This is a genomic window from Campylobacter sp. CNRCH_2016_3089 (assembly GCF_025772505.1).
GTDB classification, from domain to species: Bacteria; Campylobacterota; Campylobacteria; order Campylobacterales; family Campylobacteraceae; genus Campylobacter_D; species Campylobacter_D lari_D.
Genome location: NZ_JAKMSF010000002.1, coordinates 1 through 115,343, shown reverse-complemented (window position 1 = coordinate 115,343; position 115,343 = coordinate 1). Strand labels below are relative to the sequence as shown.

The following is a 115,343-nucleotide window of genomic DNA, read 5'->3' as shown; positions in this document are numbered from 1 at the left end:
CTTTTAATAATGCTTTGTTGTATGTTTCCAATCAATCTTTGAGTTCTTACAAAGAAGATTATGAGGCTTTTGGTGGTTTAGATTTGCTTTACTCACCTTTTTCTTTGCTTTATCATTGTATAGCAAATAGAGGTTTTGAAGAAAAAATAGGCCTTTATGTGTATAGATATCATGATTTTGTTGCGATGTTAATTTGTAAAAATGAGATTATATTATTTGGAAGTTATTTTAATATAGCTAGTCAAAATTATGACGAAGTTGATTTTTTTGATGACATTAAAGAAGAATTTGATTTGCAAATTGATGATGAAAGCCAAGAAGAAGAAAATGAACAAAATTATGATTTAAAAAGTTTAGAAGAGATGAGTAAAGAACTTGATAAGCTTGAAGATTTAGATGAGAATGAAGAGCAGCTTCCTATGGAATCTTTAGAAAATTTTAGTTCAGATATGAAAATGATAGAATACATCATTTCAAGTGTAAAAGAATTTTATCATAATCCTTTGTATGATAATAGTTTTTTAGAAGAAATTGTAATTTTTGATGAGGAAAGTTTTAGTGCAACCTCGCTAGATTATTTAGAAAATGAGCTTTTTATAAAGCCAAAAGTAGAGCTTATAGATACTTTAAATTTGATGAATGAGCTTGTAGTTAAGGATTTGAAGCTATGAGATATAGTTTAATAAAGCCGAAGATAAAACCAGTTTTTAATCTTTTTACTAGAATTTGGATTTATTTTACTAGTATTAGTGTGTCTTTGATTTTTGTGGTGTTTATTGTTGTTGTTTTTAAAAGCTACTATGCATCTGTGCAACTTGATGATAAGAAAAAAGAATTGGCTCAAATCATAGCTCAAATTAATTCCAATAAACTTAAATATCAAGAATTAGTAAGACAAAATAATAAAGCAGAAATGATTTTAGGGGATTTAGAACAAGAACGAGAGAATGGTAAAAATAAAGTTTTATTAAAAAGTATTCAAAACCTTTTTACTTTAGTGCCTAAAAATATATCTTTAGATGAGGTTTTAATGGAAGATAGGTCGCTTATTTTAAGAGGTATTACACCCACTAAAGAAATGTTTGCCTTGTTGTTAGAAGCCCCATTAAGAAGTATTTTTTCAAATTCTCAAACAAGCTATTATCAATTAGAAAATGGGTGGTATCGCTTTGTTAGTGTAAATATTACTATACCAGAGGAAATGTATGAACAAAAAAGATAAGAGCTTAGAAGAAGCTGATATATTAAAGATATTGATTTATTCTTTTTCATTTGTTGCACTTTGTGCAATATTGATTTTATTCTTAATTGTACCTTTTTTGAAGGATTATAAAATCGAACATTCCAGATTAGCTGCTCAACAAATTCAAAACACCAAAGCATTAAATGAATTACAAGCTTTGGAAAAGGTTATTAGAGATTTTCAAAGTACAAACGCGCAAAATTTAGCTCAAATCAATGCGGAATTTTCTCAAAAAGAATTAATGGATTTTATGAAAAATTATTTTGATGATGTCAAAATAAATCTTATTCCTATTAAAAAAAGACAAGAATATTTAAAATATCAATTTGGAGTTAGCGTAAAGATGAAAAATCCACAAGCTTTTTATTCTTTTTTAAATGATTTACAAAGATATAAAAATTTAATAGAAATAAGTACGCCTGTTGAATTTAAATCAGAAGAAAAACACATTGATCTTAAATTTAGAATCAAAGTGTTTCATGCTTTAGCTATTCAAAAATAATTACTTCATTATTTTGATAAGGAGAGATTTTTTCTTCCTTTTTACTATCTTGTTTTATATCTTGAGCTTCTAAATTTTCTTGTGCTTTTGACTCTTCCTTGATTTCTTTTATATTGGTTTTTAAACTAGAAGTGATTTCTTTGTAAAAAGCAATAAAAACTTTATCAATTTCCAAAGCACTAGCCGCAAGACTTTCATTTACTTGGGTTGGGACAGCACTATAAACTTGTCTAAAACTTTCTATACTTGCTTGACCTTTTATAGGATAGTTTAAAATAATAGGATCATTTAATTTTGCAGAGCTTGTTGTGCTTTGGAAGGTATCTTCTTGATGCAAATTATTTAAATGACTTTGAGCTTCTAAAATAATCATAAAAGAAGATTCTACACTATCGCCTCCAAGACTTGAATTTCTTGTAACTTTATCCTCATATAAGTTAGCACTGATGGTAATATTAAAAACATAATCAGGATTTTCATTATCTATAGTATATCCTTTACTTTCTAATAGTGCTTTACTATCTTTAAATAGCTGTTTTTTTAGTAATTCTAGGCTTTTATTGATTCTTTGATTTAGGGTAGATTGTTCAAAATAAGAACTATAAAAAGTATTTTTAATAATTTCTATTTCATTGATTTTAACTTTTGGGCTATTTTCTTTTGTATTGTTATGTTCTTCAAAAGAACTTTTAAAACTTGGCATAGAAATATAATAAGTTTTTTGATTACCAGTGCAAGCACTTAAAAATAAAATTATGCTAAAAAATAATAATATTTTTTTCATTTTCTCTCCTTGTTATTTTTATAATTATACAATTTTTTGCTATATTATGTGTTTTATTATAAAGGCTTTTTTATGGAATTTTGGCAAAATATTTATGCAAATTTTGATGTAGTGGCTTTTGAAATTTTTGGTTTAAAAGTGCATTGGTATGGTATTATGTATGTATTAGCCTTACTTGTTGCTTTAATGGTTGCAAAATACTATGCTATTAAAGACAATATGGGAATTTCAAAAGCTATGCTTGATAGTTATTTTATATGGGTGGAAATTGGTGTAATTTTAGGTGCAAGATTGGGTTATATTTTAATTTATGATGCAAATACTTTATGGTATCTTACACATCCTTGGCAAATTTTTAATCCTTTTTATAATGGAGAATTTGTAGGAATTAGAGGTATGAGTTACCATGGTGCTGTTATAGGATTTTTAATAGCAACTTATGCTTTTTGTAAAAAAAATAAACAAAATTTATGGAAATATTTAGATTTGGTTGCTATTAGTGTGCCATGTGGTTATATTTTTGGGCGTATTGGAAATTTTTTAAATCAAGAGCTATTTGGTAGAGCTACGGATGTACCTTGGGGTATTTATGTAGATGGGGTATTGCGTCATCCTTCGCAACTTTATGAAGCATTTTTAGAAGGTTTTATAGTTTTTATCATTTTATTATTGATAAAAAAATATAAAAAATACAATGGAGAGCTTATTGCTTATTATACAATTTTTTATGCTTTAGCGCGTTTTGTTTGTGAGTTTTATAGAGAGCCTGACTTTGGTATAGGCTTTGTTGCTTTTGGTATGAGTATGGGCCAAATTTTAAGTATTATAATGTTTTTATTAGGACTAATTTTATCTTTTTATTTAAGAAATATTAAAAAAAATTTATAAATTTTTATTTTTTTTAAGAATAAAAGTTCTATAATTGCTCCGATATTATAAATTATCAACTTTTTAAAGGAGTAAATATGAGCCAACTCATTGAAGGTTTTTTAGGCAAGAGTGTTGATGGCAAAAAAAGCAAAATGCCAGCAAAACTTGACTATATTCAAAGTGCAACAGGCTTGATTTTAGGCTTGTTTATGTGGGCACATATGTTTTTCGTTTCTACCATTTTGGTTAGTGATGATTTTTTTGATTCAGTAGTTCACTTTTTGGAACTAAAATTTATCATTGATAGCCCTATGATGAGCTACATCACTTCTTTTTTAGCCGCCTGTGTTTTAGTGATTTTCTTTGTGCATGCAGGTCTTGCAATGAGAAAATTTCCTATCAATTTTAGACAATATCAACTTTGTAGAACACACTTAAAATATATGAATCATGGTGATTCTTCTTTATGGTGGGTTCAAGCTGCAACTGGTTTTGTAATGTTTTTCCTAGGTTCAGCGCATTTGATTTTTGTTATAACTAATGCAGATAAAATCAGTGCTGATATGTCAGGCGATAGAGTGGTAAGTCATTTTATGTGGTTATTTTATATTGCCTTATTAATCTGTGTTGAGTTGCATGGAAGTATTGGTTTATATAGATTATGTGTAAAATGGGGTTGGTTTGAAGGTAAAGATGCAAAAGAAAGTCGTAAAAAACTTAAAAAAGCAAAATGGTTTATTAGTATTTTCTTCTTAGTTTTAGGTGTATTAAGCTTAGCTGCTTTTGCAAAAATAGGTCTTAATAATTACCAAAACAACTCTGTAGCGCAAATAGTAAAAACTTATGATGGAGCTAAATATGAACATACAATATAGTGATGCTTTAGTTATTGGTGGTGGTCTTGCAGGTTTAAGAGCTGCTATTGAAGTTGCAAAAAGTGGTCAGAGTGTAACTTTATTAAGTATTTGTCCGGTTAAAAGATCTCACTCAGCTGCTGTACAAGGTGGTATGCAAGCAAGTTTAGGAAATAGTGTAAAAGGCGAAGGTGATAATGAAGATGTGCATTTTGCTGACACAGTAAAAGGATCTGACTGGGGCTGTGATCAAGAAGTAGCTAGAATGTTTGCACAAACTGCTCCAAAAGCGGTTCGTGAGCTTGCTGCTTGGGGTGTGCCTTGGACTAGAGTTACAAAAGGACCTAGAACTGTTGTTATAAACGCTCAAAAAACTACTATCGAAGAAAAAGAAGAAGCACATGGTCTTATAAATGCAAGAGACTTTGGTGGTACTAAAAAATGGAGAACATGTTATATCGCTGATGCAACAGGGCATTGTATGTTATATGGTGTGGCAAATGAAGCGATTAAACATCAAGTTAAAATCATTGATAGAATGGAAGCAGTAAGATTAATTCATGATGGTAAAAAATGTTTAGGAGCTATTGCTAGAGATTTAACTAATGGAGAATTAATTGCTTATGTTGCTAGAGGAACTATGATTGCAACAGGTGGTTATGGTAGAATTTATAAACAAACTACAAATGCTGTTATTTGTGAGGGAACAGGAGCTGCTATTGCGCTTGAAACTGGACTTTGTAGACTTTCAAATATGGAAGCAGTGCAATTTCATCCAACTCCAATCGTGCCAAGTGGTATCTTACTAACTGAAGGTTGTAGAGGTGATGGTGGTATCTTAAGAGATGTTGATGGTTACCGCTTCATGCCTGATTATGAGCCTGAGAAAAAAGAACTTGCAAGTAGGGATGTTGTAAGTCGTAGAATGATGGAACATATTAGAAAAGGAAAAGGGGTAAAAAGCCCTTATGGAGATCATTTATGGCTTGATATTTCTATCCTTGGTCGTGCTCATGTTGAAAAAAATCTTCGTGATGTTCAAGATATTTGTAAAACATTTAATGGTATTGATCCTGCTGATGAGGGTCCAAAAGGCTGGGCGCCAGTTTTACCTATGCAACATTACTCAATGGGTGGTATTAGAACAAAACCAACCGGTGAAAGTCAATGGTTAAATGGTCTTTTTGCGTGTGGTGAAGCAGCTTGTTGGGACATGCACGGATTTAACCGCTTGGGTGGAAATTCATGTTCAGAAACTGTTGTTGCAGGTATGATCGTAGGGGATTATTTTGCACAATATTGTAAAGAAAATGGTTCAGAAATTGATACAAACATCGTTAAATCTTTCCTTTCTAAAGAGTATGATTATTTAAAATCTCTTGTAAGTAAAGAAGGAAAACATGATGTATTTGAAATCAAAAACAGAATGAAAGACATTATGTGGGAAAAAGTAGCTATCTTTAGAACAGGTCAAGGTCTTGAAGAAGCGGTTAAAGAACTTGAAGAGTTATATCATAAATCACTTGATCTAAAAGTGCATGATAAAGAATTAAAATGTGCAAATCCAGAGCTTGAAGAAGCTTACAGGGTTCCAAGAATGCTAAAAATTGCTTTATGTGTTGCTTATGGTGCGCTTTTAAGAACAGAAAGCCGTGGGGCTCATTATAGAGAAGATTATCCAAAAAGAGATGACTTAAATTGGATGAAAAGAACAAATACTTACTGGGTAGAAGGTGAAAGTATGCCTAGGGTTGAGTATGAAGATCTTGATATTATGAAAATGGAAATTCCACCTGCATTTAGAGGTTATGGTGCTAAAGGAAATATCATTGAAAACCCATTAAGTGAAAAACGCCAAGCTGAAGTTGATGCGATCCGTGAAAAAATGGAAGCAGAAGGCAAAGGTAGATATGAAATTCAACATGCTTTAATGCCTTATGAATTACAAGCTAAATTTAAAGCACCAAATCAAAGAATAGGAGTTGATTATGAGTAGAAAATTAACAATAAGAGCATTTAAATATAATCCATTAAGTAAAATTTCTAAGCCTCATTTTGTTACTTATGAGCTTGAAGAAACTCCATTTATGACGATTTTTGTGTGTTTAACTCAAATCAGAGAAAAAATGGATGCGGATTTGAGTTTTGACTTTGTATGTAGAGCAGGGATTTGTGGAAGCTGTGCTATGATGATCAATGGTAAGCCAAAACTTGCTTGTAAAACATTGACAAAAGACTATCCAGATGGCGTTATAGAGCTTATGCCTTTACCTGCATTTAGACACATAAAAGACTTAAGTGTTAATACAGGTGAGTGGTTTGATGGTATGTGCAAACGCGTTGAAAGCTGGGTACATAATGAAAAAGAAACAGATATTTCTAAACTTGAAGAGCGTATTGAACCAGAAGTTGCTGATGAGACTTTTGAACTTGATCGTTGTATAGAGTGTGGAATTTGTGTTGCTTCTTGTGCGACTAAGCTAATGAGACCTGACTTTATCGCAGCTACTGGACTTTTAAGAACAGCTAGATATTTACAAGATCCACATGATCACAGAACCATAGAAGATTTTTATGAATTAGTGGGTGATGATGATGGTGTGTTTGGATGTATGTCTTTACTTGCATGTGAAGATAATTGTCCAAAAGAACTACCTTTACAAAGCAAAATCGCTTATATGAGAAGACAGCTTGTTGCTCAAAGAAACAAATAATCCTAGCCCCCAAGAAAAGGGGGCTCTTAAAACCTTACTAAAACAAATTTGGCAAAATCATAGCGTTTATCTTGATACAAATACACTTTTTGATGAAAGTTTAATTGATGCTCAAAAAGCAGCAATTATTTTAAGTACTAATCTTGATAATTATGAAAGATTTAGTGCTTTAAATGAATTTAAAAATTTGATGAAAAGCTTAAATTTACGCTTAGATCTTTATGGTATACAGTATGCACAGGTTTGTTTTATTAATGCTTTAAATTTGGGAATTTTAGACAAAAACGAGCTTTTAAAAGCCTTAGAAAAACTTCAAAAAATCACCGATAATACTTTAATATATGCTTTTGTATCTAGGCAAAAAGTTATTCAAAAAGATTACAAGCAAGAAGTTAAAAACTCACATCAAACACTAGATCTCATTAATCAAAACTTACAAGAGCTTTGCGAGGATGAAAAAGCTCAAAAACTCTTACAAGAAGCTTTGGTTAAATTTGGTAATATTGATTTTTCTATCGCGGTAACGGGTGTGGTAAATGCAGGTAAATCAAGCATGCTAAATGCACTTTTAAAAAAAGATTTTTTAGGTGTATCTAATGTGCCTGAAACTGCAAATTTGAGTGTTTTAAAATACGGCAAAGACCAAAAAGCTAAGATATATTTTTGGAATGATGAAGAATGGCAAGATATTTTAAAAAGCTCTAAAGATAATCAAGACATGCAAGAACTTATAAAACAACTCGAGCAAAATTTTAATCTAAATGAATATCTTGAAAAAGAAAATAAAAATATAGAAATAAAAATTGAAGAATTAAAAAATTATACTAGCGCAAAAAACAAAATTTCAGCACTTATTAAAAAAATAGAGCTTTTTTCATCGCTTGATTTTTTAAAAGATAATGTTTGTATAGTTGATACTCCAGGACTTGATGATGTTATTATCCAAAGAGAACTTTTAACAAAAGATTATATAAGCAAGGCTGACTTTTTAATTCACCTTATGAATGCTTCTCAAAGTCTTAGTCAAAAAGATTGTGATTTTATTATAGAATGTTTGCTAACTTCAAGGGTAAGTAAGCTTTTGATTGTGCTTACTAAGGCTGACTTGCTTAGTCAAAAAGACTTGCAAGAAGTAATTAGCTATACTAAAAATAAACTCAAAGAAAATTTAGCACAAAAGCAGCTTAGCCAAGAATTATTAGATAATTTAGATTTTGTGTGTATTTCTTCAAAATTAGCTAATGATTTTTATCAAAAAAAAGGTGGGAATTTAGAACAAAGTAATATTTTAACACTAGAAGAACTTATAGCTAAAAGCTTATATGATAAAAACAAAATCGCTCTAAGTGCTTATAAAAAAGAATTATTATTGCATTTAGAAAAAATAGAAGAAAAAATTAAATTTTCTAATAAAATGCTAAATTATGAAAACTTTGAGCTTGATAAGCAAAATCAAGCTATTGTTAATGATTTTAAAGCAAAAAAAGAAAAATTAATGCAAGTAAAAGCAGAACTAAGTGCTATTTTTAACACAAAAGATGAAAATACTCAAGAAATTTTAACACTTTTGCATTTACTAGCTAAGAAATTAAAAGAAAAACTTATAGATGAGCTAAAATATAATCAAAATAATAAAATCAAAAACAACACTCAAAGACTAAATACTATCATTGATACGACTTTAAAAGATGGAATTTTTGATCTTTTAAGAGAGCTAAAACAGCAAAGTGAGTATAAAATTAATGAGCTTAAAACCACACTAAGTGTGAAATATGATTTTTTAAAAGCTATTTTAGAGCAAAATTGTGATGATTTTAAAAGTAAGGTTGAAACAAAAATAGAAAGCATTTTTACCAATGATCTTTTTATGGCATTAAAAGCAGGACTTTTAAAAAATTTAGAATCCACGCAAGATATTTATAAATTAGAAAGCTCTTTAGAAAATCAAATTTTAGAAAAATTACAAACATTTAATATAGAAAAAATCGCCCTAGATTTAAAAAATAATCAAGAATTTTTTACTAATTTAGAATTTAGTTTAAATTTATACGAAAAAGAGCAAGAAGAACAAATCAAAGACTTAAAAGACTTGATTTTACAAATAGAACAAAATGAACAAAATTCCAAAGAGTTTTTAGAAAAAAACAATACAAAATTACAAAGTTTAAAGACTTTAAAAACGGAGCTTTTAAATGCAAAATGATTTGATTAATGATTTTTTAAAAGCTTATGAAAATGCTTATTGTAAAAGCTTTGATGATAGTTTTGAAGGAAAAATCTTAGCAATCAAAAATGCATTTTTAGAACCAAGCTTGCATTTAAATGATGTCTTTTTAAAAGATCTTGAGATGATTATAGCTAGCTATAAAAGAGCCATTAATGTGGCTATTATAGGGCAATTTTCTAGTGGTAAATCTACGCTTTTAAATTTAATTTTACAAAAAGAATGCCTGCCAACAGGCGTGGTGCCAGTGACTTTTAAGCCCACTTTTTTACGCTATGCTAAGGAGTATTTTTTAAGAGTTGAATATGAAGATGGCAGTGATGAGATTGTTGATATAGACGAACTTTCTAAATTTAGTGATCAAAGAAATGAGCTAAAAGAAACTAAAAGTCTGCACCTTTTTGCACCTATTGAGTTTTTAAAAGATATCACACTTATAGATACCCCGGGTTTAAATGCAAACACCACCGATACGCTAACTACTTTTAAAGAGCTTTCTTTTATGCATAGTGCTATTTGGCTTAGTTTGATTGATAATGCAGGCAAAAAAAGTGAAGAAGAAGCCATAAAGGCAAATACTAAGCTTTTAGAGCGTGGTGGGATTTGCGTGCTAAATCAAAAAGATAAGTTAAGTCAAGATGAGCTAGAAAATGTTTTAAATTATGCACATTTAGTTTTTGATAAGTATTTTGAAAAAATCATCGCAATTTCATGCAAAGAGGCAAAATTTGATTTGCAAAAGTCAAATTTACCTTTACTTTATGAGTATTTAAAAAAACTTGATTATGAGTGCATTAAAAAAGATTTTATTAAAGAAAAACTTAGTAATTTATGTGAACTTTTGTCAAATCAATATGATTTGTTTCAAAATGCGCTAGAGCAATTAGAGCTTAAATTTAATACTGTTTTGCAAACTTTCAAAGCAAGCAAACTAGAGCAAAAAATCAAAATTTTAAATCATAATTGTTTAGATAAATTAAAACTTGTTGGAGAAAAAATTGCTCAAGAAATTTTAAAATTTATCAAAGAAAAAGATAGTAGTTATTATAAAGAAGCTAAGGGTTTATTTAAGAAAAATCTTTATGAAAAAGTTGCTTATAAAGCACCATATCTTTCAAGTGATGATGCATTTTTGGCTATGTTTTATAACTCTGAAGCAATGAATAAGGAATTTAAAAGATTAAAAAATGAAATCGCTTTAGAATTTAGTCAAATTAAAGATGATTTTTCCTTATTTTTTACTCATTTAGAAGAGCAAATTTTGCTTTTTAAGGCTCAATTTTCAAATTTACAAAAAGAAAATGCCTTAGAAAGTGAAAAAGAATTTGCTAGTTTTAGAAGCTTTGCTAGTGCTAGTGAAGAACTTTTTTTAAAAGATTTTAAACAATTATTGTTTAAAAGCCAACTTGAACTTGATCTATTTTTAGAAAAGCTTAATCTAAAGGCTTTGGCAAATTATGAAAGTGCTACTAAACTTACTTTGGGATTTTTTAGTACTAAAATGAATGCGAGTAAAGAATTTTACGAGCTTGATAGTACCGAGTTTAGCTTGTATCATCCAAAAGCAAGTGAAGTGCACCAAAGAGTATTAACCGAGCTTAATGTATATGAATTTGAAGATTTGCTTTTAAATAAGCCTGTGGTTTTAAAAATTTATAAAAATTATATGCAAAGTTTTGTTGATTTTATTGAGACTAAAAGACAGATTATTTTGAATTTAAAAAGTGAATTTGAGGCTAAAAAATCAATGATTTCTAGCATCAAATCCCAAATTTCTAAGCTTTAAAAATTTTTTCTAAGTGCGCTTTATAATTTGTGAAATATTCTTGTACTTGAGGATTTTTGATTACATCATTGGCTATAAAAGTAGGTAAAGCACTCATTCCTAAAAACTCATGTGCTTTGTGAAAGTGTAAATACACTCCATCAACTCCGGCTCCATTAAAGAATTCATTCTCATCATCAAAAGCTTGCATTGGAGCATTCCAAGTTAGTGAAAGCATGTATTTTTTATTTTTTAAAAGCCCACCTGTGCCATAATTTTTAGTAGGTTCATTATGACTTCTACCATCGTTTTTATAAAACACTCCATGCCCTGCTGTGAAAACATCGTCAATGTATTTTTTCACTATCCAAGGCTCTCCCATCCACCAACCAGGCATTTGCCAAATCAAAACATCAGCATTTAGAATTTTTTCTACCTCATCGTTTGTGTTATAACCTTGATCTATGTGTGTTTGTTGGGTTTGTAAACCAAGCTCTTGTAAAGTCTTAAGTGCAAGCTCATGCAAGCTTGTGTTTAATCTTCCTTTGGAGTGTCCAAATTCTTTTGCACCATTTAATAATAATACTTTTTGCATATTTTTCCTTTTTATGTTTTTTTAAAATTATAATTTAACTATAACTATATTTCAATGCTGAAGTTTATGTAAGATACTATATTATAAGAAAGTTTAAAACAAATATGTTACTTTTTATGATTGATTTTTTTAAAATAATACAAAAATAGTATTATTTTTTTTATTTAAGACTATATTAAAAAATCAAGGAATAGAATTGATATGATTTGATATTGTCAATAAAAAGGAGGAAGATATGCAAGATAATGTCATTGATCGTAGAAATTTTTTTAAATTAAGTCTTTTAGGTGGTGGCGTGGTTGCTGTTAGCACTATGAGTGGTGGAGCTATATTGCATGCTGCAGAATTAACTCATGCGCACAAGAAAACACAAGGAGGTTCAAATAAAATAAGAGGAAAAATGTTTTTTCAAGTGCAGACTGATTTTGATAATCTAAGTGCAGCATGTGAGAGAATTTATCCAAAAGATGAGCAAGGTGATGGTGCTATAGGCTTAGGCGTACCTTATTTTATTGATAATCAATTAGCTTCAGCTTATGGTTATAATGATAGAGAATACTTACAAGGACCATTTATAGAAGGAATTGCTGAGCAAGGTTATCAAACCCCAATGAAGCGTAATGAGATTTTTTTAGAGGGTGTTAAAGCTTTGGAAATAATATCTCAAAAGCGTTATAAAAAAACTTTTTCATCTTTAAAAGGAGTTGAGCAGGATAAAATTTTAGTTGATTTAGAAAAAAATAAAATCGATTTCATGGGATTTAAATCTTCTGAATTTTTTACTCTTTTAAGGGATATGACAATAGCTGGAGTTTTGTCTGATCCAATTTATGGTGGTAATGATAATAAAAATGGATGGAGAATGATGCAATATCCTGGTGCTCAAATGAGTTATATTGACAAAATTGCAAGTGATGAGTTTTTTGACATAGAGCCTATGAGCTTAGCTGATATGGAGGGATAAATTATGGTAGAAGTATTAAAAAAAGTAGATGTGGTAACAGTAGGAGCTGGTTGGACAGGTGGTATAGTTGCAGCAGAACTTACCAAAGCTGGATTGACTGTCTTGAGCTTAGAGCGTGGTATGATGCAAACTACGGAAAATTTTGCAATGATTCACGATGAGTGGAGATATGGTATTAACTATGGTTTAATGCAAGATTGCTCAAAAGATACAGTAACTTTTCGCCATAATGTCAATGGTTTGGCCTTACCATATAGAAAAATGGGATCTTTTTTACTTGGAAGTAATGTTGGTGGTGCAGGGGTGCATTGGAATGGTTGGACCTTTAGATTTTTACCTTATGATTTTGAGATTAAAACAAAAAGTTTTGAAAGATATGGTAATAAATTAGGTGATGATTATACCTTGCAAGATTGGGGTTTAACCTATAAAGATATGGAACCTTATTATGATAAGTTTGAAAAAACCTGTGGAATTTGTGGAGAAGAAAACCCACTTGCTGAAAAAATGGGTTTGTTTAGATCAAGTCCTTATCCGCAAGAACCTTTAGAAAATACTAAAATGCTTAAACGCTTCGAAAAAGCTGCAAAAGAAATGAAATTACATCCATTTAGATTACCTGCGGCTAATTCAAAAGGCGGTTATACTAATCCAGATGGTCAAGATCTAGCCCCATGTCAATATTGTGCTTATTGTGAGCGTTTTGGTTGTGAGTATGGTGCTAAGGCTAGTCCTATTAATACTGTCATACCTAAAGCCATGAGTACAGGAAAATATACTATAAGAACTCATAGTAATGTTATAGAAATACTAAAAAAAGATGGCAAAGCTACAGGAGTTAGGTTTGTAGATACTAGAACTATGAAAGAGTATATTCAGCCAGCAGATATTGTAGTGCTTACAAGCTATATGTTTAACAATGCTAAGCTTTTAATGGTAAGTGGTATAGGTGAGCAATACGATCCAAATACAGGCAAAGGTACTTTAGGTAAAAACTATTGTTATCAAATCAATATGGGAACAACAGCATTTTTTGATGAGCAATTTAATACATATATGGGTTCAGGTGCTTTGGGTACAACTTGCGATGATTATAATGGGGATAATTTTGATCACTCAAAAGAGAAGTTTTTACACGGAGCTATGATTTATAGTGTGCAACTTGGAAATCGCCCTATCCAATCAGCTCCTCTGCCAAAAGGAACTCCAAGCTGGGGAGCTGAATTTAAAAAAGCTTTAAACTATAATTTTACAAGAGCCATTACAGTGGGAGGGCAAGGCGCATCTTTACCACATAAAAGTAACTATTTGAGTTTAGATCCAACCTATAAAGATGCTTTTGGAACGCCACTTGTAAGACTTACTTATAATTTTACAGATCAAGATCGTGCTTTGCATAAATTTATAACAGATAAAACAGCTGAAGTAGCTAAAAAAATGCAAGGAGTGAGATCAATTAAAAAAGGAACTTATTTAAAAGATTATAGTATTGTGCCTTATCAATCTACACATAATACGGGTGGAACTACTATGGGTGCTGATCCTCGAACAAGTGTTGTTAATACTTATTTGCAACATTGGGATATGGATAATCTTTTTGTTGTGGGTGCAGGAAATTTTCAGCACAATAGCGGATATAATCCTACTGATACAGTTGGAGCTTTGGCTTATCGTTGTGCAGAGGGTATTTTAAAATATCATAAAAATGATAGACAATTAGTATAGATATATGTGAAGCATTTTGCTTCACATATTATTTTTCACTACTATCTTTTTCTTTTTTCTTTTTCCATAAATGAAGCGCAGCCCTGCATGCCCCACCAACAATAGCAGCAATGATAAGATTTGTGATGAAATACATCGAAACCATTTTTAATTTGTTTTCATTTTGATAAAAAATGATTTTGGATTATAATATAAAAAAGCATGATGCTATATAAAAGGAAAGTATATGGAAGAAAAGTGCGATTTTACGGAATGCGGATTTAATTATACTTTATCTTTGATTTCGGGAAAGTATAAGATGAGCGTTTTGTACTGTTTATTTCGCTATGAAGTAGTAAGATATAATGAACTTAAAAGATATCTTGGTAATATTTCTTTTAAGACTTTAACACATACTTTAAGAGAGCTTGAAAATGATGATTTAATCACGCGTAAAGAATACCCACAAATCCCTCCAAAAGTAGAATACCGTCTTGCTAAAAAAGGTCAAAGTTTAATTCCTATTTTACAAGCGATGTGTGATTGGGGAGAGGCAAATCAAAAGGAAGAAAAATGATAGAATTATTAGATGGTATAAATTTAGAAAAATACATGGGTACATGGTTAGAAATGGCTAGAAAACCTGCATTTTTTCAAAAAACTTGTAAAAGTGCTAAGGCAGAATATGAGCTAGAGTATGAAGGCTCTACGCCTATAATTAAAGTCAAAAATATATGCACTAAAGAAAATGGAGAAATCTCTCAAGCAAATGGCAAAGCCAGGGTAAAATCACCAAGAGCTTTAGTGGTTAAATTTAGTATTTTTATGAATGTTTTTAACAAGCCAAATTATGAGATTATTTACATTGATACAAATTATCAAGTTTCTATTGTAGGTAGTCCTGATAAAAAATATCTTTGGATTTTATCAAGAGAGATTTTAGCAAAAGAGCAAATAAACTCTTTGCTTGAAATAGCCAAACAAAGAGGTTTTGACACTAGTGATGTGATTTTTGATGAGTATTAATCCTGCTCACTCATATCGATTACATAGCGGAATTTGGCTTTTCCTGAAGTGAGGTTTTCATAAGCTTTGTCAATCTCGCTTGGTTTGATGAGTTCAATTTCAGGATAAATTCCATGTTCTAAAGAAAAATCAAGCATTTCTTGAGTTTCTTTAATGCCCCCAATAAGCGAGCCATATACTTTTTTACCTGCTTTATGTACAAAGTGAATGATGTTAATGCTAGGGCTTACTTCATGTGGAGGTAATCCTACTATAGCCATCTCACCACCAAATTTTAATAAATCCATATAAGCTAGCGGATCATAAGGGGTCGGTATGGTAGAGATGATGAGGTCAAATCTTTCTTTTACCGCACTTTTATCTGTACTAGTATAAAAATTACTCACACCCATAACTAAAGCTTGTGCTTTTTTGTTTTCATTTCTTGCAAAAACACTCACTTTTGCACCCATTTTCACAGCATATTTTACTGCCATCATACCAAGCCCACCAAATCCTGCTACGGCTACGCTTGAGCCTTCTTTAATATTTGAAAATTTAAGCGGTGAGTAGGTAGTAATACCCGCACACAGCAAAGGCGCCACTTTGTCAAGCGGTGCATTTTTTGGTACATTGATAGCAAATTTTTCACTTACTACGATGTTGTTTGAGTAACCTCCATAGGTGTTTTCATTATCATGAAATACATCTTTGCAGTTATAAGTGTAGATGGTTTTACCATTTTCGCAAAATTGCTCTTGAGATTTTTTGCATGCTTCGCACTCTCCGCATGAGTTTACCATGCACCCAACCCCAGCAAAATCACCTACTTTAAATTTACTCACATTTTCACCCACTGCGATAACTTCTCCTGCTATCTCATGGCCAGGTACGCAAGGGTAGGTTACTTCGCCCCATTCGCTTCTTGCGGTGTGTATGTCACTATGACAAATTCCTGCGTATTTGATAGCGATTAAGATGTCGTTTTTACCTACTTTATGGCGTGTGAATTCAAAAGGTGTAAATTTAGAATCCTTGCTAAGCATGGCATAACCTTTACTTTTAACACGACCATTTTCTAAAAAGATTTTTGAGTCCATTTTCTCTCCTTTGTGGTTTTTGGTTTGATTTTTATGGTATAATTATTTAATTTTTAAAATTACTATAAAAACTTGAATATATTACGCTTTATTATTTTGTTTTTTATAATTTCTTGGAAATGCAACTTTGCCTAATTGCCATAAATATTTATCAATTTCTTTTATGTTAAAATTATTTAGTTTATAATAAGTAATAAATTCATTTATAATATTACAAAATATCTCATAATTTTTCAAATTAAACTCAGAGTCATAAAAATTATCTTTTTTTTGAAAATATGTTATTAGTTTGTCTACATAATAATCATATATAGGGAAAATTAAAGGTTTATGATGCGAGCAATATTTACTAGCAAAAGAATAAAAATTTTTATTTACTCCATTTATTTTAATATTTGCTATTTTACTAACTAAAGTTAAATCCCCATTTTCTAAACCTTCATCAATTTTTAAATTTTTTATATGTTTAGCAACTGGAAAAATTGAAAAAATATTAGTGCTGTAAAAATCATTTAATGATGATGCTTTTATCAAAATATCATCTATATCATTATTTTTTGGATAAGTTTTTGTAAATAATTTTTTTAATGCTTTTTCTTGTAAATCATAGTGCTCATTTAATTTAAGATAATTTTGTACTTCTTGTAAATTTGGTCTATTTATTTTAATTTGTGGAGTCATTTTCGTCCTTTTTATTTTGAGATATTTTAGCTAAAAATGATAAAATAAGAGCAAGGATGTTTGTGTTATACTATTTCAAAGATTAAAAATAAGATTAAATAACTCATAGGTTTAAATAAATTAACTTTATTAAAATGTGTTTGTTTTATAATTTATTTCGCATATTTATATAAAATATATTTTATATTAATGATAGTTTTTATTTAAAGGATTTATATGGATATTTTAGAAGTTCAATATAACAAAGAAGGTAAAATATATTCTCATATTAGAAAAAAATACTTAGTTGCAACTCCAGAAGAAAAAGTTAGACAAGAATTTGTATGTAGATTAGTAAATGAATATAAATATAAAATAGAACAATTAGATGAAGAGTTATCGACAAAAGAAGGCAAGGGAAGCGTAAGGGCTGATATAGTTATATGGAAAAGTATAGAAGAAAAACAAAACAACAATACTCCATTAATTATTGTTGAGTGTAAGGCAGATTATATTCACATAAATGAAAAAGATTATGATCAAGGCGAAAGTTACGCAAGAATATTAGATGCTAAATTTTTTGTTACTCATAATAATTACGAAACTAGATTTTGGAGAATTTTAAAAGACAAAGTGCCAGGATATAGACAAGAGATATCAAATATACCATCAAATGGAGCTGATGAAAAAACAATAGAACAGCTTTATAAAGATTTATTAGTTTTTAAAGAAGATGAATTTGCAAATATGCTTCATAAATGCCACAATATTATAAGAAATATAGAAAAACTAGATCCAGCAGCTGCATTTGATGAAATAGCTAAAATTTTATTTATGAAAGTTTATGTTGAAAGAATGCTTTTAAAAGGACAAAATAAAAAGTTTAATCAAGAATACATTAAAGAAGCTAGAAAGTATAATGCAAATCCTATTGAAAATTATTTTGATGGTGCTAAGAAAGAATTTGCAAAAGATAAAATTTTTAAAAAAGATGAAAAGATTAATTTAAAAGAACATACTATATTAAAAATTATAGAAGAACTAGAAAGATATAATTTATCTTTAACCTCGGCAGATGTAAAAGGCATAGCATTTGAAAAGTTTTTAGGAAGAACTTTTCGTGGTGAAATAGGTCAATTTTTTACACCTAGAAGTGTAGTTGAGTTTATGGTAGATATGATAGACCCTAAAGAAGGTGAAATCTCTTGTGATCCTGCTAGTGGTAGTGGCGGATTTTTAATTAGGATATTTAGCAAGGTTAGAGAAATTATACAAAAAGATATAAAAAATCAATATGAAGCATGGAAAAAAGACAATATTAAAGACCTAGAAAATCCAACAAGCGAAGAAGCAAGTAAGCTTACAGAAAAATTTGAAGAGCTAAAAAAAGAGTTAAGTTTAGACAATAAAGATTCTCGTATATATAAGCTTTCAAATTTTTGTATATATGGAGTAGATGCAAACGATAGAATGGCTAGAACATCTAAAATGAATATGATAATGCACGGTGATGGTCACGGCGGCATACATCATCACAATGGGCTTTTAAATATAAATGGAGTATTTGAAAATCAATTTGACATCATCCTTACAAATCCACCTTTTGGCTCACAAGTAGAAGAAAGTGATGTGATTCAAGAAAGTGATACTTGGCTTACTAAAACAGAGCAAGGAGAATTGATAGCAAAAGAAGGTTATGAAGAGTATATAAAACAATACTACGATTTATATGGGGAAGAAAGATATAAAAACACTCAGCTTAAAATTATAGATAATATTGGAAAGCCAATAGCTTCATTGTTTAAACTCAAAGAAAATCTAAAAAGTGATAAAACAGAACATTTATTTATAAATAGGTGTATAGATTTACTTAAACCAAATGGAAGATTAGGCATTGTTTTACCTGAGGGGGTGTTTAATACGCCAAATGCTGAATATGTAAGAAAATTTGTAGAAGGAAGAGCCTTTTTAAGAGCTGTTATATCGCTACCAGTAGAAACATTTTTAAGCTCTAAAGCCAGTGTTAAATGCTCAATTTTATTTATTCAAAAATTTGATGAAGTTTCGCAGCAAAAGTGGAATAATTTAATCCCTGAACACACAGAAAAATTAAAATTAAAACATGGAGCAGTTATAGATAAGCTTAATGAAATTATAAATTATCGTAAAACCAAATGTGAAAAAACACCTTTATATACAAATGATGATAAAAAACAAGCTAAAAAAGATTTAAAAGATTTAGAAAATCAAATTATAGAAGAAGCGTATCAAAAAGCAAAAAATGATTTTGATTATCCTATTTTTATGGCAGAAGCTGAGGCAGTTGGAATTACTAGCACAGGCGAAACTGGAGAAGGTGTTAAAAATGAATTAATGGACATTATAGAAAAAGATGAAAACACAGGAAAAGAAAAAATAATAGAAAAAGGTATAAATACATACTTTAAAGAATTTTTAAAAAACAATAGTGTAGTTTGGGGTAAAAAATGAGTAAAACAAAAATTGTTGATTTTAAAGATTTATCAAGATGGGATGTTGGCTATTTTTTAGGAAATCATGCAATAAAAACTAATTTCAAGCTTGAATTATTGGGAAAAATTTTATTTCCAAGAAAAGAAAAAATTACTCCGAATAATTACGATGGTTTTACGCCTATAGTAGCAAAAATACCTTTTAATTCTTCAACTATAGAATATAGAAAAGAACCCAAAACAAAAATGGATATGTATGCAGTTTATAAAAATGATTTATTGGTATCAAATATAAATTTTCACCAAGGTGCAATAGCTATAGCAAACAAAGATAAAGTTTATGCTTCAACACACTATCAGCCATATATAATCAACGATACAATGACAATGAAAGAATATTTAATAATAATATTACAACATAAAGAATTTCAAAATTATGTAGTAACAAAAAAAATTAAAGGAATAAAAACGGAATCAAATTATAAATTTATAAAAGATTTGCAAATTCCATTACCACCATTAGAAATTCAAAAAGAAATAGTCACAAAACTTCAAACTATTAAAAATAAAATTAAAGAATTATAACTTGAAGAAGAAAAAAACAAAAAAGATATTGAAGCATATGTATATATAGCACTTGGGCTTAAAAAACCAAAAGAAACAGCAAAGGAAAAAATCTTTACTGTATCTTTTAAAAATTTAAGTAGATGGGACATTACACATAACCAAGGTAGTGATAAAATTGATCTAAGTAAAAGTAATTATCCATTAATCGAGTTAAAGAACATATTAGATTACGAACTGCCTAAAAAATATATAGTATCAAGTACAAATTATAGTGATAATTTTACCACTCCTGTTCTTACAGCTGGTAAAACTTTTATATTAGGATATACGGATGAGGATTTTGGCATATTTAACAATCCACCTGTAATTATATTTGATGATTTTACAACAGCAATTCAATTTGTGGATTTTAATTTTAAAGTAAAGTCTGATGCTTTAAAAATACTAAAGATTAGAGATAATACTAAAATAAATATAAAATTTTTATATGAAGTCTTAAAAATTATTAAAATAGATATAAGTAAAGCTCATAGACGCTATTATTTAAGCTCTTATCAATATTTAAAAATACCACTTCCACCAATTGAAATCCAAAATAAAATAATTGAAGAGCTAGAGCAAAAATATGAAAAAATAGAAGAAAATAAACAAAAAGCTAAAAAACTTGAACAAGACTTATATCTAGAGGTAGAAAAGATTATAATAAAATAAAAAGGAATTAATATGATTAAGCTATATGGAATTAGAGAAATCCTTGGAGTTTGTGAAGAAGTAAAGGAGGTGCCAAAAGATTTAATAGAACTTGCAAAAACTAAAAATTTTCGTTTTGATAATACAGAAAAATATAAAAAAATAAAACCTCTTGTAGCTAAAAATGGAATAGAAGTTTTTAGAGGTTTTACCGATATAAAAACAATTGCTCAAATATCAAAAACCAATGAAGAATTTCAAAGAGATATTGACGAAAATCATAGAAATAAAATCGTAAGTTATGTAAATAAGTCTTCTAAAAGTGACATATACTTTCCTGAAGTAACTTTATTATATTCATATGATGTAAGTAAAAATTTAGATGAGCTAGAATGCTTGGATTATACTATAAAAGATTTAAAACAAATAAATTCAATGGAAACAGCTGCAACTATGAGAACTTTTGGTTTTGCAGTTTTTAAATTTGATATAGAAAAAGATAAAAAATTATATAGGTTAGATGGAAATCATAGAATAGAAGCATTGTCATTAATAGCAGAAGAAGGTGAAAATCGAATGATTTCTTTTTGTATTTTATTTGTTCCTAAGAACGAAAAATATTCTCAAGAGCATCTATATTTTTATTTATTAAATTCAAAGGCACTACCAGTTACCTCAAATAAAATTTTTGACTTAGTTACAAAAGCAGACGCTAATGTATTAAAAGAATTTATAGAATCTGATCAATTATTAAATACCCTAAAAAACACACAAGAAGCATGGAGAGATTTAAATGAAGAAGAAAAACAGATTTTAATCTCTGTAATCAATGAAATATTGAATCAAAAATTTGATCAAAGCATTGTAAATATTATAAAAGATGCCATATATAAATACTGCGAATATAAACATGATAACAACATTAAATGTAGTCTATTAGGTGCCATATGTTATCTTAAATATAAATATGATAGATTAGAAATTTTTAATAAACAACTTAAATTGTTCAATAAATGGATAAAAAAATTTAATTACAATTTAGATAATTTTAAAAATTTTGCCGATTTATATGAAAGTTTTAATTCATATATAAAAACACTAGAAAGAGTAAAACATATTTTTGTTGCTATGGAATATAATGAAATATATATTAATCAATATAAAGATTCTATAGAAAAATCAATTCATAGAATTCAAGGTATAAATAAACTCCATAACTTTAATCTAATGGAGATTATGAATGAAAAAAAAGATGATAATATAATAGAAAAGATATTTGAAAATATAGAGAAAGCAGATATTATTATAGTTGATTGTAGCACCAATAATAGTAATGTTTTATATGAATATGGTTTTGCAAAAGGATTAAAAAATAAGCATATTATACTAGTACATAATGAAAATTGGAGAAAAAACACTATAGATAAACTAACACAAATTCAACATAAAGATGATTATATAAATAGAATAATTAATAATTTAAAACAAGGATGTTTTGATATCAAAGTAAATAAAATAAATAAATGGACTAATCAAATAGATCTTGAAGATATATTAGAAAAAGAATTAAAAGCTTATATCGCAGATAATAACTATAATATTTTAGATAATGACTAGTATAATAACTCGTGAAGTAGAAGAGATTTTAAATGATTTAAAACAAAATCAAGAAAAAGCTAAAGTGCTATTGACAGGTATTTTAAAAATTATAAGATAAACTAGGTTAAAATAATCTATATAATATAAAAATTTGAATTATTTTTGAAAGAGAATTTATGAAAAATCAACAAAAAATTACTAGAAATATTAAAATTCTTGCTCTTATGAGTTTAATTTGTAGCATGTTGGCCATAATGCCATTATTTGCTATAACGGCTTTTATTTTATTTATTATCGTTTTAAATAAACTCGAAGTTCACGCAGGTGCTAAGGAATTATTAAGTAATTTTTTTATTACCATGTTCATAAATTTAACCTTCTTTTTATTTTCTGTTTTGATTTTGCATCCAACTGGTTATATAAGTTTTGAACATACAGTAGCGATAATTGCAATATGTATGATTATTAATTGTTTATTATCTTATAAATTTACTAAGAATATATTTTATGAAATTGCAAGAGTAACGCATCAAAAATATTTTATTAAAGCTTTTAATCTATTTTTTATAGGTTTGTTGATACTTGTTGTAAGTATAAATATAGGCTTATTTTTGTTTCATTTAAATATTGAAATTTCTTTTTTTTATATATATGATGTGCTTTCAAATCAAGCAAATAAAGGTAATACTTTATTTTTAATTGGTGCTCCAATCTTAATTTTTATAGCAGTTTCATTTTTAATTACAGGATTTATTTACCATGCTTTAGCTTGGCTAAATTTTGAAAGTTTTGATGAAGAAATAAAAGAAAATTATGCAACAACGACTCAAGGATTAAAGCTTATTAAAATTACAATGATTCTTGCTTGTGTGTTTCCTTTCATCACCTATCTTTGGGTTTTTATTATGTTTGTTCTTGATGATTTTTCATCTGGTATAATTTTTCCTCTTGAAATAGTTTTAATTATTTTAGGATGCTTTTTTTGTATATTTTCTTTTGTATCTATCATTCTGCTTTGCAAAAAGATAAAATCATACAAATTATTATTGTTTTTTACTTTATGGATGATTTCTTATTTGTGTTATTTTATAGAGTTAATAATGATGTTAAAGTTATTTGGTATTGTATCAATTTTAAATACTATATCGGCATTTTTCTTTTTTAAAGAACTAGTCAAAATTAGTGGAATGAAAATCTTTTTTGTGTTTTATATGTATTTATTTACCCATAATGTCTATTTTTTGTTTATCAAAAATAATATGTTTGTAACTTTTAATTTTGATTTAAGTAGTTTTATAAAAGTTTATTTAAAAGGTTTTATGATGTTTTTTGATCTAGAAAAATTTATTTATCCTAGTGTTGGTTTTATCTATATCTATATCATCATTCTTTTTATTATTGCTTGGAGTAGGTTGAAGATAAAAATTATGCCTAAGGCATAAAAATTATATCCACCAAATCATTTTCTTTTATATCATCATTTGCTATCATTAATGTAGCTTTGTGGTTAAGGTTGTTGATGATGGCACTTGAGCCTTGTTTTTTGCCTTTTAAATTGGCATAAATTTTTCCATCTTTAAATTCCACATTACAAGCTACAAATTCTAAATGCGAACTTTTTTTCTTATAGTCAGTATTTGCAAATGCTTTAAATATATAGTCTTTTTCTTGTAAAAGCCAAGCATTTAAAAGTTCTCTTACATATAAATTAAACATCACCATAGCCGAGTATGGAAAACCCGGTAGAGCAAAGATGAATTTATCTTCAAATTTGGCTATTTTGATGTGTTTGCCAGGTTTTACATCGACTTTATCTAAGATGATTTCATACTCTTTAACAGCTTGCTTTAAAAAGTCAAAATCCCCCATGGAAACTCCACCAGTGGTAACTAAAATATCACACGCATTAAGTGCTTGTTTTAAAACACTTGGAGTTTTTTGCATATCATCTTTTAAAAGTGGAAAAATTCTAGCTTCAGCACCAAGTTTTTTTGCCATATTAGCTATGGCTACATGGTTTGATGAGCGAATTTGTGCGGGGTGTTCTAAGCTTTCGCCTAAGTCTTTGATCTCACTTCCACTACTTAGCACACCTATGATAGGTCTAGCAAAAACACTAATGTGAAAATATCCAAGCTCAGCTAAAAGTGCTATCTCGCTATAGCCTAGCTTTGTGCCTTTTGTGAGTAAAATTTCGCCCTCGGTGTAGCTCTCGCCCACCTTTCTCACAGCAAAGCCTTGTGGAACTTTTTCTTTTATATAAATCACATCATTTTTAACTTCAACTTTTTCCACAGGCACTAAGGTATCACAACCTTCACTCATCAAAGAGCCTGTAAAGGTTTTAACACATTCTTTATTTTGTATTTTAAAGCTTGGGAAAATTCCAGCAGGTACTTCGCCTATGATAGACAAAGGCTCATTTTGTTCGCTAAATTTAATCGCATAGCCATCCATAGAAGCAGTAGGAAATTGAGGGTTGTTAGTAGAAGCTTTGATGTCTATGGCTAAAATTCTATCTAAGCACTGTGTTAAAGCGATGTTTTCTATCTTTTCATATGCTTGTATGTGTGAATGAAGTATGTCTAAACTTTGGCTATAAGAAGTTAGCATTTTAGTCCTTAGTGCTTAAAATTCCTGCTCCTTGAAGTTTCAAAGAGCGTTCTTTGGCATAAATTTTTTCGCCATTAATGATATCATATTTCCATATAGGTGCGCTTGCTTTAAAATCTTCTACAAAATCATTAATTAACTTAAGTCCTAATTTTCTTTGCTTGCTTAAAACCCCAGCAAAATAAGAACTCTCATGCACTTTAACCTCACCGATAGAGTGAGCAAACATCAAGCTTACATTTTCATTTGCAAGTTTTTGGCACCATTTTTCAAACCAAGTTTTTAATAAAGGCTCATATATATCAAAACTTAAAGCCTCAATCTCATCTTCAGCCCTCACTATACCGCAAAATGTGATTAAAGCTCCGCAGTTTTTATCTTTAGCATATTCATACCATCTAGCATAAATGCTAGGAATTTCTAAGGCTCCTTGATGTAATTCAAACATAACTCATCCTCCACAAACCGGTGGTAATAAACAAATTTTATCCCCATCTTTTAAGGTAGTTTCATCATCAAAAACCATTTCATCATTTAAAGCAACTGCACAAAGTTCAAGCCATTCTTTTAAGCTTTCATCTTGCCCTAAAATTGCTTTTAATTCTTTAAGATTACTTACATTTAGTTCTAAGCTTTCTTTGTTAATTGGCCCTAGAAATTCAACTTTTACCATTTTTTTACCTTTATTCTTTGATTTCTAAAATTCCCATCATTCCAAGATCTTCATGCTCTAAAATATGGCAGTGAAACATTCTAATACCGGTAAATTTTTGACTCATTCTAAGTCTTAATTCTTCTCCAGGTCTTACATTAATCGTATCTTGCAATGCTCTGAATTTTGCTTTTGTTATTTTACCCTTAAATTTAGAAGATATGAGTTCAAATTGTGTTCCATGTATATGGAAAGGATGATCCATATGCGATTTGTTTTTTATTACCCATTCTTCTACTTCATTTAATTTTGAGGTTAAATCTGTTCTATTCATATCAAATGTTTTACCATTGATTAAAAACATAGAGGCAAGGCTTTTTTTGATTTCTTCTTCACTTTTTTTACTAATACCATGCATTTGCATATGATCTTCGCTCATAATCACTTCTTTAAAGCTTGTAGCTTCTTTTAAAGGTGGAAATTCTCGTAGCTTTTCAGGTATGTTTTCTATAGTTTTTTCTACTTTAAGATCAGCCAACATAAGAGTGTAAGGTTCTTCTTTAACAAGCATTTTATCGCGGTCATAATAAGTACTTTCAAGTTTAAATTCACCCTTACTTGCTTTGATTAGCACTTCTACTCTTGAAGCAGGACTTAAAAATAATTCATCTAATTCAACACCTTTTTCTATAAGCCCTCCATCAGTTCCTACTAAAATAAATTTAGCACCTTTAATGCGTAAATTTAAATATCTTGCCGCACAAAAATTATAAATACGAATTCTTTGAGCTTTGTCAAGTGTTATTTTTGGTTTTAATTGTCCATTGATAAGAACTAAATTTCCTTCTCTACCATTTAGCCAATCAAATAAATTATTATCGGGAATTTGTGCGTTTTCATCTAAACGCAAATCACTAATCACCCAATCTTGTTCTTGTAAATGCGACAACGCGTCTTTTTTGGCTTTTACTACAAATACCCCTGCTAAGCCTTTATAAACTTGCTTTGCTGTGGTGTAGTGTGGGTGTGGATGATACCAGTAAGTTCCTGCTGAATTTTCTCCAAGTTTAAAGCGATAAATTCTTTCTCTACCAGGCATGATAGGATCGTGTGGGTTGCCATCTTGCTCAGGTGGTATGTCAAGTCCATGCCAGTGGATAGTAGTTGGCTCTTTTAAACTATTTTTTACCAAAATTTCTACAGTATCACCTTCATAAACTTCTATTTTAGGTCCAGGTATAGAGCCATTATAAGTAAAGCATTTTGTTTTTTTACCTTTAACAAGCTCTATTTGACTTTCTTTGATTTCTATACTTGATCTAAAGAAATTTTTCTTTGCACTTGTGTTTTTTAGAAGTTTTAAATTTGCTAATGTTTGTCCGCTAGGAAAGTCTTTTTCATCGAGTAGTTTAATGTTTGGATTTTCTAGTTTGATAAAAGAAGTATCGATTTCTTTTGTATCTTTTTGTGTATGTTTTGAGTGCATATTATGATGAGAATGATCCCCCATTGCATAAGCACTGCTAATACTTGCTAAACCTAAAGCATTAAATTTTAAAAATAACCTTCTATCCATTAAATTTTTACTCCTAAATTAATTTTGATTTGGATTTTGATTATAGCTATTATTTGATTAATGATTGTAAATTATAAAAACAAGATATAATTTTAATATGATTTGTTATACAAGTGGTTTTAAATCAAAAAATTAAGGACAAATAATGCTAATTAAAAATCATTTAGATAAAGACTTTCAGACTCCTGCTTATATTTTAGAAGAAGACAAGCTTAGAAAAAATTGTGAGCTTTTGGCTAAAGTGAGTGAGCAAAGTGGAGCAAAAGTCTTGCTTGCTCTAAAGGGTTTTGCTTTTTCAGGTGCTATGGATATAGTGGGTGAGTATCTATCAGGTTGTACTTGCAGTGGGCTTTGGGAAGCTAAATTCGCAAAAGAATATATGAACAAAGAAATTCATACTTTTTCGCCTGCTTTTAAAGATGATGAAATAGATGAAATCATAGATCTTTCACACCATATAGTATTTAATTCTTTTAATCAGTTTAAAAAATTTAAAGACAAAGCAAGTAAAAAGTCTCTTGGTTTGCGTTGTAATCCAGAGCTTTCAGTGGCTCCAAAAGAACTTTATAATCCTTGTGGTAGATTTTCAAGATTAGGAATTCGTGCGATTGATTTTGAAAATGAAGATTTAAGTGCTTTAAGTGGGCTTCATTTTCATGCTTTGTGTGAAGAAAGTGCGCATTCTTTAGAGCTTGTGTTAAATGCTTTTGAGGCTAAATTTTCAAAATTTATTAAAAATATAAAATGGGTTAATTTTGGTGGAGGCCATCATATTACTAAAGAAGGTTATGACACGCAAAAACTAATTGATCTTTGTAAAAAATTTAGCGATAAATACGGTGTGCAAGTGTATCTTGAGCCAGGTGAGGCTGTGGGTTGGCAGTGTGGGACTTTAGTTGCAAGTGTAATAGATATAGTAGAAAATGAGAAAAAAATAGCTATTTTAGATACTTCAAGCGAAGCTCATATGCCAGATACTATCATTATGCCTTATACAAGCGAGGTTTTAAATGCTAGAATTTTATCAAGTCGTGATGGACAAAATTACAGCGAGTTAAAAGAAAATGAATTTGCTTATTTACTTGGTGGCAATACTTGCTTAGCAGGGGATATCATGGGTGAGTATGCTTTTAATCAAGAGTTAAAAATAGGACAAAAAATAGTATTTTTAGATCAAATTCATTATTCCATAGTTAAAAACACTACTTTTAATGGAGTAAGACTTCCAAATTTAATGTTCTTAGATAAGAATGAAAATTTATCTATGATAAGAGAGTTTTGTTATGAAAATTATTCAAAAAGAAACTAAAAATTGAGTTTTTTTGTAGTTTTTTGCAAATTTATGTTTTTTAAATAAAACTTTTTTTAAAATAAAAATGGAAACTGAAAATTAACAAAACTACAATGCTAAGCTTTTTCTAGCGTGTAATGTTTAGGAGTAATTTATGCATAGAGTTATACTAGCTCTTTTAGCCTGTTTTAACTTTCTATTTGCTCAAGAAAATTTTGAAGTTAAAAATACTCAAATTTGGGATGTGCAAAGAGTGATGAATATAGAAAGTTATCAAAATTTTGGTGCTTTGTGGACTAAACTGCAAGGTGAGTATATTGCAAGTGCTGTTTTGATTATACTTATAGTCGTAATTTCAGCTTTTGCTTTGCATTATATGGTCATAGGTCCAAAGAAATTTTCTCATGATGGTAAGAAAATTTACGCTTTTTCAGTATTTGAAAGATTGTTTCATTTTGTAGCAGCAATCTCTTGGATTATCCTTGTACCAACCGGACTTATTATGATTTTTGGATCGTATTTTGGCGGTGGATTTTTTGTAAGAATGTGTAAAAACTTACATGGCATTGCTACTATTTTATTTATCATTTCCATCATTCCTATGTTTTTGTGTTGGATAAAAAGAATGCTTCCTGCAAGTTATGATTTAAGATGGATGATGATAGTAGGTGGATATTTAAGTAAAGAGAAAAAACCTGTGCCTGCGGGTAAGTTTAATTTTGGTCAAAAATCTTGGTATTATATAGCTGTTTTTGGTGGCTTTTTGATGATAATCACCGGTGCATTTATGTTTTTCCTTGATTTTAATTCTACTTCTTTGCAATCTATTTTTGGAATTTCTCATATAGATATTTTAAGAGCTTCAGCTATCATCCATAATATTTTGGGTATTTTATGTGCAGTATTTTTTGCTATTCATATTTATATGGCTGTATTTGCTATTAAAGGAAGTATCCACTCTATGATTAGTGGTTATAAAGAAGAAGAGGAAGTTTATATTTTACATTCTTATTGGTATAAAGAACTAAGCGATAAAAAACAAATCAATCCATCGTTTACTTACGATTCTAAAACAAAATTTTAAAATCTCACTTGATTTTTTTAAATTTTCCTTGTTATAATCAAATAAAAATAACAAGGAAAATTAATGATACAAGATATTGATCTTTCGCGTAAATATTTTTATGAATTTTTTTCAAAAGCTTTTAATTTTATCGATGAAAATGAGTTTAAAATTTGGCATGAGCAAGTTTTAGTTTTAGCTCAAAGTCCTTTAGATGATAGTTTAAAATTTGATTTTGAAAAACTTAGTGTATGTGATTTTGCAAGTTTTAAAGAAGAACAAAATGGAGTGTTTTTTGATTTTTCTTATGTGAATGTGCCTATTAGTGCTTCTTTTTATGATGAGGGTAGGGATGATGGCAAAATGAAGCTTCAAGCCTGTGAAATCATTAGAAAAACCAAATTTAGAAAAAAAGAAGATTGCAGGCAAAGTGAAGATGAATTTGGCTTTTTGTTTGCTTTTATGGCAAGTATTATTGAGTATGATTTAAAAGTTGCACAGCAATTATTTCGTTTTGTGATAAACCCTATAATAGATGAGTTTATAGAAAAATTACAAATCCACAAAAACTCAAATTTTTACATTGCTATTGCCAATATTATGAAAGTCTTTTTTGCAAATGAAAGAGCTTATTTGGAAGTACAAGCACCTATAAAAAAAGAAGGTAAAAGTGTAGCAGATGAGGCTTTACAAAGACTTCCTTATGAGCCAAGACTTCCTACTAAATTTAGCAAAACAAATATAGAAGAACTTAGTAAATTATAAAAATTAATATGTATTTTGTTACCAAAATACATATTATCAAAATCATCTTTTTATGAAAATAGAAATTAAATAAAATCTTAAGTGAAAATATGCAAAATTTATCTTGTTAAGTGTATAAATACTTTGAAAATAAGTATTTATAGTTATTCTTTACTTTTATTTCAAAGGAGAGAACATGGAGGCCAATCAAAGAAGGGATTTTTTAAAAAAATCTTTGAAAATTGGTGCTTTAGGGGTAGTAGCTGGGGCAAGTGTGAATGCTTTAGCTAAAGATGATTACCAAGAGCAAAATACCGTAGTTTTAGGAAAAAGTACTAAAAAAGAAGTGCTTTATAAAAAAACTATGCATTGGGAAAAATACTACAAAATAGCTTATTAATTAAGAAAGGAAGAAGATGGCATTAGCAAGAAGAAATTTTCTTAAGCTTGCTGGTATTGCTGGTCTTGGAAGTGCGGCTTTTGGTAGTGAAAACAAAGCTATTAGAGCTGCAAGTGAACAAGAAGTAGCAAATCCTTATCCAGATTCTAAGATTGTTAGAACAATCTGTAGTATCTGTAGTGCAGGCTGTGGAATTAAAGCAGAAGTACAAGATGGAGTTTGGGTGCGTCAAGAAAACGCTATAGAACATCCTATTTCTCAAGGATCACACTGCTGTAAAGGGATAGATCAAATCGATCTTACTAAATCAAAACAGCGTATTAAATATCCTATGAAAAAAGAAAATGGCAAATGGGTGCGTTTAACTTGGGAGCAAGCTATCAATGAAATTGGCGATAAAATGCTTGAAATCCGTAAAGAAAATGGACCTGATAGTGTTATGTTTTTAGGTTCGGCTAAATTTAATAACCAACAAGCTTATTATTTTAGAAAATTTGCAGCATTTTGGGGTACTAACAATATAGACCACGTTGCTAGAATTTGACACAGCGCAACAGTCGCCGGTGTGGCGAATACATGGGGTTATGGCGCTATGACAAATCATTTTGGTGATGTGACTAAACACTCAAAAATGATGATTATTTTTGGTGCAAATACTGCTGTGGCAAATCCTATCGGATTTAAACACTTATTACAAGCAAAAGATCGTAATAATGCTAAATTGGTAGTTGTAGATCCTGTATTTACAAAAACTGCAGTACATGCTGATGAATATGTAAGAATTCGTCCAGGCACAGATATAGCTTTAGTTTATGGTATGCTTCATTTGATCTTCAAAAACGGTTGGGAAGATAAAGAATTAATCAAAACTAGAACTTATGGTGTTGAAGAAATAAAAGCAGAGGCTGCTAAATGGACTCCTGAAGTTGTAGAAGATGTAACAGGCGTTCCAGCTGCTCAACTTGAAAAAATTACAAGAATGCTAGCTACAATCAAACCTGCTACGCTATTTTGGGCTTTAGGTATTACTCAACACTCGGTAGGTAGCTCCAACACAAGAATTCTAGCTATCTTACAACTCGTTCTTGGTAATATAGGCAAACCAGGTGCAGGAACAAACATCATTAGAGGTCATGATAATGTTCAAGGTGCTACTGATATGGGCTGTTTGGCTGATACTTTACCAGCTTATTATGGGCTTGATGATAATGCGTGGAATCATTTTGCTAATTTTTGGAATGTAGATAGAGAATATTTAAATTCAAGATTTTATTCTAAAGAATGGATGCATGAAAAAGGTTTTTCACTAGCAAAATGGTGGCAAGGCGTTTTACATGAAGAAAAAACTTATTCTAACTCACCTATCCGTGTGCTTTGGGTGCAAGGAACGGGTATTACTTCTATGGCGCATACGGTAAAAATTCAAGAAGCGCTTAAAAAACTTGATATGATTGTAATCGCTGAACCTTTTGTAAATGAAGTAGCAGTTTTAGCAGATCGTTCTGATGGTATTTATATTATCCCTGCTTGTACTCAATTTGAAACAGAAGGTTATGTCACTGCGACTAATCGTGCTATGCAATGGCGTTCTCAAGTAGTAAAACCAATTTATGAAAGCAAAGAAGATCAAGAGATTATGTTTGCTTTTGCTAAAAAATTCGGTTTTTATAAAGAATACACTCGCGGTATGAAAATGGAATTGAAAGATCATAAGCTTGTACAAACAAGAGATGATAATGATGATAATTTTATATGGCCTGATGATGCTACAAGAGAAATGAGTAATGGTCTTTTAAGTATAGGCTTAAGAGGTATTTCAGCTGAACGCTTAAGAAAACACCAACAAAATTGGGAACATTTTGATCCTGATACTCAAAGAGGTCTTGGTGGTGAAGTTAAAGGCGAATACTATGGCTTACCTTGGCCTTGTTGGGATGAACAACATCCAGGAACTTCTATATTATGGAATACTGATGTGCCTTATGAAGAAGGCGGTATGGGCTTTAGAAACCGCTTTGGTTTAGAGCATGAAGGACATTCTCAATTAGCAGATGATGCCTTTACTCCAAAAGGATGTAAAGTTAAAGGTGGTTACCCACAAATCACTAAGGCAAATATTGAAAAAGTATTTAATATCAAACTAAGTGATAGCGAAAAAGAATTAATGGGCGCTAGCTGGAGTACAGATATTTCAGGTATTATTTTAGAAAAATGTAGAGAAAAGAGTGCTTGCTGTTTAGGTAATGCAAGAGCTAGAATGAAAGTTTGGGAATTTGCAGATCCTATTCCACTACATAGAGAGCCTATCCACTCACCTCGTTGGGATTTGGTTAAAAAATATCCTACTTGGGGCGATCAAGAGAAAAACTTCAGAGTTGAGAGTAAATTTATCAGCGAGCAACAAAAGAAAGATTGGAGCAAAGAGTTTCCAACTATCATTTCAAGTATGCGTTTAGTAAATTTAAGTGGTGCAGGTATGCTTGAGAGAACTAGTAAATATCTTGCTGCAATCACACCTGAAATGTTTGCTAATGTTCACCCTGAACTTGCCTTAAAATATGGTATAAATGATGGAGATATGATGTGGATTCATTCACCGCAAGGTACTAAGATTAAAGTAAAATGTGTGCATAATCATTCTGTTACACCGGATAGAATTTGCTTGCCTTATAACTTTGCGGGTATTATGCAAGGAGTGGATTTAAGTTATAATTATCCTGAAGGCACTAGACCTTATACTATAGGTGAAAGTTCTAACACGGTTACTAACTATGGTTTTGATATAAATACGCAAATTTCTGAATTTAATGCAGGACTTTGCAGACTTGAAAAGGCTTAAGGGGTAAGTTATGGCTAGAATGAAATTTTATGTAGATAATAATCGCTGTATTTCTTGCTTTGCTTGTCAAGTGGCTTGTTCAAGTGCGCACGAAGTACCAGTGGGGATTAATAGAAGAAAGGTAATCACTCTAAATGAAGGCATAGAAGGAAAAGAGTTTTCAACAACTCTTGCCTGCCAACACTGCACAGATGCTCCATGTGAGCAAGTTTGTCCTGTAAAATGCTTTTATATTAGAGCTGATGGTATTGTTTTACATGATAAAAAAACTTGTATAGGTTGTGGGTATTGTCTTTATGCATGTCCTTTTGGTGCTCCACAATTTCCAAGAGATGGTGCTTTTGGTATTAAAGGTCAAATGGATAAATGTACTATGTGTGCAGGTGGTCCTGAACCTACTAACTCTCATGAAGAAAGAGAACTTTATGGACAAAATCGTATCGCAGAAGGTAAAGTGCCTATGTGTGCTGCGGTTTGTTCTACAAATGCACTTTTGGTTGGTGATGCAGCTGAAGTTAGTGCAATGTACAGAAAAAGAGTTTTGCTTAAGGGCCAAAATTTAGGACTTGATGCAAAATAACCCAAAGGGTGTTTACGGGCACCCTTTTTTACTACTTATAATCCAAGGTTAATTCATGGAAGAATTAAATTTGCAAATTCAAAAAAATCTTGATGAAAATAATAAACTTACTTGTAAAAAAGCACTAGAGCTTTTAAAACAATACTCCAAAGAAGATTTTCAAGCTAGTATAAAAGAATTAGGCGTAAAAATTTCAGATTGCGAGTTAGGTCAATTTGGAAAGTTAAATAAAAATATAGCAAAAAGTGAAATTTTAGAAAAATTAGAAACAAAACTAGATTCTAAGCGTCGCATATCATGTAAAGATGCTTTAGAATGTGCTAAAAACTTTAATATGGCTGATATGAGAGCTACGCTTAAAACTTATAAAATTGATGTTAAATACTGCGAACTTGGTTGTTTTGAAGAAAAAAAAGGTAAGAAATTTCATATAAAAAGCAAAATTTGGGTAGAAAATCCTGATGGAGAATTACTTTTTGGTAAAGGGAAAACAGATATTTTAGAATTAGTTGGAGAATGCGGAAGTATTTCCCAAGCGGCTAAACAACTAGGGATTAATTATAAAAAAGCTTGGCTTTATATACAGGATTTAGAAAAAAATATGAAAGAAGAATTGCTCATTGCTAAAAAAGGAAGGGGAAGTCAATCAGGTAGTAAGCTTACTCCTAGAGCTTATGAGCTAATTCAAAATTTTAAAATTTTACAACAAGATGTAGAAGAATACACTAATAAGCGCTTTAAAGAATTATTTTTCAAGAAAAATCAAGAAAAAGATAAAACTTAATTTGAATACAAGTTATAAAAATATATCATTAAGTAAAAAAGGTAAAAAATGAAAATTGATTGTAGAGATTTAGCTTGTCCGCGTCCTGTGATAGAGACAAAAAAGGCTTTAGAAGAGTTAAAAGAAAATGAAAATTTAGAAATTCTTTTAAATTCTCAAGCTTCTAAAGAAAATGTAATGAGGTTTTTAAAATCTTTAAATTTGAACTTTAGTGTGAAAGATGTAAATGATGAAAGTATTATTAGCATTATAAAAGATGGTGATATAGTTCAAATTCAAGAACAAAATTTACAAGAATATAATGTGTTGTTTTTAAAAAGCGATAAAGTAGGTGAAGGGGAGCTTGGGAAAAATCTAATGCTAGGTTTTTTAAAAACCTTAAAAGATTTACCTAATAAACCTGTAAAAATCCTTTGCGTTAATGATAGTGTTTTAATGAATACTGATTGTTCTCATATGGCTTTTGAAGCTATGAAAGAGCTTGAAAATTTAGGGGTTGAAATTTATAGTTGTGGGGCATGTTTGGAATTTTTTGGTAAAACTAAAGAGCTTAAAATAGGCAAAATAGGTAATGCTTATGAAATTTTAAATGAACTTTTTGGAAAGGCAAAGATTATTTCTTTATGATATATAAAGACCAAAAACTAACTCAATATGTAAAAGCTGCGGGTTGAGCTGCCAAACTAGACTCGGTGGGTCTTGACAAAATTCTTGGCATTTTAAAACCGCATGAAAACATTTTAAGTGGTATTGATAATAACGAAGATGCAAGTGTTTATAAGCTAAATGAAGATTTAGCTTTAGTGCAAACACTTGATTTTATCACACCTGTGGTTGATAGTGCGTATCATTTTGGTGTTATAGCTGCTGCCAATGCTTTAAGTGATGTATTTGCTATGGGTGCTGAGGTGATTAATGCCTTAAATATTGTAGGCTTTGATACTTGTCATTTTAACAATGAAATTTTACTTGAAGTTTTAGAAGGTGCTAGAGCTAAGGTTGAAGAAGCTGGTGCTGTGCTAGTAGGTGGCCATACTATAGAAAATGATGAATTTATTTTTGGTCTTAGTGTGACAGGTGTAGTTCATCCTAAGAAATTTATAGCTAATAATAGTGCAAAAGATGGTGATGTTATTTTACTTACTAAGCCTATAGGTAGTGGCATTATTAGCACTGCTATCAAGGCTGGTTTGCTAGAAAAAGCAAAGATTTTAAAGGCAATAGAGCAAATGAGTTTTTTAAATCTTTACGCAAGTCGTATTTTAAAGGAGTTTAAAAGTCTTAGTGCTTTAAGTGATGTTACTGGTTTTGGCCTTTTGGGGCATTTAAAAGAAATGTTAAATGAAGAGATTATGATAGAAGTGTATAAAAATGAAATTCCTTTAATGGATGGAGTTTTGCCAATGGCTAATATGGGGATAATCCCAGCAGGAGCTTATAAAAATAAAGATAGCCTAAAAATTTGGGTTGATAATTTAAATGAAAAAGATGAGGATATAGTGTATTTTGATCCTCAAACTTCAGGTGGACTTTTAGCTGCAATGAGTGAAAAAGATGCAAATGAGGCTTTGAAAATTTTGAAAGATTACAATATAGAGGCAAAGATTATTGCTAGATGTGTAAGAAATACTCATAATTATTTATTATTACGCTAATATTTTATTTACAATTAAAAATATATGTTTATATTTGTTACTTTTTTACATAAAAAAATAAATTATAAATAAATATATGTTGATTTTTGTGGCTATTTTTGTATCATAAAAGATATTAATTACTAAATGGAGGAAGAAATGATACAAAAAGCTTTGCAATTAGCTGAAGAATTACAAAGAAAAATAGAAAGTAATATCTCTCAAAGTGAAAAAGAATTTCACGCCAAAATGCAAAAACTTTTAAACAATCCTAAAAATAAAGTGATGTTGATTGAACTTTTAGATCGCTCTTTTAGATGTAAAGATAAAAGTGCGAGTTTTGAGCTTATAGAGCATACTTTAAACAAATATGGTATAGCAGATTTTTTTAGTGCTTTTGAAAAATTTTTGCTTTTTTCATTTTTAAATTTTGGAAAATTTGCACCAACTCTTAGTGTGCCATTTTTCATTAAGCATTTAAGAGAAGATACTAAAGCTATGGTTTTAGATGCAAACCCTAGTGTTTTAGAGCCTCATATGCGTAAAAGAAAAGATGAAGATAAAATTACCTTAAATGTAAATTTAATTGGTGAAGAGGTTTTGGGTGAGGCTGAGAGTGCTTATAGAGTAAAAAAATATGAAGAAGCATTAAAAACAAGCTATATTACTTATATTTCAATTAAAATCACTACCATTTTTTCTCAAATTAATATCATTGATTTTGAATACTCTAAAGATGAAGTGGTAAAAAGATTGGATAAATTATATGCTCTTGCTTTAGAAGAAGAAAAAAAGCAAGGTGTGTCTAAATTTATCAATCTTGATATGGAGGAATTTAGAGATTTAGAATTAACCGTTGAAGCTTTTATGGAAAGTATTGCAAAGTATAATATTAAAGCAGGTATCGTTTTACAAGCTTATCTTCCTGATTCTTATGAATATTTGAAAAAACTTTTTGCTTTTTCAAAAGAAAGAGTTTTAAAAGGTATGAAGCCTATAAAAATTCGCTTTGTTAAAGGAGCGAATATGGAAAGTGAAGAAACTATAGCTTCGCAAAGAGGTTGGGCTCTACCTACTTTTTATAAAAAAATTGACACAGATAGTAATTATAAGAAAATGCTTGATTTTGTCTTAGAAGGCGATAATTATAAATATATTAATGTAGGTATTGCGAGTCATAATTTATTTGAAATTGCTTATGCTTATACTAGAATTTCACAAGCAGGAGCTTTATCATCTTTTACTTTTGAAATGCTTGAAGGTATGAGTTTGCAATGCTCTTATGAGCTTTCTAAAATGCATGATCTTATACTTTATGCACCGGTGTGTGATGAAGCGCATTTTAATAATGCCATTGCTTACTTAGTAAGAAGACTTGATGAAAATACTAGTGAAGATAATTTCATGAGATATTTTTTCAACCTTAAAATCAATGATAAAAATTGGCAAATGCAAAAAGAATTATTTATAAAATCTTTAGAAGGCGTTGCTAGTTTGGATAATTCTACTCATAGAACTCAAGATAGAAATAATGAGATAAAGGCTATTAGTTCTTATGAGAGTAAAGAATTTAAAAACGAACCTGATACAGATTTTATCTTAAAAGCAAATAGAGAATGGGCTAAAAATATAAGAACTAAATATGAAAATTTAGAAAATTATGATGTGTATCCGGTTGCAAAAGAAGAAATTAAAAATGAAAATTTACAAGTAATAGAAGTTAAAGATAAAATCAAAAATCGCACTATAGGTAAAGCACATTTAGCAGGCCAAAAAGAGATTAAATATGCTTTAGATGTAGCTAAGAGCTCAAATTTTAGTGATTTAAGTCATGATGAAATTTATAAAATTTTAGCAAAAACTGCTCAACTTGTTAGAGATCGTAGAGGAGATTTAATAGGTATAGCAGCTTTAGAAGTAGGAAAAACTTTCTTAGAGATTGATCCTGAAGTTAGTGAGGCTATAGACTTTTTAGAATTTTACCCACATTCTTTGGAAAAACTAAAAGAGCAAAATCCAAATACTACTTTTAAAGCAAAAGGCATAGGTGTGGTAATTGCACCATGGAATTTTCCAGTAGGTATTTCAGTAGGAACCATAGCAGCACCTTTGGCTGCAGGTAATAAAGTAATATATAAGCCATCATCTTTATCCATGCTAACAGGTTATATGCTTTGTAAATGCTTTTGGGATGCGGGAATTCCAAAAGATGCTTTGATTTTCTTACCTGCTAAAGGTAGTGATATATCAAAATACTTGCTTGTTGATCAAAGTGTGAAATTTTCAGTATTAACCGGTGGAGAAGAAACTGCTTATGCAATGCTCAAAGCTAATCCAACCTTACTTTTAAGTGCTGAAACAGGCGGTAAAAATGCAACTATTGTTTCTAAATTTGCTGATCGTGATAGTGCGATTAAAAATATCATTCATTCAGCATTTTCAAATTCAGGTCAAAAATGCTCTGCTACTTCTTTACTTGTTTTGGAAGAAGAAGTTTATGAAGATGAGGAATTTAAAAAGACCTTGGTAGATGCTGCTAGTTCTATGGCGGTTGGAAATCCATTTGTATTTAAAAATAAACTTGGAGCTTTAGCAGATAAACCAGATGTAAAACTGCAAAAAGCATTAGATGAGTTAGCTCCATATGAAAGTTGGGCTTTAAAGCCTAAATTTGTAGATGATAATCCTTATCTTTTAACTCCAGGGATTAAATATGGTACAAAAAAAGGTGATTTTACACACATGAATGAGCTTTTTGCGCCAATTTTAACTGTAATGAAAGCAAAAGATTTAAAAGAAGCTATTGATATAGTAAATTCTACAGGTTATGGACTTACAGCAGGATTTGAAAGTTTAGATGAGAGAGAATGGGAATACTTCCACACTCACATAGAGGCAGGAAATATTTACATCAATAAACCAACAACAGGAGCTATAGTTCTTAGACAACCTTTTGGTGGTATTAAAAAATCAGCCATTGGTTTTGGTAGAAAAGTTGGAATTTATAATTACATCACTCAATTTTTAGATATAGAGCAAAGTCAAGCTGATCAAAATGTTTTAGATAATGAATTAGTATCAAATTTAAATGCTTTAAGCTTGGATTTAAATGAAAAAGATAAAGCCGATTTTGAAGTCATTAAAGCTATGGCAAGAAGCTATGCTTATCATGCAAAACATGAATTTGCAAGTGCAAAAGATTATGTCAATATAAGAGGCGAGGATAATATTTTCTCTTATACAAAGGTTAAAAATATTGCTTATAGAGTACATAAAGATGATAGTTTAAAAGATATTTTAGGAGTTATTTTAGCAGCTAGTGTGCTAAATATTGATCTTATTTTAAGTTATGATGAGCATGAAAAAATAGATCTTGTGCAAAAGATTAATCAAAAAATTAGTTCAAAAACTTTATTCCTTAAAGAAAGTAAAGAAAATTTCATTAGCAAAATAGCTGATTATGAAAGAATTCGTTATTTTGCTCCATTAGATATTAATGATGAAATTTTCATAAAAGCAGCAAGTTGTGCAAAAATCATTGCCAATGCTAAGCCTTTAATGAACGGACGTTTTGAGTTGCTTTTATATCATAATGAAAAAGCTTTAAGTATATCTTTCCACCGTTATGGAAATTTAGGCATTCGTGCTTTAAAATAAAAAGGAGAAAAAATGGAGGTTGTGCACATTAATACTCAAATTGCGATAATGTTTGTCGCATATTCAGCATTAATGCTTTTTATTGGATTTTATTTTTATAAACAAAATAAAAATTCAGAGGATTATTTTTTAGGTGGTCGTTCTATGGGGCCGGTAGTTTCAGCACTTAGTGCTGGAGCTTCTGATATGAGCGGTTGGCTTTTAATGGGTTTACCGGGAGCTTTATATGTAAGTGGTTTAGCTGAAAGCTATATTGCAATAGGTCTTAGTATAGGAGCATTTTTAAACTGGGCTTTTGTAGCAAAAAGACTTAGAATTTATACTAGTGTGATTGCAAATTCTATTACAATTCCAGATTATTTTGAAACAAGATTTGATGATGATAAGCATATATTAAGAGTGGTTTGTGCTATTGTTATTTTGATATTCTTTACTTTTTATGTTTCTTCAGGACTTGTAGGTGGAGCAAAGCTTTTTGAAGCAACTTTTGGAATCCAATATGATTATGCGCTTACTACAGGAACTGTGATTATAGTTGCTTATACATTTTTGGGTGGATATAAGGCAGTTTGTTGGACGGATTTAATTCAGGGTTTATTAATGATGAGTGCCTTGATTATCGTACCTATAGTGATGATTTATCATTTGGGTGGCTTTAGTGAAGCTGTTAATATAGTCAAAGAAATTAAGCCAAATACTTTTTCTATGGGGGAAGGATTAAGCTTTTTGGGTATAGTTTCAGCGCTTTCTTGGGGGCTTGGGTATTTTGGTCAGCCACATATTTTGGTGCGTTTTATGTCTATAAGATCAACTAAAGATATTCCAACTGCTACTTTTGTAGGAATTTCTTGGATGGTTATATCTTTAATTGGAGCTTGTTTGATAGGTATTTTAGGTATAGCTTATGTGAGTAAATTTGAGCTTAGTTTGCAAGATCCTGAAAAGATTTTTATCGTAATGTCGCAATTGCTTTTCAATCCTTGGATAGCAGGTGTTTTATTAAGTGCTATTTTGGCAGCCATTATGAGCACAGCAAGTTCGCAATTGCTTGTTTCAAGTTCAACTATAGCAGAGGATTTTTATAAAAGAATTTTTAACAAAGAAGCGTCCAATAAAACAGTGATGACTTTGGGTAGATTTGGTGTTTTAGCAGTAGCTGTGATAGCTTTTATTATTTCTACTGATAAAAACTCAAGCGTATTAAGTATAGTAGCTTATGCTTGGGCAGGGTTTGGAGCAAGTTTTGGTTCTGTAATGCTCTTTTCGTTATTTTGGTCAAAAATGACTAGATATGCTGCTATTGCAGGTATGATTACCGGTGCAGTTGTAGTTGTAGTATATAAAAATTTCTTAGCAGAGTGGCTTGATTTTCCTATTTATGAAATCATTCCAGGATTTTTAGCTGCTTCTGTTGTGATTATTTTAGTGAGCATGGTAACTAAAGTTCGCCCAGGAACTAAAGCAGCTTATGAAACAATGCTAAAACATCTCTAATACTCTCGCAATATGCGAGAGTAACTATGAAAAAATATTAATCAAATAAGTATTTAAAGGTATTGCAACAATATCAATTAAAACAGCACCGCATAAAGGTACTATTAAAAAAGCTTGTCTTGAAGTTAAATTATATCTAGAACAAACTGCATTCATATTTGCTACTGCATTTGGTGTTGCACCTAGACCATGTCCCATAAGTCCGGCACACATAATCGCACTATCATAATTTTTTCCGCATAATCTAAAAACTATAAAAATTGTAAAGAATAGTAAAGCTAAAACTTGCACAATCAAAGTAATAAAAAGAGGTGTAGCAACAGCACTTAGTTCGTTTATTTTTAAATTTATCATAGCCATAGTTAAAAAAATACCAAGGCTTAATTCACTTATAGTATCTATTGTATATTGATTTAGCTTGAAAATATTAAAAGAATCATTAATATTTCTTACAACAATAGCAACAAGCATGGCACCAACATAACTAGGCAAAGAATAGCCGCTATATTGTGTAAATTTGGAGCTTAAAAAAAATCCAATACACATAATACATAATATTAAAAATAAAGATTTTAAAAAATCTTTATAATTTGCATTGTGAATTTCATGCTTTAGAGGATCTATATCTTTAATATCTTGATTAGTTGTGATTTTTAATTTGTGTTTATTTATAAGATATTTTGCTACAGGACCTCCGAGCAAAGACCCTGAAATCAGTCCAAAGGTTGCCGCTGCCACTGCTAAAACTTTAGCGTTATTTAAGCCACTTAATTCTTCAACCATACCTCCAAAAGCTATAGCATTTCCATGTCCTCCTTCCAAAGAAACAGCACCACATAAAATTCCATATAGTTTATTTAAATCAAATAAACTCATCATGGAAATGCCGATAAAATTTTGCATTAAAGCCATAAACCAGCAACAACCTAGATAGATTAAAAGTACTTTTCCTCCTACTTTTAAGAGTTTAAAACTTCCACTTAATCCTATTACGGTAAAAAAAGCCACCATTAAAGGAGTTTGTAAACTTGTATCAAAATCAACTTTAATCTCAATAAAACTTAAAATCCAAATGATTATACTGATTAAAAATCCACCTATAACTGGTGCGGGAATGCAAAATTTTTCTAAGATTAAAAAACGTTTTTTCAAAAACATACCAAACAATAAAACCCCGATACTAATAGCTAATACACTTAAACTATCAAATTTCATATCATTCCTTTACTTAATAAAAAATATGCTAGATAAGCAGCGATTTTTGCAGTGTGATTGTCTATATCAAATTTAGGATTAAATTCACAAATATCTGCTAAAGCAACTTTTTTGCTTTCAAAAATAATTTTTATCGGAGTTAAAATTTCTTTTAAATTGATACCAAAAACAGCAGGGGCGCTTACAGCAGGAGCTATGCTTTGTGAAAATACATCCATATCAATACTTAAATAAACAACTTCATTTTGTTTTAAGAAATTTTTAATGACTTCTATACATTTTTCAAATTCAGTATCTAAAACATAACTTGCTTTCATATTATCCATAGTTTGAAAAAGTGCTTTTGTGTTAGATAATTTACTTGCACCCAAGCAAAGATAAGAAAAATTATAATTATTTTCTTTTGCATATTCATAAGCTTTGTAAAAAGAATTTCCAGAAGTATGTAACTCCTGAATTCTTACATCAAAATGTGCATCAAAATTTATAACTCCTACACTTTTTTTGTAATCTAAAAGCGCTTTGATACAAGCTAAAGATGTTTCGTGTCCACCTCCTAAAATTACACCATAATGATTATTATGTAAAATTTCTAAGCACTTGTGATAAAGTAGTTCATCGCCTAATTCTAGGGTATCAAAATTTTCAATATCTCCTAAATCATCAAAATCAAAATCATCATGTATAGCAAAATTTGCCATATTCTTTCTTATAATTTTTGGTGCTAATTCACTTCCAATTCTACCATTATTTCTCTGCACACCCAATGATGAACAAAAGCCTAATAATTTATTATTTGAAGAGTGATTTAAACATTTAAATAATCGTTTATGGATAATTTCATCACCATCATTTCTCCCTTGCCACATGTATTCCTCCTTTTTTGTGTTTAATTTCAATGTAAGATATTTTTTTAAATATTTTTGTATTTTGAGAAATAACATTATTTATTTGTGTATTTTAGTAGCAATAATTTATTGATTAAATAATTTTTTATTATAGTAAAAAATATTTGAAAATACTAAGGTATGGCTTTTAATGCATTTATGATAAAAGTTTCTTTAAGTTTTATTTTAAAATAAGAAAATACTATATATTTACTACTTGAAACAAAAAAGGAGATTTATGCAAAAAAATAATCAAAAAACTTATGATTTATTTTTGATAGTGACATCTATCTTGGCGGTTTTTATGGTGATTGTAATTTTACTTATAAATCCTAGTAAAGCTTTAGAAGTAGCAAATTTTCTTTTTAGTAAGCTTACACATATGTTTGGCTCATTTGTTCAACTTTTTGAGTTTATTTGTGTAGTTTTTATTTTCTACTTGGCTTTTTCTAAAATAGGTAATATTAAATTAGGCGATGGGATAAATCCTTATTCAAATACTGCTTGGATTTTTATGTTTATTTGTGCAGGACTTGGATCTGCTACTATGTATTGGGCATTTATGGAATGGGCATATTATTATTTAGCACCTGGATTAAATATTACTCCAAAATCTACAGAAGCTTTAAGAAGTGCAACTTCTTTTGTGTATTTGCATTGGGGTATTACGCCTTGGGCTGTATATGCTTTAAGTTCTATTGCAATGTGTTTTCATTTTTATATTTTTAAAAATAAAAATTTAAAAATTTCAAGTTTAATAGCAAATATCTTGCATATTAATCAAAATATAGTGCTTGATAAAATCATCGATGTTGTGTTTTTATTTAGTACTTTTGGTGGACTTGTGCTTACTACAACCCTTTCTATAATTACAATTAGTGCTGGACTTTCTGGAATTTTTGATATTAATGATGGTTTTTATTTAAAATTTATTCTTTTAGCTATTGTTACAGCTGTTTTTACCTTTTCTAGTTTTGTTGGATTATCAAGTGGTATGGCAAAACTTGCTAAAATATCTTGTATCTTGTGTTTTGTGTTTGCAATATTGGTATTTATTTTAGGAGATAGTGTATTTATATTAAATAATATAATAAATAGTATAGGGGTATTTTTTAGTAATTATGTTTCAATGAGCTTATATAATGATATTGCTGGTGTAAGTAGCTTTAATTCTGATTGGACAGTTTTTTATTGGCTTTATTGGATTACTTACACTCCTGCTGTTAGTATTTTTGTGACAAAAATTTCTAAAGGAAGGACCATTCGTCAAGTAATTTTTGGTCTTATTGTGGGTGGATGTATTGGGACTTGGTTTTTCTTTGGAGTTTTGAGTTCATATGCAATAGATATTTTTCAAAGTGGAATCTTAGATGTTCCAAATTTTATTAGTTCAAATGCTGGAGAAGCTGGAGTGGTAGCATTGATAAAAACACTACCATTTGGTACTATTTTTGCTCTTTTTTATTTCCTGCTTATGATGGTATTTTTGGCTTCTCATATGGATGCTACTGCATTTACTATTTCTTGTGTAAGCACAAAAATAGATAGTGAAAATCCTAGTAAATATTTAAAAGTTTTTTGGTGTATTATGCTTGGATTAATTCCTTTAGCAATGCTTTATATAAATGCAGATTTAAATACCTTAAAAGTTGCAGTTGTTTTGAGTGCTGCTCCTTTTTTGGTAATACTTGCTATTAGCTTTTATGGGCTTATTAAATGGATAAAAAGGATGGATAATGAAAATTACAAAGGTTGAACCTATATGGTTAAGGACAAAAACTTTTGATGAGTCTTGTGAGTGGGGTGAAGATGCCTTTATATTAAGAATTTATACAGATAATAATCTTTATGGAATAGGAGAAAGTGATAGTGCTGCGGCAGTTTTAAAGATAATGTTTGAGCAACCTAGCACTCATGGATCTTGCAGAAATTTAAGTGAAATTTTAATAGGACAAGATCCAAGAAATATTAAGAAGATTATGGATGATTTGATTGAGGGAAGTGCGTATTATGGACTTAGCGGAGCATTAATTTGTGCTTTAAGTGCAATAAATATTGCTTTATATGATTTACTTGGAAAAATTTATGGTGTAAGTGTAGCTACTATACTTGGTGGAAAAAGAAAAGACTTTTTAAATGCATACGCTACTTTTATTCCGAGTGAAAATATGGAAGAAAATATTTCTAGAGTAAAATACTTAAAAGAAGAAGGTTTTAAACTATTAAAATTTGGTGGTGCAGGCTTTGGTAATAATGCATTAGCTGATAAAGAGATTATCAAGAATATTAGAGGTGCAGTGGGTGATGATATTAAACTTAGTATTGACTTAGTAGGGCTTTGGAAAAATTTTTCTTATGCAAGAGAAAGATTTTTGGAAATTGAAGAATATAACTTAGAGTGGATAGAAGAACCAGTTGGTGCAAATAATTTTTATGATTATGCAAGACTTAGCGAACACTTACCTTGTAAGATTACGGGTGGAGAGAGTTTTTACACGCTAAATGAGTTTGAAAATTTTATTAAAAAGTCAAAAGTTTCTATTGTGCAACCTGATATTACTAGATGCGGTGGTTTTGACACTATGTTAGAAATTGAAAAAATATCTTTAAAATATGGTTGTGATTTAGTCCCGCATGGTTTTTCTACAGGAATTTTACTTGCTGCTACGGTGCAGTTTCTAGCAAGTACTAAATATTGTAATTTGATAGAGTATTCTCAATCAACAAGTGTGCTTTTTACTCATTTGGTGAAAAATTTAATCCCTTGCAAAGATGGTATAGTTGAAGTCAATGATGCTGTGGGTATAGGAGTGATATTGGATGAAAATTTAATAGAAAAATATCGTATAAATATAAAGATTTGAGTAAATACTCAAATCTAATTTTTAAGGTTTTTGAATTAAAAATCTAAGCGTTGGTCCATCTTGATCTATCTCTAAAATTTCAAATCCGCGATTTTTCGCATCTTGAGGTATAGAATTAATACTTTGTGGGCAATCACATAAAATTTCTAAGACTTCACCTGATTTTAATTCTTTTAATGCATCAATGGTAGCTATAGCAGGATATGGGCATGCCTCACCTTCTAAATTTAAACTATAATGAATAATCATAATTTTCCTTTGTTGTGTTGGAAGAATAATCTTTTAAATTTTAAAACAAACAAAAATAAAATAGCAAACAAAGCTAAATTGATTAATAAGCCATTAAAATAACCAAAATCATTTAAAAGATGAATTTTTATACCATTTGTTAGTATTTTTGGGAAATGATCATAATTTAAAGCTAAGATCATAGTACCGATGATATTGGCAATACCCACTATAATAAAATGACTTTGTCCCTCGCAAGCTCTATACATCCAACCACACTCGCATCCTCCGGCAAAAACTATTCCAAATCCAAATAAAAAAGCACCTATAGCAAGGTTTGGTGATATTTCTATTACTTTACTAGTATGCCCTTGTAATATAAAAGCAAAAGCTATTAAACAAGCTATGATCATACCTATTAAAGCGCCTTTTATAGCATTGTCTCTACCAAATAAAAATAAATCTCTAAAGCAAGAAGTGAAGCAAATTTGAGCCCTAGAAATGATAAAACCAAAAACAAAACCAAATATTAACGCTAAAGGAAAAAAACTTTCTTTGTTTTTAATATCAATATTTTGTTTTTGTAGTATAAATACAACATAAGTTATAAAAATTATAAATACACCAAGTCCTATGTAAAAATATATTTTTGAAATTTTATTTTGTGTTTTTAATTTTTGATTTTCTTTGCAAACGCGTTGTAACTTTGCTTTTGGCTTAAATAAGGCAAGATTACAAACCTTAACACCTAGATAAATTCCTAAAATCATAAATAAAGTAAAAACCCAAGTATGTAAAGAAAAATAAGGTAAACCTGTAAAGAAATTTGCTAAATTACAACCAAAAGCAAGTCTTGCACCAAAGCCTGATAAAATTCCTCCTATAATAGCTTGAAAAATTCGAATTTTGCTAGCAGGCAAACGCCATTTAAATTTATTTGCTAAAAATGCAGCTACTAAGCATCCTATAAACATACCTATGAGCATGATACCATCAATTCTTGTTAAGGGACTGCCACTTAAATTTTGCTTTTGGTAGTAAGTGTAGGAGCTTAAATCCATACTAAAAAATTCTAAAATTTCTCCACCCCAGCGTGTCATTTCACCTGTAACAGCCCAAACACTACCAAAAATTCCAAAATAAATAGCACTTAAAATTCCAAGTATAATCATGCCTTTGGAATTATCCCAAAAATTTATAAAAAAAGATTGTTTGAAAGAATGCATTGATATATCCAAAAATTGTAATTGTCAAAACTTGACACTGAAAAACAAACATTATAACTAAAAAATATAATATTTCAAAGTATTTTTACACGCTTATAATTTCATATGTTTAATTTTTGTTTCAATTAAAAATATTAAGATATAATATCATTTTTGGAAGGTTAGCTTATCTGGTGATGGCCACTGACTTCAAATCAGATGAAAGGGTAGTTGACTACTTTTTGGGGAGTTCGATTCTCTCACCTTCTCGCCAAATTTAAGTCAAAATGGAGTTTTTTTATGAGTAAAGCAGATATTGTCGTTGGTATCCAATGGGGTGATGAGGGTAAGGGTAAGATAGTTGATAAACTATGTGAAAATTATGATTATGTTTGCAGAAGTGCAGGTGGACATAATGCAGGTCACACTATATGGGTTGATGGTATAAGATATGCTTTACATTTAATGCCATCAGGTGTTTTAAATAAGCAATGTATTAATGTTATAGGTAATGGAGTTGTAGTTAATCCTGATGTATTAATTAGTGAAATGGCTCAATTTGAAAATTTAGAAGGAAGATTATTTATAAGCGATAGAGCTCATTTAAATTTAAATCATCATGCTTTGATTGATCAAGCAAGAGAAAGACTTAAAGGCGATAAAGCTATAGGAACAACAGGCAAAGGCATAGGGCCAAGCTATGAAGATAAAATAAGTCGTAATGGACATAGAGTAGGGGAATTGCTAGAGCCTGAAAAGCTTTGTGAAAATTTAATGAAAGATTTTGAACTTAAAAAAACTTATTTTGATGTTTTAGGTATTGCAATGCCTAGTTATGATGAAATTTTAAAAGATTTAAAACGCTTTAAAGAAGTGCTAGCACCATATATTACAGATACTACAAGAATGCTTTGGAAAGCTTTAGATGAGGATAAAAAAGTATTGTTAGAAGGCGCGCAAGGTTCTATGCTTGATATTGATCATGGAACTTATCCTTATGTAACTAGTTCAACGACTATTTCAGCTGGAGCTTTAAGTGGTTTGGGATTAAATCCAAAAGAAATTGGAAAAGTTATAGGCATAGTAAAAGCTTACACAACAAGAGTGGGAAATGGAGCTTTTCCAAGTGAGGATTTAGGCGAAGATGGTGAAAAAATAGGACTTATTGGTAAAGAAATCGGAGTAAGCACAGGTAGAAAAAGAAGATGTGGTTGGTTTGATGCAGTTGCGGTAAGATATACTGCAAGATTAAATGGCTTAGATACTTTATCATTAATGAAACTTGATGTATTAGATGGGTTTGAAAGTGTTAAAATTTGTAAAGCTTATGAGTATAAGGGACAAGAAATAGACTATGTACCTTGTGATTTAGAAAACGCTAAGCCTATTTATGAAGTAATGGAAGGTTGGGATAAAGTTGCAGGGATTAGAGATTATGATTTGCTACCTGAAAATGCTAAAAAATACATTAAGCGTTTGGAAGAATTAAGTGGCGTTAGAGTAGGTTATATCTCCACAAGTCCTGAAAGAGAAGATACTATCATTTTATGAAAAGCAAATATTCTTCTGTGATTAAGCTTAGAAAACAACAGCTTGATAAAGCAGAGGCAAATTTGACTAGAACAAGACAAAAGCTTTTGTTGTGTGAAGAAGAATTTAAAGAAGCTTTAAAAACATGCGAAAGCTTGACTTTGGCTGATAAAGGTTCGGTGGCTTTGTTAAGATCGTCTTTAAAAATGCAAGAGATTGCAAGAGAGGGTAAGCAAAGAATTAAACAAAAATTAGACCTAACTAAAAAAGAACTTGCACATCATCAACATTTATACAAAAAGGCTCATTTGGAATTTGAAAAAATTAAGGTTTTAGAAAATGAAGAATTAAAAAAAATCCAAAAAGCCTTGCAAAAAGAAGAAGAAAAATTTATAGATGAACTTGCTATAACAAGACATTTTAATAAGGATAAATGATGAAAAAAATAATATTTTTATTGATTTTCTTAAATTTTGTAAATGCACAGCAAAATTGCGAGCAGTATTTTGAAGCAAGAAAAGAGCAAATGCAAGAGCAAATTAGAGAATATGATGAAGCAAGACAAAGTTTAGAGGCTTATAGAGCTTCTTTTGAAGCTTTGCAAAAAGAAAAAATGCAAGCTTTGGAGCAAAAAGAAGCTGATGTTAATGCAAGTTTAGAGCAAATAAAAAGTTTAAAAGAGCAAAATGAGCGTATATTAGAAGCGACTAAACAAAATCTTCAAGTTATTAATGATAAAACCATGGGGCGTATCACAGAAATTTATGCTAAAATGAAAGATGTGGCCGTGGCAGGTATATTAAGCGAAATGGAACCGGATGAGGCTTCAAAAATTCTACTTTCGCTAGATCCTAGAAAAATTTCATCCATTATGGCCAAGATGGATCCAAAAAAAGCTTCCGATTTAACACTACTTTTGAAAAATTTAGATCAAAATGCAAGTTCGCAGTAAGTTTTAAGCAGTTTTTACCTTTTTTTTAGTATTATTTCAAAATAAAAATAAAAAGGTGAATAAATGCGTATCAAACCAGCTCATATACCTTATATAGCAAATAAAATAATACTTGATTTAATGCATTCTTCTTTTGTTAAAATTAAAGATGATAGTCAAAAACTTTTAAAAACAGCAAAAGAAATTATAGAAATAGATGTTTTAAATGAGCGTAAACTTGATGAAAAAGCAAAAGAAATTTTAGAAAGCCAAGAAGATGAAATTGAGTTTATGCAAATAGATAGAAAAAGTATGTTTTGGATGATTAAGAAAAAACTAGCAAATGAGTTTAAATTTATGCTTGATAGTGAAGATAGATACAATAATCTTTCTCATAAAATTTTAGAAAATTTAGTGGAAGAAGATTTGATAAACTACAATGTATCAGAAAATCGCGTGAAAAATCTCATTTTTTCAAGTATTATGTCTTATTTAAAAGAGTATGAAAATTTAGAAGATTTAGTCTATGAAAAAATTTCAAATTATAAAAGAAAACTTATTCCAGGTTCTGAAGAATATGAATTGGTATTTGAAAAGCTATATCAAGAAGAGCTTAGAAAAAAGGGACTTTTATGAAAGCATATATTTATATAGAGAATGATGTTTTTTTAAGCGCAAAGGCTTTTGGACAAAGTGGAACTTTTTTTGGAGAGCTTGTTTTTAATACTTCTTTAACGGGGTATCAAGAAATTATTTCTGATCCATCATATGCAGGTCAGTTTGTAGTATTTTCAATGCCAGAAATTGGTATAGTTGGTATTAATGATGAAGATAATGAAAGTAAAGATGTATTTGCTAGCGGAATGATTATAAGAGAATTAAATGAAGATTATTCTAATTTTAGAGCCAATGATTCTTTAAGTGCTTATTTGAAAAAGCATGAAAAAATAGGGCTTTGTGAAATTGATACTAGATTTTTAGTTAAAATGATCAGAGATCAAGGAAATTTGAGAGCGGTAATATCTACTGAAATTAAGGACAAAGAAGAGCTTAAAAAAATGCTTCTTTCTAGTGCTAAAATTGATGAAGTAAATTATGTAGCACAGGTTAGCACTAAAAGCTCTTATAAACATAGTAAAGGTGCTTGGGATCATAGCAACAAAGCTTATGAGAATGTAAAAGCAAATGGTAAAAAAGTAGCTGTGATTGATTATGGTGTAAAAGAAAATATTTTAAATGAGCTTGTAAGTGTTGGACTTGAGGTGGAGGTTTTTCCTTATAATACCAAGGCAAAAGATTTGATTGATTTATATCAAAAAGGTAAAATTCATGGTGTATTTTTATCCAATGGACCAGGTGAGCCAAAAATTTTAAAAGATGAAATCGCAGAGATTAAAAAACTAGCAGAAGCTAAAATTCCTATGCTTGGTATTTGTTTGGGACATCAACTTTTAAGTAATGCTTTTGGTTATGAAACTTATAAAATGAAATTCGGCCAACATGGAGCAAATCATCCTGTTATTAACCTTACTAATAACACAGTAGAAATTACAGCACAAAATCATAATTATAATATTCCTGAAGAAATAGCAGAGGTTGCAACTATTACTCATAGAAATTTGTTTGGTGATAATGTAGAGGGTGTGAGATATAAAAATTATCCTATTATATCGGTGCAACATCACCCAGAAAGTTCTTCAGGACCACATGAGAGCAAGTATATTTTTAAAGAATTTTTAGAGCTTTTGTGAGTTTAGATTTTATTGCTTTAGCAAGTATAGCTTTTCTTTCTAGTTTTGGGCATTGTTATGGAATGTGTGGAGGTTTTGTTTTAGCTTATACTCAGCTTTCAAAGCAAATTAAACTCCCTTTTTTTCTTTTAATTTTCTCATATCATCTATCTCGAATTTTTGCTTATGTTTGCTTGGGCATATTTTTTGGAGTTTTTGGAAGCTTGCTTTCATTTAGTGAATTTTCAAAAGGCATAATGTTTTTTATAATTGGAATTTTTATGATAGCATTAGCACTTGCTTTGATTTTTAAAGGAAAATTTCTAAGTTTTTTTGAAAATTCTTTATTTTTTGAATGCGTAATTAAAAAAAACATCTCTAGATTGATTCAACAAAAATCTTTCAAGAGTACTCTTTTTTTAGGATTTTTAAATGGCTTTGTGCCTTGTGGTTTAGTGTATTTTTATATAGCCTTTGGAATGAGTGTGCAAAGTGTGTATTTATCGGCTTTAATTATGCTTGTTTTTGGTTTTTCAACTTTACCAGCATTGATATTTCTTGCGTATTTTTCTAAAACATTAAATGAAAAATTTCAAAAAATAGCTAGTTTAATTTCCTATATTTTAATTTTTTGTTATGGTGTGTATTTTTCTTATATAGGCTTTGTTTTTACGCGATAATTTATTAATAAATAATAAATAATTAGACATAGTTTAAGCTAAAAAAGATATTAAGTATCGTATAATATAAAGATCGCATAATTGCAGAAAAAAACTTAAGGAGAGGAAATGCACCCAGGAAATGCATTAAACTATGACTATACGGTTGCTAAATATTTTATGTTTGCTACCTTATTGTTTGGTGTTATTGGTATGGCTATTGGAACGCTTATTGCCTTTCAGATGGCTTATCCGGATTTAAATTATTTAGCCGGTGAGTATGGTACTTTTTCAAGACTTAGACCATTGCACACTTCAGGTGTAATTTTTGGTTTTATGCTCTCAGGAATTTGGGCTACTTGGTATTATATTGGTCAGCGTGTGCTAAAAGTTAGTATGGCAGAATCAAGCTTTTTAATGTTCATTGGTAAATTGCATTTTTGGCTTTACATGATCACTATGATTATAGCTGTTATTACTTTGTTTGCAGGTGTTAGCACTTCAAAGGAATACGCAGAGCTTGAATGGCCACTTGATATATTGGTAGTTTTAGTTTGGGTTTTATGGGGTGTAAGTATTTTTGGGCTTATTGGAATTCGCCGTGAAAAAACTTTATATGTTTCACTTTGGTATTATATAGCTACTTTCCTAGGTATAGCAATGCTTTATTTATTTAACAATATGGCTGTGCCTACTTATTTTGTGAGTGGAATGGGTGATTGGTGGCATAGTGTTTCTATGTATGCAGGGACAAACGATGCATTAGTTCAATGGTGGTATGGACACAATGCAGTTGCATTTGTATTCACTGTTGGTATCATCGCTCAAATTTATTATTTTCTACCAAAAGAAAGTGGACAACCAATTTTCTCATACAAATTATCTTTATTTGCATTTTGGGGCTTAATGTTTGTTTATTTATGGGCAGGTGGACACCACTTGATTTATTCTACAGTGCCTGATTGGATGCAAACTATGGGTTCAGTTTTTTCAATCGTTCTTATTTTACCTTCTTGGGGTTCAGCAATTAATATCTTACTTACTATGAAAGGTGAGTGGAGTCAATTAAGAGAAAGCCCATTAATCAAATTTATGATTTTAGCTTCAACTTTCTATATGTTCTCAACTTTGGAAGGTCCTATTCTTTCTATTAAATCAGTTAATGCATTAGCACACTTTACAGATTGGATTCCAGGACATGTTCATGATGGTACTTTAGGTTGGGTTGGCTTTATGACTATGGCTGCGCTTTATCACATGGTGCCTAGAATGTTTAAAAGAGAATTATATAGTAAATCGCTAATGGAAGCTCAATTTTGGATCCAAACTACAGGTATAGTATTGTACTTTAGTTCTATGTGGATAGCAGGTATTACTCAAGGTATGATGTGGAGAGCTACAGATGAGTATGGTAACTTACTTTATACTTTCATTGATACTGTTGAAGCTATTATTCCTTATTATTGGATTAGAGCTGTAGGTGGCTTGTTGTACTTAGTAGGATTTTTCATGTTTGTTTATAATATTTATAAATCAATTTCAGTGGGTAGAGTGCTTGATAAAGAGCCAAAAAGTGCTTCACCTATGGCAGCATAAGGAGGAAAAATATGTTTAGTTGGTTAGAAAAAAATCCATTCTTTTTTGCTGTGGCAGTATTTATAGTGATCGCATATGCAGGTATTGTGGAAGTTTTACCTGATTTTGCTCAAAATGCAAGACCAATTGAAGGTAAAAAGCCTTATACGGTTTTACAACTTGCAGGACGCCATGTTTATATTAAAGAAAGTTGCAATGCATGTCATTCACAACTTATTCGTCCTTTTAAATCAGAAACAGATCGTTATGGTATGTATTCAGTTAGCGGTGAATATGCTTATGATAGACCATTTTTATGGGGTTCAAAAAGAACTGGACCTGATTTATTGCGTATAGGTAATTTTAGAACTACAGATTGGCATGAAAATCACATGTGGGATCCAGTTTCAGTTGTTCCTGGTTCTATTATGCCAGCTTACAAACATATGTTTAGCAATAATGCAAATATAGAAACAGCTTATGCAGAGGCACTAACTGTAAAAAAAGTTTTCAATGTTCCTTATGATGTTGAAAATGGTACAAAACTTGGTACTTGGGAAGAAGCTCAAGCAGAAGTTAAAGCAGAAGCCCAAGTTATAGTAGATCAAATGAAAAATCAAGATGTTAAAGATGCGTTTGCTAGAGGTGAAATTAGAGAAATTGTCGCTTTGATTGCGTATCTTAATAGCTTGAAATAGGAAAAATTATGGATTTAGAACTAATAAGAGAGTTGCAAGCTTATGGCTTTTTTGCCCTTGTAGTATTCTTAGTGGTAGTTTTGTATTCTTATTGGTTTCATTTGTATAGATCTGAAAAAACAGGTAGAAGAAACTATGAAAAATATGCTGATTTAGCATTACATGATGAAATTGGCGATCGTGTTTTAGAGCAAAATAAAAGGAGTGCTTAATGCAATGGTTGAACTTACAAGATAATGTTAATTTATTATCTTTTATTGGAGCAATTCTTATCATATTGATTACGCTTGTTGTGGTAGGAAAATTGTTTAAAAGTATGAAAGAAGAAAAAAGTCAGGGTGAGCTAAGTGAACATAGTTGGGATGGTATAGGTGAATATAAAAATCCTATACCACTTGGCTGGGCTGTGGTATTTTTCTTAGCTATAGTATGGTGTATATGGTATTTTCTTTGGGGGTATCCTTTAAATAGTTATTCTCAAATTGGTCAATATAATAAAGAAGTACAAGCTCATAATGAGAAATTTGCACAAAAATTTGCAAATTTAAGCAATGAAGATAAGCAAGAAATGGGTAAAAATATCTTTTTAGTTCAATGCTCTTCTTGTCATGGTATTACAGGCGATGGTATCAATGGAAAAGCTCAAAATCTTAATGTTTGGGGTTCAGAAGAGGGACTTATAGAAGTAATTACTAAAGGTTCTAAGGGCTTAAATTATCCTATGGGTGAGATGTTAAGTGCAGCAGATAATGGTATAGATGAAGCTGATATTCCTGCAATTGCTGCTTATGTTGCTTCTGAAATTTCAGCAATTAAAAAAACTGAAAATCCTCAACTTGTAGCAAAAGGAAAAGAATTATTTGTCACTTGTACAGTATGCCATGGTGAAGATGGAAAAGGAACTATTGATGGTCAATTAGTGGCTCCAGATTTAACAAAATATGGTAGTGCAGAATTTGTAGTAGATGTTTTAAATCGTGGTAAAGCAGGTAGTATAGGTGTAATGCCTCATTTTAACAATGGCTTGTTAAATGAGCTTCAAAAAGAAGCAGTTGGCGAATATGTGATTTCTCTTTCAAGGGGCGAATAATGGAAAATTCAAACAGATGTGTATTTTCACTTTCAGGCGTTAGCGGAATGTTAATAGCAACTATTTTATTATTATCGATTTTAGCAGGATTAACTATTTTGGGTCTAAAAACACAACAAGATGTTATGCAAAAACCTTATAAAATAGAAAATGCAGAACAAATTAAAATGTTTGACTCTAAAAGAGAAGAACATATCATTATAAAGGAATGATTATGGCAAAAGTTCTTGAGTATTTAATCATAGCCGGTTTAGTTGTAGCGGCTGGAATCACTGCTTGGTCGGTTTTAACTGCAAATCATCTTTTTATAGGATGAAAAATATATTTAAAGGCGGTTTTTTAGCCGCCATTTTTATTTGTTTTGCTAATTTTTTACATGCTGAAATATTATTAAATGATAATATCTTAAACACTGCGATAGAACAAAATATCACTACAAGTTCTAGACAAATTTATGAATTAACTGGAGTAAATATCGCTTTAGCATTAAGTGATAAAAAAGATTTTGAAAGTTTAAAAAATTATGAAGCTAATTTAAGTAAGCCATATATTTTACTTGTATTTTCTAAAGCTTCACATAAGGTAGATATACTCGCAAGCGATGATGCTTTGGCTTTTTTTGATAAAGAAGGTGTTTTGAGTCCTTATCCTGAAAAAGGAACAATTTTACCTATACTTGCAAATCCTAAACAAAAAGATATTTATAATGCAGCTATTTTAAATGGTTATGCAGATATAGCCGATCAAGTAGCAAATTATTTTAATATAAAACCTTTTTATGGAAATTCAAATCGTGATACTTTAAATATCATGAGAATTTTAATCTATGGATTTTTATGTGTTGCAATTTTAATGCTAGTTCAAAGAAAAATCAAAAGGAGAAAATAAAAATGGAAAATAAGAAAACATTTTGGCCTTATGGTATTTTGATTTCTTTGGGGCTTATTGTTATAGCTTGTATTGTTACGATTTTTATTGCAAGCAAGGCTCCTGTGTATGAAGATAATTTTTATTTTGATTCTTATCAAAATGTAGAGTTAAATTATAATGAAATTCAAAACAGACAAAAGACTTTTGATGAAAATTTTAAGCTAAGCATTAAAGACAAAGAAAGCTTTATGCATAAGAAAAATCAAGTTTATTATATCAATGAAGGGCAAAATGAGCTTAGGATTGCAATTGAAAATTTAAAAGATTATGACTTGAGTAAGCTTCAAATCCAAACTTTACTTTCGCGTCCACATACAAATGCAAATGATGAGAATTTGCAAGTAAGATTAGAAGGAAGTGATTTGGTGTTTGATTTTAATATCAAAGAAAAAGGTGTTTGGCAAATACTTTTAAAAATCACTCAAGATGAAAATAGTGTAGGATTTTTTAAATTCTTTTTGCAGACTAAATAATGAAGCTTTTTGTATTTAGCTCACTAAGAGCTTTAAGAAAGTATTATGAGAAAAAACTACAGGTTGATAGTTTAGTAGAACCGGCTATGAGTATAGCCGAATTTATACAAAAGTTAGTTTTTTCTCCGCATTTTCAAGCAACACACTATGAGTGTTTACTTTTGATGAAAAAGGCTTGTGAGCAAACTAAAAATTTAGAGCAAAGCTTAAAAATACCGAGTAATTTTTTTGCTTTCTTAAAAAATAATGCTTATTTATTTAGTTTCTTTAAAGAGCTTAGTTTAGAAAAAAAAGATATCAACTCATTAAAATTTCATGATGCTTACGTTCAGTATGATGAACATTTGCAAATTTTAGAAGAACTTTTTAAAAATTATCTTACCTTGTTAAAAGAGCAAAATCTATATGATGATATTTCTTTGCCGCTAGATTATGAAATTAATAGTGATTTTTTAAAAAATTATGATGAGATTATTGTTGATTTTCAAGGTTTTTTAAATGCCTTTGAAGTAGAGCTTTTGTTAAAAGTTAAGGAAATACTTCCTCTTAAAGTGCAGTTTAATTGCACTAAATTTAATAAAGATTTTTTAAATACTCTTAGCTTTTTACAAGGACTTTCTCTTAAGGCAAATTATGCTTATTTGTTTGATTTAAATCAAAAAACAATTTTAAAAGAAGAGTGCTTTTTTAAAGAAAGTAAAATTAGTTATAAAAGTTTTCATTTAAGATCTTTACAAGCTGCTTTTGTTTTTGAAAAAATTAATTCTTTTTTAAAATCCGGTATAAGCGCAAAAGATATTGTAGTGATTACACCTGATGAGAATTTTGTAGATATTTTAAGACTTTATGATAAAAGCAATGTTTTAAATTATGCAAGTGGAGAAAGTATTAAAAATACACTTTTTTATCACAGATTAAAGTCTTTGTATGAAAGTGCTAAAGATGATGAGTTTGAGTATGAAGAAAATGAAGAATTTTATGAAAGGTGTAATTTAAACAAACATTTGTGTAATTTACATTTTTTTTCTTCTAGTGTTGATTTTACAGAGTTTAAAAAGTTTTTTGATGAAAATATTTCTTTTGATTTTTTTGAGAATTTTATTTTTAATTTGCTAGAAGATAGTGATGAGGAATTAAAAAATTATATACATCAAGAGCTTATTTTTATCAAAGAGCTTGTAAAAACACACGAGTTAAGCTTTGTGCAAATTTTAGAATTATTTTTCATGCAAATTGATGGTATAAAATTAAGCAGTGTTGGTGGTGGTGAAGTTACTGTAATGGGGCTTTTAGAAAGTAGGGGACTTAGATATGACGGGGTGATTATAGTCGATTTTAATGATGAGTTTATCCCAAAAAGAGTTTCAAGCGAGTTATTTTTAAACAATGAAATTCGCAAAAAAGCAGGACTTATCACTCATGCTCAAAGAGAAAATTTACAAAGACATTATTATTATACTTTAATAGCCAAGGCAAAATTAGTTGGAATTTCTTATGTGGAAAATGAAGAAAAAATCAAATCAAGATTTTTAAACGAACTTGAACTTCCATTTTATGAAGACAAGACTTATAGTAATAATGCTTATGTGAAATATTTTCAAACTTATCCATGTACTTTTAATCTTGAGCCTATTGTAAGTATTAAAGCAAAGCACGATTATTTTCAAAACGATCTTTCTTTTTCAAGATTTCATCTTCTTGTGCATTATGGTTTGGATTATTATTATAAATATGTTTTAAGATTAAAAGAGCCAAAGACTTTAGACGATACACTTAGAGCAAATGAGTTGGGGAGTTTTATCCATAAGGCTTTAGAACTTTATTATACACAAAAATCTAAAAATCATTTTGATTATGAAGTTTTTATGCAAGTGGTAAAAAGCATTAAACAATACCGAGTTGATGCGCTAAATTTAGCTTTAATACAAACTATATTTAAAGAATTCCAAACACTTGAAAATGAGCATTTTAAGCAAGGTTATGTGGTAGAAAAATGTGAATTTAATCCACCAAGAAAAGAATTTATTACAGAAAATGGAGTGAAAATTCACGCCATAGGCTTTTTAGATAGAGTAGATAATAATGGTAATGAAAGATTGATTATAGATTATAAAAGTGGTAAGGCAGATGAAAAATCTTATCAACTTGCTTTTTATAAGTTTTTATTAGAAAATCAAAATACCTTATTAAATACAAAAGCTTGCTTTTATGATCTAAAAAATATCAAAATCATACATGAAAATGCTAAAAGTAAGAGCGTACAAGAACTTAAAGATTTGCTTAATGAGCTTGCTAAAGAACCTTTGGAAAAAGAATTTTTTAATCAAAAAAACGACAATACTTACAGCCCTTATACCATGCTTTATAAAAAGGAGTTTAAGCTTTGAGTTATCATTTTGAGCCTTTTTTAGCTTTGGAAGCTAGCGCAGGAAGTGGAAAAACTTTTGCATTAAGTGTGCGTTTTGTAGCTTTGGTTTTAATGGGAGCTAAGATTAATGAAATTTTAGCCCTTACTTTTACTAATAAAGCTACAAGCGAAATGAAAGAAAGAGTTTTTAAAACCTTTTTAGAATTTGATGTGTTTGAAAATGGAGAGAATAAAGCAGAGTGTAATGAGCTTATGAAAATGCTATGTAAAAGCAAAGATGAGCTTATAGCTTTAAGAGAAAAATACAAAGATGAGTTTTTAAGATCTAAGCTTAATATTTACACTTTTGACAGCTTTTTTTCACAAATCATTCGTTCTTTTGCTTTAAATTTAGGTCTTATGAGTGATTTTGACATTATAGAAAGTCAAGATAGTTATAAAAATTTCATTTCTAAATTAGACGAAGAAGAATTAAGAGCTTTAGCTTATTACATTGTCCAAACAAAAAGTAAAAGTGATTTTTTGCAAAATCTTGAAAGCTTGTATGAAAGATCTTGTGAGATAAAATCTATACAAAATGCACATTTTCCAAATAAAACTTTTTTAGAAAAAAGCTTAAGTGAGTTTATAACTTATGCAAGAAATTTAAGCACAGATAAAAACTATCAAAAAAATTTCGAATTTGAAAACATAGAAGATTTCTTTACTAAACCTATTATTTGTGATTTAGATAAAAAATATTTTGTAAAAGTCATCGATAGTGAATTTTTACAAAAAAGAGCAGAGTTTTTACAAAGTGCAAAAGAGTATTTTACCCAAATGGAAAACTACCGTATAAGTATGCTTGCAAAGCTTTTGGCGCATTTTAAAGAAGCAAGAAATGAAAACAATGCCAAGCAAAATGCACTGACTTTTTCAGATATAGCTTTAAAAACTCATGAGTTAATTAGTGATGAAACTAATAAAGATTTGATTTATTTTAGACTTGATGGTTATATTTCACATTTATTAATCGATGAATTTCAAGATACTAATGTTTTGCAGTATCAAATTTTAAAACCCATCATTGCTGAGCTTGTTTCAGGCGAGGGAGTGAAAAAAAATAGAAGCTTTTTTTATGTGGGGGATAAAAAGCAAAGTATATATGGTTTTAGAGGGGGTAAAAAAGAGCTTTTTGATAAGCTTTTAAAAGATTTTCCACAAATTAAATTAGAGCATTTAGATACTAATTATCGTAGTAAAAAGATCATTGTTGATTATGTAAATGAAGTCTTTAAAGATAAATTTTTTGATAGCTTTTTAAATCCTAGCTTTACTTTGCAAAAAAGCATTAAAGAAGGTGGATATGTGGAAGTTTTGCAAAATCATATCCTACCAAAAAGTTCTTTGCATGAAGCAAGTGGCAAAGAAGTTTTAAAGATCATCCAAAAGCTTTTAGAAAAAGGCGTAAAGCTCAGTGAAATTTGCATTTTGGTATGGATTAACAAAGACGCTACTTTAATGAAAGAATTTCTTGAAGAAAATGACATTAAAGCCTATACGCAAAGCAATGTAGCTTTGATGGATTGTATTAGCGTAAGAGTGCTTTTTGAGTATGCAAAGGCTTGTGTGCTTAAAGATGAGTTTAGTTTGTACTTTGCAAGTAGTATTTTAGAAAAAGAGCTTGAGTTTATCACGCTTGATTTAAACCGCAGTGTAGGTGAGATTTTAAAATACTTAGTGCATGTTTTAAAACTTGATTTAAGCGATGTTAATCTTATCGCATATTTAGAGTATGCAAGTACTTTTGATAATTTTTTTGATTTTTTGTTTGCTTCATGTGAGTTAAAGTCTTTACAAGCTCAAGATGATGGAGTAAGCATTATGACCGTGCATAAATCTAAGGGGCTTGAATTTGAAAATTTAATCGTACTTGATAGACTTAGTAAAAAAGCTCCGGATAATGAAACTTTAATGTTTGAGTATGATTTAGAGCAAGGTTGGGAAGTAAAATACCGACACAGTGCTAGAAAACATCTTGAAGATCAAAATTACAATGCCTTTTTAGCTAAAAGAGAAAAACTTCAAGCAGAAGATGAGATAAATTGTCTATATGTAGCACTTACTAGAGCTAAAAATTCTCTTTTTATCATAAAAAACGATGAGAGTTTTAAAACCTTTAAGAGTTATTTTCAAGACTATGAAGAAAAACAAATAGGCATTATAGAAGAACAGCTTGCTAAAACAAAAGAGCCTTTAGAAAATTTAGAACAAATAGAAAACTTTGAAGAATTTCAAAAGGTAAATTTACAAGAAGTTAAAGTAAAAAGTCATCTTTCAAGCACGCAAATACACTTTGGTTTGGCTTTGCATGAGTTTTTGCAATATTTTGATTTTAACACTAAAAGCAATTTTGAATTTTGCAAGCAAATGGTGTATAAAAAATATCGTTTTTACTTAGATGATGAAAGTTTTAATGAGCTTTTTAAAAGACTTACTATGCTTTTAAAAGATGAGAGCTTTAACGCGCTTTTAGCGGGTAAAAAGCTACTAAAAGAGCAAATCATCACTTATAAAGGTGAGCAAAAACAGCTTGATATGCTTGCATTTGATGATAATGAAGCTATCATTATAGACTATAAAACAGGTTTAAATTTAAACGAGCATAAAAAGCAAGTTTTGCTTTACAAAGAAGCCATAGAAAAAATCTTAGCCAAGACTTCCACTAAGGCTTTTTTGGTATATATTTTAAAGGATAAAGTGGAGATAGTGGAGGTTTAAGGAAATTGTATGAGATGTTTTATTGTAAATTCAAATTATAAATCTACTGATGGTGAAAAATTCTTAATTAAATATTTAAATGATAATTTACCAGAGGATTATGAAATTTATGTCCAACCTAATTTGAATGGAAATAGACCTGATATTATTCTTTTTCACGAGCATAAAGGTGTATTTATTATCGAAATTAAAGATTGGAAATTAGAAAGATTTGAAAAAGATAGTAAAAAGAATAAATATTATAAATATACTAATGGTGGACGTTCTGAAATAGCTAATCCAAATTCTCAGCTTAGAAGATATAAAACTCAATTTAATTATTTTAAGCAACTTCCTGCTATTTGTATTCATTATTTTTATAATAGCTGCACCCAAGATGTCATTGACTTTATAGGGGAAAGAGGTATTGAAATTTTTGGATGTGATAAAAAATATAACTTAATTAAATTTATAATAAATTATCCAAATAGCTTTATTAAATCACCAAACGAAATAAGAGATTTTTTACTTCCAAAAAAACACAAAAAAGAAAATGGAGAATATATAAATTTAACACAACAACAAAAAAGACTTATAGAACATACTCCAAAAACATGGAGAAGATTAAAAGGGGTTGCAGGGAGTGGAAAAACCTTGGTTGTTGCACAAAAAGCGGTAAATATAGCAATAGCTAACAAAAAAGTATTAATTATTTGTTTTAATAGAACATTAAAAAGATATATAAGAGACCAAATAAATAAAACATGCAAAGATTTTGAATGGAAATTTATAGAATATAATCATTTTCATGAATTTATTAAATTATATGTAGAAGAAAATGGATTAGAAGTAAAAAAATATGGCAATAATTTTGATTTATATGAATGTGCTTTAATAGAGCAGGTTTTAAAACTTCAAGAAAAAAAATCAAATTCGAAAAATAGAAAATACGATGCAATATTAATAGATGAAGCACAAGATTTTAAAAAAGAATGGTTTGATATTTTGCTTTATTTTTTAGATGAAAATAGTGAAGTTTTATTAGCAGCTGATGATAGACAAAATTTATATAACAGAAGTGTATCATGGATTGAAGAAAGTATGGGTGGATATAAATACAAATTTAAAGGCGCTTGGGCTGTTTTAAAAGAAGTGAAAAGATCTACCCGTTTGCCAAGTTTAATTCACAAGACTAATCTATTTTTTGAAACATTCTTAAAGGATTATTTAGAAAATCATCCTGATAAGAACTTTGGTGATTTTTTAAATTCAGAAATTATCATAAATGAAAATACTTTAGATTTGTATTCGTTGGTTTGGGAGAATATTGAAGAAAAAGATCTGTATGATAAAATTTTATATTATTGTAGGTTTTTCATAAATGAGAAATATAAACTAAAAGATATAAGCATTTTAGTACCCAATAAAAATATAGGGCATAGCATGATGTGTTTTTTAGTTAAAAACAATATAAACATTGAACATATGTTTGATAATAAAGATGATTTCTCGTTAGAAAGTGATGCTGTGACAATATCCACCATAAATAGTTTTAAAGGTATGGAAAACAAAGTAATTATTTATGTTAGTGAAAATAAAAGTAGTATTTGTAATGACTTTAGAACCTATGTTGCATTAACAAGAGCTAAAGAAGCTTTAGTGGTATTAAATAACAATAAAAAATATTTAGAATATTCTAAAGAATGGATGTAGCATAATTTACAGCCATTCTCAATTGTTTTAAATTTCTAAAGTTTTTCTTGTATTATTTTTTATTTTTCAACCCTAGTATGATAATTTAATCTTTTATAATATTACCTTTTTTGTCAATATATACCCATTTTCCGTTTAGTTTAACTTTTGCTATTCCGCCTCTAAAATACCGTATATCGTCAAATTGAGGTTCTATTGCAATTTTTCCACTTGTATCAATAAAACCCCATTTATCATTTAGTTTAACACCAGCCAAACTTTCACTAAAACTCCACACACCATCAAAATTAAGTTTTATTATCAACTTTCCGCTTTTGTCTATAAAACCCCATTTATTATTCAGTTTAATTGCTGCTAAACCTTCACTAAAATATCCTATACCATCAAATTGAGGTTCTATTGCAATTTTTCCACTTGTATCAATAAAACCCCATTTACCATTCAGTTTAACACCAGTCAAACCTTCATTAAAACCCCACGTATAATCAAATGCATTTTCAACTAAAATTTTATTATTTTCATCGACTAAATTCCATTGATTATTATCTTTGATAGCTCTTAGATCCTTATGTTTGTGTATATAAGCACCTATACAAGCTTTCCTATCTCCCTTGTCGCATTTTTCTTTGTAGATAGCTTGGAGTATTTTACAACTTGCTTCATCGCTGTGGCATTTACTTTCAAGTTCGCTTATGTAAATTCGGCTATATTTTCCACCGTAAAAATACTGATACACACTAGCTAAAGCTATCAAAAACAAAATCATCACACTAGCTATGATTTTACTTTTGTGTTTTGTGATGAATTCTTTTCTTTGTTTGAGTTTCTTTTCTCTTTCTTCTTGGGCTATTTTTATCTCTTCTTCGATTTTCTTTTTTCTTTCTTCTTCTAATTTTTTTAATTCTTCTTGTCTTTGTCTTTCTTTTTCTAGTTTTTCTTTTGCTTGTGGATCATATAGTTCATTACTTCCACATTCTTTACAAAATTTAGCTACATCTAAATTTTTCATATTGCAATGTTTGCAAATAAGCATCATTCACCCCTTGCTTGTTTTATGATTTCATAGGCTAGGTTGATCTTTTTCATCATCTCTTGAGCTATCTTTAAAAGTTCAGGTGGAAGCTCTTTAGAATGAAGATTATCATAGTGGTATTCTTTAGCTAGTTTTCTATAATTTTTCTTTATACTTTCAAAATCATCATTTGGATGAGAATTTAAAATTTCATAGGCTTGTTCTAGGGTGATTTTTATTTCATCTTGGTGTTTTTCTTGTTTTTGCTGAGTGTTTTCATGTGTGAAATTATAAATTTGCTCATATCTTATTTTTATTTCCCTAAAGCTTATGAGGTTTAATCCAAGTCCTATGATGATATTTTCCATTAAGGTGTTTTCATTTGCACTCATTTGTTTATCATAATATATTAGATCAAGCAATAAACATATAAGAAAATCTGCTTCTTTCTTGCTTATGCGTATGTTAGAGCAAAGCTCACTAATGCTTCTGCCTTGACTTTTCTCATACTCAAAAATACTTGCATAAGTATTTCTAAAGCCACTATACTCTTTAGTATAAAACATTTCTATCCTATCAAGCAAAGAAGATATAAATTTAGATAAATCTTGAGTAATGATTTTATTATCTACTTTGGCAACTTTTGCTAAAAAAGCAACCATGATAGCAGGATTTTTACTATAAATAAAATCAAATTTTTGTCTTGCGGCATGGTATAATTCTTTTCCGCAAAATATACAAAATTTAGCGTCTTTATCAGGATTAAATTCTGAGCAATGCTTACAAATTCTATATTCTTGAACTTTAAATTTTAAAGAAAACAAAATAAAACCTTATTTTTAATACAATAGAAAGTTATTTTATAAAGAACTTACTTAAAAAGTGCTATTTTACTTTTATCTGCAAGAATTAATCAAAATATTTAAACTTTAAGTATTCTTAAATTAAGTATTAATTAAGCTAAAATAATTATAATCTCATTTTTAAAAAAATTTTTGGCAAAGGTAAGATGATGACAAAGATAACAAAGCCAAACGAAGTAAAACGTGAATGGATCGTTTTAGACGCTGAAGGAAAGCGTTTTGGTCGTCTTTTAACAGAAGTAGCGACTATTTTAAGAGGTAAAAATAAACCTTGCTATACTCCAAATGTTGATTGTGGAGATTATGTAATCATTATCAATGCTTCTAAAGCAGTTTTCACAGGTGCAAATAAAGCAGAAGATAAACTATATCACAGACATTCAGGGTATTTTGGAAGCGTAAAAAGTGAAAAATTTGGTGATTTATTAGAAAAAAATCCAGTTAAATTATATAAATTAGCAGTTCGTGGTATGCTACCTAAAACAAACCTAGGTAGAGCTATGCTTAAAAAATTAAAAATTTATGCAGGTAGCGAACATCCTCATACTGCTCAAATTGCTAATAAAGGAAAATAATCATGGCAACAACATACGCAACAGGTAAAAGAAAAACCGCTGTAGCTAAAGTTTGGGTAAAAGCTGGTAGTGGTAAAATCATCGTTAATGGTATGGATTTAAACACTTGGCTTGGCGGACATGAAGCTATAAAATTAAAAGTAGTTCAGCCTTTATTAGTAACTAAACAAGAAACTTCTATGGACATTAAAGCAACAACTTTAGGTGGTGGTTACAGTGCTCAAGCTGAAGCTTTAAGACATGGTATTTCAAGAGCTTTAGCTGCTATGGATGCAGATTTTAGAGCATTATTAAAACCAAAAGGACTTCTTACTAGAGATAGTAGAACTGTTGAGCGTAAAAAATACGGTCGCAGAAAAGCAAGAAGAAGCCCACAATTCTCTAAACGCTAATATTTTTTGGATCCATTTTGGATCCATTTTCTCTATTTTTTTAAAAAAAATCATATTTTTTTCATATATTTTTATTTTATTTAAAATCAAAGGATTTTTTGTTTAGAATAAATATTTATAATTCCAAGGTCCGATCAGGGAAACCTCCTTTTTGTAGTAAATTTAAGCCCCTTACCCAAAGGGGCTTATTTTATTTTAATCTTCTTTTTTATATAATCGCTCAATTTATTTTATAAGGATTGTTATGAAAAAAATTATAAGCTTAGTTAGTTTAGCTAGTGTTTTATTTGCTTTTGATGCTAGCAAAATAGAAATAACCCCGACCTTTAACTATACAACACCAGAAGGAAATTTAGATCTTAAAAATTATGGTGGAGTTGGCTTAAGATTTGGCTATCACTATGATGATTTATGGATAGATCAAGCTGAACTTGGTTTAGAGTATTATGATAATGCAAAATATAATAATCCAAATGATAATACACATACAAATACTAGTGTTTCGAGATTTTATGTGAATGCTATTAAAGGAATTGATTTAGCTAATCATGTGTATTTATATGGATTATTAGGAACAGGTTATGAGTATTTAAGTCATGGGGCTTATGAAAATAAAAGTGGTATGTTTGCTCAATATGGTGCGGGTTTTAAATTCGCACTTGGAGAAGATTTAGCTTTAAGACTTGAAGCAAGAGATCAAATTAAATTCAACAATGGCGAACATAATTTAATTTCTAGTGTTGGTTTAAGTTTTTATTTTGGCAATAAAGCTCCAAAAACTCCTAATGTTGAAACAAAACAAATTGAAGAAAAGCCACAAGTAAAACAAATCGATAAAACATGTTCAGAACCAAGAAAAGGTGCTTTGCTTGATCATATAGGTTGTGAAAAAACAATAGCCCTTGAGGGACATTTTGGTTTTGATCAGACTAATATAAATCCAGAATTTGCTCAAAAAATTCAAGAAGTGGGTAAGATCTTAGAAGAAAATCCTCAATACTATACTATTTTAGAAGGCCATACAGATAGTACAGGTCCTAAGGCTTATAATCAAAAATTATCATTAGAGCGTGCTAATGCCGTAGCGAAGGAACTTGAAAAAACAGGTGTTGCTAAAGAAAAAATTGTAACTAAAGGCTATGGTTTTGAAAAGCCAAAAGCAAGCAATGATACCAAAGAAGGTCGTGCGCAAAATAGACGCGTTGAAGCAAAATTTTTTATTAAAGAATAAACTTTGCTAAAAAAGACAATTTTATTTGATTTAGATGGCACTTTGATAGATTCTACAAGTGCCATTTTAGATGGATTTGATGCTGCTTTTAAAGCTTTTAATGAGCCTTTAAGAGATCATGAAGCTATTAAGGCTTTGATAGGTTTTCCTTTGGATGTAGCTTTTGAAAAGCTTGGTGTGACAAAAGAGAAAACAAGTGAATATATTAATGCTTATAGAAATGTATATCAAAAAATCTATATAGAACAAACTTCTTTACTTCCTTTTGCAAAAGAAAGTGTATATGAGGCTAGTTTATTTGCTGATTTAGCTGTTGTTACGACTAAAAGTTCTAAATTTTCTAAACCTTTACTTGATCATTTAGGTATAGGAGAGCATTTTAAAGTTATTATAGGTAGAGACGATGTAACTTGTCCAAAGCCAGATGCTGAGCCTATTTTATTAGCTTTGAAGAAACTTTCTAAAAACAAAGAAAATGCTTTTATGGTAGGTGATACTCATTTAGATATAAAAGCTGCTCAAAATGCCAATATTATTCCTGTGGCTGTAAGTAGTGGTTATGAAAGTAAAGAAAGTTTAGCTAAATTTGAAATTCCGCTTTTTAAAAATACCTATGAAGCCATAAAATATATAAGAAATATCCGATAATTTCCCATTTAAACTCTATACCTATAAATAATAAAAAATTTTTATTATTGTTTAAGACAATTAAAGATAAAGTAGTTATTGACTTTAAGTAATTATTTAATTATAAGGATAGATTAAATGAGTAAAATAATGAAAACGATGGATGGTAATGAAGCAGCAGCTTACGCTGCTTATGCATTTACAGAGGTTGCTGGAATTTATCCTATCACTCCAAGCTCTCCTATGGCTGATTATACTGACATATGGGCTTCTCAAGGCAAAAAAAATCTTTTTGGAGTGCCAGTTAAAGTTGTAGAAATGCAAAGTGAAGCAGGTGCAGCAGGGACAGTTCATGGGTCTTTGCAAGCAGGTTCTTTAACCACGACTTATACCGCTTCTCAAGGACTTTTGTTAAAAATACCAAATATGTATAAAATTGCAGGTCAACTTTTACCTGGAGTAATTCATGTGGCAGCTAGAGCTTTAGCATCTCAAGCGCTATCTATTTTTGGAGATCATCAAGATATTTATGCTGCAAGACAAACAGGTTTTGCTATGCTTTGTTCGCATTCTGTGCAAGAAAGTATGGATTTAGCAGGTGTTGCACACCTAGCAGCTATCAAAAGTAGAGTGCCTTTTATGCATTTTTTTGATGGTTTTAGAACCTCTCATGAAATCCAAAAAATTGAAGTAATGGATTATGCACATTTTGATCGCTTATTGGATCGTAAGGCTTTATTGGAATTTAGAAATTCCTGTCTAAATCCAGAAAATCCAAAAACAAGAGGTACGGCTCAAAATGATGATATTTATTTTCAAACAAGAGAGTTGGCAAATAAATATTATGAAGCTGTTCCTGATATTGTTAATGAATATATGCAAGAAATTTCAAAAATTACAGGAAGAGAATACAGACCTTTTGTGTATTATGGGGATAAAAATGCAACGCGTGTTGTTGTAGCAATGGGTTCAGTGACTGAAGCTTTAAAAGAAGTTGTAGATTATTTGAGTAGCAAAGGTGAAAAAGTAGGGGTTTTAAAAGTTCATTTATATAGACCATTTAGTTTAAAATATTTATTTGATGTAATGCCTCAAAGTGTTGAAAAAATTGCTGTTTTAGATAGAACTAAAGAGCCAGGAAGTTTAGGCGAGCCACTTTATTTGGATTTAAAAAGTGCATATTATGGAAAAGAAAAAGCACCTTTAATCGTTGGTGGTAGATATGGACTTTCTTCAAAAGATGTGGATCCTGCTCAGTTAATAGCAGTTTTTGAAAATCTAAATCAAGCAAATCCAAAAGATGGTTTCACCATAGGAATTGATGATGATGTAACCTTTACCTCATTGCCTGTGGGAGAGAAAATTTCTTTGGGTGATGAAAGTACTATAGAGTGTTTATTTTATGGACTTGGTGCCGATGGCACTGTAGGTGCAAATAAAAACTCTATTAAAATTATAGGAGATAAAACAGATTTTTACGCGCAAGCTTATTTTGCTTATGATTCTAAAAAATCAGGTGGTTACACAAGAAGCCATTTAAGATTTTCTAAAAAACCTATTACTTCAACTTATTTAGTTTCTACACCACATTTCGTAGCATGCTCAGTGGCTGCGTATTTAGAAATTTATGATGTTTTAGCAGGTATTAGAAAAGGAGGAACCTTCCTTTTAAATAGTATTTGGAGTGTGCAAGAAACTATTGAAAAAATTCCAAATGCAGTAAAAAGAGTTTTAGCACAAAAAGAAATTAATTTTTATATCATTAATGCTACAAAACTTGCTAGAGAGATAGGACTAGGTAGTAGAACAAACACGATTATGCAATCAGCATTTTTCAAACTTGCTAATATCATTCCTTTTGAAGATGCGCAAAAATATATGAAAGAATTAGCTTATAAATCATATAGTAAAAAAGGTGATGCTATAGTTGAAATGAATTATAAAGCTATTGATGTAGGTGCAGATGGACTTGTAAAAGTTGATATTGATCCTTCTTGGGTAAATTTAGCTAATGAAGCAAAAGAAGAAACTATAGCTTATAAAGGCACTGAATTTGTTGAAAAAATCGCAAAACCTATGAATGCAGCTAAGGGCGATGATTTACCAGTTTCGGCATTTTTGGGCTATGAAGATGGTAGTTTTGAGCATGGTACTACTGAGTATGAAAAAAGAGGCGTTGGTGTTATGGTGCCAAGATGGATAGAAACTAATTGTATTCAGTGTAATCAATGTGCTTCAGTATGCCCTCATGCAGTTATCAGACCTTTCTTGATTGATGAAGAAGAATTAAACAATGCTCCAGCAGGTGTAAAAGAGCACAGCTTAAATGCAAAAGGCGTGAAAGAGCAAAAATTAAATTTCAAAATTCAAGTTTCGCCGCTTGATTGTACAGGTTGTGAGCTTTGTGTGCATGAGTGTCCTACCAAAGAAAAATCTTTAGTGATGGTACCACTAGGTGAAGAGCTTGATCATGGTGAGCAAGAAAATGCAGATTATTTATTCAAAAAAGTAAGTTATAAAGATAATATTTTAAATAGAGAAAATACCAAAGGCATCCAATTTGCTCAACCTTTATTTGAATTTCATGGAGCATGTCCAGGGTGTGGAGAAACTCCTTATATTACTTTAATTACTAGATTATTTGGTGAAAGAATGATTGTTGCTAATGCAACTGGTTGTAGTTCTATTTATGGTGGCTCAGCTCCTTCAACTCCATATAGAAAAAGCAATAAAAATGGTCATGGACCTGCTTGGGGTAATTCTTTATTTGAAGATAATGCTGAATTTGGTCTTGGTATGAAAATAGCAACTGAAACTACAAGACATAAAATAGAACACATAATGAATGAAAGTATGCAAGAAGTACCTAACGCACTTTCTGCATTATATAAAGAGTGGATTGCAAATAAAGAAGATTCTAAAGTTTCTTTGGAATTAAGAGATAAATTAGTTCCATTGTTAGAAGAAAATAAGCAAATCAAAGCAGTTAATGATATTTTAGAACTTAAAAGCTATTTAAGTAAAAAATCACATTGGATTTTTGGTGGCGATGGCTGGGCTTATGATATAGGTTATGGTGGACTTGATCATGTTTTGGCAAGCGGTGAGAATGTAAATATTTTAGTGCTTGATACTGAAGTGTATTCTAACACAGGCGGTCAGAGCTCAAAATCTTCAAGAACGGGTTCAGTAGCACAGTTTGCTGCAGCAGGTAAGCCAGTACAGAAAAAAGATCTTGGTCAAATTGCTATGACTTATGGTTATATTTTTGTGGCTCAAGTAAATTCTAATGCAAATTATGCACAATTGTTAAAAGCTGTAATGGCGGCAGAAGCTTATGATGGACCTTCTTTGATTATTGCTTATTCTCCTTGTATAGCTCATGGTATTAAAGGTGGACTTGGAAATTCAGGAAATCAAGCAGAGTTAGCTACAAAATGTGGATATTGGCCAACTTATATTTATGATCCGCGTTTAGAAGCTGAAGGTAAAAATCCTTTAACAATTTCTTCAAAAGAACCTGATTGGGATTTATATGAAAGCTTTTTAATGAATGAAGTTCGTTATAATTCTTTGAAAAAATCAAATCCTGAGCAAGCAAAAGAATTATTTGAAAAAAATAAAGCAGAGGCACAACGTCGTTACAGACAGCTTAAGCGTTTAGCAAGTGCTGATTTTAGCAATGAAAATTAATTTTGTTTCGAATTTTTTTTCTTGTTTTATGGGTAATTAATGCTTTTGGTGTTAATTATCCATTTTTAAATCAAAATTGTTATGTTGATAATTTAATTTCAATTCAAGATCCTTTTTTTAAAAAGACTACAAATATAAAATCTAATTTTTCTTTGCAAGCTATTGTTTCAAATAAGATTAAGATTAATGATAAGTGGTATGCTTTAAACGATTATATTGATGGTTTTAAAATAGTTGAAATTAGAAATTCTCAAGTTGTATTAAAAAAGGAAGAAAAAATAATGGTTGTAAATTTGTATGAAAAAAATAGTATTTTTATGTATTAATTTTTTGTTTTTTACAAATGTATTTGCCATGCAGTGTAATCAGCATTTTTTTAATATAAGAGTAGAAAACAAAACTTCTTTGCTTGAAATTTTAAATGAACTCGGAAGAGAGTGTGATTTTAGTATTATTATCAAAGATATTTTTGCTCAAGAAAAATTAATGCATGCTCAAAATTATTTACATATAAAGAAAATGTCTTTAAGAGAGATTTTTAAGCTTTTATTGGTGGAAAACAATCTTGCTTATGAATACGATAAAAATGCTTTAAAAATTTATGGAAAACAAGTTGAAACTTTTAAAGTGCATTATATAAGTTCTATTAGAGAAGGACAAAGTATTACTAAAGCTTCAGTGGATTCTAGACCAAAACAAGGAGATTATGATAATTATAAGGAAGTAGATAATTTAGTTATTAGTACTGATAAATTTGATTTTTGGGAGAAAATTTCAGAAGAAATTCAAGCTTTGTTGGATGAAAATACAACTAAACCTATTGTCAATACTAATGCAGGAATTATTACTTTAAATGCAACTCCATATGAACTTGCAAGAGTTGGAAAATATTTAGATGACTTAAATAAAAGACTTAAAAAACAAGTTTTAATTGATGTAAGTATTGTTGCTGTGCATTTAAACAAAAATCATTCAAGTGGAATTAATTGGCAAGAACTTGCTTTTAAACTTAATGGTGATGATAATGATTTTATAATTAATAAAGATGGTGTTAGAAATATTAACTTAAAAGCAAATATTGAAACTAAAGCTATTTTAAATTTATTACAAGAAAATGGTAAAACAACTATACTTTCTAACCCAAAACTTATGGCTTTAAACAATCAGCAAGCTATTATTTCTATAGGCGATACAATAAATTATCAAGTAAAAGAAAGTTCTAAAGGAACAGAAAATGGTACAGTAGTTAGTGAAATATATAATAATTATTCTATTTTTGTAGGAATTTTACTTAATATATTGCCTGAGATTTCAGATGATCATAAAATTATGCTTAGGATTAATCCAAGCTTGAGTGATTTTAAATATAGTTTTGATAATCATAGACAAAGCAAACCAAGAAATATAGCGCCAGATACTATACAAAAAAAGCTTTCTACTGTAGTTGAGGTTGATGATGGACAAACTTTAATTTTAGGCGGATTGATTAGTAAAAATACCATTAATAATCATAATGAAATAAGCATTTTATCTAAAATTCCACTTTTTGGAGCTTTATTTCAAGGAAAACAAAATTATGAAGATATTAGCGAAATAGTTTTTATTATCAAACCAAGTTTAGTAAAAACTAATAATAAAATTTTAAGTTTAAAAGACCTAGGTTTTCAGCATGAAGATGATATGTTTTAAAATCTTAATATGTTTTTCTTTTTTAAATGCTATAGAAATTCAAAACAATAGTTTCGATCAAAACATATTTTATGAAAAATTCATTAATCAACCAAACTATGAAAATGCTTTAAATTTAGCAAAATATTTTTATCAAAATAAAGAATACAAACAAGCAGTTTTTTGGGCTATAGAAGCTAATGATTTTGATTTATTGCAAAAAGAAGCTTGGCTTGTTTTTATTAATGCTAAAATAAAACTCGGAAGATATGAAGATGCTTTAATAGCTAAAAAAGAATACGAAAAGCTTTTGGAGATTTATTTTGAGTGATACACATCAAAAATTAAAAAACTTAAGTGAGTATTCTTTAAAAGAAATTGCTTCTCAATATAAAATGGAATTTTTAAATTTAAATCAAACTTTTGATTTTGAAAAATATCTTCACATTTTGCCTTTTTCTTTAATAGAACAACATGATATTTTTTGTTTTTATGAAGATGATGAAAAAATCCATATAGCTTCCTTTAAACCATTAGAAGAGAATGTTTTGGAAAAAATACAAAATTTATATCGTTTTAAAACTATCAAGATTTTTCTTTGTGTTTTTACACAATTTGAATTTTTGCTAGAAAGAGTTAAATTTTTAATTAAATTTCAAAATCATCTTAATAGATTAGAGCTTAGTTTGAAAAGTGATGAAAATAAAGATGAATTTTTATTAGAGCAGTTTTTGAATTTAATTTTAACTTATGCTTGTTTTTTAAGAGCAAGTGATATCCATTTAGAGCCTTTAGAAAATGAAGTATATATAAGATTTAGAATAGATGGGGAGTTAAAATATATATATAGTTTTGATGCAAAATCATACCAAGCCTTATTGTTGCATGTAAAAATTATTGCTTTGCTTAATGTAGCTGAACAAAGACAAGCTCAAGATGGGAGTTTTTCTAAAATCATTTTAGAACAAAAATATGATTTTAGAGTTTCAATTATGCCTTTATTATTTGGACAAAGCGTAGTGTTTAGAATTTTAAAACAAGATGGATATGTTTTAAAACTTGATAAACTTTTTATCAAAGAAGAAAATTTAATTCAGCTGAAAAAACACACGAATGCACCTTATGGTCTGATTTTGTTTTGTGGGCCAACAGGGAGTGGTAAAAGTACTTTTATGCATGCTATTTTAAATGAAATTGAACAAAGTAAAAAAATCATCACTCTAGAAGATCCTATAGAATATAAACTTAAATATGCTCAACAAATTCTTTTAAATTCTAAAGCCGGATTTGATTTTCACAAAGCTTTAAGAGCAGTTTTAAGACACGATCCTGATGTGATTATGATAGGTGAAATTAGAGATGAGGATAGTTTGGATATAGTTTTAAAAGCTTCTTTAAGCGGACATTTAGTTTTAAGTACCCTACACACTAATGGCGCTATAGAAGCTATTTTTAGAATGAAGCATATGGGTGCAAGAGAATACTTAATAGCTCATTCTCTTAATTTAATTATAGCTCAACGATTAGTAAGAAAACTATGTGAATGTAAAGAACCTAACAAGGAAAAATTTTACTTTCAAAATCAAGTTTTTGAAGGAAAATTTTACAAAGCAAAAGGTTGTGTTGAGTGTATGTATAGTGGATATAAAGGGCGTTTGATGGTAGCTGAATTTTTGTTTTTAGATCATAATTTAAAAAATATGATAGAAAATAATGCAAATTATGAAAATATTTTAACATACGCTTTAAAAAAAGGTTTTTTGACTTTAGGTATGGATGCTTTAGAAAAGGCAAAACTTGGCTTAACAAGTATAGATGAGTTAAGAAAGATTAGTTTTTGAAAAAATTTGTTATTTTTTATGTATTAAATAAAGAGCAAAAACAATATATAATAAGGGCTAGAAATTTATATGAAGCTAGAAATTTTGCGTTAAAGTCATTTGTAAATATTATTAGTGTTGAAGAATATTTCAAACCGATAAAACATAAAATCAAAGAAGAAGAGCTTATTTTCATTCTTAAGGATTTAAATATGATCTTAAAGGCAGGATTAAGCTTACAGGAAGCAATTTTAGAATTTTTAAAATCAAGCTATGAAAAACAAAATATTAAAATTTTTAATACAATTTATAATAAACTCAATAATGGAAGTTCTTATAATGAAGCCTTTAAAGATATTTTAAATTCTAGAGAATGTGCTATTTTAAAAATTTGTGATGGCAGAGAAGATTTACATAAGGCTCTTGATATTATTATTAGTTTAAAAGAAAAAAATCTTTATAGTTTTAAGCAGTTAAAAAAGGCTATAGCTTACCCACTTTTCGTTTTTATGTGTATTATTTTTGCTTTTTTTATTCTTATAACTTTAGTTTTGCCTGAATTTAAAACTTTATTTTTACAACTTGAATTGGATTTGCCAAAAATCACTCAAATTCTTTTTATTATAGCTGATTTTTTTAGTCATTTTTACATGATTATTTTATTAAATATAGGATTTTTTATAATACTTACTTATTTTTTTAGGAAGTCTTTGTTTTTTCATAAAATTCTTTTTTATTTTCCCATTTTTGGAAAAATAATATTTTATCAAGATAAATTTTGCTTTTTCTTAATTTTTTCATATTTATTAAAAGCAGGGGTGGATATAAAAAGAGCTTTTAAACTTGCTTGTGAAGGTATAGAAAATCAATTCTTTAAAAACAAAATGTTTATTATAAAGACTTCATTTGAATCAGGACTTGATTTAGCTCAGGCTTTTTCTAACACAAAGCTTTTTGAGTCTTTTGTGATAAGAATGTTAAATTTAGCTTTAAAAAGTTCTAAATTAGATGAAAGCACTTATGAGCTTGCTTTGTTTTATGAGTATAAAAAAGAAAATTATACTCAAAAGCTTTTGAGTGTTTTGGAGCCTTTGATGACAATTTTTATGGCGAGTTTGATTTTAGTTTTAGCCTTGGGTGTATTTTTACCTATGTGGCAAATTAGTCAAGAAATTTAAGCAAGATAATCATAAGCAACCTTAGCTATAGTTAAAGCAACCATAATCAAAAAGAGTTTTTTGATAAAAGTTCCTTGCGTTTTTAAGACTAGTTTTGATCCTATAAAAGCACCTAAAATTTGGCCTATACCCATTAAAATACCAACTTTCCAAAGCACCTCATAAGAGTATAAAAATACCCCTAAAGCTACTATATTACTAGTAAAATTTAAGATTTTAGTATTAATGCTTGCATTTTTCATGCTAAAACCAAGAAATATCACGCAAGCAAAAATCCAAAAAGATCCAGTACCAGGTCCTAAAAAACCATCATAAAAACCAAGTAGCAAGCCAAAGATAATTTGAAAGCTTGTAGTGCTCATTTTAGCTTTATTATGTACATGGCCTAAATCAGGCTTGAAAATAGTGTAAAAAAAGATTAAAACAAGGCAAATTAATACAATGATTTTAACAGCATTTTGATCTATTAGTAAGACTGCATAAGTTCCAATGGCAGCACCAATAGCAGTAAATAAAATTCCCAAGGCTATCTTTTCTATATGCATAGATTTTCTATAAGCTAAAACCGCAGTGAGTGATCCAAAGGTGCTTTGAAGTTTATTAGTAGCTAGGGCTAAATGAGGAGGAATACCACAAGCAAATAAAGCAGGTATGGTAATAAGCCCACCACCACCTACAATCGCATCAACACAACCTGCAAAAGCAGCAACAAAGAATAAAATCACATAATAAGTTAATTCAAGCTCCATAAGCTTTCCTTGTTTTGTCCGATTCTATATAGAGCAAAATCATATTTTATAGGATCAGTAGGATCGAATTTTTTAAGACTTTGCGTAAGTTCTAAAACACTTTTAAAATCATAAATCTTACGCTTTAAAAGCTTAAGTTTTAATGAAACTTTATGAGTATGAGTATCTAAGGGTATGAGTAAATCTTTTTTGTCTATATTTTTAAACAAACCTAAATCTAATTCATCTTTTCTTACCATCCACCTAAGATACATATTGTATCTTTTTAAAGGACCTTTTGGAATGTTAAATTCTTTTGAAAAGAAAAATTCATAACCATAACTTTTATAAGGATTAAGCTTGTAAATTGTTTCTATGAAAGCTTTTATTGCTTGTGTTATGTTTTGCTCTTTTTGATAAGTTTTGGTAAAAATATTTTCTATACTATCTTCATTTTTTAAGCGCTTGAGTGTGATGAAAATTTGAGCTATATCTTGAGAGTTTTGAAAGCGGTATTTTAGATTTTTGCATTCTTTTTTAATAATCTCATCGTTTCTTTCAAGCAAGGAAAAATCAAGTTTATTTAAAAAATTTACAATATTTTTAGCATTCCCATAGGCAAATAAAGCACAAAGCAAGGCTATATTTTCATCTTTATAAACACTTGCAATTTGCAAAGGATCAGGATGAGAAAAAAGCTCTTTTTGAGTGTTTTTGCTTAAAATTGCTTCATCTAAAAGAGCTTTAATTTGCATTAAGATTTTAAACCAAGTAAGGTTTCAAGCATTTGATCAACGGTAGTTACGATTTTAGCTGCAGCGCCATAACTTGCTTGATATTGTATGAGTGCTGCTAATTCTTCATTGGTATTTACACCACTTTTTGATTGGTATTCTGCATAAGCTGTATTAAATACCGTCATATTAGTCGCATGCGCAAAGCCATTGCTTTCAGCATCTGAAGCAATTTGGCCTGTAAATTTTCTATAATATCCATCCAAAGTCATAGTATCTACTGTACCATCTTTATTATAAAAATTTACTTTTTGATTTTGAAGTTGCAACATAGCATTAGCTACATCGTTATTTCCATCAACTCCGTTTGAACTAGCTTTTAAGCTATTTGGATCATTTCTAATGCTTGAATTTACATTAATGCTACTTGCATCTTGACCATTAAAAAATGAAGATACATTTAAAGCGCCTGGGAAATTTGTGCCATTGTCTTTAAAAGCTATTTTATAACCTTTTTTTAAGCCATTGATTTGGAAATTTCCACTATCACTTTTTCCATCATAATGATAAAAGGCTTGAAAATAATCATTTAAATCATTACCGCTAACACCATCTTTGTTATCATCAATATCTGCATTGATTTGTTTAATAACATCTTCTATAGTGGTATTGACATCTATTTTTATAGTTCTAGTAGCTACTGCCTTACCTTCTTCATCATAAACTGTGATGTCAAAGCTTCCTGCTTGGATGTTTTTATCATAACTCATTAAAGAAGTATCAGATTTTAAACCTTTTAAATCATCTGAATTTACTTTATCGGTTGCTGCTTGAGCATAGACATTATTAGTTTGAGTTATGAGTGTTTTTGTAAAGGTATTGAGCATATCTTTATACTCTTGTAATTTTCCATCGCTGTAAGTATCATGATTGCCATCATAATTTCTACCTCTAAGATCAAGTTGAGCACCAAGCTGTCCGCCTGAAATTTTGCTTGTTAAATCATAGCGGTTTTCATCATTTACTTCATAATAAATTTGATAAAAACCATTAGGGTTGTTATTATCTAATTTTAAAGGGTGAAAGCTAGAGCCATTTACTATACTAAAACCTTGAATACTTAAATCATAATATCTTCCAGAATCAGTCATGGTAGATTCTAAAGTACTATCTTGAGAGCTTGTTCCTTTCCAAGCAACAGCATTAACTAACTTTGAAAGTCTAAGTTCAAGTTCATCTCTTTTGTCTCTTAGTTGATTTGCATTATCGGTAGGTAAAACTTCTTCATTTTCAAGTTGTTTATTAATATTTGCAATTTCTTGACCAATGTTATTAATCTCATCTACGGTTTGTTGAATTTGCTCATTAACGGTTTGTTGCATTTTGCTAAGATCTTGTAATGTTTTTTGTATGTTTTGAGCTAATGTGTTTGCACTATTAACAAGATCTATTTTACTTGCTCCATCGCTTGGGTTGGAAGCAAAGTTATTCCACGCATCATAGTAATTTTTATAATCTTGTAAAATACCAGTTCCTTGCATATCAGGAAATCTTTGACTTGCTTCTTGTAAAATTTGTCCTAAATAATTTGTATAGTTTTGTTGAGTAGTGGCGTTTTTTAGCTCATAATAAGAATGCTCATCATGCAATCTTTTAATAGTATCAATTTGCGTACCTGTTCCTAGGTGTAAGCCACCTCTATCAAGAGACATACCTGAACTTTGCACCGCTCTTTGTCTAGTATAAAATACTGCATTTGCATTAGAGATATTGTTACCTGTGGTATTGATTTGAAGTTCAGCAGCTCTTATACCACTAACCCCTGTATATAAACTATCAAAAATTCCCATGACTTAGCCTTTAAACATTGATCTTAAATAATGAATCTGGAATTGTCTTATTATCCCCATAAGCATTATTTGTTCCATTTTGTTCAAACATTGTGTTTAAAAGATTGTCGTAAAAATTTTTAATAATAAGAGCTAGCTTAGCATACTCTTTATTTTTTTGGTGCAAGGTATTTAAATTTTGCTTTAAAAGAGCAAGTTTTTCTTTATCTTCATCATCTAAAAGTTCGTCTAAACCCTTATTGTTTCCTTGATTGCTAAGTTCTACTAAAGCCTTATCAAGATTTTTTTTAGCAATTTGAAAATCATTTACAAGTTTAGTTTTTTCTTCTACGCTTTTGCTAACATGTTGGTGATTAGCAGCTTGAATTTGAGCTATATCTTCTAAAGTAAGATTGATGAGTTTTTCTAAAATAGAATTTGTTTTGTCTAAGTGTTGTTTAACCATTTTTTATCCTTTCTTAGGCACTAACCCAAAAAAGGATAAAAATTATAATAAAGAATCTACTATTGCTTTTGAAGTGGCTTGCAAGTCTATTTTATACTCGCCATTCTTTATTTGTGAAGCAATAAAAGATGCCTTATTTTCTTCTACCTTTTGAGTTTCTTTTGCCTTGTTATTTTCTTTGTTTTCTGTTTTATTTATATCGCTAGTAGCAACTTGAGCCACATAGCTTTGATGTATAGGGTTTATCATTTTAAGCCTCCAGTTCTATTGAAAAACTCTAAGAACCATATCGACACTTAAAAAAATAACTTAACGCCTTTCTTTTAAATAATCAAATAATAATTTTGAAAAACCTAAACCACCACTTAATGCTTTACTCATAGTATCATTATACATAGATGAATAAATTTCATCACTTGCATCTTTTCCAAATAAAGAATTTTCTTGTTTTAAAGAAATATCCAAAACACTTTTGATTAAGAAAGCTTCAAAAGCATCGGTTTGTTCTTTTAAAGCTTTATCTTCATCATTTAATGCTTGTATATGAGTTAAATCATTTTTAAAAGCACTATCTGCATAGTTTTTAGCAGCCTTATAGCTATTATTATGCTTGGTAATGTTTTCATAAAGCTCACTGCTGTAATTTTTGCTCGCTAAATAATTATCAACTCTCATCATATCACCTCTAATTCAGCACTGATTGCACCAGCTCTTTTTAGATTTTGCATAATAGCTATGATATCATTTGGTGCTGCTCCAAGTTTATTTAACATTCTAGCTATGTTTGCTACTGTTGTTTTATTGTTTGTGATTTTTAAAGTATTAGATACAGGGTCTAAAATACCACCATCTTTCATATCAATTTCATTTTGTCCTAAAGCCACGGTATTGTTTGGATCAATTTTTATAGTAATATCTTTATGAGTAATTAATATAGGTTCAACTTCTATATTTACTCCCGCAACGATAGTTCCTGTTCTTTCATCAATGATTACTTTGCTTTCTGGGGTATAAGCTATATCTTGTTCTAATACTCTTGCCATAAATTCAACATGAGAAAATTCTTCAGGTTTTGTTAATTTTATAGTTCTAGAATCTAAAGCTTTTGCTATATCTGCGTCAAAAATAGTATTTAAAACTCTTTCTATGTTATTAGCTGTTTTAAAATCTGCTTCTTTTAAGCTTAAAATCAAATCTTCACTTTGACTAAAGTTTTGTGGAATTTCTCTTTCTACTACAGCGCCATTAATAACATTTGCTGAGGTTGAGTGTGTTCCTGCTGCACCTGGTCTTGGGCTAAGTCCACCTATTGCTAAAGAACCTTGAGCTACTGCGTAAATCTCTCCATCAACTCCTTTTAGAGCCGTCATAAGTAAGGTTCCACCTTGTAAAGATTTTGCATCACCTAAAGAAGCCACACTTACATCAAGCTTATCCCCACTTCTTGCAAAAGCAGGAAGCTTTGCTGTTACCATTACTGCTGCTGTATTTTTTGATTTTATATCACCTGGGCTAACTTTTACATTCATACCCTGAAGCATATTTGAAATAGATTGTAGAGTAAATTCACTACTTGTACCATCTCCACTTCCGTTTAAGCCAACAACCAAACCATATCCTATAAGTTGGTTATCTCTAACACCTACTACATTAGTAAGTTCTTTAATAGTAGCTGCAAAAATGCTTAGATTTAATACCAAGCAAAATAGTAATATTCTCATCGATTCTTCCTTTAATCTATGCTATTTTCATAAAATTAAAGCAAAAAAAGTTCCAAATTTATATAAAGGAGTAAAAACTTAGAGTAGTTGAGCCAAATTTTTTTTCTTTAGTTTTTTCATAATCTTGTATTTTAGTTGGAGTTTTAAAAGTGCTGTGGTGTTCTATGATAATGATTTTTACATTTGAATTTTGTATATTTTCTATCAATTTTAAAGTTTTTTCATAAATATCAAAAAAACCTTCTCTAATATCAAATGGAGGATCAAGATATAAAATAATATCTTCTTTAGAATTTTGAATAATTTGAGGAGTTTTTTTAAAAGTATCATCATTAAAACAAAGGGTATTTTGATCAACACCAGAAGCGTTTTTTAAAGCTATTTCATAAGCCTTTTTATCTTTTTCTATGGCATAACTTTTTAAACAACCATTGCTTCTTGCTTCTAATGCCATCAAAGCACTTCCTCCAAAGGCCTCTATAAAAACCTTATCTTGTAAAGAAAAACGCAAAACATTAAAAACACATGATTTTACTATGCTTTTAGTGCTTCTTGTGGTATCTAGGCTAGGAAGTAAAATTTTTTTACCCTTATAAATTCCACTTTCTATGGTGGTGTAAATTTTTTGAGCTTGTTTTTTTGAGCTTGTTTTTTTATTCTCTTTGTAATTTTTTAAAAAATCTCTTACGCTTTGATATTCTTGTGTTTTATGCATTATTATTTTCTTCTTTGATAAGATTTTTTAACTCTGTTTTATAAAGATCAAATATTGCATCGATTTTTTCATGACTTTCTTGGCGTAGTTGTTCTAAAATGGCTTCACATTTTTGATTCATAATTTTTTTCTCACGCATTGCTATTTTATAGGCAATATTTTGCAAGCTTGCATTGAAATCATTTAAAGCACATAGCAACTCTTCTATGTTAAAAGGGTGAGTTAAGAAATTTGATTTTTTGTTGATGATAAATTGTGGCTTTTGTGTGTTGATTTTTTCATCACAGACTAAAAAATCACAATCTTTTTTTAAAACTAAAAAATCTTTTAAAGCAATTTCTAAAGTTTTTTCTAAAATTAAATCCTTGCATTCAAGAGCGATTTTCATTGACTAAACTCACTTTTAATTTGTGTTTTTTTAAAGTGTATGGTACTATACCTAGAGCTAAATTTGCAAGCTCTGCGAAACTTAAAATATAAAAATCTTCAAAATTTCTATTTGAAATTGCTTGTAATTCTTTAGAACACTTATCAAACATATAAAAAGAATAAAAATCTTCTACAACTAAAAAATCACAACCACTATCATAAGCATCTAAAATGATTGCTGCTGCACTTTTATAAGCTAATTGCGCATTTAAACTTAAGAACCCATAGCCACAACTCTTATATTTTCTTTCAAAATCAATTATATTTGCTTTAAGAATCTTAGCAAGTTCTAAAGAGCAATTAGCATGGGAAAATCCTTGATATACACCTATGTTAAATTTATCAAAAAAATATTTAATGTGTTCTGTTTTTAAGTATTTTAAAAAAAACTCTGGAGCGTATTTAATCTTATCGATTTTACTCATAATTTCATAAGAGCTATATTCGCAAGCTAAAATATTATTCTCACTCATCATTCTAGAATATTCATCTAAAATATCTTTAGGATCATAGTCAATAATAAAATAATTTTTACCCAAAGGTTTTTCACATAATGTGCTTTCAACACCGACTGTATCTAAGACATTTTTGATAATATCAAAATAACAAAATAAATCATTATTGCTATTGGTATAAATTTTATACATTTTAATTCCTTAAAAAATACTTCTTGCAAGACCTGATTTTACAAGCATAACTTTTAATTCTTTGATGTAAGATTCATAGTCAAGCTCATTAGATGAAATAAAATTTTTGAATTTAGTATGATAATAAATTCCTTTTTCTTCATCTGCTATCAATTTTAAAAATTGTGGAGTTTTTTCTGGATATTTAAGTAGCATTTTATAGGCAAATATAAAGAAACTATCTCCTAGATATTCAGGTAGAAATTCTCTTACTTCGCTTGTATAATATAAAAAATCATATTGCTTGTAAAGCTCTATATCATGTATGTCAATAAGTCCTTTAAAAAGTTCAAGTTTTTCTAAAAAATCACTCTTATCCATGATCAAGTCTTTAATAGCTCTTTTAGTATCGAGTGGTTCTATGATGAGTTCTTTTCCAAATCTTTCAATAATATTACTTAAATCTCTTCTTTGTCTAATGGTTACTTGATTAACTTTAATACAACTTTCTGGATTTTCTTCAAAATCAAAATATATATCATCTTTTTTAATCTGACTTAAAATATCATAAACACTTTTAAAATTTTTACTATCATAAACATATGGTTTATAATAAGCTAAATAATCACTATCTTTATCAAAACGAAAAATTCTTAAAGTTATTTGCATTTTTTATCCTTGGTATTATTTTTGATTATATACATTTTAAACTTATAAAAATTTGATTATTATATAAAATTAAAAGCTTTTTGTATAAAATATTCACATGGATAAAGAAAAATTTATTATAAATGCTTTTGCAAATTCTATCAACGGAGATGATGGAGCAATCATCGATGGATATTGTTATTCTAAAGATTTATTTTGTGAGGATGTGCATTTTAAACGCTCTTGGATGAGTTTAGAGCAAATTGGTGCAAAAGCTATGCTCGTTAATATTTCTGATGCAATTGCTATGAATGCTACACCAAAATACGCTCTTTTGGGGCTTTCTTTACCAAAATGTTTAGAAATGAAACAAGTTAAAGCTTTGCAAAAAGGCTTGCTAGATAGCGCAAAAGAATTTGGGGTGCAAATTATAGGCGGAGATACTATAGCAGATAGGAAAATTAATATTAGTATAACTATTATTTCTAAAGTGAATAAAAGGGCTATTTTTAGAAAAGGTTTAAAAAAGGGAGATTTGCTTGCTTTTAGTGGGAAATTAGGTGAGAGTTTAAAAGGTTTAAATATACTATTTCGCGGTGGAAAATTGCATTCTAAACATCGTTTTATAAAACCGAATTTAAGGCAGAAATTTTTTTATGATATAGCAAAAAAAGTCAGAGTAAGTATGGATATTTCAGATGGTTTAAATAAGGATCTATCGAGAATGCTCTTTATAAATCAACTTGGTATAAAATTTCTTAAAAAATTAGATAAATTTAGCTTAAATAGTGCAGAAGAGTATGAAATTTTATTTGCTTTTGATAAAAAACATAAAGTATTTATACAAAATATGGCTAAAAAACATAGAATTAAACTAAATATTTTTGCAAAAACAACAACAGGAAGGTATAAATTTTATGGAAGAGAACATCATTTTTAAGCCCTTATATACTTTAAAACACAGCCCGATAAATGTGTATTTTTCAAAAAATAGTAATGATTTTGTAGTAAGAGAAAAGCCTTTGTATGAATTTAGTGGTAAAGGTGAACATCTTATTTTACATATACAAAAAAAAGATCTAAGCACCAGTGAAGCTTTGAGAATTTTAAGTGAGCAAAGCGGTGTTAAAATGAGAGATTTTGGTTATAGTGGTTTAAAAGATAAACAAGGCTTAACTTTTCAATATATTTCTATGCCTAAAAAATTTGAAGAGGGCTTAAAAAATTTTAAACATGATAAGATGAAAATTTTAGAAAGTTTTTATCATGATAATAAACTTAGAATAGGGCATTTAAAAGGAAATTCATTTTTTATAAGATTAAAAAAAGTTTCAAAAGTAGATGCTTTAAAAATAGAACAAGCTTTCAAAAATATCCAAGAACAAGGTTTTGCTAATTATTTTGGATATCAGCGTTTTGGTAAATTTCAAGATAATTTTTTACAAGGACTAGAAATTTTAAAAGGTAAAAAAATCAAAAATAAAAAAATGCAAGAATTTTTAATTTCTGCCTTTCAAAGCGAACTTTTTAACAGATATTTGAGTAAAAGGGTGGAATTATCACATTTTATCAATGATTTTAGTGAAAAAGAAATAAAACAAATTTATGATTTAGATAAAGATGAAATCAAAAGTTTAAAAAATCAAAAGCAGTTTTTTAAGCTTTTAAAGGGTGAAGTTTTAGGGCATTATCCTTTTGGTAAATGCTTTGTATGTGAAGATTTGCCAAGTGAAGTAGAAAGATTTAATCAAAAAGATATTAGTTCTATGGGGCTTTTAATAGGCTCTAAAGCTTATGAAACAAATGAAGGTCTAGCTAAAAAATTAGAAGATGAGATTTTTTCTTTTGCATATGAGTTTAAAGATAAAATGCAAGGTTCAAGACGCTTTATGTGGTCTTATTTGCAAGATTGTAAAAGTCATTATGATGAAGAAAAAGCTCATTTTACTTTAGAATTTTTCTTGCAAAAAGGTTCATATGCTACAGTGATTTTAGAAGAGATTTTACATGCAGATATTTTTGATCAAACCTATAATACATAATTTTAAAAATTGATATTGAGTATCAGTTAAAATTTATCTTTTATAAATTATAATAACAATTATCATTTTTATAAAAGGAAAGCTCAATGTCAGTTTTGGTTATAGGTGCAGATGAAATTACTCCAATTAAGGCAGTTTTGACAAATTTAGGCGCAAAAAGTATAGAGCATTGGGATGCTAGAAATGAAAATAGGGTAAATAGAAAACCCATTCCACAAAATACTGAATGCATAGTTATGCTTACTAGTTTTTTAAATCACAACACCATGAAAAAAATTAAAACAGAGGCAAAAAAACGCAATATACCTTTGGTTTGCGCTAAACGCAGTGTGAGTTGTGTATATTGTGAATATTGTAAGGTTTTTGGTCTTGATCAAACTTATGAATGTACAAAGAAGGCATAACATGTTTGGTTTTAATAACAAAGAGGATTTGGTACCTAAAATATTTAGAGATTTAGAACAAGAAAATATTAATTTTATTTTTTTAAATTTGTATAATTCTTTGGTGGAAAATGATCTAAAAATACCTTATATTTATGCAAAAAAAGCTACTAGTTTAAGAAATATTTTTGAGTTAAAAATCCAAAATATGATCACAGAAAGGGTTTTGAAATTTAGTAAAGTAAAGCAATTTTGTCCATATTCTCATAAAATCATCAAAGCATATAAAGAAGGAAATTTAAATAAATTACAGCTTGAAGCAAAGATGCCAAAATATGCTTTAGCTAGATTAATACAAAATGTTTTTATGTCATCAAATTTTATCTTAGATCCACAGGCGGCTTTTGAGTCTTTTGTGTATGATAAAATTTGTAAAAGCAATGTAAAGGCTAGGGTAGATATTCAAGAAAATATCATTATTATCAATGATAAAATGGCTATTATGCCTTCTTTTTTTGAAGATAATAAAAAGGATATAAATTTAGCTTTGCAAATTATCAAAAAAAATGTTTTTGAAATATTTTATATTGTGTATCCAAGAAATAAAAATTTTACTCAACATAAAGAAATAAGACATAATTTATGTGAAAATAACAAAACTTTGCTAAAATTAGTTCCCTATACTATTAATAATCAAATTTTAAGGAGATGTTAAATGTCAGTAGCAGTAATTTATGGTAGCTCTATGGGAAATACCGAAGGTGCGGCAAATATGATCGCTCAAAAATTAGGAATTTCAGAAGTGTTAAATATTGCAGATATTAATGCAGAAAAAATCAATTCTTATGATAAATTAATCTGCGGAACTTCTACTTGGGGAAGTGGAGATTTTCAAGATGATTGGGATAGTTTTGATTTTTCAGCTTTAAATCTTAGTGGAAAAACCGTTGCAGTTTTTGGTATGGGAGATAGTGAAAGCTACTCAGATACATATTGTAGTGCTATGGGAAAACTTGCTCAGGCTTTAAAAGCAGCAGGTGCAAATTTAGTAGGTTCAGTTTCTACAGGTGGTTATACTTTTGAATCAAGTGATGCGGTAGAAGGAGATAAATTTGTAGGGCTTGCATTAGATAATGATAACCATGAGGATTTAACCGAAAGTAGAATTGATGCTTGGTTAGAACAAATTAAACCTTCTTTTTCTTAAATCTAGATGCCAAAAAGGCATCTTTAAAATTTTCTTTTTTTTGTTTCACTTAATATATCTTGTGCTAAAGAATCTACTTCATTTGCAATAGCATTTGTATGTATTGCTGTTTGAGAATTTTGTTGTGTAAGTTTTTCTATAGTAGCCACTGACTCATTAATTTGGCTAATATCATTAGCTTCTTCCTTTATAGCTTCGCCCATATCATTTATAGACTGGGCTAAGATATTAGTATTAGCTTCAATCTCACCTAAAGACTTTTGAGTTCTTTCTGCTAAGTTTCTAACTTCATCAGCAACAACAGCAAAGCCACGACCATGTTCTCCTGCACGAGCTGCTTCAATAGCTGCATTTAATGCAAGTAGATTAATTTGATCAGCAATATCTGAAATCATAGTGGTAACACTTTTAATATCATTACTTTGTTTAACTACATCTTGTGCTTTGATAGAAATTTCACTCATAGTTGAATTCATTTGCTCTAAAGCTCTTGCACTTTCTTGTAATGATGAGGTTTGATGTGTGGCATCATTTGTAAGTTCATGCATACTTTGTTTGAGTGCTTCGGCTTTTTGATTTAATAACTCACCTTGGTTTAGTGATTTTGAAAGCATGTTTTTGATTTCATTCCCAAGGGCATTGATTGCTTTTTCAACATCGCCTTTTGGGGTATTAATAGCTGCAGTAAAATCTAATTGTTTATAACTATCAAATACCGCTTGAATTTCGTTTAAATTATTACCAATTTTTTGTTGTAAAGTATCAAGCATTTTATTTAAAACATCTATGAGTTCTTGAATTTGTGGATTGTTAGCATGAGAGCTAATGTGTAAATTAAGCTCACCTGTTTCTATTTTTCTAGCAACATTTACAGATTCTTCAATAGCTTTTGCATCTTTACTTAAAGCCTCTTTGATAATATTAATATTTTCATTAATCTCATCAGCCATTTTTCCAAATTCATCTTGAGTTTTTAGTTTAATAGGGTGTGAATGAATGTCTTTATGATTTAAATAGTTAAAGAAATTATGCAAGCCTGAAGATATAATAGCAATTGGCTTAAGATTATAAGAAATGATTATTCTAATAAAAATCAAAGTAATAAAAATAGCAATTAAGGAAATAATAATTTGTTCCATCAATGTTTGTTTAGCTGTATCGCTGTAAAAATCATAATCAGCTATAGAGCAAATAGTATATTTTGGATTGATACTACCATTACAAATTAAAGCTTTGATCCCTTCTTCTTTAGTTTGAATTTTGAAAATATCCCTAGAAAGACCTTTGTTTGCACCTTCAGTTGTTTTAAAATAATTTGAAATAATATCTTTACTAATATTAGTTGAGGTTAAGATTTTGGAAGAATCGGTATGAAAAAGATAAGTTCCATCATCAGCTAAAACAGCAGCATGTGAATAAGGTGTTTTACCTATAGCCAAAACTTCTTCTGAGAATTTTTTCAAATCATAATCAGCAGCAACTACACCTATAACTTTTCCATTGTCTATAATAGGACTAGCATAAGAAATGGTTGGTTTTTGCATGCTAGATGATATGTAAGGATCTGTGACAATTAACTCTCTTTTTTCCTTGGCTTCTTTATACCATCCTCTAGATCTAGGATCATAACCACTTTCTGGAGTTTGATTATTGCTATTTGATCTAAATATAGTTCCATCTTCAAAACCCACATAGGTTAAATCAAAACCCAAAGAATTTCCTATAGAATTTAATAAATTAGTATATTGTGTTGAATTTAGATTATTTTTATTTTCTTTGATGTATTTTGTTAAAGAATTGATCACATTGCGTCTATCGCTTGCGTATAAATCAAATCTTTTACTCACATCAAAAGCAACCTTTTGTTGAAACTGAACTAACAGTGTATGGCTATTGGATTTAGATTTAACATAATTAAAAAAACCTAAAACACATAGCAAAACTACAACAAAAATACAAACTAAGAAAGCTATTTTGTTGGAAAAATTACCTAGTAGGTATTTCTTAATAGAAGAGAGCATTTTTTCTCCTTGATAAAGTCAATATTTGACTTTATGATTATGATGGTTTGTATGATTTTATTAAAAAAATATTTAAAAAATTATAAAAAAATTAATTTTTATTAAAAAATATTATATTTTTAGGATATTTTTAAATAAAAAATTCTAATTTTTTAGAAAGTAGAATTTTATTATCGGTATATTTTGCCCATTGTATATTTAGAGCAAAAATACAAGCTTTTGCAAGTTTTGCAAAGGGAAATTTTTCATAATATATTTTTTCTTGTTCTGCGGTAGCTTTTCTAAAAATAGCTTTAATTTGTACTCCTTTAATAAGATTGATAATATTTGTATCTAGTGCTATATTAACTCCTACTTTTGGATTTTTATAAGAAAGCTGAATGTGTCTAGTATGTTCTTCGCTAGCAAAAATCAATGCAAGATTTTTATCATCAAAAGCATAATAGCAACTTGCGCAATATATTTCATCATTATCTTGCACGCTCAAGGTTAAGAGTTTTTGAGAATGAATGAATTTTTTAATTCTCTCATCCATTATTTTTAGCTTCTAAATTTAAGATCTTTTGGTAACTTAAATGAGTTAAAAAAATTATATAAAATACTTGTAAAAATAGTCCAAGTAAAGGAATGCTTGATAAAATAAAAAATATTAAAGTACTTATTTTAAAGTTCAAAGGTGAAGAGTTCTTATAAAAATTATCAAAAGAATTTTTATCCAAGACATTGCTTAATACATCTAAGAGTAAAAGTTTATGAAATAAATAATAAAAAACTCCATAATAAATCACAATACTTATAAAAGGTATGATTAGTAAAAAAGTAGCGATTATAAATAATACGCAAAAAGTCAATATAAATTTAAATGTTTTGAGTAAAACTTCTAAAGAATTTACTTCTTTTTGTATGAAATAGTTGTAGTATTTTTGATTTATTTTTTTTACTATATAAGGCGTTAAAAAAGAAATAATTAGCATGGATAAAAATACTGAGGCAAAAACTACTATGAAAAATCCACCTATGGCACTCAAAAATGTAAGTGAAAATTGTACTATGGAAAAGCTAAAAAACCAAGCCATGAAAGTTCCGCTAATGACATCTTCAATATAAGAAAAAAAGATATCATAGGTGTAGAATACAAGCAAGGCTAAAATAATTAAACTAACAAAAAAAGGCAAAAAAGAAAATTTTAAAAAAGGTTTACTAAAAAAATTTTGCAAGCTTAGATATAAAATATTCATTTTAATTCATCGTAATAATTTTGAAGTTTTTTGTAAATTTCTTTATAATCTAAGGTTTCTTTTAAAATTTGATTTAAAACTTCATTATCTTCTACACCATTCCATGTTTTTTTATATGTGCCTTCTTTATAGCCATTTTCTTGTCTGAATTGATTTAAAATATTTTTTCCAATATATGTTTTGTAAAGTTTAAAGAAATTTAAGCCACATTTTCTAGCTAGAATAAAATAGACACTTAAAAGCTCACCTAAATCATAATCAAATCCACTGCATTTATGGATAATAAGCTCAATATCATTTAAAATTTCATAAATATCTGCTTCGTTTGGATTAGAAGTTTCTTTGCAAAAATCATCAAAAAAACTTACAGAAGAAACTTCTTCTGCTATGAAATTTTTATCATTAATTTGTTTTTCTTTGTATTCTTCTAAAATTAAACTCAAGATAAAATGCCATATATCTACTATTTCAATACATACATTATCCCAGTTTGCAGGAGTGTGTATGCTTTTCCAATGCTTCCAAGCAAAAGAATCAATAAGTTCAGCACACTCCATATAAATGCATCTTCTAAAGCTAATTAATTTACCTTCTTTGGTATAGCCATTTTCCCATCCTATACCATTAGTATCATCATTTAATTTTTGCTGGAGTTCTAGCATGCTTTTTAAAATATCTTTTACTTGCATTTATTTTCCTTCTTAAGCGTAAAATCCAAATTCTTTATTATTTTCTTCTTCTTTTTTCTTTTCTTGATTGTTATATTGCTTCCAAATTTCTTCTAATAATTTAGCACTATCTTGGAAAATCTGTTTTTTAATATCTTCAAGATCAGTTTTTGTCATTTCTTTATTTAAACTTTTATCCATAATATTAAATAACTCATGCAAGGTTGCTTTTTTGTGCTCTTCATTTTTTGGTATAGGCAGAGCATCACCAATTTTCATCGCAGTGGTGATAAGCTCTTTTGGCTTTAAGGTCCCTACTCTTGAGTTTTTCATAAATTCATCAATTTGAGGCTGTACTTTGGCTACTGCTTCTTTAATTTCTTTAATTTCTTCTTGTGAAAGTTTTGTGCCACTATATGAAAACGAAAAACCAAATTGATTTCTTAAACTCAAAGATGCTGAATTTCCATCTTTATCTAATTTTGCTTCTTTTTTATCGTACATAGAAAAAGAAAGATGATTGCCATTTTTTGTTTTTATATCCATAGAAAAATTTTGAGAGTTGTAGCTAGAAATTTGCATAATGTTCCTTTCAAATCAAGATAGAGTTATATCGTCAAAATAACTAAATCTTAAATAAATTTGCAAAGTTTTTAAGCTTTGCAAATTTCAAATACTAGGGAGATAAATATTTTATCATTAAGTCTTTAAACACTCGTTAAATCCCAAAATAATTTTAGTATTTTTTCATTATTTGAGTGTATTAAAATTTGTTTTTTGTTATGTATATTTTTACATGCTTTTAAAGCCTGTTTTAAATTTTCTTTTAAAGAAAAAATCAATCCAAAAGCAATAGCTTCTTTATCTAAACCACCTAAAATATAAATCAAAGGCATACGCATTGATTTAGAAATATCAAGCTTTGCTTGTTCATTAATGGTAGTTTTAAAATCAAATTTGCTAGGATGCTTGAACTTATAAGCTAAAGCAAGATCTAAAAACTCATCTAAATGGCTTAATTTTTTTCCGCTAATAAAAGGATATGTAAAATAAAATAAATCTAAGATATTATTGCTAATTTTGCTTTCATTATTATAATTTTCTTGTATAAAATTATAATATGTTTTAAATTGCTCTTGATAGTTTTGTACTAAAGTCATAGCCATTTTAGTTTTTGCAAAATTATTTAAAAAAACTTTAGGATTAGCTTCAAAACTAAAGTCTAAAAAATTAATCTTTGTGTCATTTTGATAAAAAATTCCACTAATATCGCTTTCTAAATCTAACAAAATATTATCTGAATTAAGCTCATTGTTAGAGCTATTATGGACTATTTTATTATCCAATATAATAGAAAAATTATTATAAGCAAATTTATTGCTCATAGGTTTTTCATAAAAACCAAAATCATCCCAAAAATTCTCTTCACTACAGGCAATACAGCCATGTCCTGCAGCTACTGGCCAAGAGGTTTTGGAGTTAAATTTAACCTTAGGGCAATTATTATAAGCATAAGGTCCTTTACAACCTACTTTAAAAAGACAATAACCTTGTTTTATATTTTCATCATCAAAACTTTGAGCAAAATTGCCTGCTTCAAATTTAGCTTTTCTTTCACATAAATCATGCAAACATTTACCATAAAAAGCCAAAGGTCTATTTTGTTCATCTAAAGCCATGTCTTGCTCAAATAATATATAAAAGCAAAGCGCTGCGATGATATTTACATCACTTGGAGGACAACCTGGTATATTGATTACTTTTTTTTCCAAGACTTTAGAAATTCCTATGCTTTTGGTAGGGTTTGGATGTGCAGCTTGAATTCCTCCATAGCTTGAGCAAGTTCCCATAGCAAAGATTGTTTTAGCATTTTTGGCACATTTTTGTAAAATTTCATATCCGTTTTCACCATGTGCCCCTATGGTTAGATAAAAAGGATTTATAGCACAAACCCCGCCTTCAACGGCCAAAAGAAAATCTTTTTTTTCTAAAACTTCCTCTAAATGCGATTCTGCTTGGTGTCCGCTTGCACTCATAAAGGTTTCATGATATTCTAAAGAAATGAAATCAAAAATCAGATCTAAAAAGTCAGGCAATGAAGTTCTAAGCAAACTCTCACTACACCCTGTGCATTCACTTAAATGAAGCCATATGAGACTAGGTGGGGTGTGAAGTTGAAAATATCTATGTGCTAAAGGGCCAAAATCATTTGGCAAACCTAAAATTTTAATGATGGAATTTACGGCTTCTAATGAGATATTTTTCTCTTCTTTGTGCGAGTTTTCTAATAGAGCAATTTTATGCTCTAATATGCTTTTTAATTCTTCATTGCTTAAAGACATTTTTTAACCTTTGGCTATTTGTATCATATTTAAAAAATCATTTGCAATTAATGCGGCTGAACCTATTAATACTCCATCACAATTTTTTAAAGCACAAATTTCTTTAATATTGTTTTGATTAACACTTCCACCATATAAAAGCTTAGCGTTAGTAAATTCTCTTAAAAAATTAAGTATGGTATTAATATCATCAAGATTAGCACTAACTCCTGTGCCTATAGAATAAATAGGCTCATATGCTATGATAAGTTTTTTATAAGATAAATCAATATTTTCAATTTGTTTTTTTAAAAAATCTAAGCTTTTATTAGTATTTTTGGTTTCTAAACTTTCGCCTATACAATAAATGATATTAAAATCAAGATTTTTTGCAAAATCAAATTTAGCTTTTAAAAAGCTTTCATTTTCATTTAAAGCTCTTCTTTCAGAATGACCTATTAAAACACTTTTGATATTAAATTCTTCTAAGTGAATTTTACCAATTTCTCCGGTATAGGCTCCATTTTCACAAGGGTAGAAATTCTGCGCGCCTTGCTGAAATGAAAAATTGTCTTTTAAAAAAGCTATGCTAGGTGGGAAGATGAAAATTTCATCTTCTTTGTTTAAATTTTGATTTAATTCTTGAGCATAAAGTTCAAAGCTCGATCTTGTATGATTGCACTTTAAATTTGCTGCAAAAATCATTCATTATCCTTTATAGTCAAAGGTTTTACACCAGGAAGTTCTTTTCCTTCTATAAGTTCTAATGATGCTCCACCGCCAGTTGAAATGAAAGTCATCTCATCAGCATCACCAGCTCTTGCTACAACATCAGCAGTATCGCCACCACCTATTACAGTTGTTGCGTGAGATTCACTAATATAATGGCTCATTTTAATGCTACCTTTTGAGAATTTATCGATTTCAAAAACCCCCATAGGCCCATTCCACCATATAGTTTGAGCATCAGAAAGTGCCTCTTTAAATAATCTTACGCTAGCAGGACCTATATCAAGTCCCATCCAACCTGCAGGAATTTCTTGCACAGGGGTGTATTTCATCACTGCCTCTTGGGAGCAAGTTTGTGCTGCTGTAACATCCACAGGAAGGTAAATTTTTACACCTAGATTTTTACCTTTGAGTAAGATTTTATTTGCTTCTTCAATTAAATCTTCTTCTAAAAGAGAATTTCCTATATCATAACCTTGAGCTTTTAAGAAAGTAAAGGCCATACCTCCACCTATGATTAATTTATCTACTTTTGGAAGTAAGTTAGTCAAAGCTTGTAATTTTCCACTTACTTTAGAACCACCTACTACGGCTACAAAAGGACGTGCAGGGTGTTTGATAAGATTGCTTGCAAACTCAATTTCTTTTTGGAGTAAAAATCCCGCACCCTTGTTTGTATTATCAAAGTATTTTGTAATAGCTTCAACGCTAGCATGGGCTCTATGACAAACCCCAAAAGCATCATTAATATAAACATCAGCCATAGAAGCAAGTTCTTTGGCTAAATTTTCATCATTCTTAGTTTCACCCTTTTCAAAGCGTAAATTTTCTAAAAGCAAAATTTCACTTGATTTTAATTCGCTAGCTTTTTTCTTTGCATCTTCACCTATAACATCTTTAGCCATGATGACTTCTTTAGCCATTAAGCGTGCAAGTCTTTTTGCAACTGGTTCTAAAGAGTATTTTGAAGCTATTTCTTTTGGACGCCCTAAATGTGAAGCTAAAATAACTGCACAGCCATTATCTAAACAATACCTTATAGTAGGGATGGCCGAGCGAATACGACGATCGTCGGTGATATTTAAAAACTCATCTTGAGGAACATTAAAATCACATCTTATAAATACTTTTTTCTTTGCAAGATCAATATCTTTAATCGATAAAATACTACTCATCTTAAGCCTTTGCTATAAATACTGCCATATCTACTAAACGAGAAGAATAACCCCATTCATTATCATACCAAGCAACCACTTTAACAAAATCATCACAAATAACTTGAGTTAAATCACTTGCTACAATTGCACCATAAGAGCAAGTTATAAAATCACTAGAAACTCTTTCTTCATCATCTACCAATAATATGCCTTTTAAATTACTAGCAGCTGCTTTTCTAAAGGCTTCATTGATTTCTTCTTTACTTACTTTTTTCTTTAAAGTTGCAGTTAAATCTACAGTTGATACATCAGCTACAGGCACACGCATGCTTTGACCATGTAATTTTCCATCAAGTTCAGGCATAACAAGCTTCATAGCTTTTGCTGCACCGGTAGAAGTAGGGATGATATTTTGTGCAGCAGCGCGTGATCTTCTTTTATCTCTTGCTTTTGCATCAATAATACTTTGACCATTGGTGTAAGCATGTATAGTAGTCATTAAACCTTTTTCTATGCCAAAATTATCTTGCAAAACTCTACAAATTGGTCCTAGGCAGTTGGTGGTACAACTTGCATTTGAGATGATATTTTCGCCTTTATATTCGTGAGCATTTACTCCTAAAACATAGGTTGGAGTTTTATCTTTTGCAGGTGCACTCATGATGACTTTTTGCACCCCATGATCTAAAAATCCTTGACATTTTTCCATAGTTAAGTGTGCACCGGTACACTCTAAAACAATTTGTGCGCCATATTTTGCAAAGTCTAAATCTGCTACATTTCTACTTTTTAAAACTTTTATTTTTTTATTATCAATTATTAAATCATCATTTTCATTTTCAACACTACCATCATATACCCCATGAACGGTGTCGTATTTAAAAAGATATTTTGTGAGTTCAATATCAGTAGTATCATTAATCGCTACAAGTTCTATATCATCGCGTTTCATGATAATTCTTGCAACACATCTTCCAATGCGTCCAAAGCCATTTATTGCAACTTTTACAGCCATTTTCATTTCCTTTTTATGATTAAGTAGATAAAATTCTACTAAAAAAAGGTTAAATTTTAATGAAAATCGCACTTTTTGGCGGTAGTTTTGATCCGCCTCATTTAGGTCATAATGCTATAGTCTTAAATGCATTAGAAAATTTAGAGCTTGATAAGCTCATTATTATGCCTACTTTTATTAGTCTTTTTAAACAAGAATTTACTGCAGATGAACAAAGACGCTTAAAATGGTGCAAGGAAATTTGGGAAAGCTTAATAAAAGTTGAAATTTGTGATTTTGAAATAAAAAAGCAAAGACCTGTGCCTAGTATAGAAAGTGTTGAATTTTTATATAAGCAATATGAAATTTCAAAATTTTATCTTATTTTAGGAGCTGATCATTTGCAAAGTCTTGAAAAATGGCATGAATTTGAAAGATTGCAAAATTTGGTAGAATTTGTTATAGCTAAAAGAGATGATATTTTTATACCAAAACATTTTAAAACTTTAGATACTAAAGTAAATATCTCTTCATCTTTTATAAGACAAACTTTACAAACAACGCAAGTTTGTGAGCAAATCAAAGAAGAAGTTAAGCTTTATTATTCTAAATTTAAAAATATTTAACAAAAGGAAAACAATGCAAGAAAGAATTAATAATATAGTGCAGATTTTAGATGATAAAAAGGCAGATTTAATAGAAAGCTTTGATATGCAAGATAAGGATTATTTTGTTAAATTTGTAGTGATTGCTACTACTATGGGGGAAAGACACGCGCTTTCTTTGATTGATGATTTAAAAACTAATCTTAAAAGCAAGGATGAGGAGTTTTTAAATATAGAAAGTAGTGAAGAATGGACTGTGCTTGATTTAGGAGATATTTTGATTCACTTAATGAGTGAAACTTATAGAACAAAATATAATATAGAAGAATTTTTGAAAAGTTTAAATAAAGAAAATCAAAACTAGGGTTAAGATTTAGATAATTTAATTACTGAGTTATCAGATTTAGCTAAAGAATATTTTGAAAATTCAGAATTTGAAAAATGCGATGAAGTTTTAAGCGAGCGTATTGTTTTTGGAAGCTTATCATAATAGAGCATTTTGTGGATTTAATTGTTTGAAATTTCAAGAAGTACTTTTGACTTTCATAAAACCATGTACTAGATAATATATATTATTTAGTATATTTTAACAGAGCTAGAGTTTATATACTTTTAGATAAGCAAATAAAAGCCTTAAAAAAATTGTAAACTTGTATTGATCTAGCTCTTGTTTAAGAAGCGACTTTGAGAATTTGGAAGATTATCAAAAGGCTATAGAATTTTTTAATAAAATGATTGAGTAAACAAGTTTTAGAATATACCAAAGAATTATCAAAGCTTGATGGAGAAAATGAGTTTGCATTAAAAAATCAAAATATTTTAATGCAAAAATTAAAACAACAAAATAAAAAATGGTGGCAAATTTGGAATTAAATTAGAGTTTGTTGATGTATTCTTTAATCTCTTTTTTGATTTTGTCTTTTTTGTCTTTTAAAGCTTGTTTTTTATTTTTATACTCTGTTTTACTCATATAATCTTTTTGTTTTTTTAATTCTTTTAATTCTTGTTCGATTTTTTCTATCTCTTGCTCTTTAAGTTTTTTAGCCTCTAATTTTTTATCATAAAAAAGAGGATCTTTTGCACAATCTGCTTGAACTTCTTTTAAGGCTAATTCTAAACTTAAAGCTTTTTCTTGATGATTGTAATTTTTAGCATAAGCTATTTCTTTTTGAATTTGCTTTATTTTAACCTCACATTGCGTGGAAAATGCAAGTGAGCAAAGTGTAAGTAAAAATAACAATTGCTTCATAGTTTAAACCTTTCTTTTTTCAAATTTTAGTTTATTATATTAAATAATTTATTTGCTGTTTTTAATAAAAACATGAGTTTTAAAAAAAGTTATTTGACCTTTTATAAAAATAAAGATGAATTATTATCAAGCTTATAGTTTGATTTTCTCATATTTTAAACTTATATGATTTTTGTACTAAAATAATCCTAAGTAGATAATGTAATAGGACTTGATAACTAGAATTAATAAATTTTTAAACATGAATATTATTTATTTTTTTAAGTAATATTGATGTAAATCCTTCAAAATCAGGTAAATTTAAATCCTTAATTTCTCTTTGTTGTTTTCCCCACATGCATTCAGGAAAAAACCCATCTTCTTTAAAGCGTGCCATAACATGAAAATGCACTCTTGGCACATAGTTTGCAAAGGAAGCTATGTTGATTTTTTCTGGGTTGTAGTATTCTCTAAGGCTTAATTCGCAAGCTAAAACATACTGAAAAAGCATATTTTGTAAAAAGGATGGACAATCACTTAATTCTCTGTAATTTTCTTTAGTAAAAATTTTTACCCAAGGAATTTGAGAATCTTCTTTTTCTATAAATAAAAAATCATTTTCATAAATCATCTAAATCCTTAAAAAGACTAGGGTTATTCCTAGTCTTTTGATTATTTTTTTACTCCTATCATTTTTGTAGGATCTACAAATTTAGCAAAGTCTTCTTCGCTTACTAAGCTAAGTTCCATAGCACTTTCTTTTAAAGAAATACCTTTTTTATGAGCATTTTTTGCTACTTTAGCTGCATTTTCATAGCCAATGTGTGGATTTAGTGCAGTTACTAGCATTAAAGAATTATGCAAGTTAAAATCAATTTTTTCTTTATTTGGCTCTATACCAACAGCACAATGGATATTAAATGAATGCATAGCATCAGCTAATAAATCAAGGCTTTGCAAGAAGTTATAAATAATCACAGGCTTGAAAACATTAAGCTCGAAATTTCCTTGGCTTGCTGCAAAGCCAATAGCTGCATCATTTCCCATAACTTGCACTGCAACCATAGTTAAAGCTTCGCATTGAGTAGGATTAACCTTGCCTGGCATGATAGAACTTCCTGGTTCGTTTTCAGGTATGTTTAACTCTCCAAGACCACATCTAGGGCCACTTGCTAGCCATCTAATATCATTTGCTATTTTCATTAAATTTGCAGCTAAGCCTTTCATGGCCCCATGAGTAAAATTAATTGCATCATGGCTTGTTAGTGCATGAAATTTATTTGGACTTGAAACAAATTTAGTACCTATTAACTTGCTTAATTCTTCACTTACTTTTTCACTAAGTTCTGGATGCGCATTCAATCCTGTACCAACAGCTGTCCCACCTATTGCAAGTTCTCTTAATGTAGGTAAAGAAGCGATGATTTGCTCTTTTGAGTGAAGTAACATAGAAAGATATCCGCTAAATTCTTGAGCTAGGGTAAGTGGTGTAGCATCTTGAAGGTGAGTTCTTCCTATTTTAATAATTCCTTCAAATTCTTTTACTTTTTTTTCAAAAGTTGCAATAAGCTCATCTAAAGCAGGGATAAGTTTTTTCTCTACTTGCTCTACCGAAACTATACTCATAGCAGTTGGAAAAGTATCATTTGAACTTTGACTCATATTTACATGATCATTTGGATGAACAAGCTTTTCCTTTCTAAAATCTCCACCCATAATTTCAGTTGCACGGTTTGCTATAACTTCATTCATATTCATATTGCTTTGAGTGCCTGAACCTGTTTGCCATATTGCTAGTGGGAAATTATCGTCAAATTTTCCTGCTACAATTTCATCGCAAGCTTGCACGATAGCATTTTTTTTAGCATCATCTAATTTACCAAGTTTATTATTTACCAAAGCCAAAGATTTTTTAAGATTTGCAAAAGCATAAATTAAAACTTTTGGCATTTTTTCACAACCAATTTTAAAATTTTCAAAACTTCTTTCAGTTTGTGCTCCCCAATATTTATCATTAGGAACTTTAATCTCTCCCATAGTATCGTGTTCGATTCTGTATTCCATGGCCTTTCCTTGTAATAAAATAAGTTGTGATATTTAAACTAAATAAACCCTAAAGTTTGCTTATAATTTAAGAAGTATTTATAAAATTTTTGAAGAAAGGTGTAGTTTTTTTCAAAACTACACAAATATTATTCTACTGTAACACTTTTTGCTAGATTTCTTGGCATATCCACATCATTGCCAAGTCTTATAGAAACTTCTAAAGCTAGAAGTTGTAAGATTACCATCATTTCGAAAAATTCGCACATATAGTGCTCTTGCTTTGAAGTTTTTATAAAATCATCACTTAAATCAAAATCAAGTGGAGAGATAGCAAGTAAAGTAGAATCCCTTGCAGCTAATTCTTCTACATTTGATTTTGTTTTTTCATAAAGACAATTTTGCGGCATTAATGCAACGGTAAAAAGCTCACTATCTGCTAGAGCAATAGGTCCATGTTTCATCTCTCCTGCTGGATAGCCTTCAGCATGTAAGTATGAAATTTCTTTAAGTTTTAAAGCTCCTTCTAGTGCTAGTGGATAAAATACATCTCTTCCTATAAAGAAAAAGCCATGGCCATGTAGGTATCTTTTTGAAATTCTATGTACTTTTTCATGCAAGTTTTGTTCAACTTTAACTATACTTGGTAAACTTCTTAGAGCTTTGATTTCTTTACTCATATCTAAATTTGCTTTTTGTGCAAGATAGATTGCAAGCATCCATAAAGTTGCTACTTGAGTGGCAAATGCTTTAGTTGAAGCTACGCCTTTTTCAATACCCGCTCTAGTAAGTAAAGATATATCAGCCAAACGCACGATGTTAGAATTATCCACATTGCATATTGCTAAAGTTTTAACTCCTTGTGTTTTTGCTATTTTTAAAGCTTCTAGTGTATCAGCTGTTTCACCACTTTGAGAGATTACTATAAAAAGAGTATTTTTACCTATAATGGCTTCTCTGTATCTAAATTCACTTGCTACTTCAACTTTAGTTTTAATTTTTGCAAGTCTTTCAAGTAAATAAGCCCCACTTAATGCTGCATGATAGCTTGTACCACAAGCACAAAGTGTGATTTCATCTATGTTTTGTAAAAGAGTTTCATTTATATCTTCAAAAACAATCTGCTCACCTTGTAATCGTCCCATTAAAACTTCGCCTAAAACTCTACTTTGCTCATAAATTTCTTTTTCCATGAAAAACCTATAACCATCTTTTTGAGCATAACTTTTATCTTGACTTAAAGCCACAAAAGTAGGTTGTATACAAGCTTGATCATGACAAATTTTACATTCGTTTAAATTAACATATCCATAATCTCCATCTTCAAGATAGGCTACTTTATCCACTAAAGAAACTAAAGGTGCATCACTTGATGCAAAATAATATTCATTTTCATCGCCATTTTTTCCGATGATGAGTGGCACAGCATTTTTAGCAAAATAAATTGTATTAGGATCTTTTTTACTCACAAGCAAGATTGCAAAAGCACCTTTTAGTTCAGCTATAGTCTTTTTAAAAGCTTCAAATGGTTCTAAATTACTCGCATGATATTCAAATAAATGTACAATAACTTCAGTGTCAGTTTGACTTAGAAAATTAATACCTTCTTGTGTGAGTTTTGTTTTTAATTCTTGGTAATTTTCTATGATTCCATTATGTATTACACAAGAGTATTGTCCTAAATGTGGATGCGCATTTATTTCGGTTGGTTTTCCATGAGTTGCCCAACGCGTATGGCCTATAGCAAGCCCAAATCCATCACTATTAAAATTAGCAGTTTTGTTAGCTAAATTTTCTAATTTTCCAACCGCTTTAAAAAAGTCTAATTCTCCATCTTTCATTACTGCTATACCGGCGCTATCATAGCCTCTATATTCAAGCTCTTTTAAACCTTCTAATATGATTTTTTTCTTTTCTTTAGTTCCTATATAACCTACTATTCCACACATCTTTTACTCGCTTATTAGTGATTTAAGAATTTGATCTTTATGATCTTGCAAGCTTTCATTTTTATGCAAAATCAAAACATTTCGCGTTCTTTCTTTTATAGTTTGAATTTTTGCTGCACTTAAGACAATATCATATCTTACAAGCACATCCATTACATAAGCCATTAAACCTTTTTGATCTTTTGTGTTTAAGGTTATTTTGGCATAGCTTTTGGAATAATTCATGTCTAATTTTAATTCATCTTTTTTAATGTTTGGTTTTTTTGCCTTTTTTTGTACTTTTAAATGCAATTTAGAATTAAGTAAATTTTCTAAACTTTGTTTTTGATTATCACTTACTATATCTGAATATTCAAATTTCAGATAAACTTTTTCATCAAATAATTCAAAAAAACTCATAAAGACTAAATTTAAAGAACTTAAAGCGTTGAGTATATTTTCAAGATTATTTTTTCTATTCATTATAAGCTCTAGAGTAAAATTATCTTGATTGTCAAGCCAAAAAGTAAAATTTTCTTTTTGCGCAATCTGTGTTATTTTAATGATTTTTTCAAAGCTATTTTTTATAAAAAAGAGATTAGATTTAATATGAGTGATATTGTTTTGAGTTTGCTCATCAAGATCTAAAAAAGCCTTGCTTCTTTTTAGGGTTTGTTCTTTTTTTACCCTTCTTTGACTCTCATCAATTAAATTTTCATCCTCAAAACCTTCTAGTGCATTTTGAAACAATCTTTCTAAACTTTTATAATAAAAATGATTTTCTATACCCAAAGCTTTAGCATTGCAAAAAGATAAAAGATGTAAGGTTTTTAGGGTATGAGTATCATTTAATTTGGAAATAAAATTTAATACAATAGTAGAATTATAAATATCTTCTTTTTCTATAATATCTTTAAAAGCATTGAAATTTTTAAATAATCTTAAGCCAAAATCTAAAAGTTCATTATCAACTTGGAATTTTCCAACATAAGCTCTGTAAATATTAGCTAAAGAAATTTCATTTTCTTCATGAATAGCACTTAAAAGTATGGTAAGCTTTATTATTAGAAGTGTTTTTTTATCAAATTTGCAATCTTTTTCTTCAAAGTATTTTAAGCAAAGTAATGCTCTATCTAATGCGCTATAAACACCTTCTTCTTCGAGTAAAAATTTACTTTGAATTAATGGTTTGCAAAAATCTTTTAAAATGTTTGCATTGTTTAGTAGTTTTAAAATACTAAAAGAATGTTTTTTTTCTAATATACCTTTAAATAACTCCAAATTTTCATCATTATTTTTTGCTCTTTTTAATGCAAAAATTAGTTTAATATCAAAAATAAAATCCTCATCTTCTAGTTTTAAAAGTCGATTGAGTATTGAATTTAAATTTTCATTTTCATCTGAATAAGTAAAAAAGTTATCTTGTATTTCATAAAGTTTATTTTCTTTATAATGTTTTTCCTGGATGCATCTTGCTAAAAAATGTGTATAAATTCCACAAATTTGCATACTTTGCATTGCTTTTTGAATGAGTATGGATTTAAGATCTAAATTTTTCTTTTCTTTTTTATGCATTAAGTTGGCAAGTTCTTGTGAATTTTGTATTAAAAATAAATTTGTGTTTTTACCTTCTAAAAGATTCATTGCACATTTAAGTGAAAATAAAAAATCACTCGCAAGCTTAAATTCGCTAAATTCTTTTTCATTGATAAAATTAAGCATATAATTTTTGGGAGAATCTTTAAATAAAATATTTAAATTTTCTATATTAAGTTGCTCATCTAAACCGCCAAAATTTTTATTAACATCAAATTCTTGCTTGATTAAAGGTTGATAATAAGGGTTAAATTCTTGCAAGATTTTTAGAGCAAATTCTTCTTTTAACTCATCTTGAGCTTGGGAAATTTTTTCTTTGATTTGTTTAAATAAAATCTTAGAGCCACTAATATAGCGATATTGTAAAATATTTTGTTTAAGCTCATTTTTAGCTATATTATAAAGTCCATTTATTTCACAAATTTGATAGTTAATGCTTAAACCAATATCGTTTAAAAAAGTAATAAATGCTTTCATTAAAGGCTTAATATTATAAGCTTTTATATCTTTATAAATAAGCAATAAATCAATATTTTCTTTTATGCTTAAATTCATTTTAGCATATTGTTTAATGGCGATAATACAAAAAGGAATTTTGTCATTATGTGGAAAAAAATCATCAAAAAAATCATTTAAAACAAGTTCATAAATATTTTCTATAAAACGATCAATCTCTTTAGAATGGTAAAAGCTAAAAGAGCCTTGCTTTAAAAAAAGTCTAGAACAATATGCTTCATAGTCTTTTAAAGAATTTTTTAATTTTTGAATTTTTTGCATATCCATTTTTGAAAATTATTCCTTGCTTTAAATTTTTGTTAAAATCATACCAAAAAATACTTTGTATTAAATTTTAAGTAAGTTAAAATTATAATTGTAGTTTAAAATTAAAAATATGGTAAGAATATGCAAACAATTATAGAAAAATTAGAAAATCAAGAAAGATTAAACGAAGAAGAGGCTAATAAACTTTGGGATTTAGAGCTTTTTACTCTAGCTAAATATGCACAAAAAATTCGTACTAATTTGCATGGCAAAAAGGTTTATTTTAATATCAATCGACATATTAATCCTACAAATATATGTGTAGATACTTGTAAATTTTGTGCTTTTTCAGCACATAGGAAAAATCCTAATCCTTACACTATGACACATGAAGAGATAATGAAAATAGTTGATGAGACAGTTTTAAGAGATACGAAAGAAATTCATATTGTTTCAGCGCACAATAAAAATACATCATGGCAGTGGTATTTAGAAATTTTTAAAATGATTAAAGAAAAATATCCATTTTTACACATTAAAGCTCTAACTGCTGCTGAGGTTGATTTTTTAAGTAGAGCTTTTGATATGAGTTATGAAGAAGTAATAGAAAAAATGCTTGAGTATGGTGTTGATTCTATGCCAGGTGGTGGAGCTGAAATTTTTGATGAAGAAGTTAGAAAAAGAATTTGTCATGGTAAGGTAAGTAGTGAAAATTGGCTAAAAATTCACAAACTTTGGCATGAAAAAGGCAAACAAAGTAATGCTACTATGTTATTTGGGCATATAGAAAGTAGAGAAAATAGAATTAATCACATGATAAGATTAAGAAATCTCCAAGATCAAACAAGTGGGTTTAATGCTTTTATTCCTTTAGTTTGGCAACAAGATAATAGTTTTATTACAGGTAAAAAGCCACTTGGCTCGGTGGAAATTTTAAAAACTTTAGCTATAGCAAGAATAGTGCTTGATAATATTAAAAATATCAAAGCTTATTGGGCAACTATGGGTATAAATTTAGCTATGGTGGCTCAAGATTTTGGCGCAAATGATTTAGATGGTACCATAGAAAAAGAAAGCATACAAAGTGCAGGTGGAGCAAAAAGTTCAAATGGCTTAAGTTTAAAAACCTTCATAGAGATGATTCAAAGTTCAGGTTATATAGCAATAGAGCGAGATAGTTTATATAATGAACTAAAAATTTATTAAGGATTAAAATGGATTTTTTTAAACTTAAAGAGCATAATAGCGATGTAAAAACTGAAATTTATGCAGGTATTGCTACCTTTTTAGCAATGATTTATATTATACCAGTTAATGCTAATATAATGAGTAATTCAGGTATGCCACTAGAAGCTTTAATCGTAGCAACCGCTTTGGTAACTATTATAGCTACTACCTTAAGTGCTTTTTTTTCTAATACTCCTGTGGCTATGAGTGTAGGCATGGGATTAAATGCGTATTTTACTTTTAGCGTGTGTAATACTTATCAAATTCCTTGGCAAAGTGCTTTGGGGGCTGTTTTTTTATCAGGTATTGTTTTTACTTTATTATCTTTTACTAATTTTAGAATTTGGGTTATAAAAAGCATACCAAATGATCTAAGAAAAGCTATATCAGCGGGTATTGGAACTTTTATAGCTTTTATGGGACTTGTGCAAATGGGAATTATCACCAAAAGTGAAGCAACTTTAGTAGGCTTGGGAGATTTTTCAAGCACTAAAGTACTTTTTGGATTATTTGGTTTGTTTTTAGTTTTTGTTTTTTGGGCTTGGAGGATTAAAGCTGCTTTTATCTTAGCTGTTTTTGTAAGTGCTTTGTGTGCTTGGATTTTTGGTATTGATGGAGCTAGGTTTCCAGAACAACTTTTGTCGATGCCAGTTATAAACGGAGATAATGGCTTAAGTGCAATATTTGGTAAGCTTGATATTAAAGGAGCTTTAGAGCTTAGTATGATTCCTATAGTGCTTACTTTTTTTGTTACTCAGCTTTTTGATAGCGTAGGGACAATCACGGGCGTAGGCTCAAGAGGAAAAATATTTGATGATCCAAAACAAGGTGATAAAAAACTAGGAAAAACTTTAGGAGTAGATGCTGTTAGTTCAGCTATGGGAGCAGTTGTTGGCACCTCTACTGTAACGGCATTTGTGGAGAGTTCAGCAGGAGTTGAAGCAGGCGGTAGAACAGGTCTTACAGCTTTAGTTACTGCTATATGTTTTGTTTTCACTTTATTTTTACTACCGGTATTTAAAGCTATTCCTGCAAATTCTATTTATCCTGTATTGGTTCTTGTTGGAGTTTTAATGTTTATGGAAGTTGCAAATATTAATTTTAAAGATAAAGCAATAGCTGTGAGTGCGTTTTTTATTATTATTATGATGCCACTGACTTATTCTATTACAACAGGTTTTGCTTTTGGTTTTATTGCGTATTTATTTATGCGTATTATGCAAAAAGAATTTGATAAAATTAATCTTGGAATTATCATTTTAAGTGCAATTTCATTATTGGTATTTTTATTACAATTTTTATAGGAAGTGATTATGTATTATTATGCTTATGAAGAATTTCAAAAAGAAATTATCCCTTTTACGCGTAAAATAAAAGAGGAATTTAATCCCGATGTTTTACTTGCTATAGCAAGAGGTGGTATGACTTTGGGCCATTTTTTAGCAGAAGGTATGGGTAATAGAAATTTATTTTCTTTAAATTCTATCCATTATGAAGATACTCAAAAATTAGATACGATTAAAATTTTTAATATTCCTGATCTTAGTTCATATAAAAAAGTTCTTTTGGTAGATGATATCATAGATAGTGGTGAAACTATGATAGAAATTAAGAGAGTCTTAAGTCAAAAGTTTCCTCATTTAGAGCTTAAAGTAGCAAGTGTTTTTTACAAAACTTCAGCATTATTAATCCCTGAATTTTATATTAAAGAAGCTAAAGAATGGATTGATTTTTTCTGGAGTATTAAAATTTAGTTTATTATTAGCTATAAATAATACAATATAATTAAATACTAAACTAAAAGGAAGGACAAACATGAGTTTAACAAGAAGAAAATTCTTAAAAGGTCTTGCTGCAACTTCAGCAGTTGCTTCCGTTAATCCTTTAATGGCAGCACAAACAAAATTTTACGATACTAAAAAAATTCCTCATGCAACTCACTTTGGTGCTTTTTGGGCTGAAGTAAATTCAGAAGGAAAAATAGTAAAAGTTACTCCACAAAAATCTGATAAACATCCTTCAGTAATAACTGATGCTATTATCGATAGAACTTATTCAGACACTAGGGTAAAGTATCCTTGTGTTAGAAAAAGCTTTTTAGAAGGTAAAAAAAGACCTAAATTAAGAGGTAAAGAACCTTTTGTAAGAGTAAGTTGGGAGAAAGCTTTAGAGCTTGTATTGGAAAAATTAAAAGAAACCCCTATTGAAAATTTATTTAATGCAAGTTATGGTGCATGGGGACATGTAGGTTTATTGCACAATTGTAACTCAGTAGCAGGAAGATTTTTTAATACCGCTTTAGGTGGCCATATTGGTACTGATGGTGAGTATAGTAATGGTGCTGCTGGTAAAGTAAATGCTAGTATAGTAGGAGATTTGGAAGTTTATTCTTTACAAACTTCTCATGAAGTTATTTTGGAAAACACTCAGGTTTATGTTTTATGGGGAGCTGATCTTTATAAATGTAATCAAATTGATTTTAAAGTTGCAAATCGTGGTAATGATGATTATTATAAAAAATACAGCAAATCAAAAATTAAGTTTATAACTATCGATCCTCAATATACTCAAACAGCAGAAATTTTAAATGCCCAGTGGATTAAGATTCGTCCAAATACTGATGTTGCTTTAATGCTTGGTATGATGAATTATTTATATAAAAGTGGAAAATATGATAAAAAATTCATTGAAAAATACACTGATGGTTTTGACAAATTCTTACCTTATTTGCTTGGAAAAACTGATGGTATTGATAAAACTCCAGCTTGGGCTGCAAATATTACCGGCGTTGAAGAAAAAGTTATTACCGCATTGGCAGATACTTTTGTAAAAAATAGAACCTTTTTAGCAGGTAACTGGGCTATGCAAAGAGCACACCATGGCGAGCAAGCTGATTGGACTTTAATGGTTTTAGCTTCAATGATAGGTCAAGTAGGCTTACCTGGTGGTGGATTTGGTTTTTCTATGCATTATTCAGGTGGTGGTCAAGCATTTTCAGGTGTAAGATTACCAGTAGGTTTACCACAAGGTAAAAATAATCTTGATACTAATATTCCTGCAAGTAGAGTTTCAGAAGCTATTTTAAATCCAGGTAAAACAGTTAAATTTAAAGGTAAAGAAATCACTTATCCTAAAATTAAACTCATGTATGTAGTGGGTGCTTCTGTATTGGGCCATCATCCAAATACAAATGAACTTATCAAAGCTTTAAGAACACTTGATACATTAATTGTACATGAGCCTTGGTGGACTCCTATGGCAAAAATGGCAGATATTGTATTACCTTCAACTACAACTTTAGAAAGAGATGATATTAGCTTTGGTGGCTCTTATTCTCAAGATTATGTTTATGCTATGAAAAAAGTAATTGAGCCTTATTTTGAAAGTAGAAATGACTATGATATTTTCGAAGAATTAGCAAAAAGAATTGGCGAGAGAGAGCATAAAAAATTTACAGGTAATAAAACAAAACAACAATGGCTTGAAGGTTTTTATGGAAGAAGTGATTGTCCTTATTATATGGAATTTGCTGACTTTTGGAAACAAGGTTTTATCCATTTTGAACCACCAAAAGAAGCTTATAATTTTGTAAGACACTCTGAATTTAGAGCCGATCCTGTGGCAAATAAACTTGCAACAGAAAGTGGAAAAATCCAAATTTATTCTCCAAAATTTGAAAAATACAATTTAGATGATTTTAAAGCACATCCAACATGGTTTGAGCCTGCAGAGTGGCTGGGTAATGAAAAATTAGTTAAAAAATATCCTTTCCATTTAGTAAGTCCACATCCAAGATATAGAGTGCATTCTCAACTTGATAATACTTGGGTAAGAGATTTGTATAAAATTCAAGGTAGAGAGCCTGTGATGATTAATACAAATGATGCTAAAAAACTTGGCATTACCCACGGAGAAGTTGTAGAAGTATATAATGATCGTGGATCACTTTTAGCAGGTGCTTTTGTAACAGATAATATCATGGAAGGGGTTATTAGTATCCAAGAGGGTGCTTGGTATGACCCTGAAGATGTAAGCGATAGCAAGCCAAGATGTAATGCAGGCCATGTAAATGTTTTAACAAGCTCAAGACCAACTTCAACTATGGCTCAAGCAACTAGTGTAAATACTTGCTTAGTGGGTATTAAAAAGCTAAAAGAAGTTATAAAACCTTATAATTCAACTACACCACCAGAAATCATAGGAGCTTAAAATGAAGAAAATTATATTGACATTAACTTTTTTAGCTAGTGCTTTGTTTGCTAAAGATATGTTTATTTTTAATGAAAAAGTAGATCTTTTAGATAGTGCTAGTAAAAAAGTAGTAGGACAAATTTATGAAGGCTCTAAAGTGGAGCTTATAAAAGAAGAAGGTGAATACTCTTTAATTAAAGTCAAAGGTGAGGTTGTGGAGTCAAATCCAAAAAGCCTTGCTTATACCAAAGATGGAATTTATCTTTTACTTACTTTAAATGGTAAAAATGCAAGTAATGAAATGGAATTTTTAGTTAAAAGTAAAGATTTGACCGATCAAGAAATTCTTGCTTGGGATGAGATAGAATTAACTTATTATGATACTTGCACAAGTTGTCACGCAGCACATAAACCAAAAGAACATTTAATGGAAGAATGGGATGCATATTTATCTGCTATGCAAGGTTTTGCTAAAATCACTGATGCGGAAAAAGATAGAATTTTAAGATTTTTACAATCTCACGCAAGTAATGGGCCTGTAAAACTTGACTAATCAAAAATGAAAAGGTATTTATTAGCCGTTTTATTTTTTGATTTTTGTGCTTTATTATATGGTGTAAGCACTTTATCTATCAGCTACAATGAAGCACAAATTTATTTTTACGATCATAGCTTAATTGCTATGATTGCTAGATTTGGTACTGCTCTTCTTGGACAAAATGATTTTGGATTAAGACTTCCGTTTGTTTTGTTGCATTCTTTAAGTTGTATTTTGTTGTATATTTTGGCTTTAAGATACACCAAAACTTCTTTTGATGCTTTTATTTCTGTTGTGCTTTTTATATTGCTTCCTGGTAGTGTAGCCAGTGCTTTGCTTATCAATGAATCTAGCGTAGTAATATTTTTTACGCTTTTGATTTTGGTGCTGTTTGAATATAAAAAATTTTTTTTATTTTATATCTTGTTTTTTTTAGTTCTTTTTGTAGATGGAAATTTTGTAATTTTATATTTATCTTTTTTCTTTTTTGCTATATATAAAAAAGATAAATTACTTATTGCATGCTCTTTGATTTTATTTGCTATTGCAATGAGTATTTATGGTTTTGATGCAAGTGGAAAACCTAAAGGATATTTTTTAGATACTTTAGGTATTTTTGCAGCTTGCTTTTCACCTTTAATTTTTCTTTATTTTTTTTATGTTATTTATAGAATTCTTTTACAAGATGATAAACCTCTTTTATGGTTTATTAGTGCAACTACTTTTGTTTTTTGTTTGATTTTTTCTATAAGACAAAGACTTTTTTTAGAAGACTTTTTACCTTTTTGTGTAGTTTGTACTCCATTATTAGTTCGTTATTTAATGTCTTCTTATCGCTCAAGAATGCCACAATTGCGCCTAAAACATAAAATTTTTATAGAATGCTCTTTAGTTTTTTTACTATTTTTTTATCTTGGTATTATTTTTAATCAAAGTTTTTATTATTTATTAAAAGATCCAAAAAAACATTTTGCTTATGATTATCATATTGCTAAAGAATTGTCTTTAAAGTTAAAACAACGAAATTTTACACATATTTTCACTAAAGATAAAGAGTTAGCTTTAAGACTTAAATTTTATGGTATTTCCAAAGGTAAATTAGAACTTCATTCTAGTAAAAAAGCTAGTAAGATATATGTTAGTTTAGGTAAGCATAAAATTTATTATTATATAAAATGAAACAAGCTTTTACTTTAATAGAACTAGTTTTTGTTTGTATTATATTATCTTTATTGTTTTCTATGGGGTATTTTTATTACAAACCTGACTATTTGCGTTTAGGGGCTGAACAAATTTTAAATGATATTAAATACACAAGACATTTAGCATTAATACAAAATGATTTTAGAGTAAAAGAATTTAACATTGCTAAACGAGAGTGGTTTAAAGCCAAATGGCAATTATATTTCATACGCTCAAAGTCAGCTACAAATAATGAACAAACTTATACTATTTTTTTAGATAAAAATGGTGATGGTAATGCAAATATAGGTAAAAATATGATCAATAAAGACAGAGAAATAGCTGTTGATTTGATTAATCCAAACTTATTGATGAACTCAGGACAAAGTGGAGTAATAAATCAAAATGATTCTAAGGCGAATTTAAAATATAATATAGAAAAAACATATGGTATTTCAAAAGTTTTGTTCGAAGGTGCTTGCAAGGGAAGTACGCGTTTAATTTTTGATGATTATGGTCGCTTATATACACCTTTGAAAAATGCTATGCGTCCTTATGATAAACTCTCATCTTTTAATAATAACTGCATTATAAGATTATCTAATAAACAAGATCAGCATATATGTATAGTTATAAATCCTATCAGCGGTTATGCTTATATACCTAATTTTTCTTCACTAAACCAGCAGAGTATTATTTTAAATAATAAACAAATATTTTGTCATAATATATAATTTTTATTAAAATTTATTATTTTTTTGATAAAATATATTTACTAAAATACTTCAATTTAAATACAAAAAAGGAGATATATGAATGTAAATACACAAATGAGTGTGAAAAATAAATTGTCCATTGTTGTTGGTGTTATTGTCTTTTTAGCTTTATCAATAATCACTATAATGGCATTTGTTTCTAGTAGAAATAATTTAATTTCAAACAGTAAACAAGCGAATGAAGATTATTTATTGATCACAGAAACTCAAGTAGAAGGATATGTTGATGGCTATATAGATATTTTACTTGCCATAAAAAAATACATTGATTCTTTGGGAAAAAATCAAGTTTTAAATTTTGATTCTATGGAGCAAATGCTAGGAGATGATTTAAAAATTTTTAAAGATGGATCAAATACTTTAGCTGTCTATGTTGGTTTTCCCGATGGAACTATGCTTGTAAGTGATACTGTTTCTGATAAAAAAGGGGTTAATTTTAGAAAAAGAGGTGGTGGAATTTCTTCTTATGATGATCCAAGTTACGATGCTACTTCTAGAGACTGGTATAAAGGGGCTATTGCAAATGATGGAGTGTTTATAAGTGATGTTTATGAAGATTCTGTTACAAAATTACCTAGTTTTACTTATTCTACCCCGATTAAGAAAAATGGTAAGTTGATAGGTGTTTTAGGTGTTGATTTACTGCTAACATCTTTGCAAAAGACCTTTGAAAAACTTCCAGGAAATGTTTTTGTTTTTGATACAACAAGCTCTATTCCTTTTGCATCAAATAATAAATCACTAATCTTAACCCAACATCCAAGTATAGAAGAGATAAAAAAATATCATCAACAATTTGGAGATTATAAAACATTTGAATATATAAGCGTTGATACACAAGAAGAAAGATTTGGAATTTGCGCTAATATAGATAATTCAAAAGCTAAAGTAAGCTATATTGCTTGTGCAACTCAAAAGCAAGATGAGTTGGAAATGTTGGTTTTAAAAGACGCATATAAGCAAATTATTTTTTCTATTATTATATTGTTTATTTCATGTTTTGCTATTTACTTTTTTTCTTCAAAATTACTATCCCCTTTACAAGCAATCCAAAAAGGTATCAACTCTTTCTTTGACTT

At 29.3% G+C, this 115,343-nt stretch carries 112 protein-coding genes, 1 tRNA gene and 1 pseudogene (1 of these 114 running past the window's edge); 74 read left to right on the top strand and 40 right to left on the bottom strand.

What is annotated here, in order from left to right; genetic code table 11:
* The 3 genes in view from L8W69_RS01775 to L8W69_RS01765 are tightly spaced (each overlapping or abutting the next) and all read left to right on the top strand, a layout consistent with a single transcriptional unit that may run on beyond the window.
* On the top strand, positions 1 to 671 hold the 3' portion of the coding sequence (locus tag L8W69_RS01775) for a hypothetical protein (protein ID WP_220701583.1). It extends 295 nt beyond the left edge of the window; only the last 671 of its 966 coding nucleotides appear in the window; its start codon lies off the left edge, out of view; its stop codon occupies positions 669 to 671.
* The gene (locus L8W69_RS01770; protein WP_220566268.1) at positions 668 to 1,222 is read left to right on the top strand and encodes a hypothetical protein; all 555 of its coding nucleotides are present in this window, start codon (positions 668 to 670) and stop codon (positions 1,220 to 1,222) included. Before L8W69_RS01775 ends, L8W69_RS01770 begins: the two co-directional genes overlap by 4 nt.
* The gene (locus tag L8W69_RS01765) at positions 1,206 to 1,745 is read left to right on the top strand and encodes a hypothetical protein (RefSeq protein ID WP_070255897.1); all 540 of its coding nucleotides are present in this window, start codon (positions 1,206 to 1,208) and stop codon (positions 1,743 to 1,745) included. Before L8W69_RS01770 ends, L8W69_RS01765 begins: the two co-directional genes overlap by 17 nt.
* On the opposite strand, the gene L8W69_RS01760 is transcribed toward L8W69_RS01765, so the two are convergent.
* The gene (locus tag L8W69_RS01760; protein WP_220701584.1) at positions 1,732 to 2,529 is read right to left on the bottom strand and encodes a membrane lipoprotein lipid attachment site-containing protein; all 798 of its coding nucleotides are present in this window, start codon (positions 2,527 to 2,529) and stop codon (positions 1,732 to 1,734) included. The two genes, L8W69_RS01765 and L8W69_RS01760, sit on opposite strands and share 14 nt — an antisense overlap.
* Positions 2,530 to 2,601: 72 nt before the next feature.
* Here L8W69_RS01760 and lgt point away from each other — a divergent pair, with 72 nt between their 5' ends.
* The 6 genes from lgt (at position 2,602) to L8W69_RS01730 (ending at position 10,977) form a co-directional block, all read left to right on the top strand.
* Positions 2,602 to 3,417 carry a prolipoprotein diacylglyceryl transferase gene (gene lgt, locus L8W69_RS01755; protein ID WP_133319437.1) on the top strand — a complete coding sequence of 272 codons (816 nt, stop codon included), beginning with the start codon at positions 2,602 to 2,604 and terminating at the stop codon, positions 3,415 to 3,417.
* 77 nt (positions 3,418 to 3,494) lie between these two features.
* Positions 3,495 to 4,274 (top strand): fumarate reductase cytochrome b subunit, encoded by a 780-nt coding sequence (locus L8W69_RS01750; RefSeq protein ID WP_070255907.1) that lies wholly within the window; start codon positions 3,495 to 3,497, stop codon positions 4,272 to 4,274.
* Positions 4,258 to 6,249, top strand: a complete 1,992-nt coding sequence (locus tag L8W69_RS01745) for a fumarate reductase flavoprotein subunit (protein ID WP_220566271.1) — start codon at positions 4,258 to 4,260, stop codon at positions 6,247 to 6,249. The genes L8W69_RS01750 and L8W69_RS01745 overlap by 17 nt, the downstream gene beginning before the upstream one ends.
* Positions 6,242 to 6,967 (top strand): fumarate reductase iron-sulfur subunit, encoded by a 726-nt coding sequence (locus L8W69_RS01740; RefSeq protein ID WP_012661078.1) that lies wholly within the window; start codon positions 6,242 to 6,244, stop codon positions 6,965 to 6,967. The genes L8W69_RS01745 and L8W69_RS01740 overlap by 8 nt, the downstream gene beginning before the upstream one ends.
* A complete protein-coding gene (locus L8W69_RS01735; protein ID WP_263666283.1) occupies positions 6,948 to 9,170 on the top strand; it encodes a dynamin family protein in 2,223 nt (740 codons plus the stop codon). Before L8W69_RS01740 ends, L8W69_RS01735 begins: the two co-directional genes overlap by 20 nt.
* Positions 9,160 to 10,977: a dynamin family protein gene (locus tag L8W69_RS01730; protein WP_263666282.1), complete on the top strand. Its 1,818-nt coding sequence runs from the start codon at positions 9,160 to 9,162 to the stop codon at positions 10,975 to 10,977. Before L8W69_RS01735 ends, L8W69_RS01730 begins: the two co-directional genes overlap by 11 nt.
* Here the strand turns inward: L8W69_RS01730 and L8W69_RS01725 are convergent.
* A complete protein-coding gene (locus L8W69_RS01725; protein ID WP_133319433.1) occupies positions 10,967 to 11,551 on the bottom strand; it encodes an NAD(P)H-dependent oxidoreductase in 585 nt (194 codons plus the stop codon). The two genes, L8W69_RS01730 and L8W69_RS01725, sit on opposite strands and share 11 nt — an antisense overlap.
* Positions 11,552 to 11,786: 235 nt before the next feature.
* Here L8W69_RS01725 and L8W69_RS01720 point away from each other — a divergent pair, with 235 nt between their 5' ends.
* The 4 genes from L8W69_RS01720 (at position 11,787) to L8W69_RS01705 (ending at position 15,245) form a co-directional block, all read left to right on the top strand.
* Positions 11,787 to 12,515, top strand: coding sequence for a gluconate 2-dehydrogenase subunit 3 family protein (locus L8W69_RS01720; RefSeq protein WP_263666281.1), 729 nt, complete (start codon positions 11,787 to 11,789; stop codon positions 12,513 to 12,515).
* Positions 12,516 to 12,518: 3 nt separating this feature from the next.
* A complete protein-coding gene (locus tag L8W69_RS01715; protein ID WP_263660546.1) occupies positions 12,519 to 14,240 on the top strand; it encodes a GMC family oxidoreductase in 1,722 nt (573 codons plus the stop codon).
* A 226-nt stretch (positions 14,241 to 14,466) separates the two neighbouring features.
* Positions 14,467 to 14,796: a MarR family transcription factor RrpA gene (rrpA, locus tag L8W69_RS01710; protein ID WP_087700365.1), complete on the top strand. Its 330-nt coding sequence runs from the start codon at positions 14,467 to 14,469 to the stop codon at positions 14,794 to 14,796.
* Positions 14,793 to 15,245: a lipocalin family protein gene (locus L8W69_RS01705; RefSeq protein ID WP_263666280.1), complete on the top strand. Its 453-nt coding sequence runs from the start codon at positions 14,793 to 14,795 to the stop codon at positions 15,243 to 15,245. Before rrpA ends, L8W69_RS01705 begins: the two co-directional genes overlap by 4 nt.
* On the opposite strand, the gene L8W69_RS01700 is transcribed toward L8W69_RS01705, so the two are convergent.
* Entirely contained in the window at positions 15,242 to 16,324 is a 1,083-nt protein-coding gene (locus L8W69_RS01700) for an NAD(P)-dependent alcohol dehydrogenase (RefSeq protein WP_263666279.1), read from the bottom strand. The genes L8W69_RS01705 and L8W69_RS01700 overlap by 4 nt on opposite strands.
* A gap of 81 nt (positions 16,325 to 16,405) precedes the next feature.
* Positions 16,406 to 17,005 (bottom strand): hypothetical protein, encoded by a 600-nt coding sequence (locus L8W69_RS01695; RefSeq protein ID WP_263666278.1) that lies wholly within the window; start codon positions 17,003 to 17,005, stop codon positions 16,406 to 16,408.
* 216 nt (positions 17,006 to 17,221) lie between these two features.
* Here L8W69_RS01695 and L8W69_RS01690 point away from each other — a divergent pair, with 216 nt between their 5' ends.
* From L8W69_RS01690 to L8W69_RS01670, 5 genes are all read left to right on the top strand, one after another.
* Positions 17,222 to 19,474, top strand: coding sequence for an N-6 DNA methylase (locus L8W69_RS01690; protein ID WP_263666277.1), 2,253 nt, complete (start codon positions 17,222 to 17,224; stop codon positions 19,472 to 19,474).
* On the top strand, positions 19,471 to 20,040 hold the full coding sequence (locus L8W69_RS01685; RefSeq protein WP_263666276.1) for a restriction endonuclease subunit S: 570 nt from the start codon (positions 19,471 to 19,473) through the stop codon (positions 20,038 to 20,040). Before L8W69_RS01690 ends, L8W69_RS01685 begins: the two co-directional genes overlap by 4 nt.
* Positions 20,041 to 20,424: 384 nt before the next feature.
* Entirely contained in the window at positions 20,425 to 20,733 is a 309-nt protein-coding gene (locus L8W69_RS01680) for a hypothetical protein (protein WP_263666275.1), read from the top strand.
* Positions 20,734 to 20,745: 12 nt separating this feature from the next.
* On the top strand, positions 20,746 to 22,329 hold the full coding sequence (locus L8W69_RS01675) for a hypothetical protein (protein ID WP_263666274.1): 1,584 nt from the start codon (positions 20,746 to 20,748) through the stop codon (positions 22,327 to 22,329).
* A gap of 158 nt (positions 22,330 to 22,487) precedes the next feature.
* Positions 22,488 to 23,753, top strand: a complete 1,266-nt coding sequence (locus tag L8W69_RS01670; RefSeq protein ID WP_263666273.1) for a hypothetical protein — start codon at positions 22,488 to 22,490, stop codon at positions 23,751 to 23,753.
* On the opposite strand, the gene L8W69_RS01665 is transcribed toward L8W69_RS01670, so the two are convergent.
* From L8W69_RS01665 to L8W69_RS01650, 4 genes are read right to left on the bottom strand one after another with little or no spacing between them, the layout of a single operon-like run.
* Positions 23,743 to 24,924, bottom strand: a complete 1,182-nt coding sequence (locus L8W69_RS01665) for a molybdopterin molybdotransferase MoeA (protein WP_263666272.1) — start codon at positions 24,922 to 24,924, stop codon at positions 23,743 to 23,745. The genes L8W69_RS01670 and L8W69_RS01665 overlap by 11 nt on opposite strands.
* A 1-nt stretch (position 24,925) precedes the next feature.
* A complete protein-coding gene (locus tag L8W69_RS01660; RefSeq protein ID WP_039627992.1) occupies positions 24,926 to 25,372 on the bottom strand; it encodes a molybdopterin synthase catalytic subunit in 447 nt (148 codons plus the stop codon).
* Between the two features lie 3 nt (positions 25,373 to 25,375).
* On the bottom strand, positions 25,376 to 25,597 hold the full coding sequence (locus L8W69_RS01655; RefSeq protein ID WP_039617593.1) for a molybdopterin synthase, small subunit: 222 nt from the start codon (positions 25,595 to 25,597) through the stop codon (positions 25,376 to 25,378).
* Between the two features lie 10 nt (positions 25,598 to 25,607).
* Positions 25,608 to 27,152 carry a multicopper oxidase family protein gene (locus L8W69_RS01650; protein WP_263666270.1) on the bottom strand — a complete coding sequence of 515 codons (1,545 nt, stop codon included), beginning with the start codon at positions 27,150 to 27,152 and terminating at the stop codon, positions 25,608 to 25,610.
* 145 nt (positions 27,153 to 27,297) lie between these two features.
* Here L8W69_RS01650 and nspC point away from each other — a divergent pair, with 145 nt between their 5' ends.
* The 11 genes from nspC to putP all read left to right on the top strand — a co-directional run bounded on the left by nspC (position 27,298) and on the right by putP (position 41,638).
* Positions 27,298 to 28,461, top strand: coding sequence for a carboxynorspermidine decarboxylase (gene nspC / locus L8W69_RS01645; protein WP_263666269.1), 1,164 nt, complete (start codon positions 27,298 to 27,300; stop codon positions 28,459 to 28,461).
* Positions 28,462 to 28,597: 136 nt separating this feature from the next.
* Positions 28,598 to 29,527, top strand: coding sequence for a formate dehydrogenase subunit gamma (locus L8W69_RS01640; RefSeq protein WP_263661079.1), 930 nt, complete (start codon positions 28,598 to 28,600; stop codon positions 29,525 to 29,527).
* 63 nt (positions 29,528 to 29,590) lie between these two features.
* Entirely contained in the window at positions 29,591 to 30,271 is a 681-nt protein-coding gene (locus L8W69_RS01635; RefSeq protein WP_263666268.1) for a molecular chaperone, read from the top strand.
* Positions 30,272 to 30,446: 175 nt separating this feature from the next.
* A complete protein-coding gene (locus L8W69_RS01630) occupies positions 30,447 to 30,650 on the top strand; it encodes a twin-arginine translocation signal domain-containing protein (protein ID WP_012661099.1) in 204 nt (67 codons plus the stop codon).
* A 16-nt stretch (positions 30,651 to 30,666) separates the two neighbouring features.
* Positions 30,667 to 33,489 carry a formate dehydrogenase subunit alpha gene (locus L8W69_RS01625; protein WP_133319415.1) on the top strand — a complete coding sequence of 941 codons (2,823 nt, stop codon included), beginning with the start codon at positions 30,667 to 30,669 and terminating at the stop codon, positions 33,487 to 33,489.
* A 10-nt stretch (positions 33,490 to 33,499) separates the two neighbouring features.
* Positions 33,500 to 34,069: a formate dehydrogenase FDH3 subunit beta gene (gene fdh3B / locus L8W69_RS01620; protein WP_133319414.1), complete on the top strand. Its 570-nt coding sequence runs from the start codon at positions 33,500 to 33,502 to the stop codon at positions 34,067 to 34,069.
* Positions 34,070 to 34,124: 55 nt separating this feature from the next.
* Positions 34,125 to 34,853 carry a winged helix-turn-helix domain-containing protein gene (locus L8W69_RS01615; RefSeq protein WP_263666267.1) on the top strand — a complete coding sequence of 243 codons (729 nt, stop codon included), beginning with the start codon at positions 34,125 to 34,127 and terminating at the stop codon, positions 34,851 to 34,853.
* Between the two features lie 48 nt (positions 34,854 to 34,901).
* The gene (gene yedF / locus L8W69_RS01610) at positions 34,902 to 35,480 is read left to right on the top strand and encodes a sulfurtransferase-like selenium metabolism protein YedF (RefSeq protein ID WP_133319412.1); all 579 of its coding nucleotides are present in this window, start codon (positions 34,902 to 34,904) and stop codon (positions 35,478 to 35,480) included.
* Positions 35,477 to 36,508, top strand: coding sequence for a selenide, water dikinase SelD (selD, locus tag L8W69_RS01605; protein WP_263666266.1), 1,032 nt, complete (start codon positions 35,477 to 35,479; stop codon positions 36,506 to 36,508). The genes yedF (L8W69_RS01610) and selD overlap by 4 nt, the downstream gene beginning before the upstream one ends.
* Positions 36,509 to 36,646: 138 nt before the next feature.
* Positions 36,647 to 40,144, top strand: a complete 3,498-nt coding sequence (locus L8W69_RS01600) for a bifunctional proline dehydrogenase/L-glutamate gamma-semialdehyde dehydrogenase (protein WP_263661072.1) — start codon at positions 36,647 to 36,649, stop codon at positions 40,142 to 40,144.
* Between the two features lie 12 nt (positions 40,145 to 40,156).
* Positions 40,157 to 41,638 (top strand): sodium/proline symporter PutP, encoded by a 1,482-nt coding sequence (gene putP, locus L8W69_RS01595; protein WP_220566430.1) that lies wholly within the window; start codon positions 40,157 to 40,159, stop codon positions 41,636 to 41,638.
* A 24-nt stretch (positions 41,639 to 41,662) separates the two neighbouring features.
* Here putP and gltS read toward each other — a convergent pair whose 3' ends face one another.
* Both gltS and L8W69_RS01585 read right to left on the bottom strand, forming a co-directional pair.
* Positions 41,663 to 42,853, bottom strand: a complete 1,191-nt coding sequence (gene gltS, locus L8W69_RS01590; protein ID WP_133319408.1) for a sodium/glutamate symporter — start codon at positions 42,851 to 42,853, stop codon at positions 41,663 to 41,665.
* The gene (locus tag L8W69_RS01585; protein ID WP_263661071.1) at positions 42,850 to 43,722 is read right to left on the bottom strand and encodes a formimidoylglutamase; all 873 of its coding nucleotides are present in this window, start codon (positions 43,720 to 43,722) and stop codon (positions 42,850 to 42,852) included. Before L8W69_RS01585 ends, gltS begins: the two co-directional genes overlap by 4 nt.
* Positions 43,723 to 43,978: 256 nt before the next feature.
* Between L8W69_RS01585 and L8W69_RS01580 the strand changes: the two genes are divergently transcribed.
* On the top strand, positions 43,979 to 45,496 hold the full coding sequence (locus L8W69_RS01580; RefSeq protein WP_263660528.1) for a BCCT family transporter: 1,518 nt from the start codon (positions 43,979 to 43,981) through the stop codon (positions 45,494 to 45,496).
* Positions 45,477 to 46,604: a mandelate racemase/muconate lactonizing enzyme family protein gene (locus L8W69_RS01575; RefSeq protein WP_263660527.1), complete on the top strand. Its 1,128-nt coding sequence runs from the start codon at positions 45,477 to 45,479 to the stop codon at positions 46,602 to 46,604. Before L8W69_RS01580 ends, L8W69_RS01575 begins: the two co-directional genes overlap by 20 nt.
* A gap of 21 nt (positions 46,605 to 46,625) precedes the next feature.
* Here the strand turns inward: L8W69_RS01575 and yedF (L8W69_RS01570) are convergent, their stop codons facing one another.
* Positions 46,626 to 46,853 (bottom strand): sulfurtransferase-like selenium metabolism protein YedF, encoded by a 228-nt coding sequence (gene yedF / locus L8W69_RS01570; RefSeq protein ID WP_133319404.1) that lies wholly within the window; start codon positions 46,851 to 46,853, stop codon positions 46,626 to 46,628.
* Positions 46,850 to 48,058, bottom strand: coding sequence for a selenium metabolism membrane protein YedE/FdhT (yedE, locus tag L8W69_RS01565; RefSeq protein WP_263666265.1), 1,209 nt, complete (start codon positions 48,056 to 48,058; stop codon positions 46,850 to 46,852). The genes yedF (L8W69_RS01570) and yedE overlap by 4 nt, the downstream gene beginning before the upstream one ends.
* A gap of 155 nt (positions 48,059 to 48,213) precedes the next feature.
* Between yedE and L8W69_RS01560 the strand changes: the two genes are divergently transcribed.
* From L8W69_RS01560 to L8W69_RS01475, 17 genes are all read left to right on the top strand, one after another.
* Positions 48,214 to 48,311, top strand: a tRNA-Sec gene (locus L8W69_RS01560).
* A 26-nt stretch (positions 48,312 to 48,337) separates the two neighbouring features.
* Complete coding sequence (locus tag L8W69_RS01555) at positions 48,338 to 49,588, top strand: adenylosuccinate synthase (protein WP_133319402.1); 1,251 nt, start codon at positions 48,338 to 48,340, stop codon at positions 49,586 to 49,588.
* Positions 49,585 to 50,004, top strand: coding sequence for a flagellar FliJ family protein (locus L8W69_RS01550; RefSeq protein ID WP_133319401.1), 420 nt, complete (start codon positions 49,585 to 49,587; stop codon positions 50,002 to 50,004). Before L8W69_RS01555 ends, L8W69_RS01550 begins: the two co-directional genes overlap by 4 nt.
* A complete protein-coding gene (locus tag L8W69_RS01545) occupies positions 50,001 to 50,519 on the top strand; it encodes a MotE family protein (protein WP_165955271.1) in 519 nt (172 codons plus the stop codon). The genes L8W69_RS01550 and L8W69_RS01545 overlap by 4 nt, the downstream gene beginning before the upstream one ends.
* A 63-nt stretch (positions 50,520 to 50,582) precedes the next feature.
* Positions 50,583 to 51,134 carry a DUF507 family protein gene (locus L8W69_RS01540; protein ID WP_133319399.1) on the top strand — a complete coding sequence of 184 codons (552 nt, stop codon included), beginning with the start codon at positions 50,583 to 50,585 and terminating at the stop codon, positions 51,132 to 51,134.
* Positions 51,131 to 52,249, top strand: a complete 1,119-nt coding sequence (gene carA, locus L8W69_RS01535; protein WP_133319398.1) for a glutamine-hydrolyzing carbamoyl-phosphate synthase small subunit — start codon at positions 51,131 to 51,133, stop codon at positions 52,247 to 52,249. Before L8W69_RS01540 ends, carA begins: the two co-directional genes overlap by 4 nt.
* Positions 52,246 to 52,908 carry a sulfite exporter TauE/SafE family protein gene (locus tag L8W69_RS01530; protein ID WP_263666264.1) on the top strand — a complete coding sequence of 221 codons (663 nt, stop codon included), beginning with the start codon at positions 52,246 to 52,248 and terminating at the stop codon, positions 52,906 to 52,908. Before carA ends, L8W69_RS01530 begins: the two co-directional genes overlap by 4 nt.
* Positions 52,909 to 53,016: 108 nt before the next feature.
* A complete protein-coding gene (ccoN, locus tag L8W69_RS01525) occupies positions 53,017 to 54,483 on the top strand; it encodes a cytochrome-c oxidase, cbb3-type subunit I (protein ID WP_039617631.1) in 1,467 nt (488 codons plus the stop codon).
* Positions 54,484 to 54,494: 11 nt separating this feature from the next.
* Positions 54,495 to 55,160 carry a cytochrome-c oxidase, cbb3-type subunit II gene (gene ccoO, locus L8W69_RS01520; protein WP_263666263.1) on the top strand — a complete coding sequence of 222 codons (666 nt, stop codon included), beginning with the start codon at positions 54,495 to 54,497 and terminating at the stop codon, positions 55,158 to 55,160.
* 8 nt (positions 55,161 to 55,168) lie between these two features.
* Positions 55,169 to 55,372, top strand: coding sequence for a cytochrome c oxidase, cbb3-type, CcoQ subunit (locus L8W69_RS01515; RefSeq protein WP_133319395.1), 204 nt, complete (start codon positions 55,169 to 55,171; stop codon positions 55,370 to 55,372).
* Positions 55,372 to 56,250 (top strand): cytochrome-c oxidase, cbb3-type subunit III, encoded by an 879-nt coding sequence (gene ccoP, locus L8W69_RS01510; protein ID WP_133319394.1) that lies wholly within the window; start codon positions 55,372 to 55,374, stop codon positions 56,248 to 56,250. The genes L8W69_RS01515 and ccoP overlap by 1 nt, the downstream gene beginning before the upstream one ends.
* Positions 56,250 to 56,462, top strand: coding sequence for a DUF4006 family protein (locus L8W69_RS01505; RefSeq protein ID WP_133319393.1), 213 nt, complete (start codon positions 56,250 to 56,252; stop codon positions 56,460 to 56,462). Before ccoP ends, L8W69_RS01505 begins: the two co-directional genes overlap by 1 nt.
* 100 nt (positions 56,463 to 56,562) lie before the next feature.
* Positions 56,563 to 57,138: a hypothetical protein gene (locus L8W69_RS01495; RefSeq protein ID WP_261529512.1), complete on the top strand. Its 576-nt coding sequence runs from the start codon at positions 56,563 to 56,565 to the stop codon at positions 57,136 to 57,138.
* A gap of 2 nt (positions 57,139 to 57,140) precedes the next feature.
* Complete coding sequence (locus L8W69_RS01490; RefSeq protein WP_263666262.1) at positions 57,141 to 57,653, top strand: FixH family protein; 513 nt, start codon at positions 57,141 to 57,143, stop codon at positions 57,651 to 57,653.
* Positions 57,653 to 60,040, top strand: a complete 2,388-nt coding sequence (locus L8W69_RS01485) for a PD-(D/E)XK nuclease family protein (RefSeq protein ID WP_263666261.1) — start codon at positions 57,653 to 57,655, stop codon at positions 60,038 to 60,040. Before L8W69_RS01490 ends, L8W69_RS01485 begins: the two co-directional genes overlap by 1 nt.
* Positions 60,037 to 62,781 (top strand): RecB-like helicase, encoded by a 2,745-nt coding sequence (locus L8W69_RS01480; RefSeq protein WP_263666260.1) that lies wholly within the window; start codon positions 60,037 to 60,039, stop codon positions 62,779 to 62,781. The genes L8W69_RS01485 and L8W69_RS01480 overlap by 4 nt, the downstream gene beginning before the upstream one ends.
* A gap of 9 nt (positions 62,782 to 62,790) precedes the next feature.
* The gene (locus L8W69_RS01475) at positions 62,791 to 64,473 is read left to right on the top strand and encodes a UvrD-helicase domain-containing protein (protein ID WP_263666259.1); all 1,683 of its coding nucleotides are present in this window, start codon (positions 62,791 to 62,793) and stop codon (positions 64,471 to 64,473) included.
* Positions 64,474 to 64,558: 85 nt separating this feature from the next.
* On the opposite strand, the gene L8W69_RS09355 is transcribed toward L8W69_RS01475, so the two are convergent.
* Both L8W69_RS09355 and L8W69_RS01465 read right to left on the bottom strand, forming a co-directional pair.
* Positions 64,559 to 65,506, bottom strand: a complete 948-nt coding sequence (locus L8W69_RS09355; RefSeq protein ID WP_263666258.1) for a WG repeat-containing protein — start codon at positions 65,504 to 65,506, stop codon at positions 64,559 to 64,561.
* On the bottom strand, positions 65,506 to 66,309 hold the full coding sequence (locus L8W69_RS01465; protein WP_263666257.1) for a DnaJ domain-containing protein: 804 nt from the start codon (positions 66,307 to 66,309) through the stop codon (positions 65,506 to 65,508). Before L8W69_RS01465 ends, L8W69_RS09355 begins: the two co-directional genes overlap by 1 nt.
* Before the next feature lie 188 nt (positions 66,310 to 66,497).
* Between L8W69_RS01465 and rplM the strand changes: the two genes are divergently transcribed.
* From rplM to L8W69_RS01415, 10 genes are all read left to right on the top strand, one after another.
* Positions 66,498 to 66,923: a 50S ribosomal protein L13 gene (gene rplM, locus L8W69_RS01460; RefSeq protein WP_039617653.1), complete on the top strand. Its 426-nt coding sequence runs from the start codon at positions 66,498 to 66,500 to the stop codon at positions 66,921 to 66,923.
* A gap of 2 nt (positions 66,924 to 66,925) precedes the next feature.
* On the top strand, positions 66,926 to 67,315 hold the full coding sequence (rpsI, locus tag L8W69_RS01455; RefSeq protein ID WP_039617655.1) for a 30S ribosomal protein S9: 390 nt from the start codon (positions 66,926 to 66,928) through the stop codon (positions 67,313 to 67,315).
* Positions 67,316 to 67,559: 244 nt separating this feature from the next.
* Complete coding sequence (locus L8W69_RS01450) at positions 67,560 to 68,546, top strand: OmpA family protein (RefSeq protein ID WP_263661062.1); 987 nt, start codon at positions 67,560 to 67,562, stop codon at positions 68,544 to 68,546.
* A 3-nt stretch (positions 68,547 to 68,549) separates the two neighbouring features.
* Positions 68,550 to 69,194, top strand: coding sequence for an HAD family hydrolase (locus L8W69_RS01445; protein ID WP_263660520.1), 645 nt, complete (start codon positions 68,550 to 68,552; stop codon positions 69,192 to 69,194).
* Positions 69,195 to 69,311: 117 nt separating this feature from the next.
* Positions 69,312 to 72,866 carry a pyruvate:ferredoxin (flavodoxin) oxidoreductase gene (gene nifJ, locus L8W69_RS01440; protein ID WP_263666256.1) on the top strand — a complete coding sequence of 1,185 codons (3,555 nt, stop codon included), beginning with the start codon at positions 69,312 to 69,314 and terminating at the stop codon, positions 72,864 to 72,866.
* A 2-nt stretch (positions 72,867 to 72,868) separates the two neighbouring features.
* Positions 72,869 to 73,192, top strand: coding sequence for a hypothetical protein (locus L8W69_RS01435; RefSeq protein WP_133319383.1), 324 nt, complete (start codon positions 72,869 to 72,871; stop codon positions 73,190 to 73,192).
* Positions 73,164 to 74,555 (top strand): pilus (MSHA type) biogenesis protein MshL, encoded by a 1,392-nt coding sequence (gene mshL, locus L8W69_RS01430; RefSeq protein ID WP_263666255.1) that lies wholly within the window; start codon positions 73,164 to 73,166, stop codon positions 74,553 to 74,555. The genes L8W69_RS01435 and mshL overlap by 29 nt, the downstream gene beginning before the upstream one ends.
* Complete coding sequence (locus L8W69_RS01425) at positions 74,536 to 74,865, top strand: CDC27 family protein (protein WP_133319381.1); 330 nt, start codon at positions 74,536 to 74,538, stop codon at positions 74,863 to 74,865. The genes mshL and L8W69_RS01425 overlap by 20 nt, the downstream gene beginning before the upstream one ends.
* Positions 74,858 to 76,375, top strand: coding sequence for a GspE/PulE family protein (locus tag L8W69_RS01420; protein WP_263666254.1), 1,518 nt, complete (start codon positions 74,858 to 74,860; stop codon positions 76,373 to 76,375). The genes L8W69_RS01425 and L8W69_RS01420 overlap by 8 nt, the downstream gene beginning before the upstream one ends.
* Positions 76,372 to 77,532 (top strand): type II secretion system F family protein, encoded by a 1,161-nt coding sequence (locus tag L8W69_RS01415; RefSeq protein ID WP_263662831.1) that lies wholly within the window; start codon positions 76,372 to 76,374, stop codon positions 77,530 to 77,532. Before L8W69_RS01420 ends, L8W69_RS01415 begins: the two co-directional genes overlap by 4 nt.
* Here L8W69_RS01415 and L8W69_RS01410 read toward each other — a convergent pair.
* Genes L8W69_RS01410 through L8W69_RS01360 form a run of 11 tightly spaced genes read right to left on the bottom strand, consistent with a single transcriptional unit; the run spans position 77,529 to position 85,449 of the window.
* Positions 77,529 to 78,281: a TSUP family transporter gene (locus tag L8W69_RS01410; RefSeq protein ID WP_133319378.1), complete on the bottom strand. Its 753-nt coding sequence runs from the start codon at positions 78,279 to 78,281 to the stop codon at positions 77,529 to 77,531. The two genes, L8W69_RS01415 and L8W69_RS01410, sit on opposite strands and share 4 nt — an antisense overlap.
* A complete protein-coding gene (locus L8W69_RS01405; RefSeq protein ID WP_263665551.1) occupies positions 78,266 to 79,015 on the bottom strand; it encodes a TIGR02757 family protein in 750 nt (249 codons plus the stop codon). The genes L8W69_RS01410 and L8W69_RS01405 overlap by 16 nt, the downstream gene beginning before the upstream one ends.
* Positions 79,015 to 80,844 (bottom strand): flagellar hook-associated protein FlgK, encoded by a 1,830-nt coding sequence (gene flgK, locus L8W69_RS01400; protein ID WP_263666253.1) that lies wholly within the window; start codon positions 80,842 to 80,844, stop codon positions 79,015 to 79,017. Before flgK ends, L8W69_RS01405 begins: the two co-directional genes overlap by 1 nt.
* A gap of 10 nt (positions 80,845 to 80,854) precedes the next feature.
* Positions 80,855 to 81,289, bottom strand: a complete 435-nt coding sequence (gene flgN / locus L8W69_RS01395; RefSeq protein WP_133319375.1) for a flagellar export chaperone FlgN — start codon at positions 81,287 to 81,289, stop codon at positions 80,855 to 80,857.
* A gap of 42 nt (positions 81,290 to 81,331) precedes the next feature.
* Positions 81,332 to 81,538, bottom strand: a complete 207-nt coding sequence (locus L8W69_RS01390) for a flagellar biosynthesis anti-sigma factor FlgM (protein WP_133319374.1) — start codon at positions 81,536 to 81,538, stop codon at positions 81,332 to 81,334.
* Between the two features lie 60 nt (positions 81,539 to 81,598).
* Complete coding sequence (locus tag L8W69_RS01385; RefSeq protein ID WP_207921002.1) at positions 81,599 to 81,964, bottom strand: rod-binding protein; 366 nt, start codon at positions 81,962 to 81,964, stop codon at positions 81,599 to 81,601.
* Complete coding sequence (locus tag L8W69_RS01380) at positions 81,964 to 83,010, bottom strand: flagellar basal body P-ring protein FlgI (RefSeq protein ID WP_263666252.1); 1,047 nt, start codon at positions 83,008 to 83,010, stop codon at positions 81,964 to 81,966. Before L8W69_RS01380 ends, L8W69_RS01385 begins: the two co-directional genes overlap by 1 nt.
* A gap of 58 nt (positions 83,011 to 83,068) precedes the next feature.
* A complete protein-coding gene (locus tag L8W69_RS01375; RefSeq protein ID WP_263666251.1) occupies positions 83,069 to 83,725 on the bottom strand; it encodes an RsmD family RNA methyltransferase in 657 nt (218 codons plus the stop codon).
* Positions 83,718 to 84,113 (bottom strand): hypothetical protein, encoded by a 396-nt coding sequence (locus L8W69_RS01370; RefSeq protein WP_263659833.1) that lies wholly within the window; start codon positions 84,111 to 84,113, stop codon positions 83,718 to 83,720. The genes L8W69_RS01375 and L8W69_RS01370 overlap by 8 nt, the downstream gene beginning before the upstream one ends.
* Complete coding sequence (locus L8W69_RS01365; RefSeq protein WP_263666250.1) at positions 84,097 to 84,801, bottom strand: hypothetical protein; 705 nt, start codon at positions 84,799 to 84,801, stop codon at positions 84,097 to 84,099. The genes L8W69_RS01370 and L8W69_RS01365 overlap by 17 nt, the downstream gene beginning before the upstream one ends.
* A 9-nt stretch (positions 84,802 to 84,810) precedes the next feature.
* The gene (locus tag L8W69_RS01360; RefSeq protein ID WP_133319369.1) at positions 84,811 to 85,449 is read right to left on the bottom strand and encodes a DUF5644 domain-containing protein; all 639 of its coding nucleotides are present in this window, start codon (positions 85,447 to 85,449) and stop codon (positions 84,811 to 84,813) included.
* A 97-nt stretch (positions 85,450 to 85,546) separates the two neighbouring features.
* On the opposite strand from L8W69_RS01360, the gene L8W69_RS01355 reads away from it, so the two are divergent.
* From L8W69_RS01355 to fldA, 5 genes are all read left to right on the top strand, one after another.
* The gene (locus tag L8W69_RS01355) at positions 85,547 to 86,368 is read left to right on the top strand and encodes a thiamine-phosphate kinase (RefSeq protein WP_263660509.1); all 822 of its coding nucleotides are present in this window, start codon (positions 85,547 to 85,549) and stop codon (positions 86,366 to 86,368) included.
* Positions 86,337 to 87,470, top strand: coding sequence for a tRNA pseudouridine(13) synthase TruD (truD, locus tag L8W69_RS01350; RefSeq protein WP_263660558.1), 1,134 nt, complete (start codon positions 86,337 to 86,339; stop codon positions 87,468 to 87,470). The genes L8W69_RS01355 and truD overlap by 32 nt, the downstream gene beginning before the upstream one ends.
* 86 nt (positions 87,471 to 87,556) lie before the next feature.
* Positions 87,557 to 87,874 (top strand): DUF2325 domain-containing protein, encoded by a 318-nt coding sequence (locus L8W69_RS01345; RefSeq protein ID WP_039666680.1) that lies wholly within the window; start codon positions 87,557 to 87,559, stop codon positions 87,872 to 87,874.
* 1 nt (position 87,875) lies between these two features.
* A complete protein-coding gene (locus L8W69_RS01340) occupies positions 87,876 to 88,568 on the top strand; it encodes a hypothetical protein (protein ID WP_263666249.1) in 693 nt (230 codons plus the stop codon).
* Complete coding sequence (gene fldA / locus L8W69_RS01335) at positions 88,569 to 89,060, top strand: flavodoxin FldA (RefSeq protein WP_263666248.1); 492 nt, start codon at positions 88,569 to 88,571, stop codon at positions 89,058 to 89,060.
* A 23-nt stretch (positions 89,061 to 89,083) separates the two neighbouring features.
* Here the strand turns inward: fldA and L8W69_RS09350 are convergent, their stop codons facing one another.
* From L8W69_RS09350 to gap, 10 genes and pseudogenes are all read right to left on the bottom strand, one after another.
* Complete coding sequence (locus L8W69_RS09350; protein WP_393921402.1) at positions 89,084 to 89,608, bottom strand: methyl-accepting chemotaxis protein; 525 nt, start codon at positions 89,606 to 89,608, stop codon at positions 89,084 to 89,086.
* 804 nt (positions 89,609 to 90,412) lie between these two features.
* Positions 90,413 to 91,081: pseudogene (locus tag L8W69_RS09345) on the bottom strand (cache domain-containing protein); the annotation flags it as partial.
* A 130-nt stretch (positions 91,082 to 91,211) separates the two neighbouring features.
* Positions 91,212 to 91,616, bottom strand: coding sequence for a hypothetical protein (locus L8W69_RS01325; RefSeq protein WP_263660507.1), 405 nt, complete (start codon positions 91,614 to 91,616; stop codon positions 91,212 to 91,214).
* A complete protein-coding gene (locus tag L8W69_RS01320) occupies positions 91,609 to 92,319 on the bottom strand; it encodes an EI24 domain-containing protein (protein ID WP_263666245.1) in 711 nt (236 codons plus the stop codon). Before L8W69_RS01320 ends, L8W69_RS01325 begins: the two co-directional genes overlap by 8 nt.
* Positions 92,316 to 93,008: a dUTP diphosphatase gene (locus tag L8W69_RS01315; protein ID WP_263666244.1), complete on the bottom strand. Its 693-nt coding sequence runs from the start codon at positions 93,006 to 93,008 to the stop codon at positions 92,316 to 92,318. Before L8W69_RS01315 ends, L8W69_RS01320 begins: the two co-directional genes overlap by 4 nt.
* A 12-nt stretch (positions 93,009 to 93,020) precedes the next feature.
* The gene (locus L8W69_RS01310) at positions 93,021 to 93,569 is read right to left on the bottom strand and encodes an ATP-binding protein (RefSeq protein ID WP_263666243.1); all 549 of its coding nucleotides are present in this window, start codon (positions 93,567 to 93,569) and stop codon (positions 93,021 to 93,023) included.
* Between the two features lie 125 nt (positions 93,570 to 93,694).
* Positions 93,695 to 95,329 (bottom strand): hydrogenase small subunit, encoded by a 1,635-nt coding sequence (locus L8W69_RS01305; RefSeq protein ID WP_263666242.1) that lies wholly within the window; start codon positions 95,327 to 95,329, stop codon positions 93,695 to 93,697.
* Positions 95,330 to 95,332: 3 nt separating this feature from the next.
* On the bottom strand, positions 95,333 to 96,013 hold the full coding sequence (locus L8W69_RS01300; protein ID WP_220566302.1) for a triose-phosphate isomerase: 681 nt from the start codon (positions 96,011 to 96,013) through the stop codon (positions 95,333 to 95,335).
* A complete protein-coding gene (locus L8W69_RS01295; protein ID WP_263659824.1) occupies positions 96,010 to 97,212 on the bottom strand; it encodes a phosphoglycerate kinase in 1,203 nt (400 codons plus the stop codon). The genes L8W69_RS01300 and L8W69_RS01295 overlap by 4 nt, the downstream gene beginning before the upstream one ends.
* 1 nt (position 97,213) lies before the next feature.
* Entirely contained in the window at positions 97,214 to 98,209 is a 996-nt protein-coding gene (gene gap / locus L8W69_RS01290) for a type I glyceraldehyde-3-phosphate dehydrogenase (RefSeq protein ID WP_220566300.1), read from the bottom strand.
* A 59-nt stretch (positions 98,210 to 98,268) separates the two neighbouring features.
* Here gap and nadD point away from each other — a divergent pair, with 59 nt between their 5' ends.
* The 3 genes from nadD (at position 98,269) to L8W69_RS01275 (ending at position 99,666) form a co-directional block, all read left to right on the top strand.
* Positions 98,269 to 98,814, top strand: coding sequence for a nicotinate (nicotinamide) nucleotide adenylyltransferase (gene nadD, locus L8W69_RS01285; RefSeq protein WP_263662837.1), 546 nt, complete (start codon positions 98,269 to 98,271; stop codon positions 98,812 to 98,814).
* A 13-nt stretch (positions 98,815 to 98,827) separates the two neighbouring features.
* Complete coding sequence (rsfS, locus tag L8W69_RS01280) at positions 98,828 to 99,157, top strand: ribosome silencing factor (protein ID WP_263666241.1); 330 nt, start codon at positions 98,828 to 98,830, stop codon at positions 99,155 to 99,157.
* A gap of 371 nt (positions 99,158 to 99,528) precedes the next feature.
* Complete coding sequence (locus L8W69_RS01275) at positions 99,529 to 99,666, top strand: hypothetical protein (RefSeq protein ID WP_220566298.1); 138 nt, start codon at positions 99,529 to 99,531, stop codon at positions 99,664 to 99,666.
* A gap of 1 nt (position 99,667) precedes the next feature.
* Here L8W69_RS01275 and L8W69_RS01270 read toward each other — a convergent pair whose 3' ends face one another.
* From L8W69_RS01270 to L8W69_RS01250, 5 genes are all read right to left on the bottom strand, one after another.
* The gene (locus tag L8W69_RS01270; RefSeq protein WP_263666240.1) at positions 99,668 to 100,042 is read right to left on the bottom strand and encodes a DUF1090 domain-containing protein; all 375 of its coding nucleotides are present in this window, start codon (positions 100,040 to 100,042) and stop codon (positions 99,668 to 99,670) included.
* 235 nt (positions 100,043 to 100,277) lie between these two features.
* Positions 100,278 to 100,652, bottom strand: a complete 375-nt coding sequence (locus tag L8W69_RS01265) for an HIT family protein (RefSeq protein WP_263666239.1) — start codon at positions 100,650 to 100,652, stop codon at positions 100,278 to 100,280.
* Between the two features lie 41 nt (positions 100,653 to 100,693).
* Positions 100,694 to 102,085: a class II fumarate hydratase gene (gene fumC, locus L8W69_RS01260; RefSeq protein WP_263666237.1), complete on the bottom strand. Its 1,392-nt coding sequence runs from the start codon at positions 102,083 to 102,085 to the stop codon at positions 100,694 to 100,696.
* Positions 102,086 to 102,213: 128 nt separating this feature from the next.
* A complete protein-coding gene (gene glmS, locus L8W69_RS01255) occupies positions 102,214 to 104,013 on the bottom strand; it encodes a glutamine--fructose-6-phosphate transaminase (isomerizing) (protein WP_263662841.1) in 1,800 nt (599 codons plus the stop codon).
* A gap of 3 nt (positions 104,014 to 104,016) precedes the next feature.
* Positions 104,017 to 106,371 (bottom strand): nucleotidyltransferase, encoded by a 2,355-nt coding sequence (locus L8W69_RS01250; RefSeq protein ID WP_263666235.1) that lies wholly within the window; start codon positions 106,369 to 106,371, stop codon positions 104,017 to 104,019.
* Between the two features lie 120 nt (positions 106,372 to 106,491).
* Here L8W69_RS01250 and mqnE point away from each other — a divergent pair, with 120 nt between their 5' ends.
* From mqnE to L8W69_RS01210, 8 genes are all read left to right on the top strand, one after another.
* Positions 106,492 to 107,556 carry an aminofutalosine synthase MqnE gene (mqnE, locus tag L8W69_RS01245; RefSeq protein WP_263666234.1) on the top strand — a complete coding sequence of 355 codons (1,065 nt, stop codon included), beginning with the start codon at positions 106,492 to 106,494 and terminating at the stop codon, positions 107,554 to 107,556.
* 8 nt (positions 107,557 to 107,564) lie between these two features.
* Complete coding sequence (locus tag L8W69_RS01240) at positions 107,565 to 108,881, top strand: NCS2 family permease (RefSeq protein WP_263661047.1); 1,317 nt, start codon at positions 107,565 to 107,567, stop codon at positions 108,879 to 108,881.
* A gap of 9 nt (positions 108,882 to 108,890) precedes the next feature.
* Positions 108,891 to 109,331, top strand: a complete 441-nt coding sequence (locus L8W69_RS01235; protein ID WP_133319347.1) for a phosphoribosyltransferase — start codon at positions 108,891 to 108,893, stop codon at positions 109,329 to 109,331.
* A 61-nt stretch (positions 109,332 to 109,392) separates the two neighbouring features.
* A complete protein-coding gene (locus tag L8W69_RS01230) occupies positions 109,393 to 111,786 on the top strand; it encodes a molybdopterin guanine dinucleotide-containing S/N-oxide reductase (protein WP_133319346.1) in 2,394 nt (797 codons plus the stop codon).
* 1 nt (position 111,787) lies between these two features.
* On the top strand, positions 111,788 to 112,321 hold the full coding sequence (locus tag L8W69_RS01225; RefSeq protein ID WP_133319345.1) for a hypothetical protein: 534 nt from the start codon (positions 111,788 to 111,790) through the stop codon (positions 112,319 to 112,321).
* A 6-nt stretch (positions 112,322 to 112,327) separates the two neighbouring features.
* A complete protein-coding gene (locus L8W69_RS01220; protein WP_263666233.1) occupies positions 112,328 to 113,485 on the top strand; it encodes a hypothetical protein in 1,158 nt (385 codons plus the stop codon).
* Positions 113,482 to 114,222 (top strand): Tfp pilus assembly protein FimT/FimU, encoded by a 741-nt coding sequence (locus L8W69_RS01215; protein WP_220566288.1) that lies wholly within the window; start codon positions 113,482 to 113,484, stop codon positions 114,220 to 114,222. The genes L8W69_RS01220 and L8W69_RS01215 overlap by 4 nt, the downstream gene beginning before the upstream one ends.
* Before the next feature lie 78 nt (positions 114,223 to 114,300).
* On the top strand, positions 114,301 to 115,343 hold a 1,043-nt coding region (locus L8W69_RS01210; protein ID WP_263666232.1), incomplete at its 3' end, for a cache domain-containing protein.

What these genes read in the sequence shown, in the direction of transcription:
- L8W69_RS01770 (WP_220566268.1), top strand. Translation starts at nt 668, where the DNA reads ATGAGATATAGTTTAATAAAGCCGAAGATAAAACCAGTTTTTAATCTT.
- L8W69_RS01765 (WP_070255897.1), top strand. Translation starts at nt 1,206, where the DNA reads ATGAACAAAAAAGATAAGAGCTTAGAAGAAGCTGATATATTAAAGATA.
- L8W69_RS01760 (WP_220701584.1), bottom strand. Translation starts at nt 2,529, where the DNA reads ATGAAAAAAATATTATTATTTTTTAGCATAATTTTATTTTTAAGTGCT.
- lgt (WP_133319437.1), top strand. Translation starts at nt 2,602, where the DNA reads ATGGAATTTTGGCAAAATATTTATGCAAATTTTGATGTAGTGGCTTTT.
- L8W69_RS01750 (WP_070255907.1), top strand. Translation starts at nt 3,495, where the DNA reads ATGAGCCAACTCATTGAAGGTTTTTTAGGCAAGAGTGTTGATGGCAAA.
- L8W69_RS01745 (WP_220566271.1), top strand. Translation starts at nt 4,258, where the DNA reads ATGAACATACAATATAGTGATGCTTTAGTTATTGGTGGTGGTCTTGCA.
- L8W69_RS01740 (WP_012661078.1), top strand. Translation starts at nt 6,242, where the DNA reads ATGAGTAGAAAATTAACAATAAGAGCATTTAAATATAATCCATTAAGT.
- L8W69_RS01730 (WP_263666282.1), top strand. Translation starts at nt 9,160, where the DNA reads ATGCAAAATGATTTGATTAATGATTTTTTAAAAGCTTATGAAAATGCT.
- L8W69_RS01725 (WP_133319433.1), bottom strand. Translation starts at nt 11,551, where the DNA reads ATGCAAAAAGTATTATTATTAAATGGTGCAAAAGAATTTGGACACTCC.
- L8W69_RS01720 (WP_263666281.1), top strand. Translation starts at nt 11,787, where the DNA reads ATGCAAGATAATGTCATTGATCGTAGAAATTTTTTTAAATTAAGTCTT.
- L8W69_RS01715 (WP_263660546.1), top strand. Translation starts at nt 12,519, where the DNA reads ATGGTAGAAGTATTAAAAAAAGTAGATGTGGTAACAGTAGGAGCTGGT.
- rrpA (WP_087700365.1), top strand. Translation starts at nt 14,467, where the DNA reads ATGGAAGAAAAGTGCGATTTTACGGAATGCGGATTTAATTATACTTTA.
- L8W69_RS01705 (WP_263666280.1), top strand. Translation starts at nt 14,793, where the DNA reads ATGATAGAATTATTAGATGGTATAAATTTAGAAAAATACATGGGTACA.
- L8W69_RS01700 (WP_263666279.1), bottom strand. Translation starts at nt 16,324, where the DNA reads ATGGACTCAAAAATCTTTTTAGAAAATGGTCGTGTTAAAAGTAAAGGT.
- L8W69_RS01695 (WP_263666278.1), bottom strand. Translation starts at nt 17,005, where the DNA reads ATGACTCCACAAATTAAAATAAATAGACCAAATTTACAAGAAGTACAA.
- L8W69_RS01690 (WP_263666277.1), top strand. Translation starts at nt 17,222, where the DNA reads ATGGATATTTTAGAAGTTCAATATAACAAAGAAGGTAAAATATATTCT.
- L8W69_RS01685 (WP_263666276.1), top strand. Translation starts at nt 19,471, where the DNA reads ATGAGTAAAACAAAAATTGTTGATTTTAAAGATTTATCAAGATGGGAT.
- L8W69_RS01675 (WP_263666274.1), top strand. Translation starts at nt 20,746, where the DNA reads ATGATTAAGCTATATGGAATTAGAGAAATCCTTGGAGTTTGTGAAGAA.
- L8W69_RS01670 (WP_263666273.1), top strand. Translation starts at nt 22,488, where the DNA reads ATGAAAAATCAACAAAAAATTACTAGAAATATTAAAATTCTTGCTCTT.
- L8W69_RS01665 (WP_263666272.1), bottom strand. Translation starts at nt 24,924, where the DNA reads ATGCTAACTTCTTATAGCCAAAGTTTAGACATACTTCATTCACACATA.
- L8W69_RS01660 (WP_039627992.1), bottom strand. Translation starts at nt 25,372, where the DNA reads ATGTTTGAATTACATCAAGGAGCCTTAGAAATTCCTAGCATTTATGCT.
- L8W69_RS01655 (WP_039617593.1), bottom strand. Translation starts at nt 25,597, where the DNA reads ATGGTAAAAGTTGAATTTCTAGGGCCAATTAACAAAGAAAGCTTAGAA.
- L8W69_RS01650 (WP_263666270.1), bottom strand. Translation starts at nt 27,152, where the DNA reads ATGGATAGAAGGTTATTTTTAAAATTTAATGCTTTAGGTTTAGCAAGT.
- nspC (WP_263666269.1), top strand. Translation starts at nt 27,298, where the DNA reads ATGCTAATTAAAAATCATTTAGATAAAGACTTTCAGACTCCTGCTTAT.
- L8W69_RS01640 (WP_263661079.1), top strand. Translation starts at nt 28,598, where the DNA reads ATGCATAGAGTTATACTAGCTCTTTTAGCCTGTTTTAACTTTCTATTT.
- L8W69_RS01635 (WP_263666268.1), top strand. Translation starts at nt 29,591, where the DNA reads ATGATACAAGATATTGATCTTTCGCGTAAATATTTTTATGAATTTTTT.
- L8W69_RS01630 (WP_012661099.1), top strand. Translation starts at nt 30,447, where the DNA reads ATGGAGGCCAATCAAAGAAGGGATTTTTTAAAAAAATCTTTGAAAATT.
- fdh3B (WP_133319414.1), top strand. Translation starts at nt 33,500, where the DNA reads ATGGCTAGAATGAAATTTTATGTAGATAATAATCGCTGTATTTCTTGC.
- L8W69_RS01615 (WP_263666267.1), top strand. Translation starts at nt 34,125, where the DNA reads ATGGAAGAATTAAATTTGCAAATTCAAAAAAATCTTGATGAAAATAAT.
- yedF (WP_133319412.1), top strand. Translation starts at nt 34,902, where the DNA reads ATGAAAATTGATTGTAGAGATTTAGCTTGTCCGCGTCCTGTGATAGAG.
- L8W69_RS01600 (WP_263661072.1), top strand. Translation starts at nt 36,647, where the DNA reads ATGATACAAAAAGCTTTGCAATTAGCTGAAGAATTACAAAGAAAAATA.
- putP (WP_220566430.1), top strand. Translation starts at nt 40,157, where the DNA reads ATGGAGGTTGTGCACATTAATACTCAAATTGCGATAATGTTTGTCGCA.
- gltS (WP_133319408.1), bottom strand. Translation starts at nt 42,853, where the DNA reads ATGAAATTTGATAGTTTAAGTGTATTAGCTATTAGTATCGGGGTTTTA.
- L8W69_RS01585 (WP_263661071.1), bottom strand. Translation starts at nt 43,722, where the DNA reads ATGTGGCAAGGGAGAAATGATGGTGATGAAATTATCCATAAACGATTA.
- L8W69_RS01580 (WP_263660528.1), top strand. Translation starts at nt 43,979, where the DNA reads ATGCAAAAAAATAATCAAAAAACTTATGATTTATTTTTGATAGTGACA.
- L8W69_RS01575 (WP_263660527.1), top strand. Translation starts at nt 45,477, where the DNA reads ATGAAAATTACAAAGGTTGAACCTATATGGTTAAGGACAAAAACTTTT.
- yedF (WP_133319404.1), bottom strand. Translation starts at nt 46,853, where the DNA reads ATGATTATTCATTATAGTTTAAATTTAGAAGGTGAGGCATGCCCATAT.
- yedE (WP_263666265.1), bottom strand. Translation starts at nt 48,058, where the DNA reads ATGCATTCTTTCAAACAATCTTTTTTTATAAATTTTTGGGATAATTCC.
- L8W69_RS01555 (WP_133319402.1), top strand. Translation starts at nt 48,338, where the DNA reads ATGAGTAAAGCAGATATTGTCGTTGGTATCCAATGGGGTGATGAGGGT.
- L8W69_RS01550 (WP_133319401.1), top strand. Translation starts at nt 49,585, where the DNA reads ATGAAAAGCAAATATTCTTCTGTGATTAAGCTTAGAAAACAACAGCTT.
- L8W69_RS01545 (WP_165955271.1), top strand. Translation starts at nt 50,001, where the DNA reads ATGATGAAAAAAATAATATTTTTATTGATTTTCTTAAATTTTGTAAAT.
- L8W69_RS01540 (WP_133319399.1), top strand. Translation starts at nt 50,583, where the DNA reads ATGCGTATCAAACCAGCTCATATACCTTATATAGCAAATAAAATAATA.
- carA (WP_133319398.1), top strand. Translation starts at nt 51,131, where the DNA reads ATGAAAGCATATATTTATATAGAGAATGATGTTTTTTTAAGCGCAAAG.
- ccoN (WP_039617631.1), top strand. Translation starts at nt 53,017, where the DNA reads ATGCACCCAGGAAATGCATTAAACTATGACTATACGGTTGCTAAATAT.
- ccoO (WP_263666263.1), top strand. Translation starts at nt 54,495, where the DNA reads ATGTTTAGTTGGTTAGAAAAAAATCCATTCTTTTTTGCTGTGGCAGTA.
- L8W69_RS01515 (WP_133319395.1), top strand. Translation starts at nt 55,169, where the DNA reads ATGGATTTAGAACTAATAAGAGAGTTGCAAGCTTATGGCTTTTTTGCC.
- ccoP (WP_133319394.1), top strand. Translation starts at nt 55,372, where the DNA reads ATGCAATGGTTGAACTTACAAGATAATGTTAATTTATTATCTTTTATT.
- L8W69_RS01505 (WP_133319393.1), top strand. Translation starts at nt 56,250, where the DNA reads ATGGAAAATTCAAACAGATGTGTATTTTCACTTTCAGGCGTTAGCGGA.
- L8W69_RS01495 (WP_261529512.1), top strand. Translation starts at nt 56,563, where the DNA reads ATGAAAAATATATTTAAAGGCGGTTTTTTAGCCGCCATTTTTATTTGT.
- L8W69_RS01490 (WP_263666262.1), top strand. Translation starts at nt 57,141, where the DNA reads ATGGAAAATAAGAAAACATTTTGGCCTTATGGTATTTTGATTTCTTTG.
- L8W69_RS01485 (WP_263666261.1), top strand. Translation starts at nt 57,653, where the DNA reads ATGAAGCTTTTTGTATTTAGCTCACTAAGAGCTTTAAGAAAGTATTAT.
- L8W69_RS01475 (WP_263666259.1), top strand. Translation starts at nt 62,791, where the DNA reads ATGAGATGTTTTATTGTAAATTCAAATTATAAATCTACTGATGGTGAA.
- L8W69_RS09355 (WP_263666258.1), bottom strand. Translation starts at nt 65,506, where the DNA reads ATGCTTATTTGCAAACATTGCAATATGAAAAATTTAGATGTAGCTAAA.
- rplM (WP_039617653.1), top strand. Translation starts at nt 66,498, where the DNA reads ATGACAAAGATAACAAAGCCAAACGAAGTAAAACGTGAATGGATCGTT.
- rpsI (WP_039617655.1), top strand. Translation starts at nt 66,926, where the DNA reads ATGGCAACAACATACGCAACAGGTAAAAGAAAAACCGCTGTAGCTAAA.
- L8W69_RS01450 (WP_263661062.1), top strand. Translation starts at nt 67,560, where the DNA reads ATGAAAAAAATTATAAGCTTAGTTAGTTTAGCTAGTGTTTTATTTGCT.
- nifJ (WP_263666256.1), top strand. Translation starts at nt 69,312, where the DNA reads ATGAGTAAAATAATGAAAACGATGGATGGTAATGAAGCAGCAGCTTAC.
- mshL (WP_263666255.1), top strand. Translation starts at nt 73,164, where the DNA reads ATGAAAAAAATAGTATTTTTATGTATTAATTTTTTGTTTTTTACAAAT.
- L8W69_RS01425 (WP_133319381.1), top strand. Translation starts at nt 74,536, where the DNA reads ATGAAGATGATATGTTTTAAAATCTTAATATGTTTTTCTTTTTTAAAT.
- L8W69_RS01410 (WP_133319378.1), bottom strand. Translation starts at nt 78,281, where the DNA reads ATGGAGCTTGAATTAACTTATTATGTGATTTTATTCTTTGTTGCTGCT.
- L8W69_RS01405 (WP_263665551.1), bottom strand. Translation starts at nt 79,015, where the DNA reads ATGCAAATTAAAGCTCTTTTAGATGAAGCAATTTTAAGCAAAAACACT.
- flgK (WP_263666253.1), bottom strand. Translation starts at nt 80,844, where the DNA reads ATGGGAATTTTTGATAGTTTATATACAGGGGTTAGTGGTATAAGAGCT.
- flgN (WP_133319375.1), bottom strand. Translation starts at nt 81,289, where the DNA reads ATGGTTAAACAACACTTAGACAAAACAAATTCTATTTTAGAAAAACTC.
- L8W69_RS01390 (WP_133319374.1), bottom strand. Translation starts at nt 81,538, where the DNA reads ATGATAAACCCTATACATCAAAGCTATGTGGCTCAAGTTGCTACTAGC.
- L8W69_RS01385 (WP_207921002.1), bottom strand. Translation starts at nt 81,964, where the DNA reads ATGAGAGTTGATAATTATTTAGCGAGCAAAAATTACAGCAGTGAGCTT.
- L8W69_RS01380 (WP_263666252.1), bottom strand. Translation starts at nt 83,010, where the DNA reads ATGAGAATATTACTATTTTGCTTGGTATTAAATCTAAGCATTTTTGCA.
- L8W69_RS01375 (WP_263666251.1), bottom strand. Translation starts at nt 83,725, where the DNA reads ATGCATAAAACACAAGAATATCAAAGCGTAAGAGATTTTTTAAAAAAT.
- L8W69_RS01370 (WP_263659833.1), bottom strand. Translation starts at nt 84,113, where the DNA reads ATGAAAATCGCTCTTGAATGCAAGGATTTAATTTTAGAAAAAACTTTA.
- L8W69_RS01365 (WP_263666250.1), bottom strand. Translation starts at nt 84,801, where the DNA reads ATGTATAAAATTTATACCAATAGCAATAATGATTTATTTTGTTATTTT.
- L8W69_RS01360 (WP_133319369.1), bottom strand. Translation starts at nt 85,449, where the DNA reads ATGCAAATAACTTTAAGAATTTTTCGTTTTGATAAAGATAGTGATTAT.
- L8W69_RS01355 (WP_263660509.1), top strand. Translation starts at nt 85,547, where the DNA reads ATGGATAAAGAAAAATTTATTATAAATGCTTTTGCAAATTCTATCAAC.
- L8W69_RS01345 (WP_039666680.1), top strand. Translation starts at nt 87,557, where the DNA reads ATGTCAGTTTTGGTTATAGGTGCAGATGAAATTACTCCAATTAAGGCA.
- L8W69_RS01340 (WP_263666249.1), top strand. Translation starts at nt 87,876, where the DNA reads ATGTTTGGTTTTAATAACAAAGAGGATTTGGTACCTAAAATATTTAGA.
- fldA (WP_263666248.1), top strand. Translation starts at nt 88,569, where the DNA reads ATGTCAGTAGCAGTAATTTATGGTAGCTCTATGGGAAATACCGAAGGT.
- L8W69_RS09350 (WP_393921402.1), bottom strand. Translation starts at nt 89,608, where the DNA reads ATGCATGAACTTACAAATGATGCCACACATCAAACCTCATCATTACAA.
- L8W69_RS01325 (WP_263660507.1), bottom strand. Translation starts at nt 91,616, where the DNA reads ATGGATGAGAGAATTAAAAAATTCATTCATTCTCAAAAACTCTTAACC.
- L8W69_RS01320 (WP_263666245.1), bottom strand. Translation starts at nt 92,319, where the DNA reads ATGAATATTTTATATCTAAGCTTGCAAAATTTTTTTAGTAAACCTTTT.
- L8W69_RS01315 (WP_263666244.1), bottom strand. Translation starts at nt 93,008, where the DNA reads ATGCAAGTAAAAGATATTTTAAAAAGCATGCTAGAACTCCAGCAAAAA.
- L8W69_RS01310 (WP_263666243.1), bottom strand. Translation starts at nt 93,569, where the DNA reads ATGCAAATTTCTAGCTACAACTCTCAAAATTTTTCTATGGATATAAAA.
- L8W69_RS01305 (WP_263666242.1), bottom strand. Translation starts at nt 95,329, where the DNA reads ATGTCTTTAAGCAATGAAGAATTAAAAAGCATATTAGAGCATAAAATT.
- L8W69_RS01300 (WP_220566302.1), bottom strand. Translation starts at nt 96,013, where the DNA reads ATGATTTTTGCAGCAAATTTAAAGTGCAATCATACAAGATCGAGCTTT.
- L8W69_RS01295 (WP_263659824.1), bottom strand. Translation starts at nt 97,212, where the DNA reads ATGAGTAGTATTTTATCGATTAAAGATATTGATCTTGCAAAGAAAAAA.
- gap (WP_220566300.1), bottom strand. Translation starts at nt 98,209, where the DNA reads ATGGCTGTAAAAGTTGCAATAAATGGCTTTGGACGCATTGGAAGATGT.
- nadD (WP_263662837.1), top strand. Translation starts at nt 98,269, where the DNA reads ATGAAAATCGCACTTTTTGGCGGTAGTTTTGATCCGCCTCATTTAGGT.
- rsfS (WP_263666241.1), top strand. Translation starts at nt 98,828, where the DNA reads ATGCAAGAAAGAATTAATAATATAGTGCAGATTTTAGATGATAAAAAG.
- L8W69_RS01270 (WP_263666240.1), bottom strand. Translation starts at nt 100,042, where the DNA reads ATGAAGCAATTGTTATTTTTACTTACACTTTGCTCACTTGCATTTTCC.
- L8W69_RS01265 (WP_263666239.1), bottom strand. Translation starts at nt 100,652, where the DNA reads ATGATTTATGAAAATGATTTTTTATTTATAGAAAAAGAAGATTCTCAA.
- fumC (WP_263666237.1), bottom strand. Translation starts at nt 102,085, where the DNA reads ATGGAATACAGAATCGAACACGATACTATGGGAGAGATTAAAGTTCCT.
- glmS (WP_263662841.1), bottom strand. Translation starts at nt 104,013, where the DNA reads ATGTGTGGAATAGTAGGTTATATAGGAACTAAAGAAAAGAAAAAAATC.
- L8W69_RS01250 (WP_263666235.1), bottom strand. Translation starts at nt 106,371, where the DNA reads ATGGATATGCAAAAAATTCAAAAATTAAAAAATTCTTTAAAAGACTAT.
- mqnE (WP_263666234.1), top strand. Translation starts at nt 106,492, where the DNA reads ATGCAAACAATTATAGAAAAATTAGAAAATCAAGAAAGATTAAACGAA.
- L8W69_RS01240 (WP_263661047.1), top strand. Translation starts at nt 107,565, where the DNA reads ATGGATTTTTTTAAACTTAAAGAGCATAATAGCGATGTAAAAACTGAA.
- L8W69_RS01235 (WP_133319347.1), top strand. Translation starts at nt 108,891, where the DNA reads ATGTATTATTATGCTTATGAAGAATTTCAAAAAGAAATTATCCCTTTT.
- L8W69_RS01230 (WP_133319346.1), top strand. Translation starts at nt 109,393, where the DNA reads ATGAGTTTAACAAGAAGAAAATTCTTAAAAGGTCTTGCTGCAACTTCA.
- L8W69_RS01225 (WP_133319345.1), top strand. Translation starts at nt 111,788, where the DNA reads ATGAAGAAAATTATATTGACATTAACTTTTTTAGCTAGTGCTTTGTTT.
- L8W69_RS01220 (WP_263666233.1), top strand. Translation starts at nt 112,328, where the DNA reads ATGAAAAGGTATTTATTAGCCGTTTTATTTTTTGATTTTTGTGCTTTA.
- L8W69_RS01215 (WP_220566288.1), top strand. Translation starts at nt 113,482, where the DNA reads ATGAAACAAGCTTTTACTTTAATAGAACTAGTTTTTGTTTGTATTATA.